At 46.6% G+C, this 115,343-nt stretch carries 83 protein-coding genes and 1 tRNA gene (2 of these 84 cut by a window edge); 34 read left to right on the forward strand and 50 right to left on the reverse strand.

Annotation, left to right across the window (positions count from 1 at the left end; all coding sequences use genetic code 11):
- The 7 genes from ESB13_RS16160 to ESB13_RS16190 form a co-directional block, all read left to right on the forward strand.
- Nucleotides 1–45: the end of a TlpA disulfide reductase family protein gene (locus ESB13_RS16160; RefSeq protein WP_129004669.1), read on the forward strand. Its footprint begins 1,935 nt before the window's first position; 45 of the gene's 1,980 nt are visible here — the last part of the coding sequence; its start codon lies off the left edge, out of view; the stop codon is at nt 43–45.
- A 41-nt stretch (nt 46–86) separates the two neighbouring features.
- Nucleotides 87–1,151: an alpha/beta fold hydrolase gene (locus ESB13_RS16165; protein ID WP_164974239.1), complete on the forward strand. Its 1,065-nt coding sequence runs from the start codon at nt 87–89 to the stop codon at nt 1,149–1,151.
- Nucleotides 1,152–1,345: 194 nt separating this feature from the next.
- The gene (locus ESB13_RS16170) at nt 1,346–1,894 is read left to right on the forward strand and encodes an RNA polymerase sigma factor (protein ID WP_164974240.1); all 549 of its coding nucleotides are present in this window, start codon (nt 1,346–1,348) and stop codon (nt 1,892–1,894) included.
- A 110-nt stretch (nt 1,895–2,004) separates the two neighbouring features.
- Nucleotides 2,005–3,195, forward strand: coding sequence for a FecR family protein (locus ESB13_RS16175; RefSeq protein ID WP_129004672.1), 1,191 nt, complete (start codon nt 2,005–2,007; stop codon nt 3,193–3,195).
- 277 nt (nt 3,196–3,472) lie between these two features.
- Nucleotides 3,473–6,646 (forward strand): SusC/RagA family TonB-linked outer membrane protein, encoded by a 3,174-nt coding sequence (locus tag ESB13_RS16180; RefSeq protein ID WP_164974241.1) that lies wholly within the window; start codon nt 3,473–3,475, stop codon nt 6,644–6,646.
- Between the two features lie 12 nt (nt 6,647–6,658).
- On the forward strand, nt 6,659–8,050 hold the full coding sequence (locus ESB13_RS16185; RefSeq protein WP_164974242.1) for a RagB/SusD family nutrient uptake outer membrane protein: 1,392 nt from the start codon (nt 6,659–6,661) through the stop codon (nt 8,048–8,050).
- 35 nt (nt 8,051–8,085) lie between these two features.
- The gene (locus ESB13_RS16190) at nt 8,086–9,555 is read left to right on the forward strand and encodes a TlpA family protein disulfide reductase (protein ID WP_129004675.1); all 1,470 of its coding nucleotides are present in this window, start codon (nt 8,086–8,088) and stop codon (nt 9,553–9,555) included.
- Between the two features lie 84 nt (nt 9,556–9,639).
- Here ESB13_RS16190 and ESB13_RS16195 read toward each other — a convergent pair whose 3' ends face one another.
- The 9 genes from ESB13_RS16195 to ESB13_RS16235 all read right to left on the reverse strand — a co-directional run bounded on the left by ESB13_RS16195 (nt 9,640) and on the right by ESB13_RS16235 (nt 27,136).
- Complete coding sequence (locus ESB13_RS16195) at nt 9,640–10,839, reverse strand: DUF4998 domain-containing protein (RefSeq protein ID WP_129004676.1); 1,200 nt, start codon at nt 10,837–10,839, stop codon at nt 9,640–9,642.
- Nucleotides 10,840–10,858: 19 nt separating this feature from the next.
- Nucleotides 10,859–12,049: a DUF5000 domain-containing lipoprotein gene (locus ESB13_RS16200; protein ID WP_129004677.1), complete on the reverse strand. Its 1,191-nt coding sequence runs from the start codon at nt 12,047–12,049 to the stop codon at nt 10,859–10,861.
- A 42-nt stretch (nt 12,050–12,091) separates the two neighbouring features.
- A complete protein-coding gene (locus tag ESB13_RS16205; RefSeq protein ID WP_246022580.1) occupies nt 12,092–14,038 on the reverse strand; it encodes a RagB/SusD family nutrient uptake outer membrane protein in 1,947 nt (648 codons plus the stop codon).
- Nucleotides 14,039–14,072: 34 nt separating this feature from the next.
- Nucleotides 14,073–17,333, reverse strand: coding sequence for a SusC/RagA family TonB-linked outer membrane protein (locus ESB13_RS16210; protein ID WP_246022581.1), 3,261 nt, complete (start codon nt 17,331–17,333; stop codon nt 14,073–14,075).
- Between the two features lie 149 nt (nt 17,334–17,482).
- Nucleotides 17,483–19,336, reverse strand: coding sequence for a glycoside hydrolase family 35 protein (locus ESB13_RS16215; protein ID WP_246022582.1), 1,854 nt, complete (start codon nt 19,334–19,336; stop codon nt 17,483–17,485).
- Nucleotides 19,337–20,875 (reverse strand): glycoside hydrolase, encoded by a 1,539-nt coding sequence (locus tag ESB13_RS16220; RefSeq protein ID WP_246022583.1) that lies wholly within the window; start codon nt 20,873–20,875, stop codon nt 19,337–19,339.
- Nucleotides 20,876–21,261: 386 nt separating this feature from the next.
- Complete coding sequence (locus ESB13_RS16225; protein ID WP_129004678.1) at nt 21,262–25,374, reverse strand: hybrid sensor histidine kinase/response regulator transcription factor; 4,113 nt, start codon at nt 25,372–25,374, stop codon at nt 21,262–21,264.
- A 97-nt stretch (nt 25,375–25,471) separates the two neighbouring features.
- A complete protein-coding gene (locus tag ESB13_RS16230; protein ID WP_129004679.1) occupies nt 25,472–26,716 on the reverse strand; it encodes a hypothetical protein in 1,245 nt (414 codons plus the stop codon).
- A 93-nt stretch (nt 26,717–26,809) separates the two neighbouring features.
- Complete coding sequence (locus ESB13_RS16235; protein WP_129004680.1) at nt 26,810–27,136, reverse strand: DUF4870 domain-containing protein; 327 nt, start codon at nt 27,134–27,136, stop codon at nt 26,810–26,812.
- A gap of 234 nt (nt 27,137–27,370) precedes the next feature.
- Between ESB13_RS16235 and ESB13_RS16240 the strand changes: the two genes are divergently transcribed.
- Complete coding sequence (locus ESB13_RS16240; RefSeq protein WP_220399688.1) at nt 27,371–29,167, forward strand: LuxR C-terminal-related transcriptional regulator; 1,797 nt, start codon at nt 27,371–27,373, stop codon at nt 29,165–29,167.
- An 11-nt stretch (nt 29,168–29,178) separates the two neighbouring features.
- Here ESB13_RS16240 and ESB13_RS16245 read toward each other — a convergent pair whose 3' ends face one another.
- The 4 genes from ESB13_RS16245 to ESB13_RS16260 form a co-directional block, all read right to left on the reverse strand.
- Complete coding sequence (locus ESB13_RS16245; protein WP_129004682.1) at nt 29,179–29,934, reverse strand: toxin; 756 nt, start codon at nt 29,932–29,934, stop codon at nt 29,179–29,181.
- Nucleotides 29,909–30,250 carry a hypothetical protein gene (locus ESB13_RS16250; RefSeq protein WP_129004683.1) on the reverse strand — a complete coding sequence of 114 codons (342 nt, stop codon included), beginning with the start codon at nt 30,248–30,250 and terminating at the stop codon, nt 29,909–29,911. Before ESB13_RS16250 ends, ESB13_RS16245 begins: the two co-directional genes overlap by 26 nt.
- 144 nt (nt 30,251–30,394) lie before the next feature.
- Nucleotides 30,395–31,378, reverse strand: coding sequence for an aldo/keto reductase (locus ESB13_RS16255; protein WP_129004684.1), 984 nt, complete (start codon nt 31,376–31,378; stop codon nt 30,395–30,397).
- Between the two features lie 14 nt (nt 31,379–31,392).
- The gene (locus tag ESB13_RS16260) at nt 31,393–32,244 is read right to left on the reverse strand and encodes an aldo/keto reductase (RefSeq protein WP_129004685.1); all 852 of its coding nucleotides are present in this window, start codon (nt 32,242–32,244) and stop codon (nt 31,393–31,395) included.
- Nucleotides 32,245–32,441: 197 nt separating this feature from the next.
- Between ESB13_RS16260 and ESB13_RS16265 the strand changes: the two genes are divergently transcribed.
- Nucleotides 32,442–33,332 carry a helix-turn-helix domain-containing protein gene (locus ESB13_RS16265; RefSeq protein WP_129004686.1) on the forward strand — a complete coding sequence of 297 codons (891 nt, stop codon included), beginning with the start codon at nt 32,442–32,444 and terminating at the stop codon, nt 33,330–33,332.
- 179 nt (nt 33,333–33,511) lie between these two features.
- Here the strand turns inward: ESB13_RS16265 and ESB13_RS16270 are convergent, their stop codons facing one another.
- The 10 genes from ESB13_RS16270 to ESB13_RS16315 form a co-directional block, all read right to left on the reverse strand.
- Complete coding sequence (locus ESB13_RS16270; RefSeq protein WP_129004687.1) at nt 33,512–36,046, reverse strand: glycoside hydrolase family 95 protein; 2,535 nt, start codon at nt 36,044–36,046, stop codon at nt 33,512–33,514.
- 61 nt (nt 36,047–36,107) lie between these two features.
- Nucleotides 36,108–37,379, reverse strand: coding sequence for a glycoside hydrolase family 28 protein (locus ESB13_RS16275; RefSeq protein ID WP_129004688.1), 1,272 nt, complete (start codon nt 37,377–37,379; stop codon nt 36,108–36,110).
- Nucleotides 37,380–37,431: 52 nt separating this feature from the next.
- The gene (locus ESB13_RS16280; protein WP_129004689.1) at nt 37,432–39,045 is read right to left on the reverse strand and encodes a DUF4957 domain-containing protein; all 1,614 of its coding nucleotides are present in this window, start codon (nt 39,043–39,045) and stop codon (nt 37,432–37,434) included.
- 27 nt (nt 39,046–39,072) lie between these two features.
- Nucleotides 39,073–40,929 carry a RagB/SusD family nutrient uptake outer membrane protein gene (locus ESB13_RS16285; RefSeq protein ID WP_246022584.1) on the reverse strand — a complete coding sequence of 619 codons (1,857 nt, stop codon included), beginning with the start codon at nt 40,927–40,929 and terminating at the stop codon, nt 39,073–39,075.
- 21 nt (nt 40,930–40,950) lie between these two features.
- Entirely contained in the window at nt 40,951–44,223 is a 3,273-nt protein-coding gene (locus ESB13_RS16290; RefSeq protein ID WP_129004690.1) for a SusC/RagA family TonB-linked outer membrane protein, read from the reverse strand.
- Nucleotides 44,224–44,269: 46 nt separating this feature from the next.
- Nucleotides 44,270–45,331, reverse strand: coding sequence for a FecR family protein (locus tag ESB13_RS16295; protein ID WP_129004691.1), 1,062 nt, complete (start codon nt 45,329–45,331; stop codon nt 44,270–44,272).
- A gap of 84 nt (nt 45,332–45,415) precedes the next feature.
- Nucleotides 45,416–45,922 carry an RNA polymerase sigma factor gene (locus ESB13_RS16300; RefSeq protein WP_129004692.1) on the reverse strand — a complete coding sequence of 169 codons (507 nt, stop codon included), beginning with the start codon at nt 45,920–45,922 and terminating at the stop codon, nt 45,416–45,418.
- Between the two features lie 24 nt (nt 45,923–45,946).
- Nucleotides 45,947–47,620: a glycoside hydrolase family 43 protein gene (locus ESB13_RS16305; protein ID WP_129004693.1), complete on the reverse strand. Its 1,674-nt coding sequence runs from the start codon at nt 47,618–47,620 to the stop codon at nt 45,947–45,949.
- Between the two features lie 156 nt (nt 47,621–47,776).
- On the reverse strand, nt 47,777–48,544 hold the full coding sequence (locus ESB13_RS16310; RefSeq protein WP_246022585.1) for a rhamnogalacturonan acetylesterase: 768 nt from the start codon (nt 48,542–48,544) through the stop codon (nt 47,777–47,779).
- Between the two features lie 105 nt (nt 48,545–48,649).
- A complete protein-coding gene (locus ESB13_RS16315) occupies nt 48,650–49,723 on the reverse strand; it encodes a pectinesterase family protein (RefSeq protein ID WP_129004695.1) in 1,074 nt (357 codons plus the stop codon).
- A gap of 180 nt (nt 49,724–49,903) precedes the next feature.
- On the opposite strand from ESB13_RS16315, the gene ESB13_RS16320 reads away from it, so the two are divergent.
- From ESB13_RS16320 to ESB13_RS16340, 5 genes are all read left to right on the forward strand, one after another.
- Nucleotides 49,904–50,794, forward strand: a complete 891-nt coding sequence (locus ESB13_RS16320) for an alpha/beta fold hydrolase (protein WP_129004696.1) — start codon at nt 49,904–49,906, stop codon at nt 50,792–50,794.
- 47 nt (nt 50,795–50,841) lie between these two features.
- Entirely contained in the window at nt 50,842–51,579 is a 738-nt protein-coding gene (locus ESB13_RS16325) for a DUF72 domain-containing protein (protein WP_129004697.1), read from the forward strand.
- Nucleotides 51,580–51,666: 87 nt separating this feature from the next.
- Nucleotides 51,667–51,909, forward strand: a complete 243-nt coding sequence (locus tag ESB13_RS16330) for a helix-turn-helix domain-containing protein (RefSeq protein WP_220399689.1) — start codon at nt 51,667–51,669, stop codon at nt 51,907–51,909.
- The gene (locus ESB13_RS16335; protein ID WP_129004698.1) at nt 51,884–52,216 is read left to right on the forward strand and encodes a HipA N-terminal domain-containing protein; all 333 of its coding nucleotides are present in this window, start codon (nt 51,884–51,886) and stop codon (nt 52,214–52,216) included. The genes ESB13_RS16330 and ESB13_RS16335 overlap by 26 nt, the downstream gene beginning before the upstream one ends.
- A complete protein-coding gene (locus ESB13_RS16340) occupies nt 52,209–53,159 on the forward strand; it encodes a HipA domain-containing protein (protein WP_129004699.1) in 951 nt (316 codons plus the stop codon). The genes ESB13_RS16335 and ESB13_RS16340 overlap by 8 nt, the downstream gene beginning before the upstream one ends.
- Nucleotides 53,160–53,189: 30 nt before the next feature.
- On the opposite strand, the gene ESB13_RS16345 is transcribed toward ESB13_RS16340, so the two are convergent.
- The 4 genes from ESB13_RS16345 to ESB13_RS16360 all read right to left on the reverse strand — a co-directional run bounded on the left by ESB13_RS16345 (nt 53,190) and on the right by ESB13_RS16360 (nt 58,085).
- Nucleotides 53,190–53,693, reverse strand: coding sequence for a hypothetical protein (locus ESB13_RS16345; protein ID WP_129004700.1), 504 nt, complete (start codon nt 53,691–53,693; stop codon nt 53,190–53,192).
- Between the two features lie 6 nt (nt 53,694–53,699).
- Nucleotides 53,700–55,388, reverse strand: a complete 1,689-nt coding sequence (locus ESB13_RS16350; protein WP_129004701.1) for a hypothetical protein — start codon at nt 55,386–55,388, stop codon at nt 53,700–53,702.
- Nucleotides 55,389–55,507: 119 nt separating this feature from the next.
- Nucleotides 55,508–56,857, reverse strand: a complete 1,350-nt coding sequence (locus ESB13_RS16355; RefSeq protein WP_129004702.1) for a hypothetical protein — start codon at nt 56,855–56,857, stop codon at nt 55,508–55,510.
- A complete protein-coding gene (locus ESB13_RS16360) occupies nt 56,850–58,085 on the reverse strand; it encodes a DUF4407 domain-containing protein (RefSeq protein ID WP_129004703.1) in 1,236 nt (411 codons plus the stop codon). Before ESB13_RS16360 ends, ESB13_RS16355 begins: the two co-directional genes overlap by 8 nt.
- A 263-nt stretch (nt 58,086–58,348) precedes the next feature.
- Between ESB13_RS16360 and ESB13_RS16365 the strand changes: the two genes are divergently transcribed.
- On the forward strand, nt 58,349–58,546 hold the full coding sequence (locus ESB13_RS16365; protein WP_129004704.1) for a hypothetical protein: 198 nt from the start codon (nt 58,349–58,351) through the stop codon (nt 58,544–58,546).
- A gap of 81 nt (nt 58,547–58,627) precedes the next feature.
- Here ESB13_RS16365 and ESB13_RS16370 read toward each other — a convergent pair whose 3' ends face one another.
- Nucleotides 58,628–58,882, reverse strand: coding sequence for a hypothetical protein (locus ESB13_RS16370; RefSeq protein WP_129004705.1), 255 nt, complete (start codon nt 58,880–58,882; stop codon nt 58,628–58,630).
- Nucleotides 58,883–58,965: 83 nt separating this feature from the next.
- On the opposite strand from ESB13_RS16370, the gene ESB13_RS16375 reads away from it, so the two are divergent.
- From ESB13_RS16375 to ESB13_RS16420, 10 genes are all read left to right on the forward strand, one after another.
- Nucleotides 58,966–59,865 (forward strand): helix-turn-helix domain-containing protein, encoded by a 900-nt coding sequence (locus tag ESB13_RS16375; RefSeq protein WP_246022586.1) that lies wholly within the window; start codon nt 58,966–58,968, stop codon nt 59,863–59,865.
- A 239-nt stretch (nt 59,866–60,104) separates the two neighbouring features.
- Nucleotides 60,105–60,422 (forward strand): thioredoxin, encoded by a 318-nt coding sequence (gene trxA / locus ESB13_RS16380; protein ID WP_129004706.1) that lies wholly within the window; start codon nt 60,105–60,107, stop codon nt 60,420–60,422.
- 453 nt (nt 60,423–60,875) lie between these two features.
- The gene (locus tag ESB13_RS16385; protein WP_164974243.1) at nt 60,876–65,150 is read left to right on the forward strand and encodes a hybrid sensor histidine kinase/response regulator transcription factor; all 4,275 of its coding nucleotides are present in this window, start codon (nt 60,876–60,878) and stop codon (nt 65,148–65,150) included.
- 558 nt (nt 65,151–65,708) lie between these two features.
- Nucleotides 65,709–67,154, forward strand: coding sequence for a glycosyl hydrolase family 28 protein (locus ESB13_RS16390; RefSeq protein ID WP_220399690.1), 1,446 nt, complete (start codon nt 65,709–65,711; stop codon nt 67,152–67,154).
- A gap of 44 nt (nt 67,155–67,198) precedes the next feature.
- Entirely contained in the window at nt 67,199–70,072 is a 2,874-nt protein-coding gene (locus ESB13_RS16395; protein ID WP_129004709.1) for a SusC/RagA family TonB-linked outer membrane protein, read from the forward strand.
- Between the two features lie 18 nt (nt 70,073–70,090).
- Nucleotides 70,091–71,815, forward strand: coding sequence for a RagB/SusD family nutrient uptake outer membrane protein (locus ESB13_RS16400; RefSeq protein WP_129004710.1), 1,725 nt, complete (start codon nt 70,091–70,093; stop codon nt 71,813–71,815).
- Nucleotides 71,816–71,843: 28 nt separating this feature from the next.
- Nucleotides 71,844–74,921, forward strand: a complete 3,078-nt coding sequence (locus ESB13_RS16405; protein ID WP_129004711.1) for a SusC/RagA family TonB-linked outer membrane protein — start codon at nt 71,844–71,846, stop codon at nt 74,919–74,921.
- A gap of 16 nt (nt 74,922–74,937) precedes the next feature.
- Complete coding sequence (locus ESB13_RS16410; RefSeq protein ID WP_129004712.1) at nt 74,938–76,716, forward strand: RagB/SusD family nutrient uptake outer membrane protein; 1,779 nt, start codon at nt 74,938–74,940, stop codon at nt 76,714–76,716.
- Nucleotides 76,717–76,726: 10 nt separating this feature from the next.
- A complete protein-coding gene (locus tag ESB13_RS16415) occupies nt 76,727–77,233 on the forward strand; it encodes a CHRD domain-containing protein (protein WP_129004713.1) in 507 nt (168 codons plus the stop codon).
- Nucleotides 77,234–77,374: 141 nt separating this feature from the next.
- The gene (locus tag ESB13_RS16420; protein ID WP_129004714.1) at nt 77,375–77,731 is read left to right on the forward strand and encodes a hypothetical protein; all 357 of its coding nucleotides are present in this window, start codon (nt 77,375–77,377) and stop codon (nt 77,729–77,731) included.
- Nucleotides 77,732–77,813: 82 nt separating this feature from the next.
- On the opposite strand, the gene ESB13_RS16425 is transcribed toward ESB13_RS16420, so the two are convergent.
- Nucleotides 77,814–78,362: a Crp/Fnr family transcriptional regulator gene (locus tag ESB13_RS16425; protein WP_129004715.1), complete on the reverse strand. Its 549-nt coding sequence runs from the start codon at nt 78,360–78,362 to the stop codon at nt 77,814–77,816.
- Nucleotides 78,363–78,518: 156 nt separating this feature from the next.
- On the opposite strand from ESB13_RS16425, the gene ESB13_RS16430 reads away from it, so the two are divergent.
- Complete coding sequence (locus ESB13_RS16430; protein WP_129004716.1) at nt 78,519–79,394, forward strand: helix-turn-helix transcriptional regulator; 876 nt, start codon at nt 78,519–78,521, stop codon at nt 79,392–79,394.
- An 86-nt stretch (nt 79,395–79,480) separates the two neighbouring features.
- Here the strand turns inward: ESB13_RS16430 and ESB13_RS16435 are convergent, their stop codons facing one another.
- Nucleotides 79,481–79,681 carry a hypothetical protein gene (locus ESB13_RS16435; RefSeq protein ID WP_129004717.1) on the reverse strand — a complete coding sequence of 67 codons (201 nt, stop codon included), beginning with the start codon at nt 79,679–79,681 and terminating at the stop codon, nt 79,481–79,483.
- Between the two features lie 129 nt (nt 79,682–79,810).
- Between ESB13_RS16435 and ESB13_RS16440 the strand changes: the two genes are divergently transcribed.
- Nucleotides 79,811–80,353 (forward strand): hypothetical protein, encoded by a 543-nt coding sequence (locus tag ESB13_RS16440; protein WP_129004718.1) that lies wholly within the window; start codon nt 79,811–79,813, stop codon nt 80,351–80,353.
- A 166-nt stretch (nt 80,354–80,519) separates the two neighbouring features.
- Here ESB13_RS16440 and ESB13_RS16445 read toward each other — a convergent pair whose 3' ends face one another.
- From ESB13_RS16445 to ESB13_RS16480, 8 genes are all read right to left on the reverse strand, one after another.
- Complete coding sequence (locus ESB13_RS16445; RefSeq protein WP_129004719.1) at nt 80,520–81,623, reverse strand: glycoside hydrolase family 43 protein; 1,104 nt, start codon at nt 81,621–81,623, stop codon at nt 80,520–80,522.
- A gap of 96 nt (nt 81,624–81,719) precedes the next feature.
- Nucleotides 81,720–82,184 carry a TspO/MBR family protein gene (locus ESB13_RS16450; RefSeq protein WP_129004720.1) on the reverse strand — a complete coding sequence of 155 codons (465 nt, stop codon included), beginning with the start codon at nt 82,182–82,184 and terminating at the stop codon, nt 81,720–81,722.
- Nucleotides 82,185–82,215: 31 nt separating this feature from the next.
- Nucleotides 82,216–82,785: an NADPH-dependent FMN reductase gene (locus ESB13_RS16455; RefSeq protein WP_129004721.1), complete on the reverse strand. Its 570-nt coding sequence runs from the start codon at nt 82,783–82,785 to the stop codon at nt 82,216–82,218.
- Between the two features lie 41 nt (nt 82,786–82,826).
- Entirely contained in the window at nt 82,827–83,969 is a 1,143-nt protein-coding gene (locus ESB13_RS16460; protein WP_129004722.1) for a Wadjet anti-phage system protein JetD domain-containing protein, read from the reverse strand.
- Nucleotides 83,969–87,361 carry an ATP-binding protein gene (locus ESB13_RS16465; protein WP_129004723.1) on the reverse strand — a complete coding sequence of 1,131 codons (3,393 nt, stop codon included), beginning with the start codon at nt 87,359–87,361 and terminating at the stop codon, nt 83,969–83,971. Before ESB13_RS16465 ends, ESB13_RS16460 begins: the two co-directional genes overlap by 1 nt.
- Nucleotides 87,327–87,929, reverse strand: coding sequence for a DUF4194 domain-containing protein (locus ESB13_RS16470; RefSeq protein ID WP_129004724.1), 603 nt, complete (start codon nt 87,927–87,929; stop codon nt 87,327–87,329). The genes ESB13_RS16465 and ESB13_RS16470 overlap by 35 nt, the downstream gene beginning before the upstream one ends.
- Before the next feature lie 36 nt (nt 87,930–87,965).
- Nucleotides 87,966–89,435, reverse strand: coding sequence for a DUF3375 domain-containing protein (locus ESB13_RS16475; protein WP_129004725.1), 1,470 nt, complete (start codon nt 89,433–89,435; stop codon nt 87,966–87,968).
- Nucleotides 89,436–89,484: 49 nt separating this feature from the next.
- Nucleotides 89,485–89,868: a hypothetical protein gene (locus ESB13_RS16480; protein WP_129004726.1), complete on the reverse strand. Its 384-nt coding sequence runs from the start codon at nt 89,866–89,868 to the stop codon at nt 89,485–89,487.
- Nucleotides 89,869–90,261: 393 nt separating this feature from the next.
- Here ESB13_RS16480 and ESB13_RS16485 point away from each other — a divergent pair.
- The 3 genes from ESB13_RS16485 to ESB13_RS16495 all read left to right on the forward strand — a co-directional run bounded on the left by ESB13_RS16485 (nt 90,262) and on the right by ESB13_RS16495 (nt 92,750).
- Nucleotides 90,262–90,334: transfer RNA gene (locus ESB13_RS16485), tRNA-Lys, on the forward strand.
- Nucleotides 90,335–90,475: 141 nt separating this feature from the next.
- Nucleotides 90,476–91,891 (forward strand): aldehyde dehydrogenase family protein, encoded by a 1,416-nt coding sequence (locus tag ESB13_RS16490; RefSeq protein WP_129004727.1) that lies wholly within the window; start codon nt 90,476–90,478, stop codon nt 91,889–91,891.
- A 58-nt stretch (nt 91,892–91,949) separates the two neighbouring features.
- Complete coding sequence (locus ESB13_RS16495; RefSeq protein ID WP_129004728.1) at nt 91,950–92,750, forward strand: helix-turn-helix domain-containing protein; 801 nt, start codon at nt 91,950–91,952, stop codon at nt 92,748–92,750.
- A 60-nt stretch (nt 92,751–92,810) separates the two neighbouring features.
- On the opposite strand, the gene ESB13_RS16500 is transcribed toward ESB13_RS16495, so the two are convergent.
- The 7 genes from ESB13_RS16500 to ESB13_RS16530 all read right to left on the reverse strand — a co-directional run bounded on the left by ESB13_RS16500 (nt 92,811) and on the right by ESB13_RS16530 (nt 104,252).
- Nucleotides 92,811–93,443, reverse strand: coding sequence for an MgtC/SapB family protein (locus ESB13_RS16500; RefSeq protein WP_129004729.1), 633 nt, complete (start codon nt 93,441–93,443; stop codon nt 92,811–92,813).
- Between the two features lie 65 nt (nt 93,444–93,508).
- Nucleotides 93,509–94,318, reverse strand: coding sequence for a LytR/AlgR family response regulator transcription factor (locus ESB13_RS16505; RefSeq protein ID WP_129004730.1), 810 nt, complete (start codon nt 94,316–94,318; stop codon nt 93,509–93,511).
- A gap of 134 nt (nt 94,319–94,452) precedes the next feature.
- Nucleotides 94,453–95,769, reverse strand: coding sequence for a RagB/SusD family nutrient uptake outer membrane protein (locus tag ESB13_RS16510; RefSeq protein ID WP_129004731.1), 1,317 nt, complete (start codon nt 95,767–95,769; stop codon nt 94,453–94,455).
- Nucleotides 95,770–95,779: 10 nt separating this feature from the next.
- Complete coding sequence (locus tag ESB13_RS16515; protein ID WP_129004732.1) at nt 95,780–99,103, reverse strand: SusC/RagA family TonB-linked outer membrane protein; 3,324 nt, start codon at nt 99,101–99,103, stop codon at nt 95,780–95,782.
- A gap of 26 nt (nt 99,104–99,129) precedes the next feature.
- Entirely contained in the window at nt 99,130–101,730 is a 2,601-nt protein-coding gene (locus ESB13_RS16520; protein WP_129004733.1) for a zinc-dependent metalloprotease, read from the reverse strand.
- 148 nt (nt 101,731–101,878) lie between these two features.
- The gene (locus tag ESB13_RS16525) at nt 101,879–103,594 is read right to left on the reverse strand and encodes a histidine kinase (RefSeq protein ID WP_164974244.1); all 1,716 of its coding nucleotides are present in this window, start codon (nt 103,592–103,594) and stop codon (nt 101,879–101,881) included.
- Nucleotides 103,595–103,697: 103 nt separating this feature from the next.
- Nucleotides 103,698–104,252 (reverse strand): hypothetical protein, encoded by a 555-nt coding sequence (locus tag ESB13_RS16530; RefSeq protein ID WP_129004735.1) that lies wholly within the window; start codon nt 104,250–104,252, stop codon nt 103,698–103,700.
- Between the two features lie 640 nt (nt 104,253–104,892).
- Between ESB13_RS16530 and ESB13_RS16535 the strand changes: the two genes are divergently transcribed.
- The 4 genes from ESB13_RS16535 (at nt 104,893) to ESB13_RS16550 (ending at nt 107,326) form a co-directional block, all read left to right on the forward strand.
- Nucleotides 104,893–105,327, forward strand: a complete 435-nt coding sequence (locus ESB13_RS16535) for a hypothetical protein (RefSeq protein WP_129004736.1) — start codon at nt 104,893–104,895, stop codon at nt 105,325–105,327.
- 16 nt (nt 105,328–105,343) lie between these two features.
- On the forward strand, nt 105,344–105,877 hold the full coding sequence (locus ESB13_RS16540; protein WP_129004737.1) for a hypothetical protein: 534 nt from the start codon (nt 105,344–105,346) through the stop codon (nt 105,875–105,877).
- A 250-nt stretch (nt 105,878–106,127) separates the two neighbouring features.
- Nucleotides 106,128–106,676 carry a Crp/Fnr family transcriptional regulator gene (locus ESB13_RS16545; RefSeq protein ID WP_220399691.1) on the forward strand — a complete coding sequence of 183 codons (549 nt, stop codon included), beginning with the start codon at nt 106,128–106,130 and terminating at the stop codon, nt 106,674–106,676.
- 56 nt (nt 106,677–106,732) lie between these two features.
- On the forward strand, nt 106,733–107,326 hold the full coding sequence (locus tag ESB13_RS16550) for a sugar O-acetyltransferase (protein WP_129004739.1): 594 nt from the start codon (nt 106,733–106,735) through the stop codon (nt 107,324–107,326).
- Between the two features lie 132 nt (nt 107,327–107,458).
- Here the strand turns inward: ESB13_RS16550 and ESB13_RS16555 are convergent, their stop codons facing one another.
- The 5 genes from ESB13_RS16555 to ESB13_RS16575 form a co-directional block, all read right to left on the reverse strand.
- Complete coding sequence (locus tag ESB13_RS16555; RefSeq protein WP_129004740.1) at nt 107,459–109,669, reverse strand: hypothetical protein; 2,211 nt, start codon at nt 109,667–109,669, stop codon at nt 107,459–107,461.
- A gap of 28 nt (nt 109,670–109,697) precedes the next feature.
- Nucleotides 109,698–111,866, reverse strand: a complete 2,169-nt coding sequence (locus tag ESB13_RS16560; protein WP_129004741.1) for a HEAT repeat domain-containing protein — start codon at nt 111,864–111,866, stop codon at nt 109,698–109,700.
- Nucleotides 111,867–111,930: 64 nt separating this feature from the next.
- Nucleotides 111,931–113,496 (reverse strand): DUF6850 family outer membrane beta-barrel protein, encoded by a 1,566-nt coding sequence (locus tag ESB13_RS16565; protein WP_129004742.1) that lies wholly within the window; start codon nt 113,494–113,496, stop codon nt 111,931–111,933.
- A gap of 23 nt (nt 113,497–113,519) precedes the next feature.
- On the reverse strand, nt 113,520–114,707 hold the full coding sequence (locus ESB13_RS16570; RefSeq protein ID WP_129004743.1) for a DUF4876 domain-containing protein: 1,188 nt from the start codon (nt 114,705–114,707) through the stop codon (nt 113,520–113,522).
- Between the two features lie 12 nt (nt 114,708–114,719).
- A protein-coding gene (locus tag ESB13_RS16575) for a TonB-dependent receptor (protein ID WP_220399692.1) crosses the window boundary here: on the reverse strand, nt 114,720–115,343 show its end. The gene runs 2,472 nt beyond the window's last position; only the last 624 of its 3,096 coding nucleotides appear in the window; its start codon lies off the right edge, out of view; its stop codon occupies nt 114,720–114,722.

The raw sequence follows: 115,343 nt of genomic DNA on the forward strand, positions 1-115,343 counted from the left end.
GATGAGATCAGCTATATCATTGAATTATTAAAGAAAGAAGGATAATGAAGTTTTTTTTATCTCTATTCTCATGTGTAATATGGATCATGCCTGACTGTAAAAGTCAGGCATTCTTTTCTGCTGCCGCTAAGGTGCACGACACTACGGCTTTTAAAGCAGACTCTGTCATATTTACCAGGGACAGCCTGCATTTTGGCGCCACCATTAGCTGGCCTGCCAACAGGGAGGCCTGTCCGGGTATTGTGTTGGTATCCGGGACGGGGCAGCAAAACAGGGATGGGCTCATGGCAGGGCATCCGGTTTTCAAAGAGCTGGCTGCATTTCTTAACGGTATTGGGTTTGCGGTTTTAAGAATGGATGACCGTGGTGTTGGGCAAACCAATGGTGTTTATGAAACTGCCACTACTGCAGATTTTGCAGCTGATGCTTTGGTTGCAGCAGCTTTTCTGAAACATCAGAAGGGTATTACCAAGGTAGGGCTGATGGGGCATAGTGAAGGAGGTGCGGCTGTTTGCATAGCGGCGGCGCAAAGCAAGGAGCCTGCTTTTATCGTGAGCCTGGCGGGACTAGCTGCGCCTGGACTGGAGGCATTAAAAGCGCAGAACAGGGCGATAGTAGACGGCACAGCAGGGATATCCGATTCGAAGCGTATGCGATTGAATATGCTTAATGACAGTGTGTTCACTACCATTGCGCAGCATGTAAGCGATAGTGACAGCGGGATGATACGGGCGGTAAGGGGTACTTATGAGCGCTGGAAACTTAAGGATAATGCTATGCTGAAACCAGACTCCAATGCTTTCCGGGAGCGGATCTATTTTCCGATAGACCGGTTTTCGATACAGGCGGCGGGGAGGTGGTTCCGCTTTCATATTGCTTATCACCCGGCAGCTTATATGCCTGCTATAAAAGTTCCTGTGCTGGCCATCAACGGGGATAAGGATATTATGGTCCCTGCTTCGGTGCATTTGCCTTATTTCCAAAAATATACAGGCAAAGGTATTCTTACTACCGTGGTTATTTCGCAGATGAATCATTTGTTACAGGAGTGTGTGAGCTGTAAGCCGGATGAATATGCCAAGCCAACGCAGCATCTCCATCCTCAACTGTTGGCGGCATTGGGGAACTGGCTGCTTTTGCAAAAACGATAACTTACCAGTTCGGTCCTTATAATTCATTTTGATAGAGAACTGCTATAGCGGCAGTTCTCTATTGTTATTTGTTGTCATATAAGTGAAAAAGCCTGATCACGTGAAAATCAGGAAATGTATTGTAGTTTGCAGATGAAAATCAAAGTGAAAATATCCTGGTTTCTGATCAAACATATGTTGAGAAAGCTTTATTTGTGCGCGTAGCGGATGGTGATGAGACTGCATTCCGGGAGCTCTTCCATTATTACAATAAGCAGCTTCTTCCCTTTATAGCCAAACTGGTAACGCCTCCACAGGAGCCTTCCGAAGTATTGCAGGAGGTGTTTTTTAAGATATGGATGTATCGTGAGCGGCTTAGGAATGTTGAAAATCCGAAGGCATATATCGTAAGGATCGTATCGAACGAGGCGAATAATTACCTGCGCTCCGTAGCCAGGCAAAACCGGCTGATACTGAAGGCCCAACAACAAAGGGAGCATACGCCCCTGACGCCCGAAGAGGAAATGGCCCTTAAAGAAACAGCCAAACTGGTAGCGAGGGCTATCGACCATCTTACACCGGCCTGCAAGCAGGTATACCTGTTGAGCAGGGAACAACATATGTCTATCCCGGAGATTGCCGCTCATCTCCAGCTAAGTGAAAGCACTGTCAAAAACCAGTTGGTAAAGGCGCTGAAAGATATCCGCAGTTATATAAAACGTAACGGTTTGTCTACTTTCTTCTCTTTCCCCATAATTTTCTAAACTTTTTTTCACGAGACGTAGTCCTTATTTCCAAAACTACTGTCTTGAAATATCCGTACGGTATCATAAGCCCGTATATACTACTATCAGCACAAAAAGAGCCGTTCTCGATGAAGAATGAGAGAATATATTATTTATTAAATGGATATCTGAACAGTGCGCTTACGCCTCTGGAAACGGAGGAATTGCAACTGTTATTACTTGAAGACAATACTGCGCTTCAGGTGAAAGAGGGTTTTCCGTCTATAATAGATGGCTATGCGGCAGCAGCTGATTACCGGTCTGAAGAATGGGATCCTATAGCGGATCACATTCTTAGCGAAAGCAGGGGGATAGTTTTACCGGTTTTACCAACAAGGCCTAAAAGGCGTACCCGTTTGTTGCGGACATGGACATTGATAGCAGCGGTATTTGTTTGCATGGTTGCGGGGACCTATGTATGGTTACGTTATTCCGGTTCCGGTAGCGGGAACAGGCAGGCGAAACGCCAGCAGCCCCGTTTTCCGGGTATTACCCCGGGTAAGGAAGGGGCGGTGCTTACGCTGGCCGATGGATCGCAGGTGGTACTTGATAGTGTTGGCAACAGTGTGGTAGCCTCACAACAAGGGACAGCAGTGGTAATGAAGAACGGGCAGCTATCATATGGAGGTGCTGCAACAGGGGAGCAGGTTTATAACACCGTTACCACGCCCAAGGGACGTCAGTTCAGATTAAGGTTGGCCGATGGTACGCAGGTATGGTTAAATGCAGCCAGTTCGCTGCATTTTCCGGCGGCCTTTGCCGGTAAAGAGCGGAAAGTGGAGGTAACGGGTGAAGTATATTTTGAAGTGGCAGACAATGCGTCTATGCCTTTCAGGGTAATGACCAAGGAGCGGGCAGAGATACATGTGCTGGGCACGGCGTTCAATGTGAATGCTTACGAAGATGAAGCGGCGACAAAGGTGACATTAGTTGGCGGCGCAATACAGGTAAGTAATGGTATGGCTCAAAAGTTATTGCAACCGGGGCAGCAGGCTACACTTGCAGAAGGGAAAACAGTGGTAACGGAGGTAGACGTTGAGAAAGTAGTGGCCTGGAAGAACGGCGTGTTCTCGTTTGGCAAGGAGGTAAGCCTGGAAGATGTTATGCGCCAGGTTGCACGCTGGTATGATATAGAAGTAAAATATGAGGGCAATATCAACCGCCGGCAGTTCGGCGGAAAAATAAACAGGGCCGCAGACATAGAAAAAGTCCTGGAAGTTTTAGAAGAAAGCGGTATTCGATACCGGATCAACGGAAGAGAGATCACTATCATGCCTTAGGGCAAACGAACTGGTTAGTCCTGAAATAAAAACCGGGCAGTGTTGCAGCACCACCCGGCGAAGATGTTCGATTAACCATATAAACTGGTCTGGCAAGACTGCTTATTCATTAACCAAACTAAACAAAGTTATGCTTTTGAGAGCTCTTTGTAACGCACGCCTATTGTGGCATGTGCTTCTAAACAATTCAATGCTGCGGATCATGAGGTTGACGGTATTTATTCAGCTGGTAGTTTGTCTAACAGCAAGTGCGCGGGTCAATTCCCAGAAACTGACAATGTCTGAAAACAATGTTCCTATCGAAAAGGTATTCAGGATCATTGAAGACCAAACCGGTTATGTGTTTTTTTATGAGTATGCTTTACTGGGTAAGGCTAAGAAAGTAAGCATCAATGTTAAAGATGCTTATCTCTCTGAAGTATTGCAATTGTGCTTTAAAGATCAGCCGCTGAATTATAAGGTGGTAGATAAAACAGTAGTGATAAAGTCGAAAGCCGCCGCCGCCATTGCCATCGTAGAGCAGGCCGCGGCAACGCCGCCCCCGGTACAGGATGTATCGGGCATCATCACCGATGAGGATGGTAACCCGCTGCCCAATGTCGCCGTAAAAGTAAAAGGAACCGAAAAAGGCGCCTCTACTGATAAAAACGGTCATTTCATGATCCGTGGGATAGACCAGAATGCCATTCTCGTGATTTCCTATGTTGGTTATGAAACTACAGAGAAAGCGCTTCAGGGTGCACGTGCGCTGGCTATCCAGATGAAGCCTGTCATCAATGAACTGAACCAGACCGTAGTTATTGGTTACGGCACTACTACGAAAAGAAAAAGCACCGGAAGTATTGCGTCCATTACTTCAGAAGAAATATCGAAACAACCCATTGCCAACCCGCTGAATGCTTTGCAGGGAAGGGTTGCCGGTGCAATTGTTACGCAATCGAATGGCTTACCCGGTGCGAGGGTCACCATACAGATCCGCGGGAACACATCACTTGACCAAACAGGCGCCGGCAACCAGCCTTTATACCTGGTAGATGGTGTTCCGTTCAACATGTATGACAACTCGGTACCTGTTACCAATGACCTTAACTCAAGAGGCAATTTCGCGGCTGCAGGCGGCCTGAGCCCCTTCAGCATTATCAACCCTGCCGAGATTGAAAGGATCGATATCCTGAAGGATGCCGATGCCACTGCCATTTACGGAACCAGGGGCGCCAATGGTGTCGTACTGATCACCACTAAAAAAGGGAAAGCAGGCAAAACCAAATTATCTCTGAACCTGTACCAGGGGCAGGGTAAGGTTGGCCACTTTATTCCCATGATGAACACCCAGCAGTATCTGCAGTTACGCAAAGAAGCGTTTGCGAATGACGGGGTAACACCTACCGCCACGAATGCACCAGACCTGGTAACCTGGGATCAGAACGCTTATACGGACTGGCAGGACAGGTACCTGGGCGGTACTGCCAGCACAACAGACGTACAGGCTACTGTATCCGGAGGTGATCAGCGGACCAGGTTCCTGTTAAATGCAGGTTACCACCGTGAGACACCTGTATTTCCCGGCAGCTATGATGATAAGCGTATCTCCACGCGCATGAACGTTGAGCATAGTTCATTAGACAGAAGATTCAATGCAAACGTATCTATCAACTACGCTTTCAACAATACCAACCTGTTAAGCCGTGACCTGAGTACTTTGTACAACCTGCCTACTAATATGCCGTTGTTCAATGCCGATGGCACTTTATCGTGGAATGCCAATTTCAACAACCCGGAATCGAACCTGCTGGTAAAGTATTTTGGTAAAACGCATAACCTGATGACCAATACCATGCTGCGTTATACCATATTACCAGGGCTGGACATCAAAACAAGTTTCGGTTTCAATAAAATACAACTGAATCAGAACGTACAGGAGCCGGCAGGATCCAAGAATCCACTGACAACAACCGTCAACAATTCTGCTGCATTCACAACCATCGATCAGCAATCTTATATACTTGAACCACAGATCACCTATAACAGGAGTATTTCAAGGGGTAAATTGTCTGCGCTTCTAGGCAGTACTTTCCAGAATTCACTGAACACATCACAACGTAACAGCGCGAGCAACTACAGTTCACCTGCATTGCTGGGCGGCCTTTCCGGTGCCGGTGCGTATGGTACACCTTCGTATGGCTATACCCAGTACAGGTACACTTCCGTATTCGGCAGGCTGAACTACGACTGGGAATCGAAATACTTTTTGAATGCGGTGTTGCGGAGAGATGGTTCTTCCCGTTTTGGTTCGGACAGGAAATTTGGTAATTTCTGGTCTATCGGCGGCGCCTGGGCTTTCAGCAAGGAGAAGTTTGCAGACAACTGGCGCTTCATGTCGTTCGGTAAATTAAGAGCCAGCTATGGCGTTACCGGTAACGACCAGATACAGGACTACCAATACCAGGCATTTTATAACTCTGCGGGCACTTACCAGGGTGGATCTGCACTGGCACCGGACAAGATAGACAATCCTACTTTACAATGGCAAACCACGCGTAAACTTGAATTTGGCCTGGATATGGCATTCTTAAAAGATCGCGTTCAGGTTACAGCAAACTATTACAGGAACACGACACCTAACCAGTTAGGCTACCTGCAATTGTCGCCACAGGCTGGATTCAATTCCTATTCATCGAACTTCGATGCGGTGATCAGGAACAATGGTTTTGAACTGGAAGTGAATGCTGTTATCATAGACAAAAAGGATTTCAGGTGGAATACTGCTTTCAATATTACTGTTCCCAAAACCATTCTCGTTAGTGCAAGCCCTTCTTATTACTACTATAACCAAAGTGTAATAGGACAGCCGCTGGGCGCTGTATTCCGTTATACTTACCAGGGAGTAGATGTTGCTACGGGCAAGCCGCTTTATAAAGATGTAGCTAAAGACAGCCTTACCTTTACTCCCAATTTCAGTACCGACAGGGCGTATATTGGCTATACTGCACCCAAGTACTATGGCGGTATCAACAATAGTTTCAGCTATAAGCAGTTTGAATTAAGCTTCTTCTTCCAGTTCACGAAACAGGATGGTAATATATGGCCCACTTCTGCACCTGGTGTGCTTAGTTCCGGCAACCAGACAACCTATTGGCTCGACAGGTGGACACAAGGCAACCATAATGCTGCTTTACCAAGAGCAACCAGCACCACGACAATCTACTCTGCCTACAGTTCATCTAATGCAGCGTGGGGAGACAACTCCTTCCTTCGCCTGCGCACAGCCAATCTTTCCTATAATTTTCCTTCTGCCCTCACCAGCAAATGGAAGATAGAAAGCATGCGGTTATACCTGCAAGGACAGAACTTATGGTGGACATCGAAGAACAAGTATGTGTATGATCCTGAAACAGGAACCTCCATGCCTCCACTGCGTGTTATAACTGCCGGTATCAATGTTACCTTTTAAATGAGAAAGAAGATGAAAATCAGTATATCCAAAATAAAGAACAGCTTATTGTCAACTGCATTGCTGTTATCCTTTGCAGTAACGTCGTGCAAGAAATATGTAGATATAGACAGGCCTCCATCCTCCCTGACACCTGAAGAGGCATTCTCGGATTCTGCAACAGCTACTTCAGCGGTGCTGGGTATTTATGCCGGGATGGCTTCTTCCCGCGAAACAGGCGGGTCCAATGCTGTCAACTACCTGACAACGATCTATGGTGCCATGAGCGCCGACGAAGGTTATTTTTTAACCAATACCACTTTTGATCTATTCAAAGACAACAAGCTGGCTGCAGGCAGCGACCTGATCACTTACTGGTCGGGATTATATACCAGGATTGGAAGGGCTAATTATGTTATAGAGCGTTTGCCCGGCACTACCAATATCTCCGGCAGGCTTAAGAATCAGCTGATGGGTGAAGCCAAGTTCCTGAGAGCCTGGTTCTATTTCCAGCTTGTCAATTATTTTGGTGATGTGCCTTTGATCCTGAATACAAGGGCATTGGAAAACGGGCTGTTACCACGTACCGCATCCGCTACTGTATACCAGCAAATTGTTGCGGACCTTACCGAAGCCAAAGAGCTGCTCACCACCACCTACCCTTCTATTGAAAGGGCCAGGATCAACAAAAATGTGACATCGGCTTTCCTGGCACGGGTTTATTTTTATCTTCAGAACTGGCAGGCCGCTGAAACAGAAGCAACTGCCGTCATAAGTTCCGGCACTTATTCACTGGTATCTAATCTAGACAACGTGTTTCTGAATAACAGCAATGAAACCATCTGGCAGATATCGCTGGTAGCCACCACTACCCCGGCTACTATCTTCGGCGACCAGTTTATTCCTGCCAGCACCACTCCTACTTTTGTATTGTATGATACACTTGCGAATAGTTTCGAGGCTAACGACCAGCGTAAACTCAAATGGGCAAAGGCTATTACCTACTCCGGTAAAACGTACTATTATCCTTACAAATACAAATTACGTAATGCTACTGCAGGTAATGAATATCCTATTCTGCTGAGGTTATCGGAAATGTACCTGATAAGAAGTGAAGCGCTGGCTCAGCAGGAAAACCTGACAGGCGCCCGCCGTGATCTTGATTCCGTACGTAAAAGAGCCGGCCTGTTGCCAACAACAGCTATCGCCAAAGCCGATCTGTTAAAAGCACTGGCACATGAGCGCTGGGTAGAACTGTTCGTTGAATCGGGTGACCGGTGGTTTAACCTGAAACGGCTGAAGCAGGCAACAGAAACGTTAAGCCCTATCAAACCATCGTGGCAGCCATTCCAGCAGCTTTATCCTATTCCTCAATCGGCGATGACGGCGAATCCCAACCTGAAGGACAATGAAGGTTATTTCTAAATCAACACACAATACACCAAACAAACCAATTACTGATGAAACACTTATTTATGACATTGGCCCTTTCGGGCGCAGCCCTGGCTGCGAATGCGCAGGGGCGTGTTGAACAGGACAGTACTATACGGTATTATAACAGGCTGGCAGAAGGCAGCAGTGCAGATAAAGCTTTGCTGGAAAGCAAAATGTACACCCTTTTAAAGAGTGATAACGAGAAGGACTGGCTTATGGCCCGCCGCTTCTTTTTCATCCTCAAGAAGAACAACACCGTCGATTCGCTCAACGAGGCCTGTATCAAACGTTTTCCTTTGGGAGATGTAGCCAGGAATAAAGCGGTGAATGTTGTTTATGAAGAAAAAGACTTAGCTAAAAAAGAAGCCGCTTATAAAGCCTGGGTAGCCAAGTTCCCACCTACCGAACCCAAAGGAAAGAATGATATTACTTATGACTATGCCAGGTATGGCGTAGCAACCGCTTTTGCTGCAGAAGGCAATATTTCCAAGGCTTTGGGGTATGCACACCTGATAGAAAACCCCATATGGAAAGGCGAAGGGCTGGCAGGTACCGCCAATGCCTTACTGAAAGCGGGACATAAAAAAGAAGGTCTCGAATTATATCATGAGGCGCTAAACAGCACAAAACCTTTTTTAGGCAACAGTAAAGTTGACGGCGCCGGTTTCGCTGCCAATAACTTTATATTTTACAACAGCGCTATAGCAGAGGCGCTGTTCAAAGACAATAAGGCTACCGAAGCTTATCCCTATATCAAAACTGCGCATGACAGCGCCAAGGTTTTAAAGCCCGGCGTCAACGCTACCTATTTTGATGTATTGATGGCATTAGGCAAGAAAAAGGAAGCGTTTGAAGTAGCCAAAGAATCGATGACCGAAGGGCAGGCAAGCCCTAAGATGAGGGAAACCCTGAAACAGCTTTATGTTGACGTTAAAGGCTCGGACGCCGGCTATGACGCTTATGTTGCCGAGATTAAAAAAGCAATGTCGGAAAAGATCAGGAAAGATGTTACCCGCAAACTCATAGATCAGCCAGCGCCTGCTATTTCCTTTACCGATGTGAATGGAAAGACAGTTTCACTGGAAGACGTAAAAGGCAAAGTAGTAGTCTTAGACTTCTGGGCTACATGGTGCGGTCCCTGTAAAAGATCTTTTCCTGCTATGAAAATGGCTGTTGAAAAATACAAGGATGATCCCAATGTGAAATTCCTGTTCATTCATACCTGGGAAAAAACAGATAAAGACGCTGCTATTACCAGTGCCAGAAAATATGTAGAAGATCAGAAATACCCCTTCAACATATGGATGGATCTAAAAGATCCCGCTACCGGTTTGAACAATGGTGTAGAAGGATTTAAGGTAAATGCCATACCTGCCAAGTTTGTAATAGACAGGAAAGGTCATATCCGTTTCTCTATGTCCGGCTTCTCCGGCGGAGATGACGCAGCAGTAGAAGAGCTGTCGACAATGATTGAAATGGCGAGAGGCAAGGGGTAGATACCGGAAAGCATTGAAAAAACAGAAAGCCGCCTCAATACGATGAGGCGGCTTCTTTTTTACTGGTGGTGAACTATTGAATTATTAAGGCAGGCTGAAAAGTTTTACACTAAACACTTTAAAGAAGGCGTTGGTATCCGGCATTTTACCCTGGAAACCAATAGACACCTGCGTAGTCTCTGTGAGTTCGAAGCGGAGAACGTTGGTCGCATTTTTAACAAAGCCATCTTTGGCAATTGTTCCGGTTGCCACGTTGGCAATATCCGGCAGGGTTGTTCCTTTTGCTACGGAAACATATCTCTCCCCGCCATCGCAGTCGCCCGTTACAAACTCAAAAGAGTAACGGCCGGCAGGCAATGTTATCGTTTGATAAATCTTGCCGTTAGGTACAGTCGGCAGCCCCCATCCTGCTTCTATAGAAAGAGACGGACCTGGAAGCCATGAACCAGCATCCAAGCCACCTTTGCCATTTGCATTCTTCACGTCATTGGAAACGGTCCAGTCGGCAGGAATACGCCACCTGTCGGTACCACCGTCAGAATTCTTGAAGCTGGGACCAGGATTTTTCAGGTACTGTGAAGTGATTTCCGCTCTTACCCCTACGCTTTGGTAACCGCTATAAAAAGTATCGATTGCCAACGTATCGGGAAGGAACACAGTACGGTAAGTGAACTTAGTTCCTGCTTTAAAGTTTTTCAAAACAGTTTTTGTGTCTGTTCTGGCGGCATATACCTTTTTAACAGCATTACTATTATCGGTAAACTCCAACTGAGAGCCCAAGGCACCTGTACTGGCATCGAGTACGTTCCATTGAACGGTTACGGAATCACCAGCCATTTCCGCCAGCTTCACCGTACGGTTAAGCAGCAGGCTTTTATACACAGCTCCATATACCCTTCCGGCCACAGTTACATCTACGGACCTGTTACCATACTTATCGAAAGTAACGAGGGTAAAGCTTTTCACAGCTTCTTCCATATTCTTAAGAATGGCGCGGATGGTATCTACACCTGAGGTACGGGTTACAGGCACGACCATGGAGTCGGCCTTATTATTCCAATAGATACGCAGTTGTGTTATTTTAGGATCGGCAATAAGTAATCCCGAGATCATTAGTCTGCCATCGCCCGGGTGTGCTTTTACGGAATCTATTTTACCGGCATAGGTGATGGTACCATTACCCAGGTAGTTTTCTTTATAATCGTCCATCTTCCTGCAAGCGGCCATTGCCAGCAGCAGGCAGCAAAACAATATCGTTTTATTTATTTTATTACGTGTATTCATTTTAATACGGTTAAACAGTTTATAATGGTTTACCCCAGACAGATATTTCGCAGCCGGTAAGAGTTTGTCTCAGGCCACTCCAGTTATACCTATGTCTTATTCTCAAGTAACGCACTGCCGGCGCAGTAATAGGAATTTCCCAGCTACTGCCTGCCTGTCCGGCAGCCACGTCGTCGGAGTTTTCCGTACCATATGGCAGACCTGAAGGTTTGGTTTCGCGGCATTCTACGAGTTTGGTCCAGCCATTCCAGCTACCATCGGGAGAAGGGTTATTAGTGCCCCAGAGCTCATACACCTTCATACTTGCGTTTTCGAAATAGCGGGGATCGGGGTAATGCCACCATGTAAAGCGGCTTAGCTGTGCTTTAACGCCCATATCGAAAGTGAACCATACGCCGTTGGTGGTATCTGTAATGGTTTCGTAAGTACAGGCTGCGGAGCCCCAGCCGCTGTAGACGCCATCCCAGAGATTACGCATCTGTCGGCCATAAGCATTCAAAGCGAGATCGCCTGGAAGCAGGTATTCGGCAAAACCCGATTTAGGGATCAATGTTTCGTAAAGCGGGGAGAGATCGGCAAAAATGGTATCGCTCTGATTCTGGAACTGATCCCTGATGTAGAATGCAAAGCTTTTTTTAGTAGTATCCATGCCACGGATAGACTGGTTAATATCTTTGAGAGAGCTATATACAGCACTATACTGTTTCCACTGGCCATATTGATCTTTCAGAAGAATAATAATAGAAAGCGCTTTAGCATCGGGATTCGTTGTACGTATATTAATGCCACCGAATGTGGGGGCTACCTTCAGGCTATCGAAGGAAGAAAGGTAAGCGGGCATCAACGGTTTTACCATTACCTTATATGGCTGAGACGGCACTTCACTTCTGTTCACCGCATATAAAGTCACCTCTGTTGCCGCTGTATCTTTAAAGCCATCTACCAGGAGGTTATTGGTGTAAAACGAAGCTTTTGCTTCCCTGGTGACACCAGGCCGGATCTGGTAAACGGCTTTCACGTATAACAGATCTTCGTCGGTGGGCAGTGTATAAGTGATACGGGCCTCTCCTTTCATATTTTGCACGGTAGCATTGGTTACCGGGCCTGGCGGGGTACCGTTATGCTCCAGCGGGCCAATGATCGTTGAGTTTTTACAGGCAGCCAGTCCAAGGAGCAGGCAACCTATCGAAAAATATTTAAATGATTTCATTTTTCAAACATTTTGAATGTGATTCAATAGCTGTGAAGCCTACTACCAACCGGTGTTCTGTACCAGGTTGGGGTTTACTGATATTTCATATTCCCGGATAGGCCAGAAATAGTCTCTTGGTGCAATAAACTTCTGGCTATACAGGTTCACCACACGATAGTAATCGGCTGGTGCTTCCTGGGTGCGATCCCAACCTGTAACAGGCTTATTAAGTTCTACCACTGCCTGCTTCCAGCGACGCAGGTCCCACAGGCGGCTGCCTTCAAATGCCAGCTCAATCAGTCTTTCCTGCTGCACTATGGAACGGAGGCCTTCTTTGGTATTGGGTTTATTGGGGCTGTTCGAATAATTCGTCCATGATTCCTGTACACCTTTCAAGCCAGCTCTTTCCCTTACTTTATCGAGGTAGGTATATACATCAGCTGAGGGGCCTGAAAATTCATTCAGCGCTTCCGCGTATAAGAGATAGAGATCGGCCAGCCTTATCATAGGCCAGGGATAGTTCTCTGATGTAGCGGCATTAACAGTACCGGAGAATGCAAATTTCCAATTGACCAGTTTTTTGATCCAGTAACCGCTCATATTGATGTAGTCGGTGTTCACCTCGTTCATGATCTGGCCTTTCCTGGCTTTCACGTTATAGGTGGCGCTATCGCTGTTGGTAGGACTGTTCTGCATGTACCAGATACTGCCATCGAAAGCCAGATCGGCATAGAAACGTGGTTCCCTGTCGAAGTTAAGCCTGGCGGTCTGATAACCTTCTATGAGGTTGAAGCGTTCGCCATGCTTAGCCGTACGCAGCTCGGTAAAGTTAGAGTAGTCGTAATTCCTGTCTTCATTGATAGGCACCCCATGATCGGTATAGAACAGCTGTGCCATTTTCATAGTAGCGCAGAGCTGGTTGTAGGCTGCGAGGTTAATAGGCTTGGTTGGATCTATCTGGCCCATACAGATGCTCTGAATATAGTCGGGTCCCTGGCTGATGAGCGACACGTTACGAGTAGAACCCCAAACCAGTTCACTATTCCAGCGTTCGCATACGGCGTTACGGATACTCATTTGTGTACGTGTAGTATCGGTCATTTTATTTAAGCCGATAAACTTGTACAAGCTGAAACCTGCTTCGTGCGCAATGTCGATAGCGGCTTTTGCAGCATCGGCAGCGCGTTTCCATTTGTTTGCATCATAGCTGGTATTAAAGAGCTGTGTCCCATCATGGTTTTTCAGTGAAGCGAAATCGTTGTTACCATTAAAAAGCGGGCTGGCGGCCATTACCAGCAGGCGTGCCTTCATCGCCAGGGCGATAGGCTTCGTGATCCTACCAGCTTCGTTGGCTACGTCTATGATCTTCAGCGGCAGCTTGTCAGCAGCTTTGTCGAGCAAGTTGGAGATATAAGTTACCACTGAATCAACCGGGGCTCTCTTAAGCCTTACCTGATCGGGCGTAGAAGAGATAGGCAATGCCACATCTGCGATAATGATTGGTCCATAGTTCCGAAGCAGGTAGAAGTGATAATAGGCTTTAAGGAATTCTACCTCACCCAGCCAGCGGGTACGTAAATCGGGTTCCAGATCGTACACCTTGGCGGTATTGCTTACGTTCTCGAGGAAGATATTACAATGCCTGATACCTGCATACAAACCATTGGTACCGTCCCAATAGTTTGAATAGGGGTTCACTTTGTTCTGGTTTCCTTTAGCGATATCCCAAACGGTATTATTAAAGAACACGCCCTCTCTAGGCAGCCAGCATTCATCGCCTGCCATAAATCCGAGCGACGTGACCGGTTGATTTTCTGTTGGCAGGAAGGAATAGCAGGTAAACAGATATTTTTCCGCTTCACGTTTTAAGGTAAAAGCATTGTCTATTGTTACGATGTTATCGGGAACGACGTCCAGATATTTTTTACAGCCTGCAATTCCTGCTACAGAAAGCACGGCGGCCATATAAGCGAGGCATTTATTTATAAAAAGTTTATTCTTGATCATATGAAGCATTTTTGAATCCATTTATTCATTCAGGTTACAGAGAAAGGCGGATACCCATGTTATAGGTTCTTTGAACCGGGTAACCCAGGCCATTACCTCCCATTTCAGGATCCCACATTTTAAATTTGCTTAGTACAAACAAGTTGGTTCCGTTTACATACAGACGGCCGCCTCTTAATTTTGTAAGGCGCAACAATGTTTTAGAGAAGTTATAACCCAGTTCCACGTTTTTGCAGCGTATAAAGGTGCCATTACGCAGCCACCATGTAGAAGTCTGGTTATTATTAGCGATAAAGGTTTCGCTTAACCGGGGCCATAGCGCGTACAGATTGCGATTATCTTCACTCCAATGGTCGTTGGCAATTACCTGTAGTAAGCCGTTCTGGGCGGCACCATTGGGCATATTGTTTTTGTTCAGTACAAACGGAGCAATATTCTCTGAATTAATAAAGAAAGAAACACGGGCAGCTCCCTGGAAGAATGCGCTGATATCAAAACTCTTATATCCGAAAGAGAAGCCTGTTCCATAAACAATTTCCGGATCGGTAGGCAGTCCTATAGGAACCCGGTCGTTATTAGTGATCTGCCCATCGCCATTAACATCGCGGTATTTAATGTCGCCGCCCTTGTACACGCCGTAATTCTGGTAGGGAGAATTCGCCACTTCAATATCATCTACAAACAAACGCTCTGCAATCAATCCCCATTGCTGTTTAATAGGGTGTCCGATAAGGGAAAGATGTTTTTCATTATCTCCATAAGCGGGTTCTTCGTATTTAGAGCGTTTTGAAGTAGCATACGTAAAGTTAGTACGCAGCTGCAGCCAGGTTTCGTTCCTAAAAGATTTTGTATACTCCAGAGAGAAGTCGACCCCCTGTGCGGTAGCTTCACCTACGTTTGCCTTAATGGAGGACTGTAAGCCCATGGATGAAGGAATGTAGGAGCGATCCATGAGTATGTTTGTTTGTTTACGTCTCCAGTATTCGGTAACGACATTAAATCCTTTAAAGATGGAGAATTCAAGGCCATAGTTCTGCGTATAAGCCTTTTCCCAGGTAATATCGAAGTTCTCATAGCGGCTGATGCCTATGCCTGGTCTATAATAGCCGGTGTTATTACCAAAGGTAGCCCCCCTGTCGCCATTATTCAGATTGACTTCGGACAGGTAATAGAACCTGTCGCGCTGAGAGCCGATCTGATCATTACCAACAAGGCCATAAGAAGCTCTTACACGAAGAGAAGAAACAACATCTTTAAGTCCTTCGAAGAAATTTTCATTAGAGATATTCCAGGCAACCCCTGCCGAAGGGAAGAAGCCGAAACGGTTATTCTGAGCAAAACGTTCAGAGCCGTTATAGCCAAAATTAAATTCGGCCATATAGCGGTTGTCGTACCCGTAGGTAAATCTACCGGAAACGCCCTGATTCCTGTAAGGCAGGGACAATTGCAATTTTTCGGCCTGTGTTGGAGGAGGATTCAAACTAGAACCGGGATTGCCTTCGAGGTAGTTATTAAAGAGCGTTATCAGCATGCCTCCGATAGCATGTTTACCTCCGAACGTGCGGGAGTAATTGAGCGCCGCTTCCATGTATGTACGTGCGTTTTGCGACTTAACCCCTTCCTGGTAGTTCAGATATTCTGTACCTTCTGTAATACGTGCCAGCGTAACTGTTTTTCCACCATCAACCGTATTTGCCTGGTAATAGAACGGGTTATACTGACGTGTTACATCGAAATATGAATAGCGATTGGTGTAAGCCATAACGCGGCCGGTAAGGCCTGGCGTAATCCATCCGAAATCCTGCTTCAGTTCGAGCTGTGCCAGCATGGTTGAAGAGTTATATTCTTTATAACCTCTTACTGAATTAGCAAAGGGGTTTAAATAGAGCTGGCTTGGGTCATAGTATCCTGTAGTAGAGTTTGCCTGTCCTCCTGGCCATGGTGAATTTCCAAACAGCGGGTGTGTTACCTGGGGCAGAAAACTCTTTGGATATACTGCGGGGAACATTACGGGGTTGCTCCATAAAACCTGATTAAACACGGCACCCCCTCCGTCCACTGGTCCGCGGTAGTCATCGAACTGTCCATAAACCCTGATAATAGCTTCTGTAGTTTTTGTCAACTGCAGGTTCACATTGGAGCGGACAGAATAGTTTTTCAGTTTGATGTTGCTATTAAAGTTATTCATATCCGCCACTTTCAGCACACCATTGTCAATGTTATATGTACCGGATACGTAGAACCTTGCCGTTTTCGTTCCGCCCTGGATGTCGAGGTTATAGCGCTGGTTTACGGTACGGTCTTTAATCATCATTTTAATCCAGTTGTTACTGGGATAAATAAGCGGGTTATCCCCTTTTATCGTACCGTCTATTTTAGTCTGGCTATAAGGAATTGGCGCCAGTGGGTTGCGTGTAAGCGCCGCTTCATTCGCCAGCTTCATGTAAGTGATGTTATCGGCGAATTTGAAGTTTTTGGTATTACCTGAAATAGAGTTTTCGCCGCGGAAGTTGAACTGGGTTTTACCTTCTGCCCCGGATTTGGTTGTTACCAGCACCACTCCATTTGCGCCACGGGCACCGTATACCGAAGTAGCGGTAGCATCTTTCAAGATAGAGAATGCAGCGATATCATCGGGCTGCAGGCGGGCCAGGTCGTTTGTACTGCTTTCCATACCATCGATGAGGATCAGCGGATCAATTTTACCACCGGAGGAGAAAGAGGTTACCCCCCTGATAAAGAATGAAGCGTTGTCTGCTCCGGGCTCGCCGGTACGCTGGTAAGAGATCATACCCGAAAGCCGCCCGGCCAGCATGGTTGTAAGGTTACTGGTAGGGCCTTTCAGCTCTTTAGGGTTGATAGAAGTGATAGCACTTACCATGCTTGATTTCTTTTGTCTGCCGCCAAAGGAAACCACTACCACATCATCGAGCGAGGATGCCGTACGTTTCATGATAATGCGCAATTTGCTTTCGCCTTTTATCTCCAGTTCCTGTTTTTCAAAGCCTATGCTATTAAAGACCAAGGTTCCATTTGCGGGTACTTTAATGCTAAAGCGTCCCGACTGGTCGGAAGTAGTACCGCGCGAGGGGTCCGATTTCAAGGTAATGGATACATTGTCCATAAGAACGGCCGAGTCGGATACTATAGTACCGGTGACCGTAATATCCTGTGCCATTCCCCTAAGAGAAAAGCACAGCACCAGCAAAAAGGTCATCAACCTGAGTGACCATCTGGGTTTTCGTTGTCTTTCTTTCATACGCATACTTTCGTTATTGAAAATGTTTATTGCCATAAGACCATAGAACTTCCCTTATGCTTTTGTACATGAAAAGCATTGCAGGTCATTCTTATTACTTAATACTTAAGGGAACTCAGCAAGTATCAAGCAGTTAGTTATCTCAAAAAAGTTCACAATTCCGTAGTCAATTCAAAGCCAGCCGTTCATTTCTTCAGTTTATCCAACACCGGTTTTTCCAGTGCATTCAGTTTATCAACCGAGGGTTTCAGCATTTCGAACACCACCAGTTCATTCTTCCCTTTCTTCAGCCATTCGGCAGGTACATATAATGTTTGCTGAGGGCCTATTTCCCAGTACCTTCCCAGGTGATGGCCATTGATCCAGGCGCAGCCTTTACCCCATTGGCTCATATCGAGATAAGTATCACCGGTTTCTGACAAATTGAATTCAGCTTTTCTGAAAACGGGCTGGCCGTTCGCAGCGTTACCGTAGGTAATATTATCAATGGCGGACATTGGCAAGGAGAACATTTCCCAGTTCAGCAATTCTTTTCCGTTCAGCAAGACATTACCAACAATACCTTTTTCATTTTTCAGCAGGTTGGGACCGAAGTTGATCCTTCCCATATTTTCGACCAGGATGTCGATGGTTTGTGTGCCCGGATCCAGCTTCAGCCAAAGGCTATCCTGTTTCTTCATCCGGTCGAGCACGCCTTGTTTTTTCCCATTCACAAAAACCAGGGCGTAATCGCGCAAGCCATTTACAGCAAGCATTCCGGCGGCTGCATTTTTTACTGTTGTACGGTATAATACATAACCATAAGCCTGCCCGAGTTTTTCAAACGAAAGCGGCGATGTGGCATTCACCGGTTGGGGAAGGTTTTTAAACAAGCTTACTGCCTGTTTAAGTATGATTTCCGGAATGGCTATTGTTTTTTTAGCAGGCGGCACTGCAGGAAGCGGCGCTGCGGTATATTTCTGTATCACCGAGCGAAACAGCTGAAATTTATGGGTGGCGTTACCGGCTTCATTCAATGGCGCATCATAATCGTAGCTGCTGGTTTGCGGTTCATAGAAGGAAGTGTCGTAACAATTGGCCCCATTCATAAAACCGCGGGTAGTACCTCCGTGGAACATATACATGTTCACCGACATACCGGCAGCCAGCAATGTATCGAGTTCGGCTGCATATTTTTCGGCGGATACAGTATGATGCGGTTCGCCCCACCAGTCGAACCAGGCAGGATACCATTCGGCCACGATGAAAGGCCCTTTGCCGTTATGGTGTTGCCGGATAATAGATTCGATGGTTGCGGGGTTCATAACGCCGTTCACTGCAGGCAGCAAACCGGGTAACGTTCCTTTAGCTATATCTTTTGCGGGGTCGCAGGTGTACAGCATTCCATCGAAACCTGCTTCGATGAACATATCCCTGTTGATGGCGAGGTATTCTTTATCGCTGCCATAGGAGCCGTATTCATTTTCGACCTGGATCATTAAGATATTCCCCCCCTTGTTGACCTGTAAGGGCGCCAGCTGGCGGCCCAGTTCAAGAATATATTTTTTATATTCAGCCAGGTACTGTTTTTCCTTACTGCGTACTATCAAACCTTTTTCGTTTTGCAGCCAGTAGGGATAACCACCGAATTCCCATTCAGCACATACATAGGGAGAGGGGCGCAGAATTACCCAGAGACCTTCTTCCTGCGCCATTTTCACAAATGCAGCGATATCGTCGTTCCCGCTGAAGCTGAACTTATCTTTTTCAGGCTCGTGTACATTCCAGAACACATAGGTGCCGATGGTATTAAGTCCCATCGCCTTCGCCATCTGAAGCCGCTGGCGCCAGGCTTCCCTGGGCACACGCGGGTAATGAATTTCACCCGAGATGACCTGGAATGGTTTTCCGTTTAACAGGAACACACTATCACCCAGTGTAAATGTATTTGCAGCCTGTTGTGCACCAGCAGTTATAAAAGCGAGTGTAAGGCAGCATGCCATGGCGATATACTTCAGCCTTGCCATTCCTTTATATATGAGGACTTGTGAACGTTTCATTTACTTCGTTGATTTTTTTGCCAGGCTGTTATTGGATCCTATTACTATTGTTACCACACTTTCGGCGGGCAGCAACATTGAAGCGGCTGCCAAGGATTGTTTTTTAAGGCGGTTTGCAACGTCGGTGACATAGGCAACAGTGCCAGTTCCGGCATTACCGGTCCAGGAAGCCTGTATGGCTTCGGTTCCGGGATTTATGATCACCAACACCATTTTATTGCCTGTTGTATTGGCAAATCCGCTTACATAGATGTTATCGGTATTGGATGTTGTTTCTATTCTTTTCATGCCGGGACGTACGAAACGGCTATAGTTACCAAGCACCCAAAGCATTTTACTATCGGAGAAGCGGCCGTCGGTTTTTTGTTTATCGATGTAAACCAGGCCGTCTTTATAATCGTATGCAGAGATAGAGGTCCACCATTGCCATGCGGCGGCATTGGCGGCAGTAAGATCGGTATGTATCACCCTTGCCATGTACAATGCGGCTTTCATACCTGTATCCTTTTTATTGCCGTTTATTTCGCCGCCATTATCGCCCAGGATACAATATTCAGACTGCCAGAATTCGAGGTTACCGATGGCGCTAACCGTATCCCTTACTGCATTTCTAAGCGTTACTGCTTTGTGCCATGGAGAGGTAGTAAAATAGCTATGGCCTGCAACTACGGGCGCCATAGCAGGAAGGTTTCCGATATAACCAACTGATTCCGGATGGAAGAGCTCTCTCAGTTGCCTGCTTCTCCCGGGTTTATCGCCTTTTTCGACCAGGTACTGAATACTGGCGGCTTCGGGCATAATGAGGCGGGTGCTGAGTTTATTGCGGAGCAGTTCCTCATTAAACGCCCTGGCTATGCCAGTGAGGGCAGAATTAGGATAGGGTGAACCTTCCTGTCCGCCATCGCTCCAATCCCATTGCGGTTCATTTACCGGGCTTATGTAATTGAACGTTACACCTGTAATCTTACGGATGCCCTTAATAACGGCAGCGGTATAACCTGCAAAGTCTTTGAATTTACTGCTATCGATATTACATTGTGCGGCTGTAGCGAATGCTTTTCCATTTTTTGTAAGCCATACGGGCGGGCTATTATAGAAGCCGAGGAATTGTTCTACCCCTCTTTTTTTCGCTGCTTTCAGGAACCAGAGTTGAGATTCTACCTCCCTAGGTTGAAGTTTTTTTCCGGGCACAAAGGCTGCTGCGCGGCGCCACTCGTCCCTGATACTGCTATTCTGTGCCTGTTCCATGCTGCCGGCACCTATGTTATAACGCCATTGCGACAGTCCTATGCCCCTGGGTGAACCATCGGGCAGGGTATCGAGGCTAAAAAACCAGTCGGCGATAGCATTCTTCTTTTCATCGGGCCAGTTACCTACGAATTGGGCCGCCCATGCGTCTGAAGCTCCAAAATTGCTGATGGTTTGAAACGTGTTATTACTATTAACCGCAATAAGCACCTGGCTTATCTGCTGCGACCAAACCGGCTGCATCATACCTGCCAGGCATATGCTGAGACAGTATCTTATATAGAGTTTCATAGTGAGGTTGCTGTAGATAATTAAAACACGGGGCGTTGATCTTTTCCGGCTGAATTTTTACTTATTAAAACCGATCGGACCACGGAAGCCGGTGGCGTTCTGTAGTAGCCGGGGCACCTGGGGGCGATGCCATGGCATGGGGGAAGAAGCAGTTCCTGTTTCATTATGACAAGCAGATTTTTTAAAGCGGCAAAAGTTATTTTCTGTTGTGTTGCTGACAATACAAAATAAAGACTGAACATAGGGGACAAATGGGGGGAAAAACCATGAAATACGGGGGATAATTTCACAAATGGAGACAGCGGATGAAGGGTTGAATGGCAGATAGCAGTAAGAAGGGTAAATTGAACGGGGGTAAAATAGCAGGGGGTATTCGCCCCTGCCGTTTAAACCTCTTTCCGACGGATAGTATTCAGTTCCCGGTTAAATGAGTTACGGTATTTTTTAATATAATCGGAAGGCGTCATTCCAAAGAGTTTTGTGAACTGTTCCCTGAAATAACGGACATCTTCGAACCCTACCTGGAAACCTGCTTCGGTAACATTCATGTTTTCCGTTAGCATGAGCACGGCGGCCCTGCGCAAACGTATGGACCGGATAAATGCGTTCACCGTTTGGCCTGACAGGGCTTTTATACGGGTATAAAGTGCGGAATGGCTCATACCCATGGAGCGGGCAAACGACTTAATATTAAAATCTTCTTTGCCTATACCGGCCTCTACCAACTGGATACATTGTTTCAGAAACTCCTGGTCTTCGACCGGCACCTTAAACGAATTTTCCCTGAGGGTTATACTATTCAGGAAGTATTTGCGCAACTGGCTCCTGTTTTTAAGCAATGTTGCCGCCCGGGCCAACAGGATATCGCTATCGAAAGGTTTTGTAATAAAATCATCTGCCCCTCCGGAAATACCCTGCAGCTTGGTTTCTATCCCAGTAGCCGCAGTAAGGAGGATCACGGGTATATGGCTTAGCTCTTCCGTTTCTTTGATATGGCGGCAAAGTTCAAGTCCATCCATTCCATCCATTGAAATATCGCTTACAATAAGATCCGGCATCCGCTCTTTTGCCAGTTGTAAGGCATCGGCACCATTACTGCTGCCCAAAACCAGGTATTTGTCGGAAAAAAGCCTTAGAAGATAACTTCTGAGCTCTTCATTATCATCCACTATAAGTATAACACTTTTTTCGGTTACGAGGTCATCGACGCTAACGCCGGAAATACGGGAAGCAGCTGCGGGTTTAACTACGTTTGCAACCACTGGCCCGGTTTCGGTGTGAGCAGCTGTATCATCGGCCATCATTTCTTCTACCAGTTCTGTTTTGCCCTGGGGCGTGTGCGGATTATTCGTAGCCTGTTCAATGGCTTCCAGCTGCAGCGGCAGCTTTATAATGAAGGCGGCGCCATTACCTGGTTCGCTCTGACAGGCGATCGTTCCACGGTGTTTTTCAACGAAATTCCTGGAAAGGAATAAGCCAATACCAAAGCCTGTTTTACCGGGCGTTCTGGTACTACCCTGGCCAAACTTTTCGAAAATACGCTCCTGGTCGGCCAGTGCAATACCGGGGCCGGTATCACTGACGCTAATGGTTGCCTGGTCATGAGCCGCTGAAAGCGTAATACGAATAGCTCCGCCATCCGGTGTGAATTTAAAAGCATTGGCTACGAGGTTAAATACCGCTATCTCCAGCTTTTCAAAATCGACGGCGGCAAATACAGGATCACCGGGAGCTTCGAAATGGTAGCGGATATTCTTTTCGCGGGCCAGATTTTTAAAGCACAGGAAAACATCGTTGCAAAGATTTACCAGGTCAACTTTAGAAATCTGCAGCTGGTAAGCGCCGCTATCTGTTTTCCTGAAAAGCAGCAACTGATCTACCAGTCCCAGCAAACGGCGGGCATTGCGATGAGCCGCCGCCAGGTCATCGGCCTGCTGTGCTTTTGCATCGGGATCATTTTTTCCGCTGATCGCTTTTTTAAGCGGGTTGATGATCAATGTTAATGGTGAGCGGAATTCATGGGCAATATTGGTAAACACAGACAACTGGCGTTCTGCGAGTTCTTTTTCCTTTTCGCCTTCGAGGTGTGCAAGTCTCACTTCGTAACGCAGCCTTTCCTGGCGACGTGCATATATAATATAACCATACAGTACTCCTGTCACCATCATAAAGAACAACAGGTAGGCCCACCAGGTGCGGTACCAGGGTGGCAATACCTGCACCTGCAGCAGGCTTGTTTCATTTCCCCAACGGCCGCCATCGTCGGAAACCTTCACTTTAAAAATATAACTGCCTTCATGCAGGCGTGAATAATTGGCGCGGCGTGATTTACCGGTATAGTTCCAGTCTTTGTCCCACCCCTCGAGCAGATACGCATAATTCACTTTATCGCTTCCGCTGTAATTCAAAGCCACGAAGTCGAGGGAAAGATTTGCCTGTTCAAAAGGCAGTCGTATGGAGCGTATACCAGCTTTCCCGGGTGTTCTCTCCAACATATTATCACCTGTAATGGGGTTATTATTCACAGCAATTCCCGATAGTAAAGGCGTTAGTGGAATACTGTGGCCCGAGAGACCTGAAGGTGAAAAGATGTTGAATCCATTGATGCCACCGAACAGGAACTCACCTGAAGACAAAGCCAATCCTGCGTTAAAGCTGAACTGGTTACTTTGCAATCCATCGGACTGAGAGAAGTTCTGAAAAACAGTCTTTGCAGGATCGAACCTGGAGATGCCATTATAGCTGCTCATCCACAAATATCCCTGCTGGTCTTCCAATAAACGCAGCACTGTGTTACTGGGCATTCCATCTTTCTGGGTAAAGCGCTTATAGTTACCGGTTCTACGGTCGAACAATAATAATCCTCCTTCCTGTGTGCCCACCCAAAGTCTGCCGGTTTTATCTTCGAGCAGACTTCGTACCGGATAACCGATGGAATAGACCTGACGGTTATGCGAAAGCGGATCGATACGATACAGGCTGTTGTAGTCGCCCATCCACATATTACCATCCCTGGTCTCTATCATCGACTGGATATCTTTCACTACGGGATCGAACAACTGGAACTGCTGCCATTCGCGGTTAAAGAGATAAAGGCTTCCCTGGTTTGTAGCGCTGGCCCATATATTTTTATGGCTATCCTTATAAAGCAGCCATATATTGGGCTCCTGTTGTTTGGTGACCGGGTTGTAACACGTGAAGCGCTCTATATTACCGGTACCTTTTTTCATCCTGTTAATGCCGCCAGACCAGGTAGAGATCCAGAGATCTTCCTGATCGTCGTAAACCATGCTGGTAATAAAGCTGCTGCTGATATGTGCGGCGGGTATTGTTGAGAAGCTATTATTTTTCCTGTTCCAATAGCGCAGGCCTGCGCCGTCGGTGCCTATCCAGACGTTACCTGATCTGTCTTCGCAAAATGAAAGAATAAAGTTATCGGCCGGGCCGGCGGCATTATTGTATTTAATATGTGTAAAGAATTTGCCTGCAGGTTCCATTACGCTAATACCTCCTCTCAGCGTAGCAAACCATTTGCGGCCATCGCGGTCTTCAAAGATCGACCATACTGCGTTGCTTTTAACCAGGGGTGTTACAAGGTTCCCTTTCAAAGGAGTGGCTTTGGCTGTGCCATAGGGCAATTGCCAAACGCCTGCGCCATCGGTACCAAGCAGCAGACTGCCCTGTTTTTCGACCAGCACATTCACAACACTATGATGGGGCGGCAGGAAACCAGACAGTAAAGCTCCTGTTTTGGATTCCAGGCAATACAAGCCATCATTGGTACCAAGCCATAACCTGCCAGTGCTATCTTTCCTGATACAGGTAGTCTGTGTCAACTGTGTATTTACTGCCCGAAGCTCCGCTGTTTTGCTATTGAAGAAGTACAATCCCTTTTTGTCGATAAAAATCCAGGCTTCATGGTCCGACACCGGCTCAATGCCGGAAACGTTGTACCGGTAAGACTTTTTGCTGCCGGCAACCAATGGCACCTGTTCGCCGGTATGCGTGGCCCCCTGCCTGAACAACAGTAGTCCAAGATTGTGCGAACCTACGAGTAAGGCGTTGTTACCAAGCGCTTTAACATGATGTACGATATCGGAAACAGGTTCTGCGCTGGTTTTGCCTGCAGGTGTATACCACAGGCGTGAGAATTTTGACCTGGCTGCGTTAAAAACACTGACGCCAATCTGGCCGCCTACGAACAGGTTATTGGCGGCATCACCGGTTATACAATAAATACTGTTGCTCAGCAAAGAGTTGGTATCCCCGATATTATTCCTGTACACTTCAAAATCGTAACCATTGTAGCGGTTAAGGCCATCGTAGGTACCGAACCACATATATCCCTGCGCATCCTGGTAGATATTCATTACCGAATTATTAGAGAGGCCCTGGCCGATATCGAGGTAACGCACCGCATAATCCTGTGACAGCAGGATAAATGGATTCAGCAGACATATAAGCAATAGCCTATACCATCCGGGGGGGAAGAGCGACATAAGCAACAAAAGTTAGAATGCTAAATATAGGGAATAGATGGTAGAGTGGCGGATGGCAGATGGAAGATTTGGATATAAAGCGCTGAAATGGTTTGAATTAGTGCGGAACTATTTTCACCCAATAACGCGGTTGTTGGACATGGCCGGTGTTTATATTCCAGATATAGGACACAGCATCGGTGTCTTTTAATGCCCACACTTCCCATTCGCTGGCATTTAGTTTACGGGCATGATATGAAGCGGGAAAGAAGATATTATACTGAACACGCCTGATGATCTCTTTTTCGCCTGCCTGGAAATAAAGGGCGGCGGCATTGCCTATAGAAAAATCCAATTGTTCATGATCGAAATAATAACTGGCCCAAAAACTGGTATCCTCATCTCTCAGGATATTATCTGCCGGCGTTGTTTGTTCTTTATAAGCGGAGAGATCGGGTGCATTGTGATCCAATTGTTCGAGAGACTGTTTACGCACCACCCTATAGCGGCTATGCTGCCGGTTATTAAAATCGTGCACCAGCTTATGGCTTAACTGCCGCTGGTAGTTATAAGGCAAACTATCGTAAGTTGTGGCAGAGGGGTAGCTTTCCCATAACAGCATTCTCAGGTCGGCCAATAAGCGATTGGTTTCGTTTACCGGTTTCACCATTGACCCGGGCCATTGCATAGCTGCATACTTTGGGTCGCCAGGTTGGGTATGCCTGATATTGGAAAGCATGCCTCTGCGCAGATTAAAATCGAAACTTACGGCCCAGAGATGATCGGCCGTCCAACATTGCCATACGGTATCCGATAATTTCTTCGTGTAAATATGTGTGCCATATAATTCGCGTATGCCATACAATTTCTGAGCATCGGCAATACCGAGGTTATGAGAAGACATCAGGGAAGGGCTTGCTATATTATAAGCTGTTTGGGCTATAGCGGAGGGATCGAAGCTGCGCAAAAAGGCAAGCGACAACAGCGTGAGGTTGGTATTTTCTTGTTCGGCAAGGGGCCATTCCGGCTTTTGCCATGAAAGCTGTAACAAAGCCTGCGGCGGTGCGGCATATTGTTCGAACAAGCGGGTTCTTGCGGCTATATAATGTTTCCCATTCTCTTCGATAAAACCGGTATAGGCTTTAAAGAAAGGGTGTTGCTGGTAAGCGGCGATCCTGCCTGCGGTAGCGGAATCGGGAAGGTCGTTTATCGCCTTCTCCAGTTCGATCCAGGGTTTACGCCAGGCAACCATAAATGTGTCGACTTTCTTATTGATCACCTTTTCCTTATCCAGCTGTTTATTTTGATGGCCTTGTGCACATGAGATAAACGGGAGCAGCAGCAATACGATTAGTTTTTGCATATGGTATAGACTTCGGATGGTAATTATAATAGAGGCAGGGCGTAGAAACACCGCCGCCGTTTTTCGTTGACCTATGGTTTCAAAAAGTGTGCCCTACAAGGAGAATTTCCCCTCTACAAACTTGCCTATCAAAGGGATAGGACGTTCTGCATTGTTAGAAGCTGTGATGATGCCCAGCAGCATGAAAACCAGGGGCACCAGCGATACGATATAAAGAACGGTGGCCAGCGCCGGCACAATACCTGCCAGGATACCGATAGCCACACTTAGTAAAATCGAGAAGATCATAACACCGAGCGCCTGGCCCAGGTGATAACGGACAAAAGGACTTTTATCGTCCGAATTACGGTAAGATACATAGGAGATAACCCATCCGATAAGTGTGATGTAGGCTACTATAGCCATGGTACGATTTGTCATAGTTTTATTTTTTGGTTCAATGCAAACCTACACACCCGGCGAAGCGATTCCCAGAAAACGGCAGCTACAACGGGTCTACAAGCCATGCCACCAGCATCTACAGAATGTCTACAGCTTATACCTAAAGTACTGGCCGATAACACATTATAGTTTTTCAACCTTTTTGGCCTGATTCTTTCTTTCTACCTTTCAATGCAACGATCTATCCTAACCATACCGTTCCTAACCTGTTTATTGACCCTATTATTTGCAGCCACCACCTCCGGCCAGCAGCGTTATATCGATTCCCTAAAGGAACGTTTACAACAATCCGGGGTAACGGATTATGAAAAAACCGTACTCCGCTGCAAGTTATCCAGGGCTTATTTTGAAACAGACCTGCCCTACGCTTTGACACTGGCCGGCGATTCCGGGCAGGCATCGGGCCCCGACGCCAAAGCATGGATATATGCTACCCGCATTCAACTGCTGGTGCAGCAGAAAAATAAACCAGCCGCCTATGCCGCATTAGACAGTGCCATGTTATACGAAAGCAAAGCCACCGACCCCATCGCGAAAGGCATGGTATGGTATCGCAACGGCTGGCTGGACCTGGTAGATAATGAAGAAGATATGGCGGTATCCAAATTCCTGAAGGCATTGGATTATTTCAGGATGGCGAAAGCTGATGGTTATGCAGCGCTCACCTATCATTATCTCGCCAGTATTTACAGCTACGGCTCAGATGAAAAACGCCAGGCCGATTATGCGGAAAAATGTTATACAGCAGCCTTAAACAATGGCGAACCCGATGTATTGAATACCGCTTATTATACCATGGGCCAGCATTTTTATGATCAGTACAAACTACATAACCAGCAGCGCCTCCTGCTTGATTCAGCACTTTATTATTATAATAAGTCGATACAGATAAGCGATCGTGAAAGTGGCCGCGTGCTGGTACGAAGCAACACCGCCGCCGTTGCATTAAACATAGCGAATATTTATTTCCAGCACTTTCCTCCCACGTATAAAGACAGTGTTTACGGTTATCTAGATAAAGCAGAAGCCATCGCGACGTCAACGGGACTGACAGAGATACTGATCAACTGTTATGGTATGCGCAGTGAGTATGTACTGCAAAGCGGGCATCCTGAAGAAGCCGAACAAATATTGCTGGCAGCCATACACCAGACAGAGATTTCGCCCGTAAAGATGCCCCGCTCGCAGTCACGTATTTACCGTATGCTGGCAAGGGTAGCAGAGCAACGCAACGATACCAAAGGCGCACTAGCCTACCTGAAAAGTTATGTCACCAGTAACGAGGAAGCCGTTAACCAGGAACGTATTGCCAATACGCAACGTATAGACGCGCGTTACCGCTCTGCGCAACAGGAGCAGAAAATACAGCTACTGGAACAGGAGGCTGCCTTTACCCAGCGACGCAACATTCTTTATATAGGCCTGGGTGTAGCAATAGTAGCGGCGCTGGCATTCCTGCTTATTTCTTATAACTACCGGTTAAAAGCCTCCATGCGCAAACAGGCATTGGTTGATAAGGAGAAAGAAGAAGTTGTGCTGAAAGTAAAACTGAAAGAAGCAGAAACCAATCAACTGCTGGCAGAGCAAACCCTGATGCGCGAACGCCAGGAGCGGCTTGAAAAAGAACTGCTGGCAGAGCAGCTTCAGAAACAGGAGAAGAGCCAGTTGATAGAAATGCTGTCCGACAAAAATACTTCCGGCAATGACCAGCTCAAAAAGCTCATCAAACAACAGCAACGGCTTGATGAAGAATACGAAGGCCACAAAACTGATTTTGTAGAAGTACATTCCACCTTTTTCGAGCGGCTGCGGCAACGTTCAGGCGATTCGCTCACCAGGCTGGATATGAAATATTGCTCTTACATACTGATGGGTTTGTCTACCAAAGAAATATCCACCCGGCTGGGTATCGAGCCCAAGAGCATCAGGATGGCCCGTTACCGTATTAAGCAAAAGCTGGGATTGGGGAAAGACGATAATCTCGATAACCTGATCATGTCGCTGGGTTAACAGGCGGGAGGTTAGTTATTGTCTCCTGTCATTGGCTTTAAAAGATATGCCTCTATCCAACCTGGAATAGGATCTCCAGTATGCACAATAATTTGCTCACCGTCAACGACCTCCACTATCAACTGGAAGCGGGTTCCAGAGTTATCAAAAACAAAGCAACGATGACAATAGGGAATCATTTCGATGAGTAATTCAAGCGAGCGAAAATAACGTTCTTTAATTTTATCAGAAGGAACATTATGTCCCCCCTTAAGAACACGATCAGCTACGCGCTCTATATTAATCGAAGGGTCTGCTGTAGATACGAAATAGAGATAATTTTTAAAGCCAGCAGATGCCGACTTTTTGAGTGTTTCCAATTTAGAAGGGTGTGACATAACTGTTTCAAAGGAGAATGTCTCTCTTTTGGTAATCATTAAATCTCTTAAGTAGGCAGCAATTAAAGCTGCTTCATACGAATTTGTATTCCGACCAGTAACAATCACATTGTCGCTGAAAGAGAGATCTATTATATACCCTTCCTTTTTTGCCTTAGCTAATAACGTTGAACGTTGGAGATAGGATTCAAAATGTTCTTTTGTGGATATGAGACTGAAGTCAGACAGATTAACAAACTTATGCAACCTACAGGTTTTCTCAATTTCGTCGGCATTAACATAGGGACCGGTTCTTACTTTCGTCTGTATTTCACTGATGACGGTGCTTTTTCCGGAGCCGTTAGGGCCTGCAAAGATCCGCATTCTATGGACGGGTAACCTTTCTGACATGGATTACAGTCCCTTTTTTAAATCTACGAAGCTGTACTTCGGGCAGTTCCTGAACAATGCTTTTTTGGCCGCTTGCCTCTTCTTTAACGACTTTATTATTTTCGAGATAAGTAATAGGAATACCCAAAGCCTTGCTTGCATTGATAGCGTTAATTGCCGCAGAACGTCCTACATTAATAAGGAAGTCAGTATTCCAGTCATCTTCAGATTTTACATCCCATATACGACGCCTGGCACAAAAACCAGCCTTTTTGCCCGGCCGTCGGCTTTCCCTCTTTAACGCCCTCATCTTTTTATAGCTATCTCTCCTATTCATAGCGAAACAGGTTTTCTCTTATCAAATTTACAAAAAATATACTAGCCCGGGAAACTTGCAGAAATCCTCCAGATCAAGACACACATGAATTTTCCCAGGCATAGATTCGCTTTGTGAATCTATGCCTGGGAAAAGAGCTGTTGGTTATTTACCCACCGTATTCTGCAAATGCGTCGGGTACCGATCTCCCTGTACAGCTATATTGGCTGCCGCGTCGCTGATCTCTTTCAGATCCTGTTCGGAAAGTTCTATTTCGGCAGCCGCCATATTCTCCTGCAGGCGGTGCAGTTTTGTAGTTCCGGGAATAGGAACGATCGATTCATCCTGTGCCAGCAGCCACGCGAGCGCTATCTGTGCAGGAGTGGCATTCTTATCCCAGGCAATAGACTTCAGTAATTCAACAAATGCATTATTAGCCTTCCTGTTTTCTTCGGAAAAGCGTGGCACTATATTCCTGAAATCCGTTGCGTCGAACTTTGTATTTTCATTAATAGCTCCTGTCAGGAAGCCTCTGCCCAGAGGGCTGAAAGGAACGAAGCCAATACCCAAATCTTTGAGGGTTGGCAAAATCTCCAGTTCGGGTTCACGCCACCATAATGAATACTCACTTTGCAAGGCTGTTACCGGGTGAACGGCATGGGCTCTGCGGATCGTTTGTACGCCGGCCTCAGAAAGTCCCCAGTATTTTACTTTCCCTTCTTTGATTAAATCACGTATGGTACCGGCTACCTCTTCAATCGGCACATTGGGGTCTACACGATGTTGATAAAACAAATCGATGTAGTCTGTTTTCAGTCTTTTTAAAGCGGCTTCAGCAACTGCCCTGATGGTTTCAGGACGGCTATCCATACCCAGTCCAGGTTTACCTTCTTTGAATCCGAACTTGGTAGCGATCACTACTTTGTCCCGGAATAGGGCCAGTGCTTCACCCAAAAGTTCTTCGTTCGCAAAAGGGCCGTAGGCTTCGGCAGTATCGAAAAAAGTAATCCCTCCTTCAAATGCAGCCTGCAATAACTTAATGGCTTCCTGTTTGTCTGTAGCGGGGCCGTAGCCAAAACTTAATCCCATACAGCCGAGCCCCATTGCAGAAACTTCAAGGCCATAACTTCCCAGTATTCTCTTTTTCATTTTAGTCTTTTAATTTAGTGTTTTATTTTAAAGCCGCTGAGCATTTTCACGATCTCCGGATCACGGTGATCGAAGAAAGCGCTTCTATTCTCATCCAAGGTTTCAATAGCAGTCATATCTGCCGTACTTAATTCAAAATCAAAAACGCTGAAGTTTTCCTTCATACGTTCCTTGCGGACCGATTTAGGAATTGCCACCACTCCTCTTTGTATCAGCCAGCGCAGCGTTACCTGTGCGATGGACTTATTGTACTTTACACCTATAGCAGCCAGTACTTCGTTCTGGAACAGGTTATTGCGACCTTCAGCAAAAGGCCCCCAGGACTCTATCTGCACTTTATTCTTTTCCAGGAACTGTTGTGCTGCCGTCTGCTGGCAGAAAGGATGTGTTTCTACCTGGTTCACGGCAGGAATCACCTCATTGAAAGTGATGAGATCCATTACCCTGTCGGGCTGAAAGTTGCTGACACCTATCGCCTTTACCTTGCCCTCTTTATATAGTTCTTCCATTGCGCGCCAGGAGCCATACACATCGCCGAAGGGCTGATGGATAAGATATAAATCCAGGTAATCGAGTTGCAGGTGGGCCAGCGATCTATCGAATGCCCTTTTTGTGCTTTCATATCCCTGGTCCTGGATCCATAGCTTGGTAGTGATAAAAAGCTCCTCACGCGGCACACCGCTTTTCCTGATAGCATTGCCCACTGCCTTTTCATTGCCATACGCAGCCGCAGTATCGATAGAACGATAGCCGGTTTCTATTGCATCCAGCACACATTTTTCGCATTCGCCCGCATCAGGGATCTGGTATACCCCAAAACCCAGGATGGGCATTTCCACACCATTGTTAAGGATTACGTTTTCCATATTTCTTATTTCATTGAAGATCTGAAGACTTACTACTAATTTGTTTGTCTTCGCCAGAAGCATACAAATGTAGCCAGGGAGCGGCGCCGGAATATTATACGGATTACTGGCATTCTTACCATTTTTACTGATGGCAGCCTCCTTTTCGATGGCACAGTATTGAAATATATAAATTTGTATAAGAAATAAGTGCAGTTATGGATATCATAAATTTCAACACGATCAGCGATTACAATAACTACAACAATAACGAGGTATTACACCCGCTGGTAAGTGTTGTAGACCTGTCAAAAGCTGCGCCGCGCAAGCAATACAAAATGTATTTCAATATGTATTGTATTATACTGAAACAGGTGAAATGCGGCGATATCAGGTATGGCAATAATTATTATGATTACCAGGATGGCACATTGGTATTCTTTGCACCCGGACAGGTAGCGGAAGTTACCAGTAATGAATATTACCAGCCCAGCGGAATGGGATTGATCTTCCACCCCGACCTGCTGCATCATACGCCGCTGGGAAAACATATGAACGATTACAATTTTTTCTCCTACAGCACCAACGAGGCGCTGCATCTTTCGGAGAAAGAGCGTAAGCTTATTTTAGATTGTTTTGCAAAGATCGATTACGAACTGCAGCAGTCGATAGACAAGCACAGTAAAACGCTTATCACTTCCAACATCGAGCTATTGCTGAATTATTGTACCCGTTTTTACGACCGGCAATTCATTACCCGGGAAAATGCCAATAAAGGTATTCTTGAAAAGTTTGAAGATTTACTCGCCGGTTATTTTTCTTCCAACAAACCTCAAACGATAGGATTGCCTTCGGTGGCTTATTGCGCCGAAGCGCTTCATTTATCCGCCAATTATTTCGGTGATCTTATTAAAAAAGAAACGGGAAAGTCGGCGCAGGAGTATATACAAACCAAACTGATCAATGTAGCGAAGGAGCGGATCTTCGATATCGACAAATCGATCAGCGAAGTGGCTTATGAGCTTGGGTTCAAATACCCGCAGCATTTTACAAGATTGTTCAAGCAAAAGGTGGGCATCTCGCCCAATGAATACCGGACGCAGAATTAGGAAGGTGCTAATAATGAAGCTGGGTTTACCATACCCATAAAATTATCCATAAATATCCCAATATGCTATTGGGCAGGGTACGGGGCTGAAGACGCATGGGGATGGAAGAAAACAAGATACCCACAGCTCCAGCTGAGATGCCGCAGGTATCTTATTTGTAAGGATAAAGGCTTTATATCTTATTTAGCCAGGAAAGTATACGTTTTACCAGGCTGGGTTGCTATGTCATATTCGAAGGAGTGTCTCAAGCCTGTTCCCGCAAAAGAAGCCTGGGCTGATATAACGGGATCTGTTACTGGCTGACGTTTAAAGAGAATGTTTTTGTTTTCTCCTTTTGCTACTGCCAACTGCTGTTGTTCTAATGGGTTATAAGAACGCAGGCGCAGGTTTCCGCCTATGGAAGATTTGATGGTAACAGAAGCAAGTGCACCGTTTTTCCATTCCATGTTCACAATTTCAAAACCGCCACGTGCTTTCAATCCTTTTACAAAACCTGCGGGCCAGGCATCGGGTAAGGCAGGCAGCAATGCTACCGCACCGTCATGACTTTGTACCAACATTTCTGCGATACCGGCAGTACAGCCAAAGTTGCCATCGATCTGGAAAGGAGGATGTGCATCGAACATATTGGTGTAGGTGCCACCGTCCTGGTCTTTGATGGTAGCTGTAGCTGGCTTATACTTCAATTGGTTTTGTATTAGCTTATAGGCATGGTTGCCATCGAGGAAACGCGCCCACAGGCATACTTTCCAGCCCATAGACCAGCCACGGCTGGCATCGCCACGGCCAATGAGCGAGTTGCGCGCAGCTTCGAAAAGCTTTGGCTGGGTATAGGGTGATATTTCACGCCCGGGGAACATGGCCCAGAGATGCGAAACATGACGATGTGAAGATTCTTTCCTATCCCAGTCTTCCAGCCACTCCTGTAGCTGTGTATAACGGCCTATGTGCATAGGCGCCAGTTTTCCGCGCAGTTGTTTCAGTTCTGTCGTGAACTGGTCGTCGACCCTCAGGATCGCCGCCGCATCGATCGTATTGGCCAGCAGGTCGAATACCATCTGGTTATCCATGGCAATACCGGAGAACACAGAGCAACGCTCTTTCACCACGGTACCATCGGGGTTCGTTACTTCATAGGTTTGAAGTCCCGGTGTATTTTCAGGCGACATAGAAGGTGATACCACCATATATCCTGTTTTAGGATCTTTCACCAGGAAATCCATGTAGAACTCCGCAGCACTTTTCATGATGGGATATACTTCTTTCAGGTAAGCGATATCACCGGAGAAGAGATATTTCTCCCACAAGTGCAAGCAAAACCAGGCATTACAAGTAGGCCAGATACCTGCAATTTTGTCTACGGCCCCTGTGGAACGCCAGAGGTCGGTATTATGATGCAGGGTCCAGCCACGGCTGCTATACATGCCGGCAGCAGACTGCTTACCGGTTTCACTTACTTCTTTTATGAGTTTAATGAAAGGCTCATGGCATTCGCTGAGGTTGGTTACTTCTGCGGGCCAGTAGTTCATTTCCACATTGATGTTGGTGGTGTATTTACTATCCCATGCAGGATACTGACCTGCGTTGGGATTCCAGATGCCCTGCAGGTTGGCAGGCTGTGTACCGGGCTGCGAAGCGGCGATGAGCAGGTACCTGCCAAACTGGAAATAAGCAGCCGCCAGCGAAGGGTCGCTGGTAGTGGAGAACTCCATGATACGCTGATCGGTAGGCTTTGCCGTTTGCCCGGATTTACCCAGGAATAGTTGTACCCTGTTGAACTGTTGTTTATAGGCAGCAATATGCGCTGCCTTTGCAGCCTCATATGTTTCCGTGTACCTGGACAGGTAGTTTTCCGCCCGCTGTTCCGCGTTGCCGGAGATATCTTTATAGTTATTGAAGTTGGTAGCAACAGCAATGAAAAGAGTTGCTGCATCGGCACCGGAGACTTTAATACCATTGCCTTCCGCAGTTTGTGTGCCACCTTCGGCGACAATTTTAATGCGGGCATTATAATGCAGCAGGTTGGGAATATTCTCTTCCTTTTCCCGCGTGCATTTCCCGTTTACGACTATCAGGTTGTTCAAGCCGGCAGGTACGTTACTTACAGCAGTCACCATATTCGCTTTCAGCGGGCCTGCAAAAGAGGTATTGAAATCGATCTTGCCGGCCTTGTCGGCAGTGAGGCGAATGATGATCACCTGGTCGGTAAATGAAGTAAAAGTTTCGCGTGTGTATTGTACGCCATTGGCCTTATACCTTGTAGTAGCAATGGCTGTAGACAGATCGAGATCGCGGTAATAATTTTCGTACTGGCGGTGTTCAGGAAATTTCAATACCAGGTTACCTACCGACTGGTACACCTGTCCGTGTGAAGTGATGTTGCGATCGCCGATAATATTTTCGAGAGAAAGCTTCTGCGCATCGGCATAGTTGCCATCATTGATGCACTGCTGAATTTTCTTCAATGCTGTTTTGGCATTGGGATTCGTATTCTGGTAAGGGCTGCCTGACCAGAAAGTATCTTCGTTGATTTGAATGGTATCTGAATCAGGGATACCATATACCATAGCGCCGAGGCGGCCGTTACCCAACGGCAACGCGTCTGTCCAGGCCTGCGCGGGTTTATTGTACCAGAGCTTCAGATCGTCCTGCGCTGCTACCGTTCCGGCCTGTAGTAAGGCCAACGCAGCGATAAAGGTTTTGATATTGGGCATGAGCAATGATTTGTGAAAATGACAAAATTCCAGCTTATCAAATAGGTGAAAGAGCAGTCTGTCAGAGGCTGCCTTTGAAGTCTGCTTTGAAAGTGCTTACCCGTTCCCCCTTCCGCGAAGAGAAGCGGCAGCTTTCGAATACAGCATCTTTTACATGGTACAATTGTACTCCCAATATCGCCTCTACGGTAACGTTTGAAAAGTAGAGCGACTTCACCGGCGACTCCGGTAGTCCCCAGATCTTCAACGCTTCTCCTGCGCCGGTAACCTTTATGTTCTTTAAAGAGATATTACGGTATTCAGGAGTTCTTTCTCCCGCCTGTGTAACCGTATCGTCCTGCGGAGCAGCGGGTTCTTTGGGATAGTATTCCGATATGAAGATGGGCCATTTCACGTCTTTGATGGAGATATCGCTGTAACTGATATTTTCTACCAGTCCTCCCCTGCCACGGGCCGTTTTAATGCGAATGGCAGAAGTGGTTCCCTCGAATACACAGCGGCTTACGGCCAGGTTGCTCAATCCGCCTGAAGTATAACTGCCGATGGACAATCCGTGACCATGTCCAAAGTAACAATCCCTTATAACGATATTACGGCATTCCTGTCCGTCTGCTGCGGCCTGCTTATTCCCGAAGTTGATGGCGATATTATCATCGCCTGTACTGATATTACATTTTTCGATGAGACAGTTACGCGCCGAGATATTGATGCCGTCGGTATTCTTAGATTTCTCAGGGGCAGAGATGGTAATGCCATGAATGTACACTTCGCTTGTATTTTTCAATGACAGGTGCGTATTGGGTGGGTTCAGGAAAGTAATGCCTTCCACCTCAATCTTACTGCTGTTGGAAATAAATACCATTTGCGGCCGGCGCGCCGTGATTTCCTTATTTATGAATCGCTGCCACCAGATGCTGCCTTGTCCGTCGAGCGTACCCTTACCACTGATCTTAATGTCGGTAGCATTATTTACGTTGATGAAATTCAGGTAGCGATTGTCTGCAACCGGAAAACCTTCTATCTCGCTGGTGAGCGTAAGCACGGCGCCCTCTTCCAGGATGAGGTTCGTTTTACTATACATGGTGAGCGGTCCGCAACGGAATACGCCTTTAGGCACCACTACTATCCCCCCGGAAGTGCGGGCTTTATCGAGCGCATTCTGAATGAAGACCGTATTCAGCGTTTTGCCATCACCGATGGCGCCTTCGTCTTTTATATTATAAGAATGCTGTTGCGGTATTTCCGGCAACAGCTGATGTTGTGCATCAGCCGTGCCGGCGTACAACCATAAAACGCCAAACAACAAACATATCATGAATCTTCTTACTGTCATATCCCGAATATTAGTAGTTCCTGTTTAAAAGCCATTGTTGCGGAAAGTGATTTTAATACGTCCAGTTCACATCGCCGATGGCGGAGCCTCCTGAGCCTGCCGTCCTCAGTTCCGAGTTAGCGGGCAATGTAAAGTTGGTGGTATTGGCATCCCAATTCAGGCTTATATTCCTGTTGCCTGCCTTGGTGATATTGGTACCATTGGGCAGGTTGAGGGCAGTAGTGCCTGTACTGTAAAAATTAAACGAGTTATTATAAGAATACACAACCGATGAAGTAGCGGACGCCCTGAATGCATCGCCATAAGCCGATCCTGTGCGTGGTGTATTGGCAAAGATGTTATTGGTAATTGTAAACGCAACTGTATTGGCATTGCCATCGAAAAGCACCCTACTATTGTTAAAGCCAAAGCTGTTGAACGTGTTATGATCGATCGTCACCTTTGGTGTAGTGGCGGCTGTTACAGCGGTGCCGCATGACACGATACTTTGCCCTGCCTTATAGAAAGTATTGTTCATAATGAGCAGTTGGGAAAAGTTCAGCTTATCCATCGTAAACTCGGTATAGGGCGATCCCATGGTATTATTATACACGCGGCTATTCCTCAACTGAATGACGTTAATACTATGCGACCCGGCCTGGGCGCCCCTGTTGGCGCGTAACAGGCAGTTGGTATAGTCATGAATACGGCAGTTTTCGATAATGACATTCTTGAATGCCGCATTATCGCCGTCGGCATTGAGGCCAGTAAGGTTAATGACATAGGTGGCAGTATTGTTTTTACCATCCAGTTCCAGCGCATATAAGGTCAGGCCGGCCTCATTCCCCTTAAGTGTAAACTCTTTGAAGTTCACTTTTGTAAGTGCAGGATCACCCGCGGTTCCGCGCAGTGTGATCGATTTATTCCTGATGATATAGGCACCCACTGTACCAATGCCATACTCACCCGGCGCAAGGCCAATAACAGCACCATTGGAGCAGGTGTCGATAACAGTGGCAAGGTTATCGGCAGGCGTAATGGCAAAGCTGTAGTTCACCGCAGCAAGCGTAGTGAAGCTGGTGTAACCCCTGGATTTCGTGCCGGCATATAATTCCATCGTATAATGCGTAAGCGGCGTTAAACCGGTGATGGTTTTCATGGAATCGGCCAGCTCCGCAGCTGATACGGGGTAAGTATTTTGTCCACCAGGACTAACAAGCAGGATACTGGTGATATCAGTTGCTTTTTTCCAGCGCAGCGTCACCTTCGTATCAAAGAGTTCCGGGTCGCGGATGGGCAGCATCAACTGCTCACCTATGATCGCGAATTTCTGGCTTTGTAACCAGCGGGAATCGACTCTTCCGCTGTTGCCATTGGCTTTGATACGGGCAAAATAACCCACACGCACCGCCAGGCTGGTATCACGTAAGGTGATGGCAGCAGAGTCGGTATGAAAAGTAAAGTCCGTAGTAGCAAAAAGTGAATCCTTTGAAACCTCTACCGTATACGAAGTGGAAGCGGTATCGGTATTAATGGATTGTTTCCAACGCAGCAGTACGCTGGAAGTAGACGGATAGACGGCAACGGTTCCCGTAGGCGTAAACATACGCAGCTCGCCCAGTTCTTCCTTTTTACAGGCGGACATTCCGCCAAGCAGCACGAGCAGGATATATAAGTACTGTTTCATAATAGTCCTATTTAGAGATAGTGCTGTTTAGAAGCAGCCGCAATCGTTTTTGAGCTTGTTATTTTCATTGATGATATCAGAAGGCAGCGGGAACAATTCGCGTTTATTGGGCTCGAAGTAACGCGCGAAGCCACTGTTGTCGCCCGATATAAACTCCAGGTTGATGGAGTTGCGCCAGGCTTTGGCAGTATAACCCGCTGGCGTAGTGCCGCCGCCAAGTCCCTGTTCAAAAAACACTTTCGAAGGCACCCCGCCATATAGCGAAAGCGTATTTTCTTCGGCTACCACATTGTTCTCCGGATTATAGCTGTTTGCTTTTACATAAATAATTGCGGGCACATTTACATAACGTCCTTCACCCAGCATCATCTGGCTGAGTTTGGCCCGGGTTTCGAGTATTTTGGAGTAAAGCAGGTTCCAGCGGATAAGATCATATTTGCGGATGCCTTCGCCGCCAAATTCCAGGTAACGTTCTTTTACAAGCGCTGTAAAGAAATCGTTTTTATTGGTAGGCGTAGCGCCCATCCTGTCGAGGTTACCTGCATAGGCTCTTTTCCTTACCTTTTCGTAAGCGGCGATTGCTTCGGCGGTAGGTCCGTTGTTCAATTCATTCTCCGCTTCGGCAAACATGAGTAGCACATCGGAAAAGCGCAGGAGCGGCCATTCAATATTCAACGTTTGCGCGGCGCCACCGATATTGGTCCATGACCTTCTGAATTTACCGTCGGTCATATTGGCGGCAGTATTAAGGATCTTGTTACTGGAAGCATCTATTTCGTAAGAGCCGATAGTGATATCTCTTCTTACATCTGCAATAGAGTCGAACTCATAGAAATAAGTAGGGATGGCAATATTGCCACCGCCGCCATTGCTGTAGCGGGAGCCTGCGGCATGCCGTACGCCGTTATAGTAGCCAAGGCTGCTGCTGTTATTACCATAGGCGCCCACACAAAGAATGATCTCGTGGTTTACATCGAGCGCAATGTTGGAATGCAAAGCCCTGAAGACATTTTCATAAGAAGTGGTCAGGTCATGTTCCGAAGCACGCTGAATGATATCGTAACATTCATCACGTGCGATCTTATAGTAATCGAGGTAATCGGCAGGGCGTGCCATTTGCTGTCCATAGATGCTATGTGCAAAGCGCAGGGAATAACCACCCCTGGTAAGCGCTATCCTGGCCCGGATACCTTTTACTGCTGCTTTTGTAATGCGGGTAGCATTGGCAGCATCCGTAGACTCCGTTCTCCAGGGAACATATTCTTCGGCGATTTTAAGATCGCCCAGTACACGGTCGTAAATAGAATCCCTATCGGTTTTGGGCAGGGAGAAGTCGGCCAGGTCTGCTGCCGGAACATCATGAAAAGGCAGATCACCCCAGTTGCGCACCAGTTCATAATAGAACTGCGCGCGCAGGGTATATGCTTCACCGAGCATACGGCGCATATCCTTTTTCTGTTGTTCGCTACCATTCAGGTAAGCGGGAGAAAGCGGGATATATTTAATACAGAGGTTGGCTCTTTCAATGCCCATATAAAAGCGGCGGAAAGAAGCGGGCAGCTCGTTGTTTACGGGCGCCACGCCATACATACCAATGCCCCTTCTGTCGAGCGCGCTATAGTTACCGCCGGCTTTAAAGTCATCGGCCGACTGCGGGAATATATTCGCCAGGCGCTGGCCATAACCATCGGAGCCGGCCATAAGGGCGTACACCCCTGTTAAAGCCGAGCTGGTGGATGATACAGTTTCAAACTCCCTGTCTAAAGTGACAGTAGAAGGATTATCTATGGTTATGAATTTCTTGCAGGAGGCTGCCAGGGCCAGCGTGGCGATAGCCGCTGCTGTTATTATGTTATTACGGAAGAACATGGCAATACATTTCATCGATCAAAAAATAAGAAGCATTTATTTAAAGGTGATGTTTACACCGGCCGTTACCAGGCGGCTGCGCGGATATGCGGCGTAATCTACCCCCGGTGTCAGCGGCGTGCCTCTGCGGGTATTAGCTTCGGGATCAAACCCGGAATAACCGGTAAAAGTATACAGGTTATTCACCGTTGCATATACCCTGAACCTGCTGAAGACCTTCATACTTTCTACCACCGTCTTAGGAAGATTGTAGCCTATGGTAAGGTTACTGATCCTTAAGAAGGAACCGTTTTCTATGGCATAACTATGCAGTGTAAACTGTCCTCCCGGCGGTGTCCAGAACGTTGTATTTTTATTCAATTCAGCCAGCGTTTCAGGATCGCTCACCCTGTTACCATTGTCATCGATCACACGCCACCTGTTCAGTACTTCGGTAGACATGTTATTGTCTTTATACAGGTATTGTGTCGTGTTCTCAATTTTATTGGCGTTGTACACCTTGTTACCTAGTGAGAAATACACAAACAAGCTCATATCAAAGTTCTTCCAGGTGAACTGCTGATTTACGCCGCCGGTGATCTTAGGTTGAGAATTACCCAGTACAGTTTTATCTTCATCATCGATCTGCATACTGTTTTTAGAAGACAGCTTTTTGAATTTAAGATCACCGGGTTTAGGATCTACGTTACCCAATGCCACCCTGTTATTGGCTACATTGGCATTGAGCGTGTATTTTTTGGCGGCGGCATCATAAGTAAAGTCACTTAATTCATAACGACCATCCGTTACAAAGCCATAGAATTGCCCGATAGGCTGTCCTACTTCTACCAGGTAGTCGGCGATAGAACCTGTTACCCATCCGGAGTAACCATAAATGAACTGGCGTTTCGTTCCATCTACATTACTACCCAGGTCCAGTACGGTGTTCCTGTTATGCGATACGTTGAAGTTCACGTCCCAATTGAAATTTCTTTTGGCAAGCACTGTTGTTTTCAACTGCAGCTCAATACCACGGTTCCTGGTACTGCCTATGTTCTGGATCTGTTGCGTATAACCGGTGGTAGAAGGAATCACCGCATTCAGCAACAGGTTTTTGGTAGTATTGGAATACAGGTCGAGTGAGCCGGTGAGTTTATTGTTGAACAAGCTGAAATCCAAACCCAGGTTCCTGGAAACCGTTGTTTCCCAGCGTAAGTTTTTATTTTCAAGCGACAAGGGGCCCATACCGGGCGTCAGCGCTTCGGCATAAGGGTAGTTGGCATTGGAAGAGTTACCGTAAACGGTGCGCCAGAGATCCTGGCCTATGCGGTTGTTACCTGCAGCACCATAGCTGAAACGCAGCTTCAGGTCGTTCACCTTCATACTTTCCAGAAAGCTTTCCAGGAATTTTTCCCTGGACATACGCCATGCAATTGCTGCGGCAGGCATGGTAGCCCACTGGCGGTTATCGTCCGGTGAAAAGTTGGAAGAGCCATCTCTCCGGGCACTGAAAGTAAGGATGTACTTATTCCTATAGGTATAGTTCACCCTGCCGAAGAAGGAGAACAGCCTGTTCTGACTCCATCTTGTCGTAGGCGCATCCTGCACGTTACCCAAGGGAGGAGAAGCGCGCTGAATATTTGCAAAAGCCTCATCCGGCGTAATATCTGCCGGCATCCATTTAATGTTGGCTGAAAAGTTCTTGTTGTTAGACATATAGATCTCCTGTCCCGCCAATACAGTCAGCGCATGATTTTCACCTATCTTTTTATCCCAGGTCAACGTATTGGAATTGGTAAGCGAGAAACCTTCGCCGGTAGACATATTCAATACAGGCAGGTTACCATTCTGACGCGCCGTACCGGTTACCATTCCATTGAACATATTGGTTCTGGATGTGGTAGGCGTAACACCTATGGTACTGCGGAACTGTAATCCCTTTGTAATAACAAAGTCGGCATAACCATTCAACAGCAGGTTGCGATCGATGGCTTTCCTGATTTCATTGTTTGCCAATAATACCGGGGAGGTAAGGTTGGTTTGTTGCAGGTAGTCGGGGTCAAAGATATCGACACCTACGCTGCCGCCGAGGTAAGGCTGGTATCTTACGGCATTGCGTAGCCTGTTGTTACCCTGCGTGCCTGTACTGGAAGTACCGGCGCCATCGATCTGCTGATCGCTATAGCGCACGTTGAAACCCACCCTTACCTTATCGGACAACCTGTGATCAAACTTGAAAGACGCCAATGTTCTCCTGAAGCCGGAGCCTATCATCACGCCTTCTTCTTTCGAGTTGCTGAGTGTAAGGCTATAAGTTGTGGCTTTGGTACCACCCGAAATATTCAGCGATTGCGTGAAGAGTTTTGCATCACGGCCAAACACGGCATCCTGCCAATCCTGGAAGGGCATGTTCTTATAGTTGTCGATATCTTTAAAATCGCCATAACGATTATAGAAGCTGGCGCGTGTAGTAGAATCGGTATTATACAACTGGTACTGGTATTGCACATAGTCGTATGGCTTCAGCACATCCAGTTTATTCACGATAGAGCGAATGCCATAGAACATATCGAGGGAAACCTGCGTAGGCCTGTTGGCGCCGCCTTTGGTAGTGATAACGATAACACCGTTGGCGCCCCTGGCACCATAGATAGCAGTAGAGGCGGCATCTTTCAACACATCGATGCTGGCAATTTCCTGCGGCGCGAGGAAGGTAAGTGCATTTTCCATTTGTATACCATCCACGATATAGATGGGCGCATTGTCCTGCGTGATGGAGCTACCACCGCGCACCTGCACTGTAACGGCAGCCCCTGGTGAGCCTTCGGTAGCCGAAGCCACCACACCTGCGAGGCGGCCGGCGAGCGCTTCTGCAGAAGAGTTGAGCGGAAGATCTTTCAAATCTTTTGCGCCCAGGGAAGATACTGCAGACACCACATCTCTTCGTTTAACAGTCTGGTAACCGATCACCACGATATCGTCGAGATTGGAAGCAGCCGTAGCCATTTTCACCATCACGGATGTAGTGGCATTGGCTCTTACATTGTAGCCGTCCAGCACCTGTTCGGCATAACCAACGCTTGAAAAAACAAAGCGATAGTCGCCCGAAGCAGGTAAGCGATTGAAGATAAAGACGCCTGTACTGTCGGTTTGTGCGCCTGCTTTAAAATTCGTTTTTGTGTCTACTGCCGTAACGGACACACCTGGCAGGGCTAAACCTGCGTCACTGCGTACCAATCCTTTTACAGTACCAAAGCTGTTCTGGGCATTTACATCAACGTTCAATAATGTGCAAAGGAGTAGCAGTGAGAATAGTAATTGACTTCTCATACTTTTAAGCAATCCGGTTTAAGAAAAAAGAAAATCGGGTTAATTATCAGCGGCCGGTTATTTCGAACCTGTTACCGGCCTTTTTCTTTACATGTAAATCGTTCAACAAGGCTATAGCGTTTAAAATATATTCAATAGAATCGGTAGGCTCGAAGCGCCCGATAAAAAACATGTTCTGAACCAGGTCTCTGCGATAGCTGATATCTACACCATACAACACTTCAAGCGTGGAGAACACATCATCGAGCTGCTGGCTTGTAAATTCAAACCAACCTGAAGGCGTTAAAGGTTGTTCACTCGCTTTATGCGTTTCTCTTTTTACAAACACCTGCTCTTTTGCTTTCAGGAAATACTGCACATAGGGCATCGTATTTCCCTTATCCAACACGAGTTCCTGGCCGGGAGAGAGTGTTTCGGAAAAAATATTTCTTTTGTCTGCCACGGCCCTGTTATCGGGCGTTACCAGCACTTTTCCTTCGTACAAGCGCACCTTTACTTCGTTCGAAGCGCTGCCTGCTTTCACGGAGAATAAAGTTCCCAGGGCTTTTACTGCCAGTCCATGTGTATACACTACAAACGGCCTGGTTTTATCTTTGGCGACATCAAAAGAAGCTTCTCCATTCAGCAGGATTTCTCTTTCCTGTTTCCATTTTAGTTTGCTATAGCGGATACTTGCATTCGCTGCCAGCATTACTACAGTGCTGTCTTCGGTAATGAAGCGCAGGGTAGTATCGGAGTGGTTTTCCATAATACTATAGCTACTATCGTCGGCATCCGTTTTTGCGGTTGCCAGGCTGCTATCTGCTTTGATCTTATAAGTACCCAGCAGGTAACTGAACAAGGCAACGATAGAAATGCAGGCAGCCGCGGCGTAGAGGAATATCCTGGTACGTCCCTGTTTGTGCTTTTGCTTTTCGAGACTGGCCCACATCTGGTTCCATTCATCATCAGGCAAATCCTTTCCAGGTTCATTCTTCCATTCTTCTTCATTATAATATTCATCCATCGCTTCGGGATGCTGTTCCAGCCAACGCGCCACTTCTTTCGCTTCATTTTCGCTGCATTGCCCTTCGAAAAACCTTCTTATTAGTTCCTTACTGACATGCATGGGCCATTTATTATAGAATAAATACGCCTTTTAAAAGACGATACCTCCGGCAGGAGAAAAAAAATTACAGGAAAAAGATAAGACTTAATACGCTCCTATGGAGATTACCTTCTTTAATTGCCTGACGGCTTTGGTGACATGGTTGTCGACAGACTTCACAGAAATGGAGAGGCAGGAGGATATTTCGGAGTAGGTGAAGCCATGAAAGCGGTGCAATTCAAAGGCTTTTTTGCGAATTTCGGGCATGGTGTCGAGCGCCTTGTATACCTGGGATTTGAGGTCGAACTCTTCGGAGGTGACACAGGATGACTCAGCGGAACGCAGCGCCACCACCTGGCTGGATTTCTGCTTTTTTCGCAGGTAGTCGATAAAAACGGTTTTGGAGATCCGGAAAAGATGCTGTTCCAGCGAGTAATGTTCGTTAAGGGAGCCACGGTACTTCCAGAGCTTGAGGAAAGTGGTTTGTACCAGGTCGAAGGCATCCTGTTCCGAATGTGTTTTTTTAAAGAAATAGCCATAAAGCCTGCCGCGTAGCTGCAGGAAAGCCTGTTCGAAGGCGAATTCATCCCCGTTTTTAATGGCAACAATCATGGCTATTTCTTTTTATGAGGCGGCTTATTTTTCTACTCTGAACCAGTCTATATCCACAAACCCGGCATCATTGATCTCGGTGGTGCGGGTAGCGAAGAAGCCCATTTTGGCTCCGATCCACTTACCTGGCTGGGCAATGAAAGTATCACCGGCTTTCTGGTAGTTGATATTATCGAAGCTGTAATAAAGCTGGCATTTGGCGCCTGCTGTGAACTGGCACCTGAGATAGATAACGGGGGCCTCTACTTTTACCAGCTCTTTTTCTATTTCAGGCTTACCATTACCGGCTCCTTTGCAAAGGCCGTGCACCAGGTAAATACCATCTTTTTTCGATTTAAGACCTATGGAGGTATAATCCAATCCCATTACTACCAGTCCTACCTTTTCTTCCAGTTTTGGATTTGGGGAAAATGAAAGTTTGGCGGTAGCCGTAAATTCATCGGCAGGTGTTTTCTGTAACAGCACATTGGGAACATCCCAGAGGCTTACAGCGCTATCCGGTACTTTATGCGTGTATAAACGCAGCGTGCCTTTGGTGGGGTTCATAAAACTCCAGGTAACACGCGGGTTGGCCTGCCACTGCCATTGCAAGCCCAGTTTAGGCTCATTGAATTCATCGGAATCGGCAGGTGTTGTAATAGGGTATTTTTTACCGGTATTGGGTTTCTTATAAGTAATTACCGGTTCTCCTTTTCCATCGCCGTCCGTATCTACACCAATCACCGGCCAGTCGTTCACCCATTTCATGGGTTGCAGGTGTACCACACGGCCGTAGGCATCTTTATCCTGGAAATGCAGGAACCAGTCTTCGCCGGTAACTGTGTTCACCCAGGCACCCTGGTGAGGACCATTGATGGGCGATTTGCCCTGGTCCATCACCACTTTGCGTTCGTAGGGACCATAGATATTTTTAGAGCGTAATACCAATTGCCAGCCGGTGGGAACACCTCCTGCCGGGGCAAAAATATAGTAGTAGCCATTGCGTTTATAGAACTTGGGGCCTTCGGTAGTGGGATCCTGGTCATGGCCATCGTAAACGATGACGCCGGCATCGGTTACAGCCGAACCTTCTGCATTCAGTTTCTTCACTGCCAGCAGGTTTTTGATACCTGCCCTGCTGCCGGCGAAGCCATGCACGAGGTACACATCGCCATTATCATCCCAAAGCGGGCAGGGATCGATGAGGCCTTTACCTGCTTCTACCAATACGGGGTCGGACCAGGGGCCTGTGATCTTTTTCGCTTTGGTTAAATAAATACCGAAATCGGGATCGGGATAATAGAGATAGAATTCCCCTTTCACATACCTGATGGCGGGCGCCCAAACACCATTGCCATGTTGTGTTTTGGAGAAATGATCCAGCGGCGTCTGGCGCAGCATGGCATGACCGATAATGGTCCAGTTCACCAGGTCTTTCGAATGCAGGATAGGCAAACCGGGAACTGCATCGAAGCTGGATGCAACGAGGTAATAATCTTCGCCCACCCTGATCGCATCAGGGTCGGAGTAGTCGGCATTCAATACCGGGTTTTTGTAAGTGCCATCACCATTGTCGGCCACCCATACTTTAGATACAAACGGCTTCGACTGGGCAAGAGCATGACTGGATAAAGCATTTAAGCCAACAAGTGCGGCCAATGCCACGGTTTTAGCGACAAGCGATGTAGAACGAGGTTTTAGAAGAGGAAGGCGATTCATATAGAAACAATTATGGTAAATCGTGCAATCGGTTGCATATTACGATATTTTTTTCTCTCCCGGATTTAGAAAGTACGCAAACGTTGCCGAAAACAGGAAAGGGCTGTAGAAACAGCCCCTTGTTTTGCTTGAGTATAAAAAAAAGAGATAATCGTTCTATTTCAGATAGCCTTTCAACGGGCAATCTTTTAAAGCAGCCAGCCCTTCGGCTACGGCGTTTGCATTTTCAGTAGCACCAGCCAGGTTGGTATGGGTGCCATCTACCGGGAAGAACTTTTTAATGGCGTCCTTGCCCTGTTGTTCCCACTGGTTTACGATCAACTGATTCAGGTTAATGAAAAAAGTGCCGCTGGCTTTGGTGACTTCTTCTGCCCAGTTTACATATTCGATCTCACGATCGACCTTATCCCCTTTCCATTTGTTGCGGGGAACCAGGGAGCATACGATGGGAATGGCTCCCTTCTCCTTTGCTTCTTTAATATATTTATTCAGGTACCAGCCATATGTATGAACGATTTCCGGCTGGCGGGTTTTAAGATTGAAGATGTGAACCGTGTCTTCACCAATACCTTTCAACGTACCTTTTGCCCGGGCAGAATCGTTGATCGCCGCCTGGTCGTTATGACCGAATTGTATCAGCACGAAATCGCCGGGTTTTAATTGTGCCAATACTTTGTCCCAACGACCATCGGACATAAAAGTGCGGGTGCTGGTACCGGCTTTTGCGTGGTTATGAAGACTGATGCGGGTTGTATCGAGATGCGCTTTGAGCAAGGTACCCCAGCCCCAGTATTCATTGGTACCGTTGCCATCACTATTCTGAACGGTAGAGTCGCCCACGACATATATTACAGGACGTTTTGAATCGATAATGAAGGCAGACAGCAATAGTAATAATGGCAGCACAATCAGAAGACGATTCATATGCCATTTATAGCGGCATAAGAGGGTCACATTACCAAGTTTCATGTTCGATATTGTATTTTAAAAGTAACTATTAAATGATTACAAGGCCCACAGTTTCTTCGGCTATTTACGGGTGGGTTTCCAGTTGTCGTTGCCTTTCAGTACACTTTCTACCGAGTAGGCTTCCGCTTCCTGCCTGGAAAGTTGTTTCATGCCCTTCCAGGGCGCCCTTTGAGAGAAGTCGGCGCTTTTTCCCGTGTTATTGTATTCGAACAAATGCAGTTTATCGCTTTCCGAAGCGTAATCCATACGCCAGGTGGTAGGCCATCCACGCGGGTCGATACGGTCGCCGAGATCGCTGTTGAGGATCGCCACTTTCGGATAATTGTGCCAGGGGCGGCCAATAGCTACCAGGCTGCCATCATCACCTTTCCGGGGACTGCCGGAAGCGAAGCTGAAACGGCATTTATCGAACACAAAACCATAGAGTTGCTTTTCGGGAGTAGAAGGCGCGGTGATCCATCCGCCGCCATAGCTTGCTATTTCGCAGTTATCGAAGAAGCCAATGCCACCACCATAGATATAATCGGTACGGCCAAGCACATAACAGTTATAGAAATAATTGCGTTTGCCATCGGCGGCCATGAGAATGGTATCCTGGTAGCCGGTGATATTACAGTTGCGGAAAATGATCTTATCGCCACGCAGGGTGAGTGCCAGTGCTTGTCCTACAGGCCCAGCCGTATTTTTGATACTGAGGTTCTCTAGGATGCAGCTATCGGCCAGGATGGTAAGCGTAGCAGAAGTACGGATAAGATCGGAATTGTGTTTCCATTTCACCCAGAGAGAATCGGGACATTTATTGGCAGAAGCGGGGCTGTTGCAATCGAAGATGGCGTAACTGATGATGGTTTTTTCCCGGCTCTCTCCTACCAGTTTCAGGTTACGTTTGTCCGCAGGAATGATCAGTTTTTCCTGGTCATAAAGACCGTTCTTAATGTAGATCACCGTTTGCTCCGCACTATTGGAAGGGCTTGCATCAATAGCCGACTGAACGGTAGTGTACTGCCCGGAGCCATCCTGCGCCACGACAATTTTCTGCTTCGCAGCGAAAACAGACAGGGAAGCGATCAGCAACACGGCCACAAACAAGAGTTTAGAAAAAGAAGCCACTGCGGGCTTTACAGGCAGGAACATACAATCGAATTAAAGGATGATTCAATAACATATCCTGCGGCAAACTTTCTACAGAGACAGCCACATGGGGATATGGGCCGTGGCGACATCCGTTTCCGGCATGCCGTTGGTTAAAAAAGGAATACGCAGGAAGACCTGCATCACCTCCGGCCAGGAGAAAAAATCAGTAAGTTTGACAACATGACCCGGAAGATTATCAGGTTCGCATGGCGGACGGCATTGGTGTTAGTGATTCTTTTTATTGTGTTGTTGCTGGTGCTGGACCGTTTTATCCAGTTCAGGATGGATAATGAAGAGATCACCGATTGGTTTGGCAAAAAAGGTGTACCCGTTGAAATCAACTATTACGAAACACATGGCCGTAAGCTGCGTTATATTGCTACCGGCAAGGATACCAGCGCCACCATTCTCTTTATTCATGGGGCGCCCAGCTCTTCTACCTACTACAGAGATTACCTGACGGATAGCCTGTTACTTAACCGGGCACATCTTATCGCGGTAGACCGCCCGGGTTATGGTTATTCGGGGTTGGCCAATCCCATTACTTCGGTAGAGGAGCAGGCGAGAATTATCCGCCCATTGCTGGATAGTTTGCAGCGTGTTCATCACCCGGTAGTTGTGGTAGGCGCTTCTTACGGCACCACCATCGCCTGCCGGATTGCCATGGATTATCCCGAGGTGGTAGACGGATTGGTATTGGTGGCTCCCGCCCTCGCACCCCGCCAGGAAAAGACTTACTGGTTCAGTCCTATGATAGAAAGCCCTTTGGTGCATTGGATCATTCCCCGGATGCTGCAAACAGCCAATGCCGAAAAGCTGGCTCATCCGAAGGAGCTGGAAGCCATGCTACCCCTATGGCCGCGTATAAAAGTACCGGTGCATTACCTGCAAGGCGCGAATGACGAACTGGTGTACACCAGCAATGCACCGTTCGCCCGGGAGAAGATGGTAAATGTTCCCTTCCTAAGTATAGACCTGATTCCCGGCAGGGGCCACCTGATTGCCTTTAATGAGCGCGAACGCATCCGCAACAGTATTCTACAGATGCTTAGCAGGGCGCGGCAGTATTGAGTCGCTCCTTTACATTATCACGGCATGGTTTTATTTTACCTTTTGTTATGCCCGAAAAGACTTTATCCATAAGAATAGGAACCAGCAATGTTGTACTGCCTTTTAATAAAACGCAGTTTCCGCCGGAGTTTCAATCCAGCTCCCGCCTGACTTATTATGCCAGCCTGTTCAATACCGTTGAGATAAACAGCTCCTTTTATAAGGTACCTCAATTCAAAACCTTCGCCCGCTGGGCAGCAGAAGTCCCGGAAGATTTCCGGTTTACCGTTAAGTTATGGAAGGAGATCACACATGTGAAAGGTCTTGCGTTTAAGGAAGAAGATGTTGTAGCCTTTATGCAGGCGGCGGAAGGGTTGGGAGATAAAAAGGGCTGCCTGCTGGTGCAGTTTCCTGGATCTGTTACCGTTTCGCTTTATTCAAAAGTGGAGAGGTTGCTGGAATTACTGCACGAGATTGGGGGTTGGCAGGTGGTGGTGGAGTTTCGTCATAATAGCTGGTATATAGGCGAGGTATACGAGATGCTGGATGAGTTTGGGTTCTCCGTGGTGTTGCATGATATGAAAAAGTCTGAGACCTGGGAGTTGAATAAGAAGGCGAAAGTGGTGTATGTCAGGTTTCATGGTACGGAGGCGAATTATGGAGGGAGTTATTCTGATGGGGAGTTGGAGAAGGTGAGAGAGCGGATTTTAGCGTGGGTGGATGAGGGGAAGGAGGTGTATGTTTATTTCAATAATACGCGGGGGGATGGGTTTGGGAATGCGCGCACTATATCTAATTGCATATAATAAGGACAAAGCCTTGAAATTATATTCTTTTGCATATAATCATTAATTATTTCCTATTTTTATATCGTATTGCATATAATTATTGACATGATTGATTCGTTAGCCGCTTTTGTAAAGGAGAGAAGAAAGAAAGCGAAGCTTTCTCAGGAAGAGTTTGCGCTACGTACCGGCGTGGCACTTACTGTAGTGCGTAAAATTGAACAAGGCAAAGGCAACCTTAACCTGGAGAAGGTTAACCATGTACTAAGCATGTTCGGCCATGAACTGGCACCGGTCAATAAGCAAGAGATCAACAAGAAAAAACATGAGGAGCGCGAGGATTTATTATAAGGAGCTAACAGCAGGCATTCTTACCGAAACTGATGACGGACTGTATGTTTTTCAGTATGATCCTGCGTACGTGAAAGAGTACCCTTCTCAATTCATTTGTTTTTCTATGCCGGTTACAGACCAATCTTACAAAGCAAACAGTCTCTTTCCATTTTTCGAAGGGCTTATACCTGAAGGCTGGCTTCTGGATATTGCAGCTACAAACTGGAAAATCAATAAGAATGATCGCATGGCACTCCTGCTAGCCTGTTGCAGCAATTGTATAGGTGCCGTAAGTGTCGAGCCAATAATTTCAGAACATGAGTAAACATTGTTTATACTGTTATCAGCCGCTTGCTGAAGATTCAGGCAATGATTTTCATGAACGTTGCAGTCTTACCTTTTTTGGAGACAAAGTGCCTCCCAGGCTAAGTTATACCCTGGATCAAATGGCTGAACTAGCAAAGAACATTGTTGAACGCAGGATCGCCGTTCCGGGCGTACAACCTAAACTATCCCTGACACTTGTCAAGGAAGTTCTGGAAGACGGTGCCAAGGGTCGACTAACCATCGTGAATGCTTTAGGTGGCAACTATATCTTCAAGCCGCCGCATCAGGACTACGATCAGATGCCTGAAAACGAGCATGTGACTATGCGTATCGCAGAAGAGGTGTTTGGCCTGAAAACAGTTCCTTCCAGCCTGATTCGCCTGCAGTCCGGTGAGCTATCCTATATCACAAAAAGAATTGACCGTACTGCCAGCAACGAAAAGATTCATATGCTGGACATGTTCCAGGTGTTAGAAGCCCGCGATAAATACAAAGGCTCTCACGAGCGAATAGGAAAGGCTATTGAAAAATATTCTGTCAATACTTTACTTGATCAAACAGAATACTTCCGCCTGGTACTTTTTTGTTTCCTGACGGGAAATACTGATATGCATCTGAAAAACTTCTCCCTGATTCAGGGAGAAGATGGTTGGGGACTCTCACCCGCATACGACCTTTTAAATGTTACCCTGGTTTTTGAAGATGAAGATGATCTGGCCCTTACCATTGGTGGCAAAAGAAGAAAGTTACTGCAACAACATTTATCAGATCTGGCTAGTGGTTTGGGATTGAATTCCAGGCAAATTAGTGCTACTTACAAAATGTTCTCCCAGAACAAACCACTTGCCCTGGAATGGCTCGACCGGTCTTTCCTGTCGGATCAGAAAAAGGAAGCGTACAAGGTTAAGATAAATGAGCGCTATGCAAGACTTGGGCTTTAGGAGGAACTGTGTTACTCAGCGACTTTTTCGTTAATGAAAATAATTCAGCTTATAGACAGGCAAACACAAAGCCAGCAATTCATCCAATACCGGAATCATTAAAAGACTGGTACCTAGCAAAAGGCCTCCCTGTACTACAAAATAGCCGGCCTCAAATACTTCAACTTTTGCTTCTCTTCTATTATTGCCGGTTAGCACAGCCGGAACCAATGCTGCCGTAATTCCAATGAGCAAGAGCAGCCAACATGCACCTATTCCAATCATAAAACAACAGGTTGTGGCCATATCCTTTAGCACATCGGACGGCTTCAACTTAATCCATATATCAACGGCCTGCCCGGCCGCAACCAATACCCTGTACATAATAATGCCGCCTGCCGCCAATATACTAGTCATCCATACGAACGTAGGCAACTGTATAACCTCGTCTTGTTCGCCTTTTCTTTTTTTCGAGGTTGCCCAGCGCGTAATCAACAGCAAAACCATAACAGCCGCTAAACCAGCTATCAATAGGGTTATTATTTTATTCATCATTTTATATTAATCTGAAGTCAATGATAAACGCCAATAATCGAGCTTGTCCACTTCTTTAGGGATCGCTCCGGCCGGAATACCGGCAGATGTTGTTTCCCAACAATAGTAAGGCTCGTTTTTATAATAGTATGCCTGCCCTGTTAAAGGAAGATGGATGCCCAATAAAGAATGGCTATAAAACTCACTGCTCAACACCGCTACTTTATAATTGTAGTGCCTGAATATAACATATAAAAATAAGGTCCGCGTATCGCAGTCACCTTTACTGGTAGCCATAAATTCTACAGGACTATTTATTCCAAACCTTTCATACTCATCACAACGGGCATTTTCGGAAGACAAATAGTCCCTGATAAATGCATCTGAATAAAGAGAGGGAGAACAAGCCTTTTCCAATACCAGGCAATAAGGTATTTGTTGTACAAACGAAACTATTACATCGGCGAATTGAACTGAATCCAGTTTATTAGCCATCTTTATACTATCAAACATTTCATATAAACCTGAAAGCCTGTTTTGATCGTGTCTTTTCAGCAAATACAGCATATAATCATACGCACCTTCACCTGAACCAGTTACAGCAATTGAATTTTTCCACTTATGCGCGCTGGAATAGTCACTAACCTTTATATAATAACTGCCTTCATAGAGCTTACCTTTATAATCGTACCATTTTCTATAATGACGGATAAGCGAATCCCTTTGCGATTCAGACGCCTGGTCTGTTTCAGCCAGCCTCGGGGATGGTGGTATTACCCCTGTGACACTATCATAATTGATTGCTTGTGGCTTAACTACCGAACGAACTCTATAGCCAGGGAATAATAAAGAGATTATAAAAAAGAGTGGCACCAAGACTATCATAGCTATCATCAGCCATTTCCAAATTATAACAGGCATCATCCTGAACACCAATATCACGCCAATAAACGGTAAAAACAAAATCAGGCGTGGCAGCAGCGCCAGCATAAACAGAGCTAGAATCACCCAACTGATAACGCCCTCAAAGCCGTTATAAATACTATTGGAATGAACACTCCTGACTGCTCCGTTCATCACCCACCATTTATGCGAATTCCCTGCTACTAAACCTTGTGATGCTGCCGCCTGTGCATAGCGTTCATTATCCACAGCTATTCCTTGTGGCATTACAGAAGGCGTTACATGAGACATTTCTTCGGGCAAATATTCTATTTCCTCATATACCTCTTTCAACTCATCCAGTATATAACCTGTAGCGTAGGTTTCTATGGTACCGAACAACTCTCTGCCCTCTTCCTGTTGCAGTTTGTGATTAAATGTAACGTCCGCAAATTGGGGATCATGCAGCACCACTCCAAAGTATTGAGTACTGCCTTCAATCACCAGGTGACAGGGGATAGTAGGCGGCAGCTTGTGCATAGGAAAGTTGGCATCGGGCTCAAAACCGAATGGTATTCCTTTAGAAATACCGTCATCCTTATTTACCCAAAATGTCACTTCATAAATATGAAACTGGTATCGTTTCACAAACAAATCAGATGCACCGGTATATTCATCCATTTCGGCCCAAAACTTTCCTCTCAGCCGGCCATACAAGTAAGTTAACCTGGGAATTGATTTTTCTATTACCACCCTTCTGAACCTCCTCCCCATTTCTGTTTCTATCTCGGATTCAGACAGACGGCTATATCTCACTTCTGGCGTTGAGCTCATTACCGGCATTGGGGCAGGCACCGCTTGCGGCGTACACACGGCAACAGCTGTCCTTTGCTTTCTAAAAAGCCAGAGCAGCAGGGCCAGCAGCAATAAGACTATAATAGTCAGGACAAGACTCACTCTTCTTCGGGATAAATAAGGGTTAATAAATCGGCTTCTCCGGCTAGTTTGATAGCATCATATTTTCGAATGGTGCGATAAGGATGATCTGCCCAATATTCATATTTTTCGACATCAGCCTTAAACAGCTCTTGTAGATGCTGCTTCTTTTTCACGAAGGCTTCGGGGTGAACAAGTTTCAATTTCTCCAGCCATGGCATCAATCTTTTCCAGCTCTGTGTATTATATCTTTCAATAGAAGCAATAAATGCTAACCGGTATTGCTCTTTGAATTGCTGATAGCTTTCCGAAACCAACTGGCGATCTATTTTTTCTTTCTCCTGGTAAAAAAGACTTTTTTTCCGGATAGAATATTTCAAATAAATCGGGAGAAGAAATAGGGCTAATACCAGTATCGTTATCAGCCAGGAACATGGATTCTCTCCAAGAATGATCTGGTTGGTCTTCATGTAAAAATTACTTTTGTCGATCAACCGCTGTAGCCGGTTATCATTCTTAATCTTCCCGGCTATCAATTTTTGAAGCACAACTATATTATGCAGTAAATAGGGATGCCCCCCATCGGATGAAGCCAGTAACTCATGCAGCTGAATCAGGAATAAGGAATCACTCTCCTGCTCCTCCCGTAATTTGGCATCCAATACCAGTCTCGTGCTATCTGAAATGTGTTTCCAACGATCAGAAAAGCGTCCATGCCAACTCGTAAGACTATCCAGCAACAACTTAACATCTGCCATATACATAGAGTCTTCGGATATTTTATGATGCAACCAGGCATATCTTTTTGCAACAGCTTCCCTGTTATCGGTTGTCACAATCTGAGTTTCGGACTGTACCAATTCATTACCGCACCGGCACTCCCCCGCAATTAAAGCGCTATCCGCTGCAAGCATCATTCTTGCCCTATATTCCGTTTTATACTTATCAAGACTCTCCTGCGCATAAGGAGAAAGCAAAAGCACATTTATCGGTTGGGCAATAATAACCGCCAGCAAAGACATGAAGACAAGCCTGAAGAACATTGCTACATCGATGTAAGATCTAGCCTTATCTAAAAGTCTCTTTTTCTTTACAGGAAGCAGCGCAGGTGACACCGTATGCAATAACAGCAGGTACATATTCGTAACCAGAAGCGCCCATACAGCGCCTATAGGAAAACACATCCACTTATTTCCCTGGAAAAGTGAATACGTAAAAGCAGTGGCACTTACCCAGCAACCGGAAAAAATGAGCAATACATAAAATCGTATATAACAGAAAATGCCCTGCGCATATTTGTCGCATCGCCGGATAAACGCCCGGTCTTCTCCGGCAAGGAAAAAATAAATAGATTTCAGGTTATGCATCTGCCTTTATACTTTGGATATAAGTATCCAGGTTTTCATTGATCTTTTGCATTTCCCTTTGCTTATACTGTTGTACAGCATAGGCTGTCAGCTCTTTCTGAATGTCGGTAACAACTATCTTTTCCTGGATGATACGATCTGCTTCATGGTTAATGATCAGATGCCTTTCCAGCCCCTGCTTATCTTTATAATAATCATATCTTACTTCTATTCCGTTTTGGGCCTTGATTAACTCATCTCTGTTTTCCACGAGGTAATCATAAGGCGTTTTGGTAAGCATTAGCTTAAAGAACACTGGCGTCAGCTCAATAGCCATAAATAGTAAGGTAATAAAAAGGGTAATTGTTACCCCGGCTATTTCGTGAGCCAATTTAATACGTTCCAGTAATCCATCCAGACCATTCGCGATCTTCTCATTGTTATTGCGTTCTTTCTCTTTTGCAGCTCTTAGTTCTACTTTACGCCTGTTTAGGTCAGCTACTTCGGCGCTGTGTATCTGATCGAACTGCTGTAACTGAACTTCCAATTTTTCCTGCTCTCTTTTCAGCGCTCTGGCAACAGGACCTTCTCCTTGTCCTCTTCCCCCCTGGCCTTGTGCAGTTTCGGCCTTGTATTGATCTTCATAATCTCTTATCCTTTGCATCAGGCTTTTCCGTTCTTCGCTTACCTGGCCAAAGTCTTGTTCCAGCTTCAGCTCCCTGTCCTTATATACCGAATCAACTTTTGCCTGGTAGGCTGTTTGTTGTTCCAATTGTTTCTCTCGGAGTTTGATATCTATCTCTGTTTTAAACATCCTTATTTCAACAGGCTTGGAAATCGTAAGTGCGATAATGGCTCCCATAATGATCCTTGGTAGCGCACCTTTTATTTCTTCCCAGGTAATAGCTTCCGTGCCATCTCCTTTGCCTGTACTTGTAACAATAAAGCGGTCGATATTAAAGATCATGAGTCCCCAAACAATACCAAAAAACAAAGAAGCAAGTACCGTAGGAAAACTGATGGCATCGTCAATAGCAGAACTCCGGGGTTCAAAAATGGTATAGAAGGCATATCCACCCGCCAAGCCTGCCATAGCACCTGTGGCAAAAACAATACCTCCCAAACAAACATACTTCACCCTATCGCTATAGGTGGCACGTTCCAGCAAATCACGGTCGCCACCAGCGGCCCTCCATAAGAAGCGAACAACGAAACCAGCTCTTTTTACGTTGCTGTAATCTTTTGTCATATATAATCGGCTTGGTTAAATAATGAAGGGGAGAAGGCCATAGGTGACACATTTACATTTATTACCCGGCTACAAGTCTGTGGCCTTTTCACCACAGCTATTTCGGGCAACGATACATTTATTTTTGTCATAAGGAAAGCTGGTTGCTCCCAGCCGGTGATTCTGGTTTTAAATGATTCAGTCTGTAGCATACAAATCGGATTAATTTCCAGGTAAAACACACGCCTGGAAAATAATCCCTGCACTACCAGTTCTAAACGGCGGTGAGACAGGTTGCTTATATTCAGAACAATATTCTCTTCTATAAAAACGCCATATCCACGAATCTTACACCACAGAACATTCTTACAATGGGTTTCGACAACCAGGTAGCTCTGCTGAAAAAGATAGCGGTAAGAATACCGGAAGAAAGCCACCTGAATAGCCTTCTTCCGTTTAAAAAGAAGAAGAAATACCCGTGAAAGTATTTTCCATTGTTTAGTAAAGGTTGCAAGCAGCTTAAACATAGTAAGACTTTCATTATCGGTTTCCTCTCACCAGGCTTAGCCTTTAAGTTTGCTATCTACACAATCCATGAACTTATCTCTTGGACGCGGCGCACTGATTGACTTGCAGCAAGATTCTACTGCCTGCAGGATCTCGGATTCTGATTTCTTAGGATAATGCTTTTTAAGCTTCCTCACAATGTAATCTCTTTCCCAGCTTTCAGTACAAGCAACTTTAGAGCGGTCTTGTCCGCCTTTATTTTTCCGATCATCGTAATCGGACCAATCTTCATTTAATACAGGATGTGGCATATCTGTGGTTTTTAATTAAGAACTATCCAAAAATAGATAGGACAAAACGGGATTTTTTACGGGAAACCGTAGCTGGAAAATATATGCAACTAACAACCGCGGCATTTGAGATACATTTGTTCTCAGAAACCAACACCACAAGTATGGAACAGTTCAAGCAGTTTGCTTTTAAAAAGATTGGCGTGGTAGACCTGGATGATGCGGGTAATTCTTATGAGCTTTCGGCCTACCAGGATTATGTGAAGGTTTTCTTTATTAAGGCCGGCGGCAAAATGCAGGTCGATTTTACCGAATATGAACTTGAACAGGATAGCCTTTTCTTCCTTAGCAGCAACCAATGGTACCAGATCAAAAGCGATACTACCGCAGGCACCCTGCTCTACTATAACCGCGACTTCTACTGCGTGGAAATCCATGATAAGGAAGTGGCCTGCGACGGCATCCTCTTTCACAATGCCTACGATATTCCCGTCGTTCACCTCGATGCGGCACAGTCGCTGGATATTCAACGCATTCTGAACGAGATAAAATCGGAGCTGGCAGGCGAGGAAAGTACGCTGGAGGAAATGGTCCGCATTCTTCTTAAACAGATCATTATCAAGGCTACACGCATCTGGAAACAGACGCACCAGGCCGAAGAAAATTCCAACGAAGAGCTGGAGTTCTCCCGCCAGTTCAGCCAGCTGGTCGAGTGGAATTATACTTCCAAACATAGTGTTGCCGACTATGCCGCGCTGCTGCACCTCACTCCCAAAGCGCTGCATAAACGACTCGCGAAATACGCCCATACGACTCCCAATGATATCATCAAAAACCGGATCATCCTGGAGGCGAAACGGCTTTTGGCGCATACTGAATTGAGTGTCAAGGAAATAGGATATAAACTCGGGTATGAGGATCCTTCTTATTTTATCCGGCTCTTTACACACCAGGTGGGACTGGCACCGCAGCAATTCCGCAAGTCGTACCAGCATTCGGAATAGTGGCGGGATGAGTTAAAATACAGTACCGGATGGCGTTTCAGGCACCTGGAGCAGCTTTAAGGGGCTCTTAAACGGCTCCAAGGCGGCCCTGGCGGCATTTTTACCCCCTTTTTTGTAACATTTTAAGGCGCTTTGGGGGAAAATGTACCATGAAAAAAGAAAAACGTGCATTGTCCGTCCGGGCAGGTTGGGTTAAATTTGTACTAACAAATTGAATTGAACCATTTAAACAATAGATTATGGCACTAGCATTCACTGATGCGAATTTTAAAGAGGAAGTACTGGACAATGCCCAACTTACAGTTGTTGATTTCTGGGCTGAATGGTGTGGTCCTTGCCGCGCTTTGGGTCCTGTTGTAGACGAACTGGCTACTGAATATGCCGGCCAGATCAAAGTAGGTAAACTAGACGTGGATAATAACCCCGACGTTAGCGCTGAATATGGCATCACTTCTATCCCTGCTATCCTTTTCATTAAGAATGGCCAGGTAGTAGACAAACAAGTAGGCGCCGTTCCTAAATCTGTACTGGTGAAGAAAATCCAGGCACATATTTAATAGCCGTACGAGCAGGTTCTCTGTTTTGCGACAGAACGACATATGACTGAGGCCGTATCATTCTTTTGATACGGCCTCTTTTTGTTCCGGCACCTGCGGGAGCAATATGCATAGCCTGTTTCACTAATCGGTACCCGTTTTCTCCTATTGACTAAAGTCATTGTTTTCCCTTGCTTACAGGTTGTATTATTGATCTTCCACAGCCTGTCTATTTATTATTGAAAACAGGCGCCTTTCCTACCTTAATAGTTTTCTCTACATTACTATCCATCTACGAAAAAGAACGCTTTATATGTATACGATGAGTATACTATGAGTATATGCAAACCTGTCCCTCCCGGCACCTTTACCACGCCGGCAAAGCGCCGGCACATTATTTCCACAACCCCAATTCCCCGGAATCGCATAAATTGCTATTACCAATTACACGATTTGCCTACTGCCATGTTCCATATGATTGCCAAACCGTACTGCCTGAGCCGCCATAAACCGCTATTGCTTTTTAGCTGTTTTTACCTGGTCTTTGTTCTGTTTTACACTACCGTAAAAGCACAATCCAATCCGCCTTTTTCTTTACTTGGTAATGAACAGGGTTTATCGAACAATACGGTGCGAAGTATCTTCCAGGACCATAATGGCTTCATGTGGATGGGCACGTTCGACGGGCTGAACCGTTATGATGGCTATGATTTCAAAGTGTTCCGTAACAAACAAAACGATACCGGCTCGCTGGTTCATAATATTATCCTGGCTATTACCGAAGACAGCCTTCATCATTTATGGATAGGCACGCGGCAGGGGCTTAGCCGGCTATCACCCCTATTCGAAAGATTTCAGACGGTACGCCTGGCTGGTAATGGCAACCAGCAGGCATTGAATTGTGTGATAAAGGATCTGCGATCCGACAAGCAAAGCAATCTTTTCATTGCCACTGAAGGAAACGGGTTGCTGGTTTGCCCGAATGCCACATTGCTAGCACAGCCTATTCCATTGATCGCCAATAATACCAGTGTGTTGCAATACAGCGTTAAAGCGGTGAGATGTGATCTTTCGGGTAATGTATGGGCGCTGATCCCTAAATATGGGCTTGCGCGTTACGATCGTCAAAGCCGGAAGCTGGTATTGATCAACACAGCTTTACCCGATGCCGGTTGCCTGGAGGTTAAGGGCAATATGTTGATGATTGCCAGTAACACAGCGCTTTACTATTACACTCCACAGAACAATCAACTGGTACCGGCCACTGATTACCGCATGCAGCAACCGTCGGCCGGCGGCATCGTTTGTTTTTCCATCGATGAAGCGGGCATGTGCTGGATAGGCACTACTGCAGGAAGGTTGCTGGCATGGAATACCAAAGATGCAAACGCTACCTGTACAGATGCCAACATAAGCCCCTGGCCCATTAAAGCCGCCGGCTTTCATGCTATTTATATAGACGGACACTCCCGCAAATGGATAGGCACCGCAAGGGATGGCGTTGGTATCATCGATGTTCATAAAAGCCGTTTCCATACTGTAACTGCTGAAACCAATGGCCAGGATTTCACCAGTGTCATCTCTGCCTTGTATGAAGCGCCGGACGGCAAGTTGTTCATGGGCACCGATGGGGAAGGTATTTCCATATGGGACCGGGTAACGAATAAACGTATTGCTTTAAAGAGTGTTCCCGGCGATGCCGCAACCCTGTCCGACAATGCCATTACCGGCATCAAAGCCGATAGTCGTCAACATACCTGGATCACTACTTTCCGGCAGGGTGTTAGCTGTTACCATGCTGCTACAGGCAAAATAGAAAGGTATAAACTCATCAACAGTATCACGCATACAGAAGACAAGGTAACGTATGGCCTGCTTGCCGATCGCAATAATCGCGTCTGGGTTTCTACCTTAAGACAGAACAGCAGTTATGGCGCTCTGTATTTATTCAATGATGCGCTAAACAGTTTTGAATTATTCGACAACAAACTCTCCGACCTGTTCACGCTTTATGAAGATCGCAACGGAGACATGTGGGGCGGCAACCTCAACCAGCTTGTAAAAATAGACCGGGTAAATAAGAAACATGTTTTCTATCCCATCGGTCATGCCGTAAGGGGGATTTATGAAGACAGTAAAGGCAACTTATGGCTGGGTACAGAAGGCGGCGGTCTACAGCTGTTCGACAGGAAACGACAGCAAGTAACTACGCGCTATACCGTGAATGAAGGGCTTTGCAGCGATGTAGTACTGACCCTACTGGAAGAAGGGAATGGCCGTTTATGGGTAAGCACGGTTCATGGTCTTGCCCGGATCGATATAAGCCAACATAGTATCCAAAACTATTACCAGACAGATGGACTACAAAGCAACCAGTTTCATTATAACAGTGCGCTGGCCTTACGTTCGGGTGAGCTAGCTTTTGGTGGCATCAAGGGTATGAATATCTTTCGTCCTGCCGGGATCCGGGGCGAACACCTGATGCCCCCATTACGACTTACTGACCTTACCATCAACAATACCCCTGTCACAAAAGATTCCGGCGCGGTCAAGAATACGACAGCAGGTACTATCAATGCCATTACCGTTCCGTATAGCGAGGCGGTGCTGGGTTTCCGCTTTACAGCACTGGAATACAGCGCTCCCGGAAAGATCTCCTATGCTTACTATATGGATGGATGGGACCGAAGCTGGAACTATACCGGCAACCTGCGCTCGGCTTTATATACGCACCTGGATGAAGGCACTTATACTTTCCGGGTAAAGAGTACCAATGGCGAAGGAGAATGGAATCTGCAGGAGCTGGCGATTCGCGTAGTAGTATTACCACCCTGGTACCGAAGCTGGTGGGCTTACCTGTTATATGCAGGCTGCGCGCTGGGCGGACTTTACCTGCTCATGGGTTACCGCATACGCCAGAACAGATTACAATATGAGATCAAAGTAGCACAACTGCAGGCACAGCAGGCAGAACTTAAAACACAGAAAGAAAAAGAGGTGAATGAAAAACGGCTTGCTTTCTTCACCAATATATCGCACGAATTCCGGACACCGCTCACGCTGATCATAGATCCGGTGAAGGAAATGCTGAAGGCCGAAGAAGATGTTTCTCAAAAGAATGAGCTGAACATGGTGTACCGTAATGCACGCCGGCTGTTAAGCCTGGTAGATCAATTACTGTTATTCCGCAAAGCGGAGTCTGGCGCCGACAACCTGCGTCCCGTGCAGCTAAATGCAGTAGAGCTCTGCCGTGAAGTGTTCTTCAGCTTTGTGCAACAGGCACGTATCAAAAAGATCGACTACCAGATTCACTGCCCGGAAGAAGAACTTTTGTTGTGGGCAGACCGGGAAAAACTGGAGATCATTTTATATAACCTGTTATCCAATGCCATCAAGTTTACGCCTGCCGGCGGCCAGATCGTGTTACAACTTACCTCATCGGCAACAGCAGCAGAGATCACAATAACGGATAATGGGCCGGGCATACCTGCTAAAACGGGAGAGAAGCTATTTCATCGTTTCTACCAGGTGCCGGAGCATTCCAGCTCGTCCAAGAGCGGGTTCGGCATTGGTTTGTATTTAGTGAAACATTTTGTGCAGCTGCATAAAGGCCAGATAAGTTATGAAAGTGAACCGGGTAAGGGCACGCGCTTTCATATACATTTCCTGAAAGGAACCGCCCATCTTGGGGGACAGGAAATCTACGGAGCCGGATCAAAGGCCAGCCTCACCGGAAGCAGTCCTGACTCAAAAGGCAATGCGTCGAGTGGAGGTGAAGCAACATCAAAGAGAAGCTCTCCTGAAGATGGAACAGATTTATATGCACAGTCTGCCGACATTACTACACCGCAGGAAAACCATCCGGCTGAAAGCGGGGCTGCGTTTGAAGAAATGCCCGAAGAAGCTGATAAAGGCAAAGAACTGGTGACGCTGGTTACGGAAATACCCACTTTACTGGTTGTTGACGATGATGAAGACCTGCGTCGTTATGTATCGCAGGTTTTCAGCAAAGACTTCAACGTATTACAGGCCATCAACGGTGAAGAAGGGCTTCAACTGGCCGAACAATATCTTCCCAACCTTATCATCAGCGATATTACCATGGAAGCCTTGGGCGGGGTTGAACTATGCCGGCGGGTAAAGGAAAATCCGTCGCTGACGCATATTCCTGTTATCCTGCTTACGGCTACTACGGCATCGGAAATCCGTTTACAGGGGCTGGAGGCAGGCGCCGACGATTATATTACCAAACCTTTTGAAAAGGAACTGCTGAAGGCCAGGGCCATCAACCTGCTGAAAAAGCATAACTCCCTGCAGCAATTCTTCTATAACGAGATCACACTTCAGAAAAACGACAGCAAGGTTTCAGTAGAATACCGCGAGTTTCTACAGAAATGTATTGAGATAGTGGAGGAATATCTCGATGACGAAACCTTCTCCATCAAGACCCTCTGCACCAAAATGGGCATGAGCAGGTCGAGCCTTTACCGGAAAGTGAACTCGGTATCAGGACAGTCCATTGTAAGCTTTATCCGTTTCATCCGGTTAAGAAAAGCCGCTCAAATGATGATCGACACGGAGAACAATATCACCGAAATCGCTTCACTGACCGGCTTTAACGATATCAAATATTTCCGGGAACATTTCTCCCGGCTGTTTGGAATGCGGCCGTCGGAATACATCAAGCGGTTTCGCAAACCCTTTCATAACAAGCTGCAGGTCAATAAGAACATTATCAAGCCGGATTAAGATCCCCCTATTGTAAATGAGCAAAAACACCCCTGTTTTAGGATCATAATACCACCCCCTATCGCAGGCAGCCGCTCTACTTTTGGGTTACTGGCGCAGGAAACGCCATGAACTACAACAACCCAACTAAGGATTGCTATGCTTTACTTGAAACCATGCTGCGGCAAGCCGCTGCAGCTTTCTGCTGCCCCATTGCAGCCGACCGCTTCGTTTTTAAAGTCTGTCAGATTAACCCTTTCGTTAGTATCTGCGAACAAGTGCATAACCGCTACTTTAACCGGGGCGTACCAGCAAACTGCTCCACTAGCCAGCAATCACAGGTGTATAAGCGTACCATTAACGGGCAATCAACGGCGCATCTCCTATCCTTTAACCGGAGTGCACAAGCAAATTGCTCCACTAACCAGCAATCACAGGTGTATAAGCGTACCATTAACTGGCAATCAACGACACATCTCCTATCCTTTAACCAGGGCACACAAGCAAATTGTTCCACTAGCCAGCAATCACAGGTGTGTAAGCGTACCATTAACCGGGGCATGGGAATACGCGACTATTTTGCCGACAGCCAACGTATCCGGCGCCTCACCATCGTCTTATTCGCGTCGCGAGGTATTACTGTTAGTACTGCTTCTTTGCCTTTGCCTTATTTCCCAGGCGCAGCGGTTAGTTACTTACCCGGCACCTGCTGCTGTTGTCTATAATATGCATAATGACGACTACACGGTGCGTGTACGTGAAGCCGGTGGCGACTGGCAAGACCTGTTTGAATACAAGGTCAGGGTTGATCTCGACAAAGTGCAGGAAGCCTCCATGGTACATTTCGATATGGCTGGACCGGTAGAGGTAATGGTGCGGAAGAATAACGGAGGCATTCAATCTGTAAGGGTAAGGCCTGCTATTCATGATATCAAACCCCGCATAGACGGCAATGTTATTTATTTCACCCTGCAGGATCCCAGGAAATTATCGATAGAGTTCAACCACGACAAACTGCACAACCTGCATTTGTTTGCCAGCGCTTTGGAAAAGGAGCGGCCATCCGCAGCCGACAGCAATGTGGTTTATTTCGGCCCCGGCGTTCACTACCCGGCCGACACCGTTAAAAAGATCTTCAGGATCAAATCCGGCAAAACAGTGTATATCCATGGCAGCGCCATTGTGAGAGGACAGTTTTTATGTGAGGGCGTTAAAAACGTACGCATTATTGGTCGCGGGATTATAGACCAGGCCCAGGAAGGAGTGGCCATTCACCATTCGGATCAGGTAGAGGTGAATGGTGTTACTTTCATCAATCCCAAACACTACACCATTAGCGGCGGCGCCTCGCGGCATGTAACCATAAAAGATATCAAGTCGTTCAGTTGCCAGGGATGGAGTGACGGCATTGACCTTATGAGCTGCTCCGATGTCGTGATCGACGATATATTCATGCGTAATTCGGACGACTGCATTGCCATTTACGGGCATCGCTGGAATTTTTATGGTAGTGCACGCAACTATAGCATCACCAATGCCACGCTCTGGGCCGATGTAGCCCACCCGATCAATATAGGGCTGCATGGCAATACCAATTATGCAGGAGATACGATTGAAAACATCCACTTCCGGAATATCGATATTCTTGAACAGGATGAGGATGATCCGAATTATGAAGGCTGCATGGCCATTAGCTGCGGCGATTTAAACCTGATCCAGAATATCCGTTTTGAAGATATACGGGTAGATGATTTTGAAGAAGGACAGTTGTTTAATATCCGGGTGGTATATAACAGCAAGTATAACACCGGCCCGGGGCGCGCGGTCAGGAATATTCATTTCAAGAACGTAAGTTATAACGGAAGTAATACCACCTACCCTATCATTGCCGGGTTAGACAAAGACCACAAGATAGATGGTATTACGTTCGAAAATCTTGTCATCAATGGCAAGCTGGTATTGAAAGCTGCCGATGCCAATATGCGTATAGGTGCTTTTGCAGAAAATATTCAATTCAAAAAATAGCCCTAAACCCATTTCATCCAAGATTCTCATTTAAAAAAAGCTGTATGAAAAAAGTGTTCATGCCAAAACGAAGGCCGGCACTACTTGCGCTGCTCTTATTGCCGGCAGTTGCTGCTTTATCGCAAACAGCAGGCAACAAAACTGCTGATAGCGATAGTACTGTCATTGTACAAGGAGAATATGTAGAAGCATTGTTTGCGCGGCAACGCGCCAGCCGGTCGCTGCATGCTGTTTCTACTGTTTACACTCCTCAATTAGCCACTACGCCTCACCCGCAGTTCCTGCAGGCATTGCCAGGGCGGCTGGCAGGCCTTAACATCGGGTTCACCAGCGGCGGCCCGGGTCTTGACGGTAACGGAATGACTTTCAGTATCCGTGGCGCCAGGGCGCAGATCATTCTTGTCGACGGCGTAGAGCGTGGTTATCTATCGCTCGACCCGGAGCAGATCGAGTCTATATCAGTATTAAAGGACGCCCTTTCTACCGTGATGTTCGGGCAGCGCTCATCCTATGGTATTCTCGATATAAAAACACGCAAAGGCGACATGGGCAAACCCAGGCTGTCGTTCACGGTACAGTCAGGATTTGAAACGCCGGGCACTTTACCCAAACCATTATCGGCCTGGCAGTACGCCACCCTATATAACGAAGCGCAGCAGAACGATGCAGGAACTGCCGTTATAATACCAGTGTATTCACAGGAGCAGATCAACGCCTACCGCAACCATACAGATATCTATGGTTATCCTGATGTAGACTGGTATAGAACTGTACTCAACAAAAACGCAGGCATCACCCGTTACAACTTCAATATACAAGGCAGCGGAAAAGGCTTCCGGTATTTTGTAGACCTGGACAATGTGAAAGAAAAGGGATTATTTAAAACCAGCAGCAACAATTCTTATAATACCAATTCACAGCTGGACCGTTATATCCTGCGCTCCAATGTTGGGCTGGATGTTACTGCCAGCACCTTTGTGCAGTTGAATCTCTTTGGCAGGTTTCAGCGTTATAACCAGCCTGGCGCCAGTGTTTCGACCATCATGACGGCATTGGTAAATACACCCCAGAATGCCTACCCGGTTTATAATCCTAATGGCAGTTATGGCGGCACCAGTACCTATGGCGGTAACGTCAATATTTATGGCCAATCCGTATCGAGAGGTTACCAATTCCAGGATGTAAGAGATATTGCCGTAGACCTCGATGTAACGCAAAAGCTGGATGTAGTTACAAAAGGCCTTTACCTTAAAGTAAAAGCCTCGAATAACAACACCGCCTATTATAATACGGCACGCCTGAAGGATTTCGAGGTGTACCAGTTCATCAATAACACCTATACCAAGTTTGGCAATACTACAGAGCAAACAAGTACCGGCACCCCCAATGAACGTTCGCGTATCGTGTATATTGAAGGTAGTATCGGTTACGACAGATCGTTCGGGAAACATGCCATCACGGCGCTGGCGGTAGCCAACCAGCAAAGCAGGCTGGTATTCAATACAACCAATCTTCCTGAAAACTATACGGCCTATTCCGGCAGACTGAACTACAGTTATAACGACAAATACATAGCGGAAGCAGCAGCCAGTTATGGCGGCTATAACCGCCTTACCCCCGCCAAACGATGGGCAACCTACTGGGCTGCAGGTATTGGCTGGAATATTCACAATGAAAACTTCATAAAGCATCATGCCTCCATTATCAGCAATCTAAAACTGCGCGCCAACTATGGCATCACAGGCCAGGCCAATGCAGGTTATTATGCTTATATCCAGACTTATTATAACAATCTTACCAATACCAACAATGGTGTGGCATACTGGTACGGTCCCGGGTCTTCACTGGAACGTAGTACCGGTGAAAATGCGATCGCCAATCCCGACCTGGCTCCTGAAAAAGCCCGCAAGCTGAACATAGGAATGGACCTGGGTTTATGGAAAAACAAACTCAGCTTCACCGCCGAGTATTTCTACAATAAATATTCCGACCTGGTAGCTACGCCGGTAATGACAACAGCAGTACTAGGTTCAGGATATCCTGTACAGAACTATCAAAAATTCAACTATTGGGGTACCGATTTATCGGCTACCTGGCAGGATAAGATCAAAGGATTCTCTTATTTCGTTACCGCCAACTTCTCCTGGGTTCAATCGAAAGTGGTTTATAATGCAGAACTACCCAAGGCTTACGATTACCAGATCACAACCGGTAAACAGGTAGACCTCCAATATGGCTATACTGCTATTGGCTTATATAAAAGCTATGATGAGATCAATGATCCCGGCACAGCGGTATTACCTGCTGCACCAAAATCATCGTTACGTCCGGGCGACATCCGTTATTTAGACAAGAATAATGACGGTATTATAGATGTGAATGACCAGGCTCCTATTGGCAGTGGCAAACCAACAATTTACTACGGTACCACTTTAGGATTCAGTATTGCAGGCTTTGATTTCAGCGCACTGATACAGGGCACTATGAACCGTCAATCGTATATCGGTGGCACCAACGGCACGAATGGCACCAATGGCGATTTCATGAATGGCTTTGGCAACAGCGGCGCTTACAATGCATATGAATACAGGCTTGACCGTTTTACAGCAGCCACCGCCGCAACTGCCACACAGCCCCGGGTATGGCTCGGTAGCAACACCAACAATACACAAACTTCTTCTTTCTGGATCAGGGATAATGATTTTGTGCGACTGAAGAATGTAGAGATCGGTTACACGTTACCGGAGCGGCTTACAAAGAAGATAGGCATTCCCAATGTACGCGTGTTCTCCAACGGTCTTAACCTGCTCACTTATGCGGAGATACATAAAGTTCGTAAAGACATGGATCCTGAAGCATGGGGATCGGCCTATCCCATCATGAAGGTCTTCAACTTCGGTGTCAACATTAAATTTTAACTACAAACGCATTGCCGTATGAGACAATATTACAAGCCGATGCTATTACTGTTACTGGTGGTAGCAACTGCCTCCTGCAAAAAGGCTTTTGAAGATAAACCACTGGAACTTATCACCGATGATTATATCTGGGATGCCAAAGATCCCAGCGCCGACCAGGCCAGCAAATGGGTTACCAATATTTATGCACGTATACCTACGGGATACTCCCGCTTAAACAGTGTTCCGCTCGAATGCGTTTCGGATGATGCAGTACCCAGCGCCAATGGCAATGGTTCGTGGAATGTGATCCGCGGCGGGTATAGCGCTTCCTCCACCTTCGATGACAACTGGAGCAACTGTTATGCAGCTATCAGATCAGCGAACCTATTCCTCAACAATTACCAACGCGTTCCCTGGGCAGATTCGTCGAGAAGGGTATGGTTTGCCAATGAAGCAAGAGCGCTGCGGGCTTATTTTTATTATGAGCTGATTAAAAGATATGGCGGTATTCCGCTTATCGGCAACAAGGTTTTCAATCCCAATGACCCGGAGTTGTTACGCCTGCAACGTAACAGCTTTGAAGAGTGTGTCAACTATGTTGTTTCGGAACTCGATATCGTAAAGGACAGCCTGCGTGCCGACGCCACACTTGCCAACAGGACCACTGATCCAGACTATGGCCGTATGCGCAAAAGCATCGTGTTATCGTTAAAGGCAAAGTTATTATTACAGGCTGCCAGCCCCCTATTCAACCCCAGCAGCACGCCCGAGAAGGCTTATACCGGCTACGCCAGCTACAGCGCCGACCGCTGGAAAGCAGCAGCAGACGCCGCTAAAGCTGTTATGGACCTTGGCCTCTATGACCTTGAAGCCAACCGTTACAACCTGGTATTGAACCGGGCCAACAGGGAGCATATATTCTTCCGCACAAGCGACTCCCGTGTATCCAACACCTATGCGTATTATATGTCGCCAGTAGGTTACACACCGGGCAATACTAAAAGTGAAGGCAGGGTTAGTCCTACGCAGGAACTAGTAGATGCTTTCCCTATGGCTAATGGCAAAGCCATCACCGATCCCACATCCGGTTATGATGCTGCCAACCCTTATATCAAAAGAGATCCGCGTTTAGATCAGACCATTTTCTATAATGGTGCGAAGTGGTTACAGCGGCCTGTAGAGACATTCGAAGGCGGAAGGGATAAACCCAACAATGCCGTTACAGCCCCCAACCAAACACAAACGGGCTACTATGCCAAGAAGTTCTGCGCCAACGACAGCAGCAGCACCAATTATACCAACACGTTGTTCCGCGATAACGGGTTTACACCTGCCTGGTGCATCATCAGGTATGCCGATATACTGCTGATGTACGCAGAGGCACAGAATGAATACTCCGGTCCGGATGCCACGGTATACAATGCCGTAGAACGTATCAGGCAAAGAGCGGGATTATCTCCCTATACTTTATCAGCAGGTATGAACGCGGTACAGATGCGGGAACTGATCCGCAATGAACGTCGTGTTGAGCTGGCATTTGAAGAGCAACGCTTCTGGGATATCCGCCGGTGGAAGATAGCCAAACAGGTATATGGCACTATGCTGCATGGCGTTACTGTTGTAAAAAATACCAACGGCAGCTTCAGCTATACCCGCAAAGATGTGGTGACTCCTTATTTCACGGATGCTATGTATTTATTTCCTGTAGCCTTAAAGGAAACGCAGGTAAATACCAACCTTGGCCAGAACCCAGGCTATTAAAAAACTATTCATTCTTAAAAATGCTGAAATGAAACTGCAATTCTTCATATTACTATTGTTCTCTTTAGGGGGAGCAGGTTTATTACAAGCGCAGGACCGTTCGTTACGGGGCCGGGTGTTAGACGAGAAAGAGCGTCCTATTGCCGGAGCTACGATAGTAGAAACCGGTAATGAAGGTAATGCCACCATGACCGATACCAGCGGCAGGTTTACGCTTCGCTTCCGTGGCAACAATAACGAGATTACGGTAACCAACGTAGGATATTTATCACAAACATTGCGCTTTACCAGCGGCGTAGCGCTGATACGCCTGGCAGAAGATACCAAAGGGCTTGAAGACGTAATCGTAGTAGGCTTTGGCCGCCAGAAGCGTATTACCAGCACAGGCGCCGTAAGTACCATTAAGGGTGCAGATATTAAATCGGTACCCACGGCCAACATACAAAATACGCTGGCAGGCCGTTTGCCGGGTTTCTTTTCCCAGCAACGCAGCGGTCAACCCGGCGCTGATGCCGCCGATTTCTTTATCAGGGGCGCCAACTCCCTGAATGGCGATAGCCGTCCGCTGATCATTGTAGATGATATTGAATACGACTATACCCAATTATCGCAACTGAATGCCAGTGAAATAGAAAGCTTGTCTATTTTAAAGGATGCCGCCACTACTTCTATCTACGGATTAAAGGGTGCCAATGGGGTACTGGTAATTACCACTACAAGAGGCCGTATCGGCAAACCACGTATCAATTTTACGGCTGAGGCAGGCATCAACAAGGTAATACGCCGTCCTACCTTCCTGGATGCATATACTACCGCACTGCTGCGCAACGAGGCTACCATCAACGACGCCTATGGACAATCGCAGGTACCTGTGTTACCTTTTACTGCCGACGACCTGCAAAAGTTCAAAGATGGCTCAGATCCTTATGGCCACCCCAATGTGAACTGGGTAGATGAAATGCTGAACAAATCATCGACGCAAGGCCGCATGAATGTTGATGTAAGTGGTGGCAACTCATTGGTGAAATACTTTGCCTCTGTAGGTTATTATACGCAAAACGGCATATTGAAAGAGTTTAAGCCGGTAGGCGATTACGTGAACACCAATTATTTCTACAGGCGTTATAATTACCGCTCCAACCTGGACATTACGCCAACCAAAACCTTAAAGATCAGGTTTGACATCAACGGGCGTTTTGAAACAGTCAATAACCCGGGCGGTGTACAGGAAAGCGCCGGTTTATTTTATGAACTCAGTGCGTTCAGGTACCTGGCGCCTTATGCCATGCCGCTGATCAATCCTAACGGTAGCTATAGTTATGCTACACATGCAGGCGCTGTTACCACCGTGGGCGCGATCAATCCCATTTACCGGTTAGCCAATGGCGGTTACAAAAGGAACTTCAACAACAACTATAACATTGTGACGGGCGCCGAGCAAAAACTGGATTTCATTACGTCCGGCTTATCGGCCAAGGTGAATATTTCTTATGCCGGCAACAACAATGAAAACCGCAATCTTACCAGATCAGGGTTACCCTCTTATCGTTATAATCCTGCCAATGACAGTTATTCCATCCGTAATTCGGGTGAGTACCGTACGCCTACCTATGGGGTAAGTGTATCGAGCGGTGCCTTCAATTCCACTACCATTGTACAGGCTTCTCTCAACTATGACAGAACCTTCCAGGGACATCATTTTACCGGCCTGTTGTTGCTGAACCAGCGTAACTATGTTAACGGAGGCGCTATTCCAGTCAACTACCGTGGCACCACCGTAAGGCTGGACTATGATTATAAACGCAAGTACCTGGTGGGCGTTACCGTAGCCCGCAATGGCAATGACCTGTTCCAGGAGAACAAACGCTTCGGCATCTTCCCTGCCATTTCATGGGGATATAACCTTTCCGAAGAACCTTTCTTCCGTAAAACATTCCCCATCTTCGACCTGTTCAAGATCAGGGGATCTTATGGTTTAGTAGGTTCCGATGCCAGCTATCCACAGGCCGTTACTTCCGTGATACAGTATGCTACCACAGGCTCTAATTATTACGGTAATACCACTGTAGAAGGTGCGCTGGTGAACCCGGATGTAACCTGGGAGAAAGAAAGAAAAACGGACCTCGGACTTGAAATCACGATGCTGGATGGCAGGCTGACGATGACAGGCAGCTACTTTTACAATTATCGTTACGACCAGTTGATTGACCAGGGAGATGTTCCCCTGCTGATAGGACAAACGGTTCCGAAAAGAAATATCGGCAAAACGCAGAACAAAGGCTTTGACGGGATCATTACTTACAGAAGCAACGCGGGGAAGGTGAATTACTCGGTTAGCTTCAATGCCTCCTATGCCACCAATAAGGTCCTCTATGTAAGTGAGGCGCCGGATTATCCTTACCAGGCCCAAACCGGAAGGGCTTTAAATATGACATTGGGCTATCGCAGTTTAGGTTTTTACCAGCCGGGAGATTTCGATGAAAACGGCAAAGTGCTGAAAGGCGTAGCGGCTCCTTTATGGAGTGTGATACAACCTGGCGATCTCAAGTATGCCGATATGAACGGGGATGGCATTATCACCGATGCCGATAAGACTTACCTGTCGAAACCCAATATGCCTACCACCAACCTGGGTGCAGAGTTTACGGTAGGCTATAAAGGATTTACGGTACGTGCGTTACTGCAAAGTGCGCTGGGTTATGCTGTACAGGTAACTGCAGAAGGTGCAGGCGATGCATTTAACGGCAACCTGCGCCCCTGGAACCTGGAGCGCTGGACACCGGCAACGGCAGCCACTGCCACTTATCCGAGGATAGGCCTTAATACCAACATCAATAATATTTCTTACCAGACCATTTCCGATTTCTGGTTTGTGGATGCGAGTTATGTACGTCTTAAATCTTTGGAAGTAGCCTACCAGATCCCTTCGTCATGGTTACAAAGGTCCAGGGCGATACAAAATGCACGGGTTTACCTTACCGGGTATAACCTGCTTAACATCCAGAACATGGGCAAATTCCAACAGGATGCAGAGATCGCGAATGGAACGGGCGGTGCCTATCCCAATACGGCGAATTTCAACCTGGGCGTACAACTAGGCTTCTAACAACAAACGAAAACAAATGAGCAACAAGATATCTTTATCTATACGGGGGCTGTTGCCGGTTGCAGTGGTCCTCTTTGCCGGAGCCTGTAAAAAGGATTTCCTGGATCAGAAGTTATTATCTGCCGTAGACGAGAAAGCTGTATTTGCCGACAGCACCAAATCACTTGGAGCGGTGAATAACATTTACGCCAATATAGGATTATCGTTCAATGCACGCCGTTTCGGCAATACGGGAATGGATGCCGCCTGCGATGAATCGGAGCCTATCAGCGATCCAACGTTATACACTTACCGGATAACAAATGGCGGCGTGAACCCCAGCAATGCCGATAAAGCCGTATGGACAACAGCCTACCAGATGATAAGAGCTTCGAATATTTTTCTTAAAAACAAAGACAGTATTCCTGTAACCAAAGCTACCAAGGATTACTGGACAGGACAGGTAAGGTTCATGCGCGCCTGGTACACTTTCATGCTGTTAAAACACTACGGAGGCATTCCATTAATAGGCGACAAAATCTTCAGTGATAATGAAAAGATAGATATTGCGCGGAGCTCTTACGAAGAATGTGTCAACTACATCGTTGCAGAGCTGGATGCTGCCGCCGCTTTACTGCCGGACTTCTACCCTGTTAATGACATCAACCAGTTAAGGTTTACCAGGGGAACGGCGCTGGCCACAAAGGCAAGACTATTGTTGTATGCAGCCAGTCCTTTATTCAACAGTGGCGCCAATGCCAACGATCCCGACCATCTTTTATCATATGCCACTGCGGATAACGAAAGATGGAAGAAGGCTGCAGATGCGGCCAGGGCAGTAATAGGTTTGGGCGTACATGGTTTGTACACTTCATCCGCCACACCTTTTTATACTTTATTTCTTCAGAATACACCACAGCCGGAACACCTGCTGGTTTACTGGCAGCCGGTTACTACTGCCAACAACTTTTATATCGAGATAAGTGCGAATCCGCAATCCCGGGGCACCAATACAGGCTATGCAGGAGCCAGGTATTTTCCTACACAGGAATTGGTTGATGAGTTTGACATGGTGAACGGGTTGCGGATCACAGATCCCGCCTCGGGTTACCCGGGCATTGGTGATAATATGTATAAGAACCGTGATCCCCGTTTAACCTATACCGTTCATTACAACGGGGCTTTACGCAATATGGGTTCCCTGGGCGATCAGCCGGTGAATGTTTATACAGGTGTGGTGCCAACAGGTAATGCCGCTGCCACAAGCGCCAATTCAGACGGCATTTATACTTCTACCGGGACCAAGACGGGTTACTTCCGATACAAGATGTGCAACAACTTTGGTGTAGGCGGCGGCAGCGAATTATACCGTCCCTGGGTACTGATGCGGTATGCCGAGCTGTTATTGAATGCAGCAGAGGCTGTAAATGAGTATTATGGCGCCACTTCGGAAGTGTACGACTGGCTGAAGCTGATACGCAGCAGGGCTGGTATACAGGCTGGTTCGAACAGTCTCTATGGTCTCAAGGCTAGTATGACCAAAGAAGAAATGCGGGAAGCCATCCGTCATGAACGCCGTGTTGAGCTGGCATTTGAAGAACACCGGTATTGGGATGTACGCCGCTGGAAAACAGCTCCGCAAACGGAGAATGCGGAAACACATGGTATGGAAATTACCAGGGCTGCCAACGGCAGTTTCTCTTACCGAACGATAGTAGTAAGAAAACATGTATTTACCGATGCCATGTATTTCTGGCCTATACCACAAAGCGAGATTGTAAAATCGCCTTCCTTGAAACAAAATCCTGGTTATTAAAAACGAAGTCATGAAAAAGAAGCTCACTATTTTTTTAACAGCCAGCATCCTATTAGCCGCAGTCGGCATGGAAACAGCCTGTACCAAGGGAGGAACGCTTACTACCATTACCGGCAGCCGCTATACCATAACTGCAGCCGCAAGCGCCAAACAACTGGTACCTGCTATAGACACTAGTTCTACCGGCAGCTTAACAGGACTGTATGACGAGGATGCCAATATATTCACGTATACACTTAGCTGGAATGATTTGTGGAAAGACAGCCGGAAGGATACGATTACCTCCATCAGCTTTTACGGACCCGCCAATGCCGGTGCCAATGGTCAGCTTGTGCGGACATTGCCATTTGTAAATCCCAATAAGGCGGGAAGTATCAACCTGGGGCTTTCGGGCAACAATGGCCTGAAAGGAAATGAAATAAATGACTTCCTGGCGGGTACTTATTATTTCACGGTCAATACCAAAAGATATGGAACAGGTATTATAAGAGGGCAGCTTTCTGTACAGAAGCAGTAAACCCAGTTCGAGGCTTTTTCGGAAGCCCGTTCGTTAAATTTTGGGGATGAAGGGTACAGCATATAAAACTTAACATACCGTGCAAGCTTTTCATATTAACTTTAAGTTACCAATTACAACCAATAATCAGACTTACACGATATGACGACCAAGAAAAATGCAACGAAGCCTTTAAAGCCCAGTAAAAAGGAAGCCCGAAAGATAATAGCAGCGAAAATTGAAGCCGCCCTGCCGGAATTGAAAATGGTTTTAGGAGACAAACTATTCCTGGCGCGGGTAAAAAAAGCAGCGAAAGTGCTGGGAGAGGATTTTGCTTTATTACCTGCCGATCCAGCGGAATCAGTAGCTGAAGAAGCGCCGGTAAAGAAGAAGAAAGCGCCTGCTGAGAAGACTGTCAAAAGCCCTAAAAAAGCAGCAAAAGCTGCTACGAAGGTGAAAAAGGCAAAAGCAGTTAAGTCAGCTCCTGAAGAAAAAGCGATAGCATCGGTTACCGAGTAGTTAACCGGAAACAGATATTCCAGAACAGGTAGCGGTTATTATCGCTACCTGTTTTTTTATTCCCGGACGCCTGCTTAAGGTGCTATAGTTTACTACGTACCCTGCTCAGCGAAGTGGGCGTTATGCCCAGGAAAGAAGCTATAAAATAATGTGGTATCTGGTTTTCAAGGCCGGGATAGGTTTTCCTGAACCAGGCGAGTTTGGTTTTCGCGGGCTCTTTTAACAGCAACACTTCTTTTTCAACGCGCCGCAGGCTATCGAACATGATCACAGCATTGCCAAACTGTTGAAGGTCTGTATTGTATGACATGATCCTTTCCATTTTCAGGCAGTTAAATACCAGAATAGTGGCGTAGCGGGAGACAACCTGCAGGTTATACATAGAGCGCCCTTTCACCCCACGCATAATAGCCGGGGAAATAGCATTGCCATTCTGATAGAAACTCAGCGTCAGATCATCCCCCCTTTCATTAAGGACAAAACCCCTGACGACGCCTTCCACAACGATAAATTCCGACTGGATCATATCGCGCTCGCGTTCAAGCAGCTCTTCTTCGTTGCATTTAACCAATGTGGTTACACATGATAATTGGTCAAGTGTTAGCCCGGACACCTGTGCATATACCGACATTGCTTTTTGAATTGTATTTTTTAAATCATGACCGATCATTCAGCGTATTTCTTTATTTTTTTGTATAAGGAAGAAACCGGCGAAGATGGGGTGTACGATGTTTTAAAAATTGTCCATTTTGGCTAACTTTACCGTCATTGCATCCAGATATCAGTTATGAGCCCGGAAGAACAAGTCAACGGTGCTGTCAGTTATGTACAGCGTCATATGGGTGAAGATTTTACTGCCCGGCAGGTGGCAGATCATTCCTGTTTATCTTATTCCCGTTTCCTGCATGTATTTGCGCAGCACAGGCAAGAATCATTCTGGCAATATGTGAAGCGTCACCGGCTGGAGCAGGCTGCCAGCCTGGTACGGTTTAGTGGTTATAACGCCGGAGAAATTGGCGAACGGTGTGGTTATGCTACGAGATCATCGTTTTCCAAGGCTTTTTATGGTCATTTCAATTGTACTACACGTGCCTTCCAGTCTGCCTCGTTTCTTCCTCACGAACACCAGACCATGTCGGTAGTGCATTCTCTTTCAGAAGCGGCCAGCGTGGAACCGGTAGATCTATCGGCAGCAGAGTGGATACGGCTACCCGACCTAATGCTTTATTATTTTATACCTCCCCGGCTGTCAGCCGATGAACCTGCATTTATGAAATCGTTCGGCAGCTGGCACGCGCGATTGCAGCCCTGGGCCATACAAGGCGGTAGTCAATTTTTGCGTATGGTAACAGGAACCCTGGATTCGGTACCAGCGACTCCCTATCTTATGTTAAATACCTATTTTGGTGTTGTAGTTCCCCGTTATGATGACTTTTTGAATACCCTGCTCAACAACTCCGGCAGTTTTCTGTCTCGTCCACTATGTGGTGGTAAATACCTGCGGCTGCCGCTACAGCATTCCTGCCGGAGTGCGTCACCGGTTTGTTATGAATTTGTAAAACAGAACTGTTTGAGCGGTAATTTCAAATTAAGAGAAAACCAATTTTTTATTGCCTTAACGGGTGAAAGTGAATGTGAGTTGTATATACCGGTGACCGTTTAAACAACGGGAGCCTGTTTACAATAAAAAAGGGGCAGCCATTATTATCTGGCCGCCCCTGAAATCTATTATTTTACCGATAAAGCCAATTAAGACATTGCGTGGTTCATTTCTCTTTTTGCTTCCCGGTTAGCCTTGCGGAAGTACTTTCTGATTCCCTCATGTGCATCACCTGCTGCGTCTGCCGCATCGTGTGCGAGCTGAGCGGTTTTGTTACGATTGCGCATATACAAGATGGCGCCTACTGCTGCCGTACTTACTATGCCTGCGGCGATTAAAATGTTCTTCATAATTATATTTTTTGGTTATACATGGATATATTGCAATGGCCATGCCATAACCAGGTTTGGGGTCATTGGAATTGTTAAATGGTGGCCTGGTTGTTGAAATACGTATTTTACACTTAAAAAAACCATAATATGACCCAGGAAAGAATGATCACCGGCAGTACTACCGAAGAAGTATGGGACCAGATCAACAGCGACTTTGAAACACTGGAAGATGTTAGTCATTACCATGTGCTCATTAACCACGCTGGTACCCGTATTGCACTTGATATAGATATTGATCTTGGCGGAGGCTTTGAAGGCGGCTACGAGGTTACCTCCATTACCGCTGCTATTCCCGATACTACGTTTCGTTTTGCCATTCACCCACAGGATTTTGTGTATGAAATAGGCAAGTTATTTGGCATACAGGATGTTACTATAGGGTATCCTGAATTCGACAAAAATGTTATTGTTAAAACCAACGACGACACAAAAGTAAAAAAACTGTTTGCTGACAGCGAAGTTCGCGAGGCATTCCAGGACTTATCGGGCTACTCACTCGGCATTACGGAAGGCGACAAAGAGCAGCTGCAACTTGAGTTGAACATACAAAGAGGTATTATCGATGCTTCGGAGTTACTGGTATTGTATTCTGCTTATTATAAGGTTCTGGAAGCAGTAGTAAAGGGTTAATACAATCGAAGTATTACCCTAAGTAATCAAATAACGGCGGCTGTACCTGAGTACAGCCGCTTCTTTTTAACTATTATTCTATTTATCCATGCTGGCATTTACCATCAGGCTCTTCTTACTGTAACTATTCCGTTGCCTATGCGCTGTACTATTAGTTTATTTATCGCTATTTCCATTCTTCATCGATGCTCCAGGAGTTTAGCCAGGAGATTTCCAGGTTATCGTTTTTAAAGCGAATGGGTAACCAGAGGTAGCGGCCGTCGATGGCGTTAGAAGGTTTCCATTTGTCGGCCATAAAAATGAAAGCATCTTTTTTCCCGGGAACAGGCAGTACATGTGTGCTTTGACCTCCGAATGTGATATGCGCATTTTCTCCCATACAAGGATTACCGTGATATTTCCAGGGACCAAATATGCTATCAGCAGTAAACCAGCGGGCGGCATTAGGAGCCCAACCGGTGCAGCCCGAGCCGATCATATAGTAACGTCCATTTCTCTTGAACAATGCAGGAGCTTCGGTTTGAAAGCCTACGTACACGCGGGAGAATTTTCCTGTATGACCGGTATAGCTATCATCCAGTTCTGCCACATCGAGGGTGAAGTTTTCCTCAGAAGCAAATACATGGTATGCTTTGCCATTATCATCGACAAACACAGTCATGTCCCTGGCCATTTGGCCGCCGGGCAGATCGCGGCAGAAAAAGCCGTCGAACTTATTTGCGGGATTATTGCAATTGAGCTGTTTTTCTGCATCCGGCGTTCCGGAAGGATAGTAAGGTTGTTTTAGTGCATTAGGTCTGTAGCTTTTCAGGAAGGTGTAAGGTCCATTGATATTATCGGCGACGGCTACCCCTGAACGCGCGGCGGCATACCCTTTACCCAGCAGTTCCAGGTGAAACCACATCACAAACTTTTTTGTTTTGGCATTGTAAACAACTTTAGGGCGTTCCAGGATACATCCCCTGGCAATATCGCTTTTTGGATCGTCAGACACCTTTAATGCAATACCTTCATCTTTCCAGTTATACAGGTCTGTGGAAGAATAACAGTGTACGCCCACTTTAGCCACATTGCCTTCATTGCCGGCAACTTTGTGTTCGCCAAACCAATAATATTTACCGTCGTGCAAGAGAATACCGCCGCCATGGGCATTGATGTGAACGCCGTTGTTATCGGGCCATATTTCACCCGGCGAAAAAGAACCAAGTTTCTGAGCCTGGAGCAGTAAGCTGCACAGGGCAAGGCAGATCGTTAATAAACCCTTTATCATGTTGTTTTATTTACATTTTGACAGGGTTAAAGAAACGCCATTATACCCTTTTATGAGGGGGGCAAAATCATCTATTAAAGGTGTGATTTCGGCATATTAGTTCAACATATAAATAGCAGCATTCAGGCTGGCGGCAAAACTTACCCATAGCAGGTATGGCACGAAGAGCCAGGCAGCGGGTTTGCTTATTCTGCTGAAAACCAGCAGGCAGGAGATAATAGCGATCCACAGTATTGAGATATCGACCAAGGCCATGCCGATAAGGTGCCATTGAAAAAACAGGAATGACCAGATGAAGTTCAACGCCAGTTGTACAAAGAATAATGCCATAGCCCTGCTTTTGATGTGGGAAGCAGGTTTTGTCCAGACCAGGTACAGGGCGATACCCATCATGATGTAAAGGATTGTCCATACCGGACCGAACAGCCAGTTAGGCGGATTGAAGGACGGCTTATTCAGTTGCGGGTACCATGTATTGACATTATTGGCGGTAACCGTTCCGGCAATAGCGCCTGCTGCAAGGGGTATGGCAAGGGATATGATGAACTTCGTCCATTTCATAAAATGTGTGGTGGGTTTAAAATGCTGCAGATTATGACTGACGGCTTTGAAGTACCAGTTGGTGCAAAGCCTCTATTTTCTGACGAAGCAGGTCGCGCGCCATGTCATCAGTAAGATTACCCCTGTCATCGAATCTTTTCGCGGCATCCGCCACCAAGACTTCCGGTTTTAGTGCAGGTTTCATACTCAAAGTCAGAAAAACAGGCTGAAAGGCTAACTGCATGCGGACTGTGCCCCATAAACTGGTAGTAGCGCCTATGAGGGCTACCGGCTTTTGCAATAACGGGGAATCTTTACCACGTGATGCCCAGTCAATCGCATTTTTTAATGCCCCCGGAATGGAGTAGTTGTATTCGGGAGAGGCGATAAGAAAACCATCTGCTGCCGCCAGCTTATTTCTGAAGGCCACTACCTGTTGCGGGCGTTCGGGTTTAGCCGGTGTATCTTCATCCTGGTTATAATGCGGCAGATCGGCAATTGACACGATTTCCATTGTTACACCTTCCGGCAATAGTTTCAGTGCATTTTGCAGGAGAAAACCATTGAAGGAATTTTTGCGGAGGCTGCCGCAAAGTGCAACAAGATGGACAGTGGTATTCATATGTTATCTTTTGAGGTTTTAACCGAAAGAATCATACCAACTTACAATATTTCGGCGAGAGTATCCTGCAGGTATTTTTGCTGTAGCTTCTCTTGCTCAATACGCCCGTTCACGGCTGCCAGTTTCTGATATGCCGCTCTTTCTGGCAGCGTCAGAAAAGGCAATAAACGATTTTGATAAACAGCAGGCTGTTTCAACATTTCCCGTTCATGAGCCAGTACTGCCTTTTCATCCATCAAGAGGCTTTGTACATGAGGATAGAGTTCTCTGAAATTGTTGAGCATCAGGAAGCCGTCTTCGTCCAGGTCGCCCCAATAGAACAGGCGAGTACGATTTAACAGGGGAATCTGGCGAAGCAGGGACAAGGCTTTCCCCCATCCACAAACAGCCAGCATGCCGCTGGTTTGGGGCAGAAGATATAAATTTGTTTCATTTTCGACGACACAGACAGCATCCAGTTCCCAGGACAATTTTCGCATACCATCGGGGCTTAGGCCCAATACTTCCATGCCGTGGGTGTACATCTCAGCCAATGTGGGATCCAGCCATCTTGCCGGGTACAAAAAAGGCTTTTGAGCCATTCCGAATGCGGCTTCCAAGCTTATTGCAGGCAAAGAAACCGTTTCGGGTAGCAGGTGCTTTAAGATAGAAAGTAGTACAGGTTCGTGGGTTTTTATAAACTTGGTATGTACAGCAACAGGCAAGCTCCTGAGGTATTGCCCCTTTACATCGTGATTTAACAGAAATGTAAGCACTTCTTTCAGGCCGTTCCATTCGGGTTGCAGTTCGAGCACACGGCGGGGCTGAGCAGCGAGCCATACACGAAGACGATCATCCCACTGCAAGATTTCTTTTAGCTGCGTCCTGAACAGATCCAGTTCATTTGTTTTATCCAAAAGTGCAACCAAATCATCTTCGGTTTGAACCGTTAACCTTGCGGGCCATTTTTGTTTGCCCAATTTTTTACTATTCCAGTCTTCCCAATCAATTAGCCAACCCTGGATGCTGCCGCTTTTTTCATGCGCCTGGAATAGCCGTATCCGTTCATGCAATTCTTTTGTAGTTTCAGGCCGCTTTTTCCCACCAAACAATATAATTACCTCAAAAGGCTGTTCCATTATCAGGCGTCTCAAGTGAGACTGGTAATGCTTCTCCAATTGCGATATATATTGATCTATCAACATCAGGCGGCATTTTCATCTATCTTTTCCTTTAGTTCTTTCATAGTCATGTTATACATTTCACTGTGACGGTTGTTGATACGCTGCGCCAGGTGCACGTGTGCTATAAAGTCCTGAACGATCTGGATTTTGTCGCTTGGCGTTACTACCAGCAGTTGCAGATGCAGTTGTTTACACAGTTCCATGAGGTAGGTTGCTTTTTCTTCGTCCTGGTTGCTAAAGCTTTCATCCACGGCGATGAACCTGAGGCTTTTGCTATTGCTTCCTTCGCGGGTAATACCGAACTGGTAGGCGATGGCACTACAAAGGATGGTATAGGTAAGCTGCGCTTTTTCGCCACCGGAGAGCTGGCCCATCTGGCGGTAAGTTTTTTTCAACTCATCTGTATTGCGGAACTTTTCATCGGCCCAAAATTCAAACCAATTGCGCACATCAAGCACTTTCGCGCGGTAGGCTTCGCTTTCGTCGAGGCTGGCGATGAGGGGTTGCACTTTACTACGGAAGTGAAATGCTTTTTCATCAAAGCTGTTCTGCTGCCAGTTTGCTGCCTGCGGCAATGCTTCGAGGAGTTTGTACTTAAATTCCTTTACAGTTGTATCATTTACCGGGCGACGTCCCAGCTGGATATAGGTATCGGGGAGACGGTTAAAATTGATGGCGCTCAGAGAACGGTTTAGCTTGTCGACGCTGCCGGTAATATTTCTTTCCCAGCTTTCGAGCTCTTCGTTCAACTCGCCCATTTTGTACACCATCGTTTCATGGAGGTAGCGTTCAAAGTCTTTTTTGAAGCGGGGCAGGTTTTCCGATTCGAGTTTATCGAGCCATTCGATGTATTCGATGGTATAGGCGGCGTCGTCGGGCAGTTGCTGCACATCGCCTATCCAGTCGGGAAAACGCTGCTGGATATCAGTAGATGGGCTTTTGATACGGTTGATACTTTTATTCAATTGCGTTTCTTCCCTGTGTACAGTCTCGTTCAACCTATCAATACCAGCTTCTACCTGTTGCTTTATTTTCTGGTAAATCTGGCTGATATTATCCAGCGCAAGGCTGGCTGTTTGCTCTGCGTAGCGCTGTTGAAAAGAGAGCAATTTATCTTTATCCTCCTCTTGTAACAGTTGCAGCATTACCTGAAGTCCGTTCAATTCGGATTGCCATTGTTCTACCTTCATTTCCTCGAACCCTTGTGCTTTTGTAAGCCCGGCACGCTCCAGCTCCGAAGCGTTACGCTTCTCCTGAATTTCTTCAAGCTGCCTGGTCAATGCTTTGAGCTGATTATTGCTCTGGCTCAAGGATTTTGCCTGTTCTTCAATGTTATGAACAGCGCGTTGCAAGGCTGCAACGTCTATTGTAATGAAGCCGCTATGCTGATCGATATTATTCATGGCTACCATTTCCTTATCAAGTCGTTCCTTTTTGCGTTTACAACGCTGTAAGGTTTCTTCAGCCAAGGCAATGGCATCGGCAAGCTGGTTTCTTTTATGTATAAGGGATTCTTTCTTTCGTTCATTATTCCAGCCCATTACATAGCTTCCCGCATCGTTCCTCTCGGGACGGTCGTCTTTTTCATGGCGATCCCGGTTTTTGATAAGTCCGTTAAGGGTGATTGCTTTATCGTAACGATCCAGGGCCTTTTCATCTTCCAGGCAAATATGCTCGAACTGGCGAATCAGTTGTTGTTCCACCCACCCGGTAAGCGGGTGTTCGGGATGGAAGTCCAGTTTATGGAATACAGTATCTTCTTCGGCATACTGGTGCAGGGCTATGTCGGCAACATGATAATAGACAAGACGGGCTCTGAGATTAGTATTGTTGACGAACCTGTTTACCTTTTTATAATGCCTGGTAGGGATTAACAAGCGCAAGGCGAATCCATGCAGCAGTTTTTCCAATGCGGGCTGCCAGGCCATTTCTTCTGCTTTCACCTGCATGAGTTCGCCCGCGAAGGGTAATTCGTCGGGATCAATTTTCAATGCATCGCATACCTCTCTTCGCAGACGGATCAGGTTACCGGGTATATTGTTCTTTGTGTGAAGCAAGAGGTTAAGTTCCGCTTCTATCCGCTCCTTTTCCCTGGCGCTATTGATGGATATGTTTCTACTGTCAAAATCATCGTCACTGTTGAGTCTGCTTTCTCTTTCTATACGTAAACCAGCTTTATGCGCTTCGGCTTTGATACGTTTATAACTTGCTTCATCTACCGCATTCACTTCATTAATGCGCAAAGTATTGCACCAATCGGAGAAAAGAGTAAGATGTTTTTCAGCCAGCAGCAATCGTCCCTTTGTTTCCTCCAGCTCTTTTTCCAATTGCTGTAACCGTTGTCCTGCTTTATTTTGTTCTACCTGATTACGGGTTTGGCGCTCTTGCTCAATGAGATTATCTATTTGCGTTTTTGAGGCATCAATCTTTTGTTGCAGCTCATTAAGCAGGCGACGGGATTCACTTACTGCTTCCTGCAGCAGGTGGTGTTTGGTATAGCTATGCCAGATGGCGGCTATTTCATTTTCCTGCTTCAGCTGCTGCAGTTGCTGCAGGTTTTGCTGGAAGCTGTTATAAAGTGTACCCAAAGGCTGTAGTAGCGCTATCTGCTGTTCTACCTTTTCGATATTACGCTGGGCTTCGAGGAGGGTACCCAGGTGTTTTTTCAGATCGAGGAACTGCTCTTCCATATTACGTGGTTCGAGCATGTGCGTTCTGATAAACTCGTCCAGATTACCAAGCACTTTGATGCCGACAGTCTGGTTGAAGAGACTAAGCGCCTGCAGGCTTTGCATACCCAGTACTTCTGTAAGCCTTTGTGCATAGGCTCCTGCGGCAGAGAACCATTCTACCTGTTTACGGGAGCCTTTGTTATACTGCTGATCTATTCTTTTCTTCCAGGCACCACTAAGATCAAAGGGTTTGAAGTCGTCCTCGATACGAAGCGCTTTGTGGGCTACTGCGAAAACCCTTTTCATTTCACCATTTGTGAAATAGCGTACCTGGAACAATGTTACCAGCTGCTGGGCTTCATTGGCAAAGTGTGCCAGCAGGATGCTGTAAGCTTCATCCTTGTTTTCGCGCAGGTAGAGGGTTTTGGTAGTGTTGGTGCTTTCGCTGTTCACAGTACCATAGCCACCGAGCACATAGGTTTCTTCGGTACGATCGCCTTTTTTTTCACTTCCCGAGGACTGGTTGTAGAAGCGGTATTTCTTTTCCGGAACGATCAAGGTAAGCAGGGCATCTACAAAAGTAGTTTTGCCGCTACCGTTGGAGCCGGTAAGTAATGAGGTTTCGCCACCAGGCCGGATGCTGTGGATCACTTCGTCGAAAGTGCCCCAGTTAAACACCTCCATATATTGAAGCCGAAAGCCTGATTTATGACTGTCGGTGCTGAATACGTTTAGTTGCATGCTCGCTTAGTTGTTGCTTAAACTGATCTAATACTTCGCCATCGACCCTGGCTTTGATGATCTTTTTGATGCGAAACTTCTGTTCGTCGGCGAGATCGTTGTTCTCTATCCTGTCGAGGAAGCCGTTTTCTTCGGCGCGATCAATTAACCTGTCGAGTTCTTTTATGAATTTAACGCGGCTGGCATTTTCTTTAAAAAAGAGTTCGGCGTATTCTTTTATCTCGCGGCGCTTTTTTATAAGCTCCCTGTTGGTCACCTCTCCTACTTCAAACTCTGCCATCATATCGCGAAGCAATACCAGCAAGACACTTTCGTCGTAAGTAAGGGGGCGGCGCTGCATCCAGCTTACACCGGCCTCCTCTTCTTCGGCCGTGGTATGCCGGAGGTAAGCATAACCATCTTCTTCATCCAATACCAGGGTAAGGCCCAACTGGCGAACAAAAGAAGAGAGTTCTATCTTGTACTGAAGCAGTTTTTCCCAGGTGGATTTTTCCACATATTCTACGGGGCCTTTCAGCAGTTTGATGAAGACCGGTGTATAGGGTATTATCTTATCCGGAATATTCATATCAAGTAATAGTATCTTTAATAATGAAAGGTGCGCTTATTTACTAAATAACAGATAAGGCACTTCCAGGAATTTTGTTTGCTCTTTGTTTACAGGGATATGTTCAGAGATGTTTTTCATGATCTGAACCCTGCTACCCTTATCGCGCAGGAAACTATAATAAGCCACGATTTCGGCTACGCCGTTTTCGAGGCCTGTTTTTTCAATGATCTCTTTCAGGGTAGCAGTTTGCTGTTGTTTCAATACCGTTTCTACCTGGGACCAAAGTTTTTTCTTATCTACAAAGCTGGTATTAAGGAGGCGGTTAAAACGCTCCATATCACCTATCTTTTCTTCACTGGCCAGGGGTTGTTTCACGGCGCCTGTTGCCTTCTTTTGTTCTGTGGTCAGTTTCCTGTCCATTACCAGCCTGATCTCCGCCGGCTGCTCTATACTTATGCCGCAGGGAACAGGATCTTCATCGTCCATGAGTTCAAAGACCAGTTCTTTGATGTTACTGATCTGCTGGCGCAAGCGGCGGTGATAGGCAATTTCTTTTTCGGTGATGATGCGGCTGAGCTTTTCGGCCATTTTGTCGTTGGCATCATATACAGAGCGTCCCTGCTGCAGCAACAGGGATTTAATATTCTGAAGGAAATGAAGATCGGCCGGAATTTCTCTTTCTTCAAGCAATTGGACCAGTTCACCTGTAAGGTTACGCCAGTCTTCCTGTCCTGCCCGGGAGATAAGGAAATCCCAGAAAGCATAGAAGCTTTTACCCTGGTCGCTGGTACGCAGTGCATCGTACGATTCGAAGGCGTAGCCGAGGATAGCGCCTTTGTTGAGTTCGGCGCGGGTATGTTGTTCTACGATGTTCCGGTGGATCTGTTTGAAGTTATCTTCCACTTCCCTGAAGTCGCTGACAAGTTCATAGCAAAGGCGGGTGAAGAGTTCGAGACGTTCCTGCACCTGGGCATTACTGTAAACCTCTACAGGAGCGCCGAGTTCAAGCGCCTTAATTTCCTTATCGATTTCAGCGCGTTTATTTTTCAGTTCTTCGAGGCGGCGTACACGGTCGTCCTCCGTTTTCTCGACCATATCGCGGAGGGAGGAAAAGAGGATCTTAAAGCGGCTTTCCGTACCTACAAACTGCCGTTTCTGTAAGGATTGGAGCCATTGGAAGACCTTTTCGGCGTGGGATGACAACTGGTAAATAACCTCTCCATCGGGGCCGGGAAGGTCCTGGAGCAGGCGTTTCTGGACCCAGTTAAGCAGGTATTTGCGTGCGCGGCTTTCTTCGTCTTCGCCGAACTCGATGCGGGCTTCCTCGATATCTTCGGTGCCTTCGGCATGGAGGCTCAACGCTTCGGCGAGCAGGTTTATCAATTGCGGTTCCTGGATGGAAAAGAGGTTACCTTCCTTAAAAACCTGGTAAAGAAAGGGCAGCACCCAGTGTGCATTACGCATGCGAAGCATTTGCACAGCGGGTGCGGTTTCAATAGTAAAAGCGATATCAGTCCCTGCCATAAGTTTACAAGCTACGGAAAAAGGGGAATGAAGATAGGCAGATTTCCGATTAGCGCACAAAGATCCAGCAGAAGAGCAGGAAAAAGGGCAACTCAACTACCAAACCGCAAAGGAGACCTGCGAAGGCGGGATAGCTGTTTTTAAGCGAGCCAGTCCTTTTCAGCAGCAGGAAAAAAGCGGCAAGTCCTATAAAAGCAGGAATTATCACAAAGCTGTGTGTAAGGCCATAACTCATCCACCAGATATAAACCGAGGAATAGAAAGAAGCAGCAAAAGGAGGATTGCCGGCCCATTGAAACGGATCCAGATGAAAGATAGCCCCCGTTTGAGCAACAGCAAAAACAAGATATTGGCCAAGTGCTGCGATGAGCGCTATAAACAGGAATTCACCCCATTTATACCTGCGGCTCCATTTCCAGAACAAAGCGATCATTAATAATGGTAGTGCTACAGACAGACCAAAAACAATAAGCAGCGATATGTCGGGCCACGTAAAGCTAAAAGGTTGGCTTTTACAGGGGGTAACATATCCGCAGACAGGGAGACGGAGGTGCCAACCAGTTAACCAGTTTGTAAGAATTATAGCACAAAGGTTAAGGATAACAAAAAGCGGAAAGCTGAAGAAGGCGGCCCAGAAGGCGGGTTGTTTAAGGTATAGTTTTTTCATTTTTCAATACTATCTTCTTTCGAAAAGCAGCTATTGACCGTCTGTGGAGTTTAACAAAGGATAATGGGGGTAAACCATGAGATAAATCAGTTTCTATAACTGGAAATGAATATAGCTTTGCATTATGACGGCTGCTGGTTATACAGCAGTTCTTATTACGACTTCGTAGCTCAGTTGGTAGAGCAACAGACTCTTAATCTGTGGGTCCTGAGTTCGAGCCTCAGCGGGGTCACAAAAACGACAACAGGCATCAAATATATGATGCCTGTTGTCGTTTATTGCTATGAGCTTTCCAACAAAGCAATTTGGACTTTTAAACAAAATTGCTCAACGGCATCTTGTTTCAACTTTGTGTTATAAAAATTGAGACAAGATGAAAACGATAGACAAGATCTATATTAACGGCGCATTTGTAACGCCACATGGCACGGAGCAGTTTACGCTTATTAACCCTACCAATAATACAGTACTTGGGCAGGTTGTGTTAGGTGATGAAGTTGACGTTAATGCCGCTGTAGCCGCTGCAAAAGCGGCTTTTACTACGTTTTCGCAGACGAGTACTGCGGAGAGAATTGAATACTTACAGGCCCTATATGATGCTGTTGCAAAGCGAAGGGATGAGCTAGTATCGGTAATGGTGGAGGAATATGGCGGAACGCTGGCTTTTTGCCGGAGGAGTGTTGCCAACACGCTTGAAAGCTTCCGGTCGAATATAGCTGTCTTACAGCATTTCCAGTTTGAAAGAATAGTGGGCAGCTCAAGGGTAGTGCTTACGCCTGCAGGGATAGCGGGGATCATTACACCATGGAATGCGAGCAACAGTTTTATTTGCGGCAAGCTGAGCACGGCTATTGCGGCGGGCTGCACAGCAGTGATAAAACCGAGCGAGATGAGTGCCTTACAAACGCAGGTGATCATGGAGTGTTTGCATGAGGCAGGGTTGCCTGCAGGGGTATTCAACATTGTGAATGGCACCGGATCGGTAGTGGGAGCGGCCATAACGCAGCATCCTGATATCGCCAAGATATCCTTTACCGGTTCTACAGCAGTTGGCAAGAGCATAGCACGTGGAGCGGCCGAGACCATGAAACGCGTGACGCTAGAGCTTGGGGGTAAATCGCCTAATATTATCCTGGATGATGCAGACCTGGAAAGCGCTATTCCAAAGATTATTGCTGCCGCCTTTATGAACAGCGGGCAGGCTTGTATAGCAGGCACAAGATTGTTAGTTCCTGAAAGCAAACAAGACGAAATAAAAGAACTTATAAAGCAAGCTGTAGCACAGGTAGCTGTTGGCAACCCAGGAGAGGAAGGTACTGCTATAGGCCCCATGGTTAGTATAAAGCAATACGAGCGGGTACAGCATTATATTCAGCTGGGATTAACAGAAGGCGCCGAGTTAGTTACAGGAGGTACCGGTCATCCAGAGGGACTTGAAGCGGGGAACTTTGTAAAGCCGACCGTTTTTGCCAATGTAAATAATAATATGCGTATTGCGAGAGAAGAGATCTTCGGGCCGGTTCTATCCATCATTTCTTATGATACAGAAGAAGAAGCTATCAATATCGCAAATGACACCGATTATGGTTTGCAGGCGTATATCAATACAACCGATGTGCAACGCGGGCGCCGGGTAGCGAATCGTATCAATGCCGGCAGGGTTTTAATCAACGAACTGAAACATGACCCTATGGCTCCTTTTGGCGGATTCAAGCAATCGGGAATAGGCCGGGAATTTGGGGTGTACGGGCTGGAATCGTACCTGGAGCCGAAGGCAGTTATTGAATAATAAGTCCGGCGCTTAAAGTAGCTGCAGGTATTAGTACATTTGAAACAGCAATAGTTATATGAGCATAGAGACCACCAGACTTCCCATCCGTTTCTCCTGTTATTTTACGAGGAGCAGGTCCGGGGAGCAGTTTGTTCCTGAACATACAATCGGATATGTAGTGTCGGGGAAACTGGAAGTAAATGACGGAACAGAAGCTGTTTCCTTTCGGGAAGGGGACTTGTATTTCTGCCGCAGGAACCGGCTGGGGAAGTACACGAAACATCCCGGAGAAAGCGGAGAATTCCGGTCTATCTCTATTTTCTTTGAGCAGGGCACCCTGCGTAATTTCAGCATGAACTATGGTTATACGTCAGGAGGCATGACCGCGGGAAAATCGTTTCAACATTTACCTGCGCCTTCGGTATTAAGTCATTATATGGAATCGCTTAAGGTTTATGAATCGCTGCTAAAAGAGCAGGGGAAGGGAGAATTGCTGCTGGTAAAGCAACATGAAGCGTTGTTGCTATTGTTGCAATTAAAGCCGGAAGTGAAAGATATTCTCTTTGACTTTTCGGTACCGGGCAAGATAGACCTCGAAGCTTTTATGGTGCGCAACTATCATTTCAATGTAGATCTGAAGCGGTTCGCCTATCTTACAGGAAGGAGCCTGTCGACCTTTAAGCGTGATTTTGAGAAGGTATTTCATCTTACGCCCAGCCGCTGGCTATTACAGCGGAGATTACAGGAAGCGCACTATCTTATAAAAGAGCAGAAGAAAGCTGCATCGGATATTTATCTTGACCTGGGATTTGAAGACCTTTCGCACTTTTCGTATGCCTTTAAGAAGCAGTATGGTATTGCGCCTTCCTTTGTTTAACTACAGCTTTTTCTGCGACCGGCGTTACCAGGACATTGCCAAGTGACCGGCGTTAATCAATTACTGTTCAAAGCGTGCTACCCTGGGATCATTCATTAGCGTAGTGGCCAATTTCCGGTGTTTTTTTTCGTGTCCCTGTACTTCCCATACCAACAAAAGCTTCTCTGAAGTTTTCAGCTGTTTGAGCAATTTAAATTTCATTTGACCGGAGCTGATCAACTGTTCAAAATAATCGAGGGCGTCGGGAGCATAGTTGCATTCAAGCGAATAGACTCTTACCTGGTTGAGTTTATCGATCACATTCTCCCAGGAATGAAGAATCGCCAGCACTGCCAGGATAAGAAGGCTGGCACCTGCTGCCGCCATATAATAACCACCACCAATACCCATACCTACTGCCGCAACAGACCATATTGTTGCGGCGGTAGTAATACCCTGCACTTTATTATTATTTTCTTTAAAAATAACGCCAGCGCCCAGGAAGCCGATACCTGTTACAATATTGGCAGCAATTCTATCGGGGTTATTTCCCCCTCCAATCAATAAAGACATTATAGTAAAGAAACATGATCCCATAGAGATCATTATCATTGTTCTAAATCCTGCGGATTTACTGCGATATTCTCTTTCCGCTCCTACAATTCCACCCCACAGGGCTGCCAGGAGGAGTCGTAATGCTATTTCGTAGTCCATAAATAAATATAGGGAATAGATGGCAGATGCATTTTATGAGTTGTTGATGACCGGAAGCGGCTTTGTCAGGTATCGAGCCATTGTTTAAAGTCTTCGGCTCTTTCTTCACTTACTACGATTTCAACATTTTCCGGCGGCGGCGGGGAAAGCACCACTTTTACGCGGTTACGGGGAAGTTTATGCATTTCCTTTATAGCTTTCACCTGGATGATAAATTTCCTGTTGATGCGAAAGAACAATTCCGGATTGAGCTGGGGCTCAAGACTCGCGATCGTTTCTTCAATGATATAATGCTGCTGATCTTTTGTGATCATGAAGAGGTATTTATCGGACGCCATGAAATACGCTACTTCTTCCAGTGCTATTGTTTTGATGATGCGGCCAATTTTTACGAGGAACCGGTTCCGAAGACGGATAGCAGGTGTGCCAGAGAAGGGTGCAGGGGATGTTAGAGCAGCCTGTTCAGCAGGCGATGCGTCTGGATGGCGGGACGACTGGACTGTATCCGTTGCCGTTGCGGACCGGCGGAGCATTTCCAGTTTATTGAGGGCTCCTCTTATATCAGCCTCATTAAAGGGTTTCAGCAGGTAGTCGATGCCCTGGTGTTTGAAGGCTTTAAGCGTATATTGATCGTAGGCTGTGGTAAAAATGACGGGGCATTCTATGGTGACGAGCTGAAAGATGCGGAAACTTTCGCCGTCGCCAAGGTGAATATCCATGAAAATGAGATCCGGGGTATTATTTGTAAGCCACGCGGCGGCGGCCTCTACTGTGCCAAGAATTGCGGCAACCTGAACTGCAGGATTAATACGCAGTAATGCATTTTGTAGCGTTACCGCCGCCAGGTCTTCATCCTCAACAATTAATACTTTCATTTTATCTCTGCTTGAGGCTAAAAGTAAAAAAAGAATATCAATTGGATGGGAAATGTGATTGGGGAAGAAGAAAGGCTGTACCTGTACCGGTACAGCCTTAAGAGCAACTGGGCGTATCTGCTCTTTTTATAAAATCATTGCAGGTTTGGATTGCTTGCCAGCGCATCTTTAGGGAAACGCAAGGTATACCTGGGGTCATTCTGTTTAAGCGTGAACTCTTCTCCGCCGGTGAAATGCGTTATTCCGGGCTGGCCATAACGGCGGAGATCGTACCAGCGGTGACCTTCAAGGGCCAGCTCTCTTTCTCTTTCGTTGAGGATCTCCTGCGCCAGCGCTTCATTGCCAAGAGTGCTGATGCGGGTAGCTTCTGTTTGATAGTAAGCAGGCTTCAGGCGTTTTGCTTTCAATGCCAGCAAGCTTTGCAGCGCCAGGGCTTTATTGTTTGCGTGGAGTGCAGCTTCGGCGCGGATGAGGTAAAGTTCTCCATTACGGAAAGTTATCTTCAGAGCGTTGTCGCCACCTTTCAGAGAAGCATAATCACCGCCGGACCTACTGAAATACAGCGGAAAGCGGAGGTCGTTTGTACGGTCATAGATCCCCAGCAGATGATCGGAGATCAGTGCTACTCCACGCAAGTTGAAGGCTTTTTCCAAAGACATGATATTCTCTACTGACTGATAGTGGCTGGGCAACCTGGAAGAAGCGTTAAGATCTTCGAGTTTATCGTTCAGCGTCAACGCCTGTTCAGTTGCCTGCAGCGCCTGTTCCCATTCGCCTCTGAATTCACGTACCCTCGCCAATAGCGCCCATGCGGCGCGTGTGGTAAAGCGATAGTTTTTACCTGTCTCGAAAGTTGCCACATTCAGCAGTTTCTGACCGTCTGCAATATCGGAGAGAATTTGCGTGTACACCTCTTCAACTGTTGAAGGAGCGTAGTTTTGCTCCAGGTCTATTTTCAGAGACATGGGGATACCTCTGTCTGAAGCTGCTGTGGCTTTATTGTATGGCTTGGCATAGAGGTTCAACAGTTCAAAATGACAATAGGCGCGTAATAAAAATGCCTCACCTTTGATCTGATCTGTTTCTGTGGTTTTACCGGCTTCGTTTTCTATTTCGGCAATTACATGGTTGGCATTAAAGATAACCGTATAGAACTGGACATACTGAAACTGGAAAGTTGCCGCATCGGGCGTTGCATCGTTCCAGGTGTAAATGCCTTTAGCGCTGGGATAGTCGGTAGCCCACTCATCGAGGACCGTTTCATCGGTACGTAAAGCCAGGAGAGACTTATGTTCGGGGAAGTGACCATAAGCGGAGGTTAACAGTCCCCTGAAATCTTCTGCAGTTTTCGGGATAACACGTCCAACCGGTTCTATATCCAGGTATTTTTTGCAGCTGCTTGCGGTAATAATAAGCAGGAGCGCTGTTGTAAGTTTTATGATTCTGTTCATTGTGTTCTAGTTAAAAGGTGGCATTTAAACCGAAAGAGATACTTCTTGTAACGGGCTGTGCATAGATGTCGCCATAAGTTTCGGGATCGAAGTATCCATCGTAATTGGTGCCGAATACAAAAGGATTCCTGCTTTCAACAGTAAGTTTAATGTTACCGGCTTTTACTTTGCGTGCAACGGAAGCGGGGAGATTATACCCGAGCCTGATGCTGTTGATACGTACGTAGCTGATCTTTTTCGCAAAGATGTCGAGCATCCTGTAGCTGTTGATAGGATCCTGGCTGTTCATCCAGGTATAGGCCATCCATCTTTCACCATTGTAGCTTTCTTTACCAAATGCAGGAGGCAGACTGCTGACAGACCTTGCATAGTTCTGACCGCGATCAACGGCAGCAGGATTATAGGAAGGCGCAGCCAGTTTCCATTGATCCAGTTTAAAGAGTGCGGAGATGGCAAGATCGAAACCACCCAAGCGGAAACGGTTGATCAAACCACCGGTAAATTTAGGATCCATGTCGCCGGCATAAGAGAACAGACTCTGGAACCCTGCGCGGTCGAGACGTGTATCCAGTAATTCTCCGGGGAAGATATCGGCATAAGGATCGTAGAGCTGATAGAAATCTTCGAGGCTGGTAACCCTGCCATTCTGAAGAAACTGAGGAATTCCGTTGGCATCGAGTCCTGCTGTTTTCAGCACAAACAATGCATTAATGGGATAACCTTCTTTTGAGGGCATAAAGTCGCTGGGCGCTGCTTTTTGCCTGATCATCCTGCTTTTATTGCGGGCGATGTTAAAGTCGGTTGACCATTGAAAGTTTTTGGTAACGATATTGTGTGTGGAGATACTCAGCTCAATGCCCTTGTTATTAATTCTTGCGAAGTTGGATTTGGTATTATTAAAACCATTTTCCAGCTGGAGCATTTCGGTACCAATTAAGTCCTTGCCATTCCTGTTATAATAGTCGGCAATTACCTGGATCCTGTTATTGAACAAGCCGAGGTCGAAGCCGACGTTAACCGTTGCTGTTTTTTCCCAGCGCAGTTTGTTATTGGGCGGGGTTGTAACGTTCACGCCGGTTTCGTTATTCCCGGGTAATACGTTAATCGGCTCATAAGAACCAACGATAAAGGGTGATGTATATTTATCGATATTACCCTGAAGACCGTAAGAGGCGCGGATGCGCAGGTTAGAGATTGCAGATGCCGATCTCAGGAAATCTTCTTCCCTGACGTTCCAGGCGCCAGAGATAGAGTAGATGGGCAGGTACTTATACTTAGGATCTACACCAAACAGATCGGAGCCATCGTAACGGATGCTACCGTAGGCGGTATATTTACGATCGTAGGTATATGATACCGTTGCATAGGCTGATGCGAAGGCATTTTCTGCAAATGTCTTCTGGTAAGGGCGAAAGCTTGAATAGGAGGCAAAATCACTGTTCGGGAAAACGATGGTTTGGTTGGTGAGGGTTTTCTCATTGTAACCAAAGCCTTTGGTTTGAAGGTCGGTATTCTTGTTCCTTCTCAATTCAGAGCCTACCATTACATCGATCTCATGTTTCTGGTTGATCACCTTATTGAACTCGAGCACATTTTTCCAGTTATACTGGAAGAAAGATGTGTTCTGATTCTGGATGGTGCCGCCTGCAGGCAGGAAATATTCATATTGCCTTGTAGCGGAATTATAATACCTGGTAGATTCTTTCAGTTTACGCAGGAAGTAAGAGTTTGTACCTGCGAATTTTTCTGCGCTTATTTCTTCGAACTGGAGGCCTAATTCGGAGCGTAGTTTAAGGCCGGGAAGGATTTTGTAATTAACGTTAAACAATCCTTTCAGGCTACCATTGCTGAGTTTATATTTTGTATTGTCACGCTCTTCCGTAATATTGAATGGGATGTATACGTCGCCTGTAAGGTTACCTGTACCCTGAATATCCTGATCATAAATGTAGTTACCGTTGGCATCCTTAACGGACAGGTAGGGGTTTACATTCCGGGAATAACGGGAAGGACTAGTAAATGCGTCGACCTCGGTGAGATAACTTTTACGATCGGATTTAGAGGCGAATAATGCTGCGCCGAAGCTCAGTTTGGAAGATATATTCACATCGGTTTTTAGGGTGATATTATACCTTTTTAGTCCTGTTCCTATCGTAGTACCTCTTTCGTCATAATAACCTGCGGAGAAATAATAGTTCGCCTGATCGTTGCCACCGGAGAGGTTAAGACCATATTGCTGGTTGGCAGGTGTTTGATAGATCTCTTTTCCCCAATCGGTATTGGTTAATTTAAGTGCATTGATCGCCTGTTGGGTGGCGCTGCTTAAACCCGCAAAGCCATTGGTTCTGAAGGTACCCAGTTCTCCTGCATTGTTAAGAATACGCGTAACGGCACCCTGGTTGGGTCTGTAGGTAAGTTCAGGATTTGCAGCAACGCCCAGTTCAAAATCTACTTTTTCAGCAGCATTCATGAGATTGAGCTTGTTAAAGTTTGGACGTTCGGCAATGAACGTATTGGCACTAAAGCTAATGGCTACCGGTCCTTTTTTACCCTTTTTGGTAGTTATTACAATTACACCGTTGGAGGCGCGGGCGCCATAGATAGCTGTTGCTGCAGCGTCTTTAAGAATGGTGATATCGGCGATATCGTCGGGGTTGATACCTGCGATGGGCAGGTTGCGCAGCTGGTCGATGTTGTCTTTATCGTAAATGACAGGCATATTGGTTCCTTCCAACGGGATACCATCGAGGACCCACAGCGGGTCCTGGGCAGTAAGAGAAGCGTTACCACGGATCCTGATCTGAGGAGCGCCGTTGGGGCCACCATTGAGGGTGGTAACGGATACGCCGGCGATCTGGCCTTCGAGCATCTGGTCTACGCCGGATACGCCTGTTTGCCTGATCTTATCGATTTCGATTTTAGCTGTAGCCGTAGTATTCTTACGTTTCGCGATGTTGGTATAACCGTTCACGATGACTTCGGAGAGGTTATTTTTTTCGGAAGCGAGCCTGATAGAGATATTCTTTTTATTCAGAATATTTACCAGGATGGTATTGTAACCCATAGAACTCACTTTCAGGTATGCAGTGCCTGCGGGCACTTTCAAGGTAAAGCGGCCGTTGACATCGGTCACTGCACCTATCACAGCGTTCTGGATGACATCGGGGCCAGCCTGTTCGCCAATAGGGGAGTTGTCGACAAATACGGATGCGCCGGGAACAGGTTTGCCGTTTTCTTCCGACAGTACCTGACCTGTAACAGTAGTCTGGTCCTGGCCAAAACCTGTAAAGGATGCGGCCAGCAGTAATAAAAACACTAGTAGTCGTCTGCTCATTTCTGCAAGATTATGATAGTTTAGGTTTAATCCATTGTTAAATGCTTCCTGATGCGTAGGATCAGGTCGAGGTAATGGTTTTGGGTTTCTTCGTTGCCTTGAGTTTTGCTTTTTTCTAAAATATTAAGTATCCTGACGAGTTCTCCCCTTTTTGCAGCGCTGACTGCCGAGGTTCTGGCCAGGGATGTGACATTAATGCTGCGGAGACTGTTTTCTGACTGGCGGAAAGCTCCCGGTGTGAGGTCACAGTGTTGAGGGAGATTTGGCGCCACTGCTCTTTTGTTGATCTTTTCGAGCAGTTTATCACTACTCACCATTAAGACATCGACATAGTTCTGTTGCGTTGTACGTTCATCGATGGAAAGAGAGCGGGCCTGCAGTGTGGGAGCGAAAGCAGCGTTGCGGATGGATTTAAGCAGCGTAGCCGCTGTGTACACCTTATCACTTCCATACACCGATTCCATCTCAAAGAGGCGAGCCAGACGGCTATCGCTCACGAGATTGTAGAACAGATCGTATTGTTTATTCCGTTTGATGCTGTAGGGGCCGTATTCGATAGATCCGACCGGAGAGGATTGTATGGCGAAGGTTTTAGCCAGCAAGTCCGGGGCAAACAGCCATTCAGGCAGTTTAAATGCCTGGTCTTTCAGGTAATTGAAAGCACGTTGCTGTATGGATTTGGGAACGGGAGTGTAGGCATTTTTGCCATCGCCTGCTACCGGGTTTTCGAGGTAGTAGCCACCAATATTAGACATGACGTGGTTTGCATAGGTTTCCCACTGCCCTATCGCGGCCATGTATAATTTACCTGCCTGCTCATAGGAGTCGCCGGGTTCGGCTGCCCATTGGGTAATTTGTGGCACCAGGCGGCGAAGGTTTTTCAAGCCATATTCGCTGGCCTTCATGGCGTCGTCACCAATATCTTCGGATTGAGCGCGGGGGTCGATGACATTCCTGCTATCCTGTTGTTCGCCGTAGTGATAGAGGGGATCGTTCTGATGTTTGGCGATCCATTTCTTTTGCAGCTCCCATTCTTTCCAGGGGTTGCTGTCGACACCACACCAGCGATATCCCCAGGCGATGGCATAGATATCATAAACACCTATGGAAGGCGTTATTTCCTTTATATTATCGCCGGGCTGCGCGACGTAGTTAAAACGGGCGTAGTCCATGATAGACGGAGCTGTACCGCCCATGCGGGAAGTAAATGCGGGAGAGCGCAGTGAATCTACGGGGTAGGCTGCCGAGGCACCCATATTGTGTTTGAGGCCAAGCGTATGTCCTATTTCGTGAGAGGAAACAAAGCGGATAGCCTGTCCCATTTGCTGTGTACTGAAGTTGTTTTTCCTGGCAGCGGAATCGATGATCCCGGTTTGAATGCGCATCCAATACTGAAGGGACGTCATTACGTTATGCCACCAGATGACATCAGATTCGAGGATCTCACCTGAGCGCGGATCTACTACTGCGGGGCCCATTGCATTGGATTTAGAGGATGCTGCGTAGGTTACAACAGAATAGCGAACATCATCTACATCGAAGTCTGCCGAGTCGGTCACCAGTTTTGCCTGGATGGCATTTTTGAAACCTGCTGCTTCGAAAGCTTTTTGCCAGTCGTTGATGCCCTGCATGATGAAAGGGCGCCACTGCGGGGGCGTAGAGGGATCGATATAAAAAATGATTGGTTTTTGTGGTTCTACGAGCTCACCTGCGAGGTAACGTTGCCGATCTTCCGCTTTAGGTTCGAGGCGCCACCGGGTGATGAGTTCGCGGGTTTCCACTTTCTGCTGGCTATCGGAGAAGTACCAGCGTGGTGTGGAGAAGAAGCCGACACGGTTATCACCGAAACGCGGACGCATGGGCTGCTCCGGCAGCAGGAGCAGGTTGGTTGTCACGGCAATACTGATGGGGTAAGCACTGCCTTCGCCTGTAAAAGAAGTACTCAGCAAGGAGCGGACTACCAGGTTCTGCGAAAATGCTTTTACCTGCTCTATACCCGACAATGCTGTTTTGGCACTTCCACCAATAGTTAGATCGTCAAAGACGTCGTTGAAGCTTTTTTCCGTTCCATCGAAAACTTTGTTGACCTTAATGACAACGGCTGAAGAATCCGGCGCCCAGGTTTCTATTTTAAAGTTTTCGATAACAGAGCCGATATAGTTATCACGAACGGAACTGGTGATGGCATCGCCTTCGGGTGATTCAACCTGGGGGTCGATTGTTTTCACCCAGACTGTTTTAGCCAATCTGTTTACGCTAAAGCGAACAACCTTGTTATTGTTATTCATGCCTTTGTTGACGCCCAATTCATTGACGGCCATTGGCACGGAGGAAATTTTATTTACAAGGAGGAAGTCTTTTTCGAGGAGACTTAACGGGATCTCGAAGTAGTAGTCATTTTCGACCTGGTGGACTTTGAAGATGCCGCTTTGTGTTTTTGCGTTTTTGAGAAGGGTCTGATAACTTTTCGGATTGCTTTGACTGGCGCTATCTTTCGGGTCCTGCTTTGCAGCAGCAACACTATCCTTTTGAATATTGCGGGAATGCTTACGCGATTTTTGTGCGAATATGCCTGAGAACGGAAGGCATATCAAAGCAGTTAACAATGGAGCCTTTTTCAAAATCATAACTCCAAAGAGATCGAATATTTGAAGATTATAGAAACGAAATGGAGTGAACCGGCTTATTCATTGGAGTGAAAGTGCATTTTAGAGGGGTGAGGGTTTAGGGGGAAGATGACGGATGGCAGATGGCGGATTATTGATAACGGGGTGGCTATTGAGTGGGGCGTTGGGATCGGGGGATGACCGGTAACAGGCATTTGTATGTGTTTTCTTCTACGCCGTGGAGGAACGGGAGACCTCCGAAGTGTTGATAAATGCTGCGGAGATAGTTCAGGCCTTGTTTGCCGGAATCCTGAACATCGTGACGGAGTTTCAGGGTATTGGCTACGACGATATAGGGACCTTCGCTATAGATGCGGATGTGAAGCGGGTTTTCTTTGGACAAGACATTGTGCTTTACAGCGTTTTCAATGAGACTTTGCAGGCTCATGAAAGGTAATTGTTGTGAACGATGCTGTGCAGCGATATCCATTTCAAGTGGTGCCAGCGCATTTCCAAACCTGATTTTTAAGAGGAAGAAGTACTCATTGGCCAATTCCATTTCATGTTCTACCGAGGTGAGTCCGCCGGAATAATCGTTGAGGACATAGCGGTAGACGTTTGAGAGCTTCATTACAAAAGACTGTGCGAGTTCGGGCGACTGTTCTATGAGGGCGTGGAGAGAGCTTAACGAGTTAAATAAAAAATGGGGGTTCATTTTTTCCTTCAGGGTATTCAACTGGAGGAGGGCATTGTGTTTTTGCTGGCGTTCGGCTTCGATGCTCAGAGACTGGGTTTTCACGAGGAGTTGTTGTTGTTGCAGCTCGGCCTGTTGTCTCAGCGTAAACTCTTTCTGCCAGCGGGTTTGCGCCCAGGCTATGAAGAACAAGACAATGCCGGCAGTGAACATGAAGAAAAGCAGGAGGTACTTTTCTATTTCGTTCACATCTTCTACAACAGCGAGGACGGGTGTGTCTACCACCAGGTTCCATTGCATACCTGCAATGTTCATGGGTGTATAGTAACGGACAACCGGAATTTGCAGGAAGGATGAGATCACTGTTTCGTATTGACTGACGCTGTCGCCGAGACGTTTTGCGGCGGCAGTAGGCTTTTCGTTTTCCGGCATTTTCTTTCCCACCAGTTTTTCATCGGGGTGGGTTATATAAATTCCATCCGGGCTGGTGATGAAGGCGTATGCGCGGCCGGTAGTGTCGACACTCCAGAGGTAGTGTTGCAGTTGAATAAGGTTGATATCGAGCCCTATTACCAGCGTTGATGCATCGGGGAGGCGGGAGGTGGTAGTCAGCATCCAATGGGTTGAGTCGTTATGAGTGACGAGGTTGGAATGGATGACAGGAGGCTGGTTAGGGGTCAAGGGGTTAGCGGTTGGTGGGGTTGCAGCTGGCCCTGTAAGTGCAGACGGGCTGGCAGCGGGTGGGGTTAAGGTAGCGGATGGTAACGGGAAGATGTTGGTCCAGTTACGGCGATAGGCTGTAAGTGGGAAGGATTCCCGGTCGCGGCCTTGTTTGCTGATGGTGTGAAATAATGTGTCTTTGTTATTTGTGAGGGCATACCAGCCGTTGGTAACGCCGGGGTGGCTGAGCAATATGGCTTCTATCAGCGGAATGTTTTGTATAAAATCCTGCCGGGAGTTTATTTGTTGGCGTACAGGCTCGAGGTCGTTCAGTCCTTTGAGAAATCCTTTGAATTCATTGCGGATGACGTCTGATTTCAGTTGGTACACTTTGGTTGCCATATCGATACTGATCTGCCTGGTTCGTTTACCGAACTGGACGGAGACGAAGAGGCCTATTGCAGAGAAGCAGAGAAACAGCAGCATAGCCGTTGCGATGAAGTACCGGGTTCTATAGATGGCTGCGGACATTGGGTAAAGATAGGGGAATAGATGGTAGATGGCGGATGGTAGGTTATGGGGGAGATTGGGGGGAGGGTGGGTTGAGGGAAGGAGCGATAAATTGGAGGATAGATTAGTGATTATTTTTTGGTGGGGAGCAGAGGGCATAGCGTGCACCGGCGCCTTTATGGCCTGTTGAGCGGATGATGTTGCAGTTTATAAGCTGTTGCAGATCGCGGGTGGCCGTTGATTTGGAGATATTGTTTAACTGCTGATATATGGCGTTGGACATCTGCTTTTTGCTGCGCATATATGCGATGGCGTTGAGTTGCCGCCCGTTGCAGCCAAGCGCTTCCAGTTGTGTTTGTGAGTAATAGCGCGGGGACCTGTTACTGAGCGTTTGAGGTTTGCCGGCCTGCATGTACTCGCGAATGAACTGAAGGCGGGTGTTATTGTAACCTTTCTTTTTGATCTTTGCAGCAGCAGCGGGGTCCTGAAGTGCTTTAGCAGCATATACAACCGCATCTGCAAAGCGCCTGCTATTCTGTTTTTGGCTGGTGCTTCTTGGGAAACGACTAGGTCTTGGCTTTTGTGTTATCACCGTTTTATCGGCGTAGTGTTTAGCGACTATGCGGCCAAGGCCTCCGCTAAGTCCTTCTGTTACAATGTTAGCTTTAACAATAGCCATAGGTTTGGGTTTAAGGTTTGCTACAATTTACGAAAACGAAACGAACTATACCTAATATTTGGGATGAACCAATTGAGCCAATTATTTTTGTTTGAGCCAATTATTCTGCATTATCTACGGTGGTTATTTATTTATAGAAAAGCGTAAATAAAGGAGACAGTTCGTCACTTTATGACTGTGATCCATTTCTGGATAAAAATAAATCGTTTTCTAAATCTCAGTAACGAAGAGCGTTTCAGGACATAGGGGGTTGAGACATTATTTAAGGAGCAGTTAAAGGCATTATTGTTGCTTTATATAAACAGCGCCTGTTGTTTTCATAAGACAGGGCTCATTTTCCCTCCTATTTTTGAGCCAATTCAATTATCATTCTTCGACGATCGTTCGAGGATCCTTCGAGAATTGTGCGAGGATTGTTCGATCACTCCGGCTTGAGTACGGCTTTAAAGCTCGTCGAGAGCAGCTTAGCAGAGATGAGAAATGAAACTTCATTTTTTTTAATGCGTGTTACCCCCTTTTAATCAACGGCGTTGTCTTTACTGAGGGGAAGATTATGTTGTGTGGCAGTTTACTTGTCTAACAGCCTGCAAACCAAGTGATCAATAGCAGTTTTACACTATAAAACTGCTATATACCTTGCGTGGTTTCAATAAAATCAGGCAATCCAGCTACTGTAAGCAAACTGGCACAGATGCCTTCCGCTTTACCGGAAATACAGCCGACAGGAGCTCACTGGGGTACCTACACCGCCAGCCAATCGCCAGCGTATGTACAGAACATAGGTTTGAATAATGCTAAAGTTCATGCAGAAGGAACAGAAATAAGGACAGCGGTTTACTCTACAACCGGAGAGATGAAATTAAGTACTAACATTGACCTTGCAGTATTTGAGATTGGAACTGAGTTTGGAGCCGGCTTTACTATAAGTTCTGCCGAAAACACATACAATCAATACAAACTAGACGGGGCGATGTCTGTACAATTATCATCGACCTATTACGAAGGAGAGCCGCCAATGTTTTACTTCACCAGTTCTTTAAAGTGTCTTCAGTGGGGTATATTAAGGAATTACTAGTTTAATATTTAATACTATGAATTTACCAACCATATTATTGATTGCCGGATGCCTGATATGCACTTCCTGTATAGATCAACAGAGAGGGCTTATGCATAAAGAAGGATACAGGTATATCAGCGGTCAAACTGTCAAAAGCGATCAGAACGGGAAGCTGAAAGAAGCACCCAAATGGCTTCCGACGCATCACATGACGGGTGAAGAAGCAGACTCAATGCTAATTCATGGAGATTTTGACAGCATCTTTGTTAAGATACCAGTAACGGCAGGAGGCATACCTAAAATGTACCGGAAGATCTTATTGAAGCCTGATAGCTGGAAGCCAAGACCCGCCTATGGCGCACTCAAATTTGCAGGAGTATATAGTACAGAAGCGCTCCCGGGATTCTTTATAGCTTTTTATTTTACAGAAAACAGGAGTGCTGTTTTACGAGTAGAGTATACCAGTCCCGGCTTTTTGGTAGGCGCCACTCTTTTTTCGAAAGACAGTACTAATTTTTTGAAAGAAGGGGGGATTTTCATTTTACCAGAGGCACTTAACAGGACATGAGCCTGCGGGGATAAGTTGTAACGTCCTAAAATAAGCAGACTATCAGAAAAAGATCCCGGCTACTTAAAGTGGCCGGGATCTTTTATTTATAAAGCTGCTCCGGCGTTTTTGTTTTTAGAGGGAGGAAGGCTAGTTGGTTTATGTTAAATTGCAAGCTCTTTCGTATTTAGAAAGGGAAGCGTTTAGCTGAAGTGTTCAGGCAAACATACTACCAGTGGACTTTAATGCTATTACACATATTGTATCGAGAATGAGGCGGCATTACCCTGTTTCGGATGCTGCTGTTGGTGCTTTAGCGGAGCGTTTGGAAGAAAGGATTTTTCCGCGGGGGCACCTGCTTACGCAGCCAGGTATCAGGGATCATTATGTGTACTTTATTGAGCGGGGATGTACCAGGACCTATTTTCCTGTAAATGGCAAGGATGTAACGAATTGGTTCAGCTGTGAAGGAGACATCACATTTTCTTCTACTTCTTTTTACCATAAGGCGCCTGCCTATGAATTCGTAGAAGTACTGGAAGACTCATGTATTTATTTGATAACCATAGAAAACCTTGAGCGGCTTTTTGACCAGGAGATAGATCTTGCCAATTGGTCGCGGGTATTACACCAGGAAGTGCTGCTTAAAATGCAGACTTTAAGACTGGACAGACTAATGCTTTCAGCAGGCGAACGTTATGAAAAGTTCTGCCAAGAGAATCCCTGTCTTCTCAAACGGGTTAACCTGGGTTATATTGCTTCTTATCTGGGCATCACACAACAATACTTAAGTAACCTGAGAGCGGGGAAGCGATTTTAAGACAGATGAAAATATTTCTACCGGAAGGACTTTAGCTTTGGGTATAAATACACGAAATGCAATCAGAAATAGAAAATTGTCTTGCGGGGCAACAATTCAATACCTCAGACCCCGAACTACAGGAGTTAATACATCGCGCCAGGCGCTTTACCAAAGAGTACAATGGTAGCGTTAGCACAGATACAGTTAGCCGGAAAAGAATACTATCGGAATTATTGGGCAGCATAGGAAGCAATGTAAATATTGATACACCATTCTATTGTGATTATGGCAAACATATTTCAATAGGCAATAATGTCATTATCAATATCAACTGTACGTTTGTTGACTGTAACAAGATAGAGATTGGCAATAATGTACTGATTGCGTCGAACGTGCAGATATATACAGCTACGCACCCTGTAGAAATGCAGGAGCGGCTGGTTGAGGGGTGGGTAGAGAACCCATCTGTGCCTTACTTCAGGACTTATGCGCTTCCTGTTAAGATAGAAGACAATGTTTGGATTGGTGGTGGCGTGATTATTTTACCAGGGGTTACTATAGGCAGGAATTCGGTGATAGGCGCGGGTAGTATTGTCACGAAATCTATTCCTGAAAACAGTCTGGCAGTTGGGAATCCTTGCCGTGTAGTACGCAAGATCAATCAATAACGCATTAAAACAGCCTTATTCGTCCTTTCTTGTACTGAAAGGACTAACGGATACTTAGAAAAGAGCTATTTTTTAAATAAAGAATGCCACACCGGGTTGGTGTGGCATTCTTTATTTAAAACGGAGAAGGGGCTATTGAAGCATGTTTTTAGTACGGATAGCCTGTGCTTTTAGTTGAGGATCTATGGCTGGCTGCCGGAGCAGTTTATCGCAGGTTTGAATGATAAGGGGTTTACGATAAGAGTGGGTAAACCAGCTCAATGCTTCGAGGGCTGCTATTCTTAATTGCAGATCATCGTTATTGTCGAGGATCATGTTACAGATCTGAGGGACGACGGTGTGATAAGTATAGTTACGAAGCGTTGTGATATTGAAGCGACGTTCTTTTGCTGCGGCTTTGGTATCGAGGAGCAGTTTGGTGTCGCGCTGGATCTTAGCACCTGCGTAGGTTACTTCCCGCATGAGGATATTTTCTATATCTGCTGCGTTTACGAGGTAGTTATGTTGTTTTATTTTTTCTCGGATAGCAGCAATGGTGGCGGTAGTATCCATGAAGTCGATGATATTGGCGATGCGGGAGTTGATCCTGTTGCTATGACGGTTGGTTATGGCCAGGTCGAGCATAGCAGGAATGAGATCGTTACCTCCGTTGTCGCCGATATAGTACGCACTTTGTCTTCTTATGAATTCATATGGATCGTTCACGGCGGCCTTGAGGACAGTGATATAGTCCGCATTATCGAGGCGATTCAGAAGTTTAAGTGCTTCCATGCGGGTAGTCATGTAAGGCTGATTAAAATAAGCGTTCTTCAGTTGCGTGCTAAATGCGGCTTTTTTAATGAAGGCCAGTTTTTCGAAAGAAAGGGCGCGGATATCGGCGTCATTCACGAGAAGTAATTTTTCCCATACAGCAGCGTTGGCTTTGCTGTTGACGATATGATTGTTGAGGTCGTAGTCTGTAGCTGTTGGGGTGAACGCAAAAGAGGGATCTCCAAACAGATGCGACTCGAGATAGGCTACGTGTTTAAACCAGTTGCCGAGGCGAACACCATGCTGCAAAAGGCCTAGCATTTCGCCGGGCCAAAGATCCTGCAAGACACCTACGCTGTTGGCCATTGTTACAATGGTTTTGCCGGCATTAAAGGGGTAGTAACCTGCGAGGTAATCATCGAGCTGGTAGGAGCCTGTGAGGCAGGCGTCAATCATTACGAAGCGGGCGTTGGGTTTTAGTTTGCGCATATCGGCAAGCATGATGTCGCCATTGGCGTTGAAAATAGAATCGGCGATGACAACGGAGTCGGCCAATGCATCTTCCATCCATGATGGGGGGACGCCGAGGCGCACGGTAAAGCCTTCTTTTATTTTAGCGACATCGCCTTTTTTACGGGCGGCGGCCTGGATCTTACTTCTGAGATACCGTTTTACATTTTCTATAGAAGGATCGGGATTTGAGGCATCGGGGTAGCCAGAGATGAGCTGCGTTTCTTCGTCGCCATGATCGTGGAAGACAGCCATATCAAGATCGGGGCGTTGCAGTTCGGAGAGGAGGTTAAACTTCATATGGGTGGCCATACGATAGTTAAAGAACTTGATGCTATTGCCGGGCAGGAAGAGTTGAGGGAACTGTTCGCGCAGGGCCAGCTGTTCATCGGACCAGGCGTCGAGGGATTCGGAGTTATAGCCATGCCCGGTTGAGACGAAAGCCTGGTTCAGTTTATTGTTTTCCTTTTTTGCTGCAATTGCTTTGAGAAGAAAGGCTTTGATGAGCGCATATTTATCCTGACCTTCTGTTACAGGTGGTTTGATGCGGCCTGTGTAGATATCGAGGTGTAAGGATTGCGGGGATTCGGGAGCAAGACTATAGTAGAAATAATCTTTGCGTGCAGAGTCCCGCTTCAGGAAGTTGAATTTCAGGTGGAAGTCATCGTAAAAGCGGTCTGAAGGTACGGAGGACATCTGCCAGTTACGGCGCTGGTCCATTTTAAAGGCGGATGTGAGGTGTTGTGCATCGCGGATCATGGGGATAGGGATATCACCAACCAGGGCTGCGCCTTCGAGGCGGGGCTGCTGGTTGTATAAGCGGATGAGCACCTCTTTTATTTCTTCCGGTTTCGTCCAGTTATGGGTTACAATGTAGGTGGCAAGGCCTTGTTCTTCCAGCGCTTTCTTATAAGCCTGGATTTCGTTAGTGGCTTGTTTCCAGGTGGCATCATCTACCACCACAGCGAAGGATGTTTTTGCATTCTTCAATGCCGGAGGCAGCACCTGCTGGGCTTTCGCTGTAAATGCGGCAGCTGATAGGAGGACGCCGGCGAGCAGGCTTTTCTTAGTTATCATTTTCATATTTGTATATCATCAATTTTAATGTACGCTATAACAGTTGCCATTGTGTAAGCCGCAGGCTGGTTTGTTGTGCTTCGCGGCTTATTTCCGGGGGCTGGCTTTTATCGTTCGAAAGTTTACGGCAGATATCAAGCAGCATGGGCTTTTGATATGTATTACTAAACCATCCTGCGGCTTCGAGGAGTTGCACTTTTATGGCAGCAGACTCTCCGGGGTCTTCAAGCATTTTTACCAGTTGCGGGATGAATTCGTGGTATGTATTGTTTCGCAGCAATCTTATCGACTGGATGCGTTTTGCTTCGGGGAGCTGTTTGCTGATGATGGCTGCATATGTTTTGGCAGCGGCGAGGCTATCTTCTTCTACATCCTTTAACCAGCTTTGCAGAAGCTGTTCTTTGTTCATTAGATAAGAGGCCTCTCCTACCTGTTGGATTGTTGCCTGTTTTACTTTTATGGGATCCATTACAGCTAAACTCCTTTTGGCAGACCATACTACGCGTTCATCGTTTGGATGCGCCAGGAGCAGGCTTACCAGTTGGGGAATAAAGCTATCGTTGCCGGATCTGGCGATCCACTCTGCGGCTTTGCGCCTGATGTATTCGTGAGGATCCTGAAGTGCTTTGGATGCCAGCTTGTTAAATGTGCTGCCACCGTAAGCAGCCAGCAGTGACAGGCATTGCATTCTTTCATTGACAGTCCTCGCAGTATCAAAGATCTTCGACGCCTGCTGATCGACGTTAGGGGCATGCAGGGCAAACAAGCGGGACAAGGCCAAAGAACGGATGGCTACAGATGGATGATTCAAGCTGGAGCGCCAGAACTTTTCATTCTTCCAATTTGCTACCAGTTCTTTGTTTAAGGCTTCGCCGTTCTGGTGATAGAAGTGCCATGTTGGATCGCCCAGCAGATGCGTTTCGAGTGAGTTGATGTTGCTATTCCAGATACCAACACGTACACCTTCCTGCAGCAGTCCTGCGAGCTGGAAAGCGTATTTATCCTGTAGCACATTTACCGTGTTACCTTGCGTTACGATGGTTCCTCCTTCGTTGAAGAGATAAGCGCCGGCAATATTGCCGGGGTGGTGAAAGGAGCCATTGTAGCAGGCGTTGAAGACGACCAGACGTGCCGAGGGGCGAATGGCTTCTATTTCTGCAGTGATGATCTTACCGGAAGATTCGTTTGTGATGTATTGCTTTTCGATATCTCCATGTTCGGAGAGGAAAGCCAGATCAAGTGCGGGGCGTTGCAGTTCGCTCATGATGACCTGCTTCATGGCAGAGTCCATGCGGAAATTTAAGACCCTACTGCTGCCGGCTGTTGAGAATGCAAGTGGAAAACATTCACGCAACAGTTGTTGTTCATCGGTCCAGGCAGTCAGGGATTCAGCGTTGTAACCTCCGCCGGTGAATGCCAGGAGGTGGTTGAGTTTGCCGGGTTTGGTACGGGCATCAACGGCCTTTTTTAAAAAGTTATTGATATCGGTATATGCCTGTTCTCCGGGTTTATGGGAGATAATGCGGGCGGTATAGATATCGGAGCTGATGTATTGCGGGCTGGACTCCTCTAGCTCGACATAGAACCAGAGAGGTCGCTTTTTGTCGTGTTCCAGGATGCGGAAACGCAGGTCGAAATCATCGTAGAACCTGTCGGATGCCACTGAAGATCTTTCGAAGGGGAATTTCTGTTCATCCATTTTAAATGCGGAGGTCAGATGCTGGGCATTACGGACCATAGGGACCGGGATCTGGCCTATTAAAACAGCGCCTTCGAGTGCGGGAAATTTTGTTGTTAGCCCGGGAGATTTTGCAAGCTCTGGGGATTTTGCTGCCAGCTTTTGCAGGATGGAACGGATTTCTGCGGGGCTATTCCAACTGCTGCTTATGATATAGGTTGACAGGTGTTCTTTTTTTTCCAGCATTTCCTTATAGGCAAAAACAGCTTGACGGGTATGCCTGAATGTTTGCTCGTCGATAACGATGGCGAAAGCAGATGGCAGCATGGCTGACGGCAGATGGCAAGTCACCGATTTGTCGATTAAGGAATCGGAATAGATGGCAGCATTACCGATAGCAGTATGGCAGGTAGTCAAGGATGGAGTGGCGGAACCAGGGTGTGGCAATGGCGAGAAGCTAAAGCCTTGCTGGCAGACCATTAGGCCTGCCAGTAAAATGCCATATTTCTTGAAAGCTATTTTCATTTCAGATATTGTTGCTTATTTTAATTCTATCGCTTTTATATTATCCTGTGCATCCTTTTATCTGCTAATTATAAATGCCTAATGATAGCTGGAAGCCCTGGCGCGTGTCGCCCTTTTTTACCCATCCGTTGTCTTCCATAGCAGCATTGAGATAACCTGTGCCTTTAACGTAAAGCTGGTTGCGGCTTTTTGTAAATGGCGGGAAGGTGTATTGTATACTCAGCTGGTTGTTCCAGGCTGGTGTAGTCATGAACTGATGTGCCGGGATCCAGATGTTGTTTGCTACAAAGTTTGACGAGTAGTTCTTTGGGAGGTAGTCAAGCCTTTTGTTTATCACCCATTCGTACATGGTAAGGATGCCAAGGGAGAAGGCGGCAGCACTTTTGCAATTGAAGTATTTCGTGAATGCAAGAGAGGCATCGGCCTTATCAACCGTTTGCCAGGCACGGGTGGTAGCGTAGCGGTTGTCGAGGCCTGCATATCCGGCACCAGCTTTCAATGACCAGCTGAGCGTGTCTCCGGCTTTTGACTTGTTAAGCAAGTAGGACAGAGACGCTCTTGTTCTCAGGTTAGTATTGAAGACCGCGGCGTAGACTGTTTCGTATTGTTTTGTTGTGCTGTTCTGTACCTGATGAAACTCTTTATTACTGATGTTACGCTGTTTCCAGCTGGCTGCCAGCTGATGCATTGCAGTTTTTGCGGACCAGTTAAGGGCCAGTGAAGCTGCATATTCATGAAACGCGTGTTCACCTGCTTTTTTCGGGGAGCTTGTGCCATCGATCACATTTTCTTTGTTGTAACAATATCCTGCAGAGGCCAGCAGGTTCCAGGCGGTTCCTTTCATACCATACTGCAGATTGCCACCGAATTCATTACCATTAAACGCTCTTGTTATTGTACTTGAGGATAACTGGATGGGAGCACTAAATTCGTATTCACCCAAGCCAAGCAGTTTATAAGTGTTGTAAGACAACCTGTAGTTATAAAGTTCTACGGAGAGATCTTCGCGGTAGCGTTGCCATGCACCGTTGAGGCCGAGGAAGCTGTTTTTGCCCAGGTGGTAAACGAGGCCTGGCAGCAGGCTAAGCTGGTTGCTATTATCGAGCGGGCGCGGGTCTTTCTGACGTGCTCCTGTGAGCACTGTATAGTCGACACCGAGGCCCAGCACGAGCTTACCATTCATGAGTGTGGGGGCTGCTGCTCTAAGGCTGAGTGCATAACGCTGCTTATTCCAGTCGCCGCTCAGAGAGTCAGCCACCTGGTATGGGTTATCGCGAAACGGATTGGCCATATCGGTAAGGGCAACCTCTTTGTCTTTAAAGATCTTTACATCGAAGGAGCCGTAGAAGTCCCATTTATTCACGGAGTGCGCGCGGGAGGCATTAAACTGTGCGCCCCTGCGGGTGGCAGCGTCGAGCGTATGTTTAAAAGTGCCATTATCCTGGAAGTAACCGAGACTGGCGTCTCCTACATTTGGGAGGGGTATTCCTTTCAGCAGGGCAGCATTGGTAAGCTCCCAGGTGGTTGCATTTGATTTAAATTTATCGATAGCGGCCTGTGGCGACTGGGCATATACAGTTGTAAGACCCAGCGGCAGCGCAGCCATATATAGGAATAGTTTAGATTTCATCTGAGACTGTTTAAGGTTTCCGGTTACCATCCTTTAGGGGTGGGCTTGCTATTGATTTCGAAATCGGCTGTTGAGTTATTGGTGTCGACCAATATTTTACGGCCATCTATTTCTGTTTTGATCTTTCTTCTGACAGATTTGCCGTTATAGGTGCCGCCTACTGTGGTCATACCTGCGTCTACAGTTGCGGGCAAACGCTTTTTATCGGGCGTGACTGCCGTATTGGCCACACAATCGACGCCATCGAGGATGCTTGCTACCGGTACGCGGATAAACCGTGCCGTGGCCGAGGTACCGGGCTCTGTAAATGTGGGCAGGTGTTGGGGGTCGGGATGTTTGAAGACCACCAGGCCGTGGCCAAGCACACCGGGCAACCAGTCGAAACCTGCGGTTGTGCCTGCATAAACGTGAATCAAGTTAGGCACGTCGGCAGCATCGGCATCCCTGTTGGTATAAGGGAAATAAGTTTCGAAATCGGCGATACCTGCTCCAAGGTTTACAGGAGAGTTAGGATTGCCAAGGGGATCGTCTTTGTGGTTGATGCCATCCATGGCGATGATAAAAGATTTACCGGGTGCTATGGGTACATCTTTACCAGCGCCTGGCACCATCCAGATATGCTGCAGGTAAACATAGTTTGAGGAATCGAGGAAACCGTAAACCGAGCCGGCAGTAGAATTCACTTTTGTGTTGCCCATACAAATGCTATCGGCATAAAGGGTATCGGTGGAGTTGTTATAGATCTCCATAAACAAGTCGTAGAAGTAGGCTGAGGGCACACCGGCGTAATAGTATTCCTTTATTACAAATCCTCCTACTGTGCTGCCTTTCAGCTGTAGTGTAACTGTTGAGTCTCCCCCTTTCACTGTAAGCGGTGAAATAGAGCCGTTGAGAAATACTTCGCCACGATTACCTGTTAAGCTTTCCGCTTCATCGAGTGAAAGCGTACGGCTTACCGTTACGGTGTATACGCCCGGAGTAATATTGCGCCAGCTTACGGAGCCACCTGCATCGGAGATAAATTCTGAAGACGCACCTGTTATCGTGTTTTTGAGAGTTACTTTCGCACCTTCAACATCTTTTTTGCTATAGGTATCGGGGTATACGATCTTAAGGCCCCAGTTCACTGTATCGTACTCATAGAACGATTTGCGGCAAGCGAAGAGCAGGCAGCTAACGGAGAGCAAGAAGGCCAGGTATTTTATTTTCATCGAATTTCTTTTTTAGAATTTGACAGATACTTCGGCTCCAAAGAACAGGTCGATATTCCTTTTTGTAAATTCAGTAGGGTATCGTTTGCTTGCCTGCAGGGGGCGATGATTGATCACGTTATTGGCATAGAAGGAGAACATCATGTTCTTTGAAAACTCTTTGGTGAGTTTGATATTGAAGAGCCAAAGCGGTTTCCAGCTTTCTTCCCTATAGTAACCTTCGTTAAGGCTGAGATAGAGATCCCTGTCGGCGCTGGTAATGGCATCACGCTGTTCTTTGGTGAAGTACACCACTTCTGCGTTCTGGTTTTCGCTGGTAACGGGTATATATCCAATGGGGATGCTGGAGTAGTTGAGATATTTATCCTTATCCATCCATATGGTTTGCGCTGCGAGAGTTATCACGAAACGCAGATCGGGGATGTTATGAATAGCGCGCAGGGTAGTAGCAAAACGCTGGCTTTCTTTGGCGCGGGGCGCAAACACTCCCAGCCTTGTCAAAGGCTGACCAGCTACACGTTGTGCCATAATAAAAGGGTCAATAGAAGATGACCTGGTACTGATAAGGGCTCCGTTAAGAATGAACGAGGTACGGATCTCATTAAAGCGTCCCATGTCGAGATCAAATTCAATTCC

Source organism: Filimonas effusa (assembly GCF_004118675.1).
Lineage (GTDB): Bacteria > Bacteroidota > Bacteroidia > Chitinophagales > Chitinophagaceae > Filimonas > Filimonas effusa.

Excerpts from the sequence above, each read along its gene's own strand:
- ESB13_RS16165 (WP_164974239.1), top strand. The coding sequence starts at position 87 with ATGCCTGACTGTAAAAGTCAGGCATTCTTTTCTGCTGCCGCTAAGGTG.
- ESB13_RS16175 (WP_129004672.1), top strand. The coding sequence starts at position 2,005 with ATGAAGAATGAGAGAATATATTATTTATTAAATGGATATCTGAACAGT.
- ESB13_RS16180 (WP_164974241.1), top strand. The coding sequence starts at position 3,473 with ATGTCTGAAAACAATGTTCCTATCGAAAAGGTATTCAGGATCATTGAA.
- ESB13_RS16185 (WP_164974242.1), top strand. The coding sequence starts at position 6,659 with ATGAAAATCAGTATATCCAAAATAAAGAACAGCTTATTGTCAACTGCA.
- ESB13_RS16190 (WP_129004675.1), top strand. The coding sequence starts at position 8,086 with ATGAAACACTTATTTATGACATTGGCCCTTTCGGGCGCAGCCCTGGCT.
- ESB13_RS16195 (WP_129004676.1), bottom strand. The coding sequence starts at position 10,839 with ATGAATACACGTAATAAAATAAATAAAACGATATTGTTTTGCTGCCTG.
- ESB13_RS16200 (WP_129004677.1), bottom strand. The coding sequence starts at position 12,049 with ATGAAATCATTTAAATATTTTTCGATAGGTTGCCTGCTCCTTGGACTG.
- ESB13_RS16205 (WP_246022580.1), bottom strand. The coding sequence starts at position 14,038 with ATGATCAAGAATAAACTTTTTATAAATAAATGCCTCGCTTATATGGCC.
- ESB13_RS16210 (WP_246022581.1), bottom strand. The coding sequence starts at position 17,333 with ATGGCAATAAACATTTTCAATAACGAAAGTATGCGTATGAAAGAAAGA.
- ESB13_RS16215 (WP_246022582.1), bottom strand. The coding sequence starts at position 19,336 with ATGAAACGTTCACAAGTCCTCATATATAAAGGAATGGCAAGGCTGAAG.
- ESB13_RS16220 (WP_246022583.1), bottom strand. The coding sequence starts at position 20,875 with ATGAAACTCTATATAAGATACTGTCTCAGCATATGCCTGGCAGGTATG.
- ESB13_RS16225 (WP_129004678.1), bottom strand. The coding sequence starts at position 25,374 with ATGTCGCTCTTCCCCCCCGGATGGTATAGGCTATTGCTTATATGTCTG.
- ESB13_RS16230 (WP_129004679.1), bottom strand. The coding sequence starts at position 26,716 with ATGCAAAAACTAATCGTATTGCTGCTGCTCCCGTTTATCTCATGTGCA.
- ESB13_RS16235 (WP_129004680.1), bottom strand. The coding sequence starts at position 27,136 with ATGACAAATCGTACCATGGCTATAGTAGCCTACATCACACTTATCGGA.
- ESB13_RS16245 (WP_129004682.1), bottom strand. The coding sequence starts at position 29,934 with ATGTCAGAAAGGTTACCCGTCCATAGAATGCGGATCTTTGCAGGCCCT.
- ESB13_RS16250 (WP_129004683.1), bottom strand. The coding sequence starts at position 30,250 with ATGAATAGGAGAGATAGCTATAAAAAGATGAGGGCGTTAAAGAGGGAA.
- ESB13_RS16255 (WP_129004684.1), bottom strand. The coding sequence starts at position 31,378 with ATGAAAAAGAGAATACTGGGAAGTTATGGCCTTGAAGTTTCTGCAATG.
- ESB13_RS16260 (WP_129004685.1), bottom strand. The coding sequence starts at position 32,244 with ATGGAAAACGTAATCCTTAACAATGGTGTGGAAATGCCCATCCTGGGT.
- ESB13_RS16265 (WP_129004686.1), top strand. The coding sequence starts at position 32,442 with ATGGATATCATAAATTTCAACACGATCAGCGATTACAATAACTACAAC.
- ESB13_RS16270 (WP_129004687.1), bottom strand. The coding sequence starts at position 36,046 with ATGCCCAATATCAAAACCTTTATCGCTGCGTTGGCCTTACTACAGGCC.
- ESB13_RS16275 (WP_129004688.1), bottom strand. The coding sequence starts at position 37,379 with ATGACAGTAAGAAGATTCATGATATGTTTGTTGTTTGGCGTTTTATGG.
- ESB13_RS16280 (WP_129004689.1), bottom strand. The coding sequence starts at position 39,045 with ATGAAACAGTACTTATATATCCTGCTCGTGCTGCTTGGCGGAATGTCC.
- ESB13_RS16285 (WP_246022584.1), bottom strand. The coding sequence starts at position 40,929 with ATGAAATGTATTGCCATGTTCTTCCGTAATAACATAATAACAGCAGCG.
- ESB13_RS16290 (WP_129004690.1), bottom strand. The coding sequence starts at position 44,223 with ATGAGAAGTCAATTACTATTCTCACTGCTACTCCTTTGCACATTATTG.
- ESB13_RS16295 (WP_129004691.1), bottom strand. The coding sequence starts at position 45,331 with ATGCATGTCAGTAAGGAACTAATAAGAAGGTTTTTCGAAGGGCAATGC.
- ESB13_RS16300 (WP_129004692.1), bottom strand. The coding sequence starts at position 45,922 with ATGATTGTTGCCATTAAAAACGGGGATGAATTCGCCTTCGAACAGGCT.
- ESB13_RS16305 (WP_129004693.1), bottom strand. The coding sequence starts at position 47,620 with ATGAATCGCCTTCCTCTTCTAAAACCTCGTTCTACATCGCTTGTCGCT.
- ESB13_RS16310 (WP_246022585.1), bottom strand. The coding sequence starts at position 48,544 with ATGAATCGTCTTCTGATTGTGCTGCCATTATTACTATTGCTGTCTGCC.
- ESB13_RS16315 (WP_129004695.1), bottom strand. The coding sequence starts at position 49,723 with ATGTTCCTGCCTGTAAAGCCCGCAGTGGCTTCTTTTTCTAAACTCTTG.
- ESB13_RS16320 (WP_129004696.1), top strand. The coding sequence starts at position 49,904 with ATGACCCGGAAGATTATCAGGTTCGCATGGCGGACGGCATTGGTGTTA.
- ESB13_RS16325 (WP_129004697.1), top strand. The coding sequence starts at position 50,842 with ATGCCCGAAAAGACTTTATCCATAAGAATAGGAACCAGCAATGTTGTA.
- ESB13_RS16330 (WP_220399689.1), top strand. The coding sequence starts at position 51,667 with ATGATTGATTCGTTAGCCGCTTTTGTAAAGGAGAGAAGAAAGAAAGCG.
- ESB13_RS16335 (WP_129004698.1), top strand. The coding sequence starts at position 51,884 with ATGAGGAGCGCGAGGATTTATTATAAGGAGCTAACAGCAGGCATTCTT.
- ESB13_RS16340 (WP_129004699.1), top strand. The coding sequence starts at position 52,209 with ATGAGTAAACATTGTTTATACTGTTATCAGCCGCTTGCTGAAGATTCA.
- ESB13_RS16345 (WP_129004700.1), bottom strand. The coding sequence starts at position 53,693 with ATGATGAATAAAATAATAACCCTATTGATAGCTGGTTTAGCGGCTGTT.
- ESB13_RS16350 (WP_129004701.1), bottom strand. The coding sequence starts at position 55,388 with ATGAGCTCAACGCCAGAAGTGAGATATAGCCGTCTGTCTGAATCCGAG.
- ESB13_RS16355 (WP_129004702.1), bottom strand. The coding sequence starts at position 56,857 with ATGCATAACCTGAAATCTATTTATTTTTTCCTTGCCGGAGAAGACCGG.
- ESB13_RS16360 (WP_129004703.1), bottom strand. The coding sequence starts at position 58,085 with ATGACAAAAGATTACAGCAACGTAAAAAGAGCTGGTTTCGTTGTTCGC.
- ESB13_RS16370 (WP_129004705.1), bottom strand. The coding sequence starts at position 58,882 with ATGCCACATCCTGTATTAAATGAAGATTGGTCCGATTACGATGATCGG.
- ESB13_RS16375 (WP_246022586.1), top strand. The coding sequence starts at position 58,966 with ATGCAACTAACAACCGCGGCATTTGAGATACATTTGTTCTCAGAAACC.
- trxA (WP_129004706.1), top strand. The coding sequence starts at position 60,105 with ATGGCACTAGCATTCACTGATGCGAATTTTAAAGAGGAAGTACTGGAC.
- ESB13_RS16385 (WP_164974243.1), top strand. The coding sequence starts at position 60,876 with ATGATTGCCAAACCGTACTGCCTGAGCCGCCATAAACCGCTATTGCTT.
- ESB13_RS16395 (WP_129004709.1), top strand. The coding sequence starts at position 67,199 with ATGAAAAAAGTGTTCATGCCAAAACGAAGGCCGGCACTACTTGCGCTG.
- ESB13_RS16400 (WP_129004710.1), top strand. The coding sequence starts at position 70,091 with ATGAGACAATATTACAAGCCGATGCTATTACTGTTACTGGTGGTAGCA.
- ESB13_RS16405 (WP_129004711.1), top strand. The coding sequence starts at position 71,844 with ATGAAACTGCAATTCTTCATATTACTATTGTTCTCTTTAGGGGGAGCA.
- ESB13_RS16410 (WP_129004712.1), top strand. The coding sequence starts at position 74,938 with ATGAGCAACAAGATATCTTTATCTATACGGGGGCTGTTGCCGGTTGCA.
- ESB13_RS16415 (WP_129004713.1), top strand. The coding sequence starts at position 76,727 with ATGAAAAAGAAGCTCACTATTTTTTTAACAGCCAGCATCCTATTAGCC.
- ESB13_RS16420 (WP_129004714.1), top strand. The coding sequence starts at position 77,375 with ATGACGACCAAGAAAAATGCAACGAAGCCTTTAAAGCCCAGTAAAAAG.
- ESB13_RS16425 (WP_129004715.1), bottom strand. The coding sequence starts at position 78,362 with ATGTCGGTATATGCACAGGTGTCCGGGCTAACACTTGACCAATTATCA.
- ESB13_RS16430 (WP_129004716.1), top strand. The coding sequence starts at position 78,519 with ATGAGCCCGGAAGAACAAGTCAACGGTGCTGTCAGTTATGTACAGCGT.
- ESB13_RS16435 (WP_129004717.1), bottom strand. The coding sequence starts at position 79,681 with ATGAAGAACATTTTAATCGCCGCAGGCATAGTAAGTACGGCAGCAGTA.
- ESB13_RS16440 (WP_129004718.1), top strand. The coding sequence starts at position 79,811 with ATGACCCAGGAAAGAATGATCACCGGCAGTACTACCGAAGAAGTATGG.
- ESB13_RS16445 (WP_129004719.1), bottom strand. The coding sequence starts at position 81,623 with ATGATAAAGGGTTTATTAACGATCTGCCTTGCCCTGTGCAGCTTACTG.
- ESB13_RS16450 (WP_129004720.1), bottom strand. The coding sequence starts at position 82,184 with ATGAAATGGACGAAGTTCATCATATCCCTTGCCATACCCCTTGCAGCA.
- ESB13_RS16455 (WP_129004721.1), bottom strand. The coding sequence starts at position 82,785 with ATGAATACCACTGTCCATCTTGTTGCACTTTGCGGCAGCCTCCGCAAA.
- ESB13_RS16460 (WP_129004722.1), bottom strand. The coding sequence starts at position 83,969 with ATGTTGATAGATCAATATATATCGCAATTGGAGAAGCATTACCAGTCT.
- ESB13_RS16465 (WP_129004723.1), bottom strand. The coding sequence starts at position 87,361 with ATGCAACTAAACGTATTCAGCACCGACAGTCATAAATCAGGCTTTCGG.
- ESB13_RS16470 (WP_129004724.1), bottom strand. The coding sequence starts at position 87,929 with ATGAATATTCCGGATAAGATAATACCCTATACACCGGTCTTCATCAAA.
- ESB13_RS16475 (WP_129004725.1), bottom strand. The coding sequence starts at position 89,435 with ATGGCAGGGACTGATATCGCTTTTACTATTGAAACCGCACCCGCTGTG.
- ESB13_RS16480 (WP_129004726.1), bottom strand. The coding sequence starts at position 89,868 with ATGATCGCTTTGTTCTGGAAATGGAGCCGCAGGTATAAATGGGGTGAA.
- ESB13_RS16490 (WP_129004727.1), top strand. The coding sequence starts at position 90,476 with ATGAAAACGATAGACAAGATCTATATTAACGGCGCATTTGTAACGCCA.
- ESB13_RS16495 (WP_129004728.1), top strand. The coding sequence starts at position 91,950 with ATGAGCATAGAGACCACCAGACTTCCCATCCGTTTCTCCTGTTATTTT.
- ESB13_RS16500 (WP_129004729.1), bottom strand. The coding sequence starts at position 93,443 with ATGGACTACGAAATAGCATTACGACTCCTCCTGGCAGCCCTGTGGGGT.
- ESB13_RS16505 (WP_129004730.1), bottom strand. The coding sequence starts at position 94,318 with ATGAAAGTATTAATTGTTGAGGATGAAGACCTGGCGGCGGTAACGCTA.
- ESB13_RS16510 (WP_129004731.1), bottom strand. The coding sequence starts at position 95,769 with ATGAACAGAATCATAAAACTTACAACAGCGCTCCTGCTTATTATTACC.
- ESB13_RS16515 (WP_129004732.1), bottom strand. The coding sequence starts at position 99,103 with ATGAGCAGACGACTACTAGTGTTTTTATTACTGCTGGCCGCATCCTTT.
- ESB13_RS16520 (WP_129004733.1), bottom strand. The coding sequence starts at position 101,730 with ATGATTTTGAAAAAGGCTCCATTGTTAACTGCTTTGATATGCCTTCCG.
- ESB13_RS16525 (WP_164974244.1), bottom strand. The coding sequence starts at position 103,594 with ATGTCCGCAGCCATCTATAGAACCCGGTACTTCATCGCAACGGCTATG.
- ESB13_RS16530 (WP_129004735.1), bottom strand. The coding sequence starts at position 104,252 with ATGGCTATTGTTAAAGCTAACATTGTAACAGAAGGACTTAGCGGAGGC.
- ESB13_RS16540 (WP_129004737.1), top strand. The coding sequence starts at position 105,344 with ATGAATTTACCAACCATATTATTGATTGCCGGATGCCTGATATGCACT.
- ESB13_RS16545 (WP_220399691.1), top strand. The coding sequence starts at position 106,128 with ATGAGGCGGCATTACCCTGTTTCGGATGCTGCTGTTGGTGCTTTAGCG.
- ESB13_RS16550 (WP_129004739.1), top strand. The coding sequence starts at position 106,733 with ATGCAATCAGAAATAGAAAATTGTCTTGCGGGGCAACAATTCAATACC.
- ESB13_RS16555 (WP_129004740.1), bottom strand. The coding sequence starts at position 109,669 with ATGAAAATGATAACTAAGAAAAGCCTGCTCGCCGGCGTCCTCCTATCA.
- ESB13_RS16560 (WP_129004741.1), bottom strand. The coding sequence starts at position 111,866 with ATGAAAATAGCTTTCAAGAAATATGGCATTTTACTGGCAGGCCTAATG.
- ESB13_RS16565 (WP_129004742.1), bottom strand. The coding sequence starts at position 113,496 with ATGAAATCTAAACTATTCCTATATATGGCTGCGCTGCCGCTGGGTCTT.
- ESB13_RS16570 (WP_129004743.1), bottom strand. The coding sequence starts at position 114,707 with ATGAAAATAAAATACCTGGCCTTCTTGCTCTCCGTTAGCTGCCTGCTC.